Below are 114,351 nucleotides of genomic sequence, written 5' to 3'. Positions count from 1 at the left end.
GGGCCCGGGCGCGCTGCTCCACCTTTTCCAGCAGGCGTACCTTGGCGGTGCTGTCCAGGGTGGCGATCGGGTCGAGCCCGGGGTACAGCGAACGGCTGGGCGCCACCTTGCGGGCTGCCGCCCGCACCCGGGCGTTGCCGCCCTGGCCCGAGATGGTGCGCACCGTGTGGGCCGCGTCCAGCAGCGAGGCCAGCGAAATGTCGTCGGAGTAGGCAAAGGCGGTTTTCTCGCCGCTGACGGCGCGCACGCCCACCCCTTGGTCGATGCTGAAAGAGCCTGTCTTGACGATGCCTTCTTCCAGGCTCCAGCCCTCGGCACGGGTGTACTGGAAGTAAAGATCCGCGTCGTCCACCCGGTGCGCCCGGATCTCGTTGAGCGCCTTCGTCAGATGGGTCTCGTCCAGACCAAAGGGTTCAAGCAGCAATTGCCGGGCAATGGCCAGGCGCTCGAGGGTGGGTTCGCGTGAAATCATGCGGCCATTTTAGGGCTCGCCCGCCGCCCGACCGACCTGTGGGGGCAAGGCCCAGGCCGGCGCCGGGCCGCCCCAAGCCGGCCTGCGCCCCCTTGGGGGGCTGAGCCCTGCGGCTCCAGGCCTGCCTGCGCAGGGCTGGACAGGGCGAAGAGCGTCCGCGTCTCGCGGCCGCACGTGGGAGTGACACGAAGTGCACGACCGTGGGGGCCACATCAGCCCGACGCCGGGCCGCCCCAAGGCGGGCTGGGCCCCCTCCGGGGGGCAGCGACCACACGAAGTGAAGGAGCGTGGGGGCCAAATTCAGGTGGGTACCAGGCGCTTGGCCCGCGCCACCGACATCAGAATCCCCAGCCCCATGCCCAGTGTGACCATGGCCGTGCCGCCGTAGCTGATGAAGGGCAAAGGCACGCCCACCACGGGCAGGATGCCGCTCACCATGCCCATGTTCACAAAGGCGTAGGTGAAGAAGATGCAACACACGGCCCCGGCCAGCAGGCGCGAGAACAGGGTGGGCGCCTCCAGCGCGATCATCAGACCGCGCCCGATCAGGAACAGGAACGACACCACCAGGCACAGGTTGCCGATCAGGCCGAACTCCTCGGAGAACGCTGCAAAAATGAAGTCGGTGGTGCGCTCGGGGATGAACTCGAGGTGGGTCTGGGTGCCTGCCATGAAGCCCTTGCCGAACACCCCCCCCGAACCAATCGCGATCATGCCCTGGATGATGTGAAAACCCTTGCCCAAGGGGTCCCGCGAGGGGTCGAGCAAGGTGCAGATGCGCTGCTGCTGGTAATCATGCAGCACCGGCCAGCGCACGCCATCGGCGCACAGCCGGGGCTCGAACCACACGATCAGGGCCACGCCGATCACGCCGAGCAACACCGGCGGCAGGATCAGGCGCCAACTGAGCCCGGCAAAAAAGATCACCGACAGGCCCGCGGCCAGCACCAGCAGCGAGGTACCCAGGTCGGGTTGCTTCATGATCAGGCCCACCGGCAGCACCAGCAACAGACCGGCCACCAGAAAATCAAGGGGTCGCAGCTGCCCCTCTCGGCGCTGAAACCACCAGGCCAGCATCAGTGGCATGGCAATCTTGAGGATCTCGCTGGGCTGGATGACCACCCCCAGGTTGATCCAGCGGCGCGCGCCCTTCTTGGTCAGGCCGAACAAGGCCACGGCCACCAACAGCGACACCCCCAGCACATACAGGGGCACGGCGAAGGTCATCAGGCGTTGGGGCGGCACCTGGGCCACCACGAACATGATCATGCCCGCCAGGATCATGTTGCGCCCATGGTCGACAAAGCGCGTGCCATGGTCATAGCCAGAGGAATACATGGTGAGCAAACCTGCGCACACCAGCAGGAAGACGGCAAACGCCAAGGGCCCGTCGAAGCCCTGGAACAGGGGCATCAGACGCTGGCGCAAGGACGGCTTTTCAAAGACGGCGGACATGGCGCGATTATCGGCCCAGCGACAAGTCTGACCGGCCGGCCCGGCTACTGAGTGCGCCGCACGCTGGCCGCGGGGCAGGTGCCGCTCAGGCCGCCTTGTCGGGACGCGCCTGGCGCAAGCGGAACAACTGCACCAGTTGCGCGCCCAGTCTGCGCAGCAGTTCGCGTGAGCCCGGGTCCATCAGCAAGGTGCCGGGCGTGGCGGTGTCGGCATACAACAGGGCAAACACGTTGTCGCGGTGCAGCAGGGGCAGCAACCAGTAGGCGGCAGGTGCCGCGGGTTCGCACAACCAGGCCGGCAATTGCCGGCGCAAGGCCGGGTCGGAGGCCACATCGGGCACCACCGTGAGTTCGCCGCTGCGGCAGGCCTGGCCCAGCGCGCCGCCCTGCCCCGGTCCCAACTCGACGCGGAAAACCGCCTGCAGTGGCGCCGCCCCCACCCCAACGGCCAGGCGGGCCGACACGGCAGCGGCCTGGGGGTCGCGCAGGCAAAACACCACCCGATCGGTCTCCAGCGCGCCGTGCAAGCCGGTGACCAGCTTGCGCAAGCCTTCCGCCAATGGCACCTGGCGGGCCGCATCGGGCTCGTCCAGCCAGGACTGCAGGCTGCGCTCCAGCGCGCGCAGGGCCTCGTGCTGACGGCCCAGCCGGCTCGTGCGAGCCTGGGTGGACGAGGGCCCGGCTGCCGGCCCCAGGGGTGCAGGCCGCGAATGAGCGACTGCCGGGGCGGGTTCGCCGGCTGGTGACCGCACCACAGGTGCCGCGGCCATGGCCGCCTTGGGCGCCAGGACCACGGGCGCTGGTGCAGCCCCCTGCGCAGGCGCCGGTGCGGCAAGGGCCCCGGGGGCAGCCGGGGTTGGCCAAGAGGGTGGTCCCCCCTGTGGAGCAGGCTGGGGGGCGGGCTGGGGTACGGGTTGAGGTACGGGTTGGGTGAGGCTGCGCGTCTGGCTGGCCGGAAAGCCCAGGGCGTCGGCCATGCCCTTGAGGCGGGCCTGGGCCTGGATCACGCCGTCCTGGAAATCTTCGGCCCCCAGGCCCAGTACCCGGGCATAGCGGTCGGTGACGGCCTTGAGGCGCTGCGCCGGCTCAACGCTGTCAGGGCCAGCCAGCGCGGCCGTAAGGTCGTTGGCCGCCACGGCCAGCCAGCGCAGGTACTCGCGCCCGGTCTGCGGGCGGCGGGCCGGGGGGCGGCCGAAAGGTCGGCGCATGCAATACAGCAGGTCGGTGGGCAGGCCCCAGCTGCGCGCCACACCGCAGCCGAAGTCTTCCAGGCTCAGGCCCAGGTAATGGATGGCTGCCGTGACCTCGCCGCCCGAAAAGCGCTCTTCGGCCACGGCCCGCTCCAATTGCACCGCTTCGGCTGGAAAGTAATAGCCCAGCAGCATGCGACCGAGGTTCTGGAACAGCGCAGCCAGAAAAGCGTCTTCGCGCAGGTGCTGTACCGCGCACAGCTCACTGGCCAGCGAGCCCGCCATGAGCGCGCGCAGGAACTGCGTCTTGAGCTGGACCGCGTGCGCCTGGTCGGGCATGCGCTCCAGCAGCTTCAGGCTCAAGGCCAGGTTACGCACCCCATTGAAGCCCACCAGCCCCACGGCCCGCGACACCGTGGTCACCATGCCGCTGACCTGGGCGTACTGCGCGCTGTTGACCAGGCGCAGCAACTGCTGCGTCAGGGCCACATCGCGCAGGATCTCGCGGGCCAGGTCTTCCAGGCTGTGATCGTCGGAGCCGGCCACCTTGAGGATGCGGCCCATGGAGTCGGCCAGGGCCGGAAAGTCGCCCTGGCGGCGCATGCGCGTCAGCAAGGTCTCGAGCGTGCGTGCCGCCGTCGTGCCGGCCCAGGCCGACAGGGCGGCCTGGAACTCGGTGACCTGGGCAAAGCGCAGCTCGGGCTCGGGGTTCAGGGCACGGGTGATCTGGGCCTGCAAAGGCGGGTCGAGGTTGCGCCCCCAGTCTTCGGGCAGGTCCTGGAAGCGGCGCTCCAGCGCGTCGTGCGAGCGGCCCGCCGCACGCTGCTCGGAGGCCGTGCCGGTGAGCATTTCAGCCAGCAGCACCCCCGCGGCAAACACGCCCTCCTCGGGGGTTTCGGCCAGGCCCTGCTCCCAGCGCGCCTGGGGCCAAGCCAGCGCGGCAGCCACTGCCTCGTGGGGCAGCAGGATCCCCGCCTCGGGCGGTGGCGCAGCAGACTTGGGCTCACTCATGTCGCAAAATAGAAGAATCGGGGCGTTTCAGGGCGGGCAGGCATGCGCCCGCCATGCCGCCCAGTTTAGGGCCTGTTGACCGGCCGTGATCTCAACTGCAACCCCAACTTCAGCCTTCCAATTCGCCGTGAATCCGTCCACAGTGCCTATCCAGCCCATGCCCTGCACCACCCACCTGCTGTACCTGCACGGATTCCGATCCTCCCCGCAATCGGCCAAGGCCCGCCAGATGGCCGCAGCAGTGGCCGAACGGCACCCCCAGGTGCACTGGTGGTGTCCCCAGTTGCCCCCCTCGCCCCGTGCCGCCGCCGAACTGCTGAGCGAAGGCCTGCGCGACTGGCCGCAGGCCCGCATGGCCGTGGTGGGCTCGTCGCTGGGTGGGTTTTACGCCTCGTGGGTGGCGCGCCAGACGGGCTGCCGATCGGTGCTCATCAACCCGGCGGTGGATCCAGCACGCGACCTGGCACGCTACATCGGCGAGCAGACCTTCTGGCATCAGCCCGAACAGCGCTTTTATTTCGAGCCCCGTTTTGTCGACGAATTGCAGGCCATGGCCGGGGAAGGCCGCTGCGCTCCAGGCCCCGAACTGGCCCTGATCGCCCAGGGCGACGAGGTGCTGGACTGGCGAGAAATGAGTGCGCGCTACGCCGGTGCGCGCCTGCATGTGCTGGAGGGCGGCGACCATGCGCTCAGTGATTTTCCGGCCCACCTCGATGAGGTGCTGGGTTTTCTGGATCTGGTCTAGGGGACAATCGCGGCATGTACGCACTGTTTGATGAAGCCGGCAAATTTCAGGCCGGACGCATTCTGTCGGAAGCCGATAGCTCCCTGCAGGTGGAACTGGAATCGGGTAAGCGGGTCAAGGTCAAGGCCGCCAACCTGCTGCTCAAATTTGACAAGCCCGCCCCTGGCGAGCTGATCGCCCAGGCCCAGGCTGCAGCCGAAGGCATCGAGCTGGAGCTGGCCTGGGAGTTTGCGCCCGAAGAAGACTTCGGCTTTGCCGAGTTGGCCCGCGACTATTTCAGCGAACAGGCCACCCTGGTGCAGCAGACGGCGGCCCTGTTCCGCCTGCATGAGGCCCCTCACTACTTCCGCCGCGCTGGCAAGGGCCGCTACAAGAAGGCCCCGGCCGAGATCGTGCAGCAGGCGCTGGCCGCGATCGAGAAGAAAAAGCTGTTGCTGCAACAGATCGCCGACTGGGCCGCCGAACTGGGCCAGGGCGCATGCCCGCAGCCGATCCGCGATCAGCTCTACAAGATCCTGTTCCGCCCAGACAAGAACGCGCCCGAGTACAAGGCCGTGGTCGAGGCCTCACGCGCCACCCAGACCGCGCCGCTGGACCTGCTGCGTCAGGCGGGTGCCATCGACTCGGCCTACCAGTTCCACTGGAAGCGCTTTCTGTTCGACAACTTCCCCAAGGGCACGGGGTTTCCGGTCCTGCAAGCGCCCGAAATCACCGACGAGCTGCCGTTGGCCAGCGTGCAGGCCTATTCGATCGACGACTCGCAGACCACCGAGATCGACGACGCGCTGTCGGTTCAGGGCCTGGGCAGTGGCCAGGTGACCCTGGGCGTGCACATTGCAGCGCCCGGCCTGGCACTGCAGACCGGCACACCGATCGACCAGGTGGCCCGGCATCGCCTGTCCACCGTCTACATGCCGGGCTACAAGATCACCATGCTGCCCGACGAGGTGGTGCAGCGCTACACCCTGTCCGAGGGCCGCGCCTGCCCGGCGGTGTCGCTGTACGTGACCTTTGACGAGGCCAGCCTGGAGATCCAGGCCAGCGAAACCCGGCTCGAACGCGTGCCGATCGCGGCCAACCTGCGCCACGACCAGCTCGACAAGGTGGTCACCGAGGCCTGGATGGAGAGCGACAACCCGGGCCAGACCGAACTGCCCGGGGGCATGACCCACGCCACCATGGCCTTTCTGTGGCGCCTGGCCAAAACCCTGAAGGCCCGCCGTGAGGTGGTGCGCGGCAAGCCCGAAACCTTCAACCGACCCGACTACAACTTCCGCCTGGTCGGCAACGACGGCGCGGAGCCCAGCGGACACGAAACCGTGCAGATCAGCGTGCGCCAGCGCGGCGCCCCGCTCGACCTGATCGTGGCCGAGGCGATGATCCTGGCCAACAGCCATTGGGGCCTGTGGCTGGCCGAATGCGGCGTGCCCGGCATCTACCGCAGCCAGGCCAGCCTGGCCCCCGGGGTGAAGGTGCGCATGGGCACCAAGGCCCAGCCGCACGCGGGCATCGGCGTCAAGGCCTACGCCTGGAGCACCTCGCCCCTGCGCCGCTACACCGACCTGGTCAATCAATGGCAGATCATCGCCTGCGCCCGCCACGGCAAGACGGCGGCCCTGGCGGCCCCGTTCAAGCCCAAGGACGCGGAACTGTTCTCGATCATCAGTGGCTTCGATGCGGCCTACAGTGCCTACAACGGCTACCAGGCCGGCATGGAGCGCTTCTGGACGCTGAAGTACGTGCAACAGAACGCCATCACCGAGCTGACCGCGGCCGTGTTCAAGGAAGGCCCCAACGGCAGCGTGCTGGTGCGCGCCGACGAGCTGCCCCTGGTGCTGGCGGCCCACGGCATGAACGGGCTGCCGCGCGGCGCCCGGGTGCGGGTGAAGCTGGGTGAGATCGACGAGATCGCGCTCGACGTCAGTGGCACCATCGTGGAGCGGCTCGATGCCGAACTGCCGCTGGACGCTGGCGACGAGGACGAGGGCGACGACGAGCCCGTGGCCGGCCCGATCGCGATTGCGGTGGATGTGAACGAAGCAGAGCCCGCTGCGGGCGAAGCGAGCACCGCCTGAGTCCCTGACCCGACCCGACCCGCTCTCACCGTGCGAGCCCTCGCCTTCCTGCACCACCTCAGCACCCTGCAGATCACGCTGGCCGTGTCAGCGCTGGTGCATGCCGGCCTGCTGACGCTGCGCATCGTCGACCCGGAATCCTTCAACCGGGTGTTCCAGGACACCCCGCTCGAAGTGATTCTGGTGAACGCCAAGTCGGACGCCCGGGCCGAGCGGCCCACGGCCATCGCCCAGGCCAGCCTGGCGGGCGGTGGCGAGGCCAGCCGGGGCCGTGCCACCTCGCCCCTGCCGAGTTCGGCACTCAACAGCGTGGGCGACACCCTCGAAGAAAGCCAGCGCCAGCTGGCTGCACTGGAACAACTGCAGGCCCGCATGCTGACCAGCGTGCACCAGCAACTCGCCAGCCTGCCCCGGCCCGACCCGACCCGCAGCAGCCTGACACCCCAGGAGCAGGCCCAGGAGGAGAAGCGCCGCCAACTGCTCAAGCTGCTGGCCGAGATCGAACGGCGCATCAACGAAGAGAATGCCCGTCCCAAAAAACGCTACATCAGCCCGGCCACACGCGAAGAGGTGTATGCCACCTACTACGACCAGTTGCGCCACAAGGTGGAAGACAAGGGGACCGAGAACTTCCCCGAGAAAGACGGCAAGAAACTGTATGGCGAGCTGACCATGACGCTGACCATCAATGCCAGCGGGCGCCTGCTGTCCACCGAGATCGTGCAAAGCTCAGGCAACCGCACGCTGGACCGGCGAGCCGAGGCCATTGCGCGCTCGGCCGAGCCTTTTGGCAACTTCAACCCGGCGATGCGTCGCCAGGCCGATCAGATCGTGGTGGTGTCGCGCTTTCGCTTCACCCGCGATGAAACCCTGGAAGCCAACGTCCGATAATCGCGCTGAAATTCTGAGACGACCCGAGACACAACCGAGACAAACCCGGCCTGCGCACCAGGCCCCAGCCAGCCCTCTTCATGAGCCAAGACCACTATTGCGTGTTGGGCAACCCGGTTGAACACAGCCGCTCGCCCTGGATCCACACCCGTTTTGCCGAATTGACCGGCCAGCGCCTGCAGTACGGGCGCCGGCTTGTCGAGCTCGACAAGTTCCACGAAACCCTGCACCAGCTGCAGCTTGAAGACTGCAAGGGCTGCAACGTGACCGTGCCCTTCAAGTTCGAGGCGGCTCAGGCGGCCAAGGTGCGGAGCCCTCGCGCCGAGTTGGCCGGCGCCGCCAATGTGCTGACCCTGCGCGCCGATGGGCTGTACGCCGACAACAGCGACGGCATCGGGCTGGTCAACGACCTGCAGAACAACGCGGGCGTGCCGCTGCGAGGCCAGGATCTGTTGCTGATCGGTGCCGGCGGGGCGGCCGCCGGGGTACTGGGCCCCTTGCTGGAGGCAGGCCCAGCCCGCCTGACCGTGGTCAACCGCACCCACGACAAGGCCATCGCCCTGGTGGCCCGGCATCAGGCCCTGGCCCGCAGCCACGGTGTGGCCCTGGAGGCCCCGGCGCTGGAAACACTGACAGGCAGCTTCGACGTCGTCATCAACGCCACGGCCAGCAGCCTCAGCGGTGCCGGCGTGCCCGTGCCCGCCAGCGTGCTGCGCCCCGGCTGCCTGGCCCTGGACATGATGTACGGCCCGGCGGCCCAGGGCTTCCTCGACTGGGCGCGTGCCCACGGAGCCCAGGGCCGCGACGGTCTGGGCATGCTGGTGGAACAGGCGGCCGAGGCCTTTGCCCTGTGGCGCGGCGTGCGCCCGCCTTCAGCCCAGGTTCTGGCTGAGTTGCGCCAGCAACTGTGAGGCAGCACGCCAGGCCATGAAAGCCCTGCTGCGCTGGAGCGCCTGCCTGTTGCTGGCCTGGTTGGCGCTGGAGCTGTTCTTTGTGCTGCGGGTGGCGACGCTGACGGTTCTGGACCCGGCCTCCACCGCGTTCCAGCGCTCTGAGGCGGTGCGCATCCGGCGCGAAACCGGGCACCTGCGCTGGCAGCAGCAATGGGTGCCCTATGGCCAGATTTCAGACCACCTCAAGCGGGCGGTGATCGCCTCCGAGGACGATGGCTTCACCCAACACGACGGTGTGGACTGGGACGCCATCCAGAAGGCCTGGAAACGCAATGCCCAGGCCGAGGCCCGTGTGCAGAGCCTGCGCCCTGGCAGCGCCAGCAAGACGCGTTCGCCCAAGGTGGTGGGGGGGTCGACCATCACCCAGCAACTGGCCAAGAACCTGCTGCTGTCAGGCGAGCGCACCCTGCCGCGCAAAGCCCAGGAGCTGATGCTGACCCTGTTGCTGGAGGCCTTTCTGGACAAGCAGCGCATCCTGGAGATCTACCTCAACAGCGTCGAATGGGGTGAAGGCGTGTTTGGGGCCGAGGCTGCAGCCCAGCACTACTTCCGCAAGCCGGCGGCCCGCTTGAGCCCCGCCGAAGCCGCCCGTCTGGCCGTGATGCTGCCGCGGCCCAAGTACTTTGAACAGATGCCCAACTCACCCTACCTGGCCAGCCGCAGCAGCGTGATCCAGGGCCGGATGAGCAACTCGATCCTGCCCTGAACGGGGCGCTCACAACATCGTCTGTCCTGTGGGCGGCAAACCGCGCAGGCGCCGCTCGCGTCGCTCCAGGTTGCGGCGCCAACGTTCGATGCCCAGCACCAGACGCCGAGCCCCATAGCGCAAGGTCACCTCTGCAACCTCCCGCAGGGACAGACGCCGCCAAGCGATGCCCAGGTCATGGCGCCACATGGCGCTGCACACCGAGCTGAGAAAGGTCAGGGGCAGGCGCCCGCGCCGGTGCAGGGCCACCCGGGCATAGGTGGGCAGAAACAAGCTGGCCGGGTACTCACGACAGTCCACGAACTGCGTGGGGTACAGGCCGATCGGTTGCAGCAGGCGGCCGGCCGGATCGAATTGCACACTGCTCAGGTCCAGGGCCTGCTTGTCATCAAAACGCACGGCCCAATGGTCGACAAAATCGTCCTGCCCCACCACGCGCCAGCGCAGCAGCGTGACGGCCAGACCCCGCTTGTGGGCGTCCAGGGCCAGATCCAACGACGCCGAGAAGCAGCGCCCACGCGCCTGCACCAGAGAGCGCTGGCGATGACGGGCGGCCAGACGCAGCAGCAGACGTTGCTGCTGCGTGGCAAGGCCTTTGTCCGCGCCCGAGCCCCCTGCTCTCAAGTTCATGGAGGATGTCCCATCGGAGGTAAAGGTAACAATTGTAAATCCGCGATCACATTCACACGATCTGACCCTGGTCAGGGTTTGCCAAGTTGCTCCTGAACCAGTCCCTGCGTGAGACCCTCTACACTGGCGGCCTCATGAGAATTCTTGGCATCGACCCCGGTCTGCAGACCACCGGCTTTGGCGTGATCGACGTTCAGGGTTCACAGCTGAGCTACGTGGCCAGCGGCACCATCAAGACCACCCACCTGGCCTTGGGCGACCTGCCCGGGCGCCTTAAAGTGCTGTACGACGGCATCCGCGAGGTGAGTGCCCGCTACCAGCCAGAGGTTGCCACCGTTGAAATCATCTTTGTCAACGTCAACCCCCAATCGACCCTGCTGCTGGGCCAGGCGCGTGGCGCCTGCGTGACGGCCCTGGTGTCATGCGACCTGCCGGTGGCCGAGTACACCGCCTTGCAGATGAAGAAGGCGGTGGTCGGCCACGGACGGGCGGCCAAGTCGCAGGTACAGGAGATGGTGCGCCGCCTGCTGCGACTGCCCGGCCTGCCCGGCACGGACGCCGCCGACGCCCTGGGCATGGCCATCACCCACGCCCACGCGGGCCAGGCCATGAGCCGCCTGAACGAGGCTGGCGGCACCCTGCAGCGCAAGACCCACGCGATGTACAAAAGCGGGCGCAGTTACTGATGCCCTGGGCAGGGGCCCGGGAATGGGGGGCAATTTGCCACCTGCTCGACGGTTTTCACCCGCCCGACTGGGTTACGCTCGAACTACCGCTGGCGGGGATCCTCCTGCCGGCCGGCACCGGCCAACCCATCACCCATGTTCTCCACCCTTGACGAGGCTTTCGAGCTTCCAGCTGCCGATGCAGCCTCTGCTGCCCTGGACCGCCCGGAACCGAACGCCCCAGTGACTGCCGCGCCCCCCGTGGCGCCGCTGACCTACAGCCTGGCCTTGTACAAGCCAGGCTGCAGCGTGGGCTGGCAAGGCCGGGACATGACCGTCAGCCACGTGCTGCTGCGGCGCGGACGCCTGATGGTGTACCTGCAGGGGCACCCTGACCCGGTGGAGCCCGAAAACCTCACCATGCCCCTGACCCGGCTGGTATTGCAGCGCACCGAGGAACGTTGAGCGCCGGCCGGACCCAGCCGGTGCGCCCCGCCCTCCGTGGCCACTCAAGGGCCTGCGCGATCAGGCCACCGGCTTGATCGGCACGTAGAGGTCACCCCCGGCGCGCTTGAACTCGTCGGATTTCTCGGCCATGCCCTGAGCGGCAAATTCGCGCACCTCCTGGGTGATCTTCATCGAGCAGAACTTGGGCCCGCACATCGAGCAGAAGTGCGCCACCTTGGCCGAATCCTTGGGCAGGGTCTCGTCGTGGAAGTTGCGCGCCGTGTCAGGGTCCAGGCTCAGGTTGAACTGGTCCATCCAGCGGAAATCGAAGCGCGCCTGCGACAGCGCGTCGTCGCGGGCTCTTGAACCCGGGTGCCCCTTGGCCACATCCGCCGCGTGCGCCGCGATCTTGTAGGCAATGATGCCCTGCTTGACGTCTTCACGGTCGGGCAGGCCCAGGTGCTCCTTGGGCGTGACGTAGCACAGCATGGCCGTGCCCATCCAGCCGATCATGGCGGCACCGATGGCACTGGCAATGTGGTCGTAGCCCGGGGCGATGTCGATGGTCAGCGGGCCCAGGGTGTAGAACGGGGCTTCGTGGCAGTGCTTGAGCTGCTCGGTCATGTTGGCCTGGATCATGTGCATGGGCACGTGGCCGGGGCCTTCGATCATGGTCTGGACATCGTGCTTCCAGGCCACCTGGGTCAGCTCGCCCAGGGTGTGCAGCTCGGCAAACTGAGCCTCGTCGTTGGCGTCCGAGCCCGAGCCGGGCCGCAGGCCGTCGCCCAGCGAGAAGCTCACGTCGTAGGCCTTCATGATGTCGCAGATGTCTTCGAAATGCTCGTAGAGGAAGCTTTCCTTGTGGTGAGCGATGCACCATTTGGCCATGATCGAGCCCCCGCGCGAGACGATGCCGGTGCGGCGGTTGGCGGTCAGGTGGATGTGGGCCAGGCGAATGCCAGCGTGGATGGTGAAGTAGTCCACGCCCTGTTCGGCCTGTTCGATCAGGGTGTCGCGGAAGATCTCCCAGGTGAGGTCTTCGGCCACGCCGCCCACCTTCTCCAGGGCCTGGTAGATGGGCACGGTGCCGATGGGCACCGGGCTGTTGCGCACGATCCAGTCGCGCGTGGTGTGGATGTTGCGGCCGGTGGACAGGTCCATCACGTTGTCAGCGCCCCAGCGGATGGCCCAGACCAGTTTCTCGACCTCTTCCTCGATGCTGGAGGTGACGGCCGAGTTGCCGATGTTGGCGTTGATCTTGACCAGGAAGTTGCGGCCGATGGCCATGGGCTCGACTTCGGGGTGGTTGATGTTGGCCGGAATGATGGCGCGGCCCCGGGCCACCTCATCACGCACGAACTCGGGCGTGATGATCTTCGGGATCATGGCGCCCATGGGGTTGCCCTGCAGGCGCTTTTCGCGGGCCTCGTCGGCCAGGTACTGGGCCATCCATTCACGGCGGCCGTTTTCGCGGATGGCCACAAACTCCATCTCTGGCGTGATGATGCCCTGGCGCGCGTAGTGCATCTGGCTCACGTTGCGGCCCGCCTTGGCACGGATCGGTCGGCGTTGCAGGCCCGCGGCCTCGGCGCGCAGGCCTTGCAGGCGCAGGTCCTCGGCATCGCCCTTCTGGCCGTCGTCCAGGGCCACGCGGGCCCGGCCTTCGTAGGTTTCGGTGTCGCCACGGCGGGCGATCCACTCACCGCGCACGCTGGGCAGCCCGCGGCGCACATCGATGGCGGCGCTGGGCTCGGTGTAGGGGCCCGAGGTGTCGTACACCGTGACCTGCTCGCCATTGCTGAGGTCGATGCGGCGCATGGGCACCCGCAGATCAGGGTGCAGGGCCCCTGCCTCGTAGACCTTGGTGGAGGCAGGGAAGGGTTCGCGGGTGAGCGACAGCAACTCGGCGAATTTTTCGCGGGCTTGGAGATCGGGGGCGTTCATGGTGTGGGTCCTTTCCGGCAGGCTGACTGAAAGCCCCGGAGTGAACCCTGCAACCGAGCCCCTGGCGGGGGTGTTGCGGCCTGCCGCCCTCCGCAGGGAGGACCAGAGGCCTGAAGTTCAGCTCTTCTTACGCCGGTATTAACCGGATCAAGTTCGTCGGGTTCAGCGTGCCTGCCGGATTCGATCCAACAGCCGCCGTCTCAGCACATGGTGCACCCCGGAGCAGCGCGAAGTATACGCGGCGCAGGGTGTCGGCGTCAGGCCAGTCGTTCGAGAATCAGCACCGCAAAGAAGACAAAGGCCGCGATCAGCGTCCACTTCAGCACAGCCCAGCCCCAGCGCTTGAAGCGGGGCTGGCCGGTGCCAACATAAAACGCAAAGCAAACGGCGGCCCCCAACAGCAGCAACAGGACCAACCAGCGAAACAGCAACATGGGCGTGATCAGCGGTGGGGGACTGGCCTACCAGGCCCGGGCAGGTTGGGCAAAGCCGGCCGGCGCCTGGCGCTCGTCCTCGAAAGTGACCATGTCCCAGCACTCGGGGTGGGCCAGCAGTTCGCGCAGCAAGCGGTTGTTCATGGCATGACCCGAGCGGAAAGCGGTGTACTCAGCCAGCAGCGGCTTGCCGATCAGGTACAGATCGCCCATGGCATCGAGAATCTTGTGCTTGACGAACTCATCGTCGTAGCGAAGCCCGTCGCTGTTGAGTACTTTGTAGTCGTCCATCACGATGGCGTTGTCCAGCCCGCCGCCCAGGGCCAGGCCATTGGAACGCAGCATCTCGAAGTCACGCGTGAAGCCGAAGGTGCGAGCGCGGGCGATGTCACGGCTGTAATTGCCACTGCCCAGGTCAAAGGCCACATACTGGCCCGTGGAATCCACCGCAGGGTGACCAAAGTCGATCTCGAAATTGAGCTTGTAGCCGTGGTAAGGCGTCAGGCGGGCCCATTTGGCCTGCGCGCCCTCGCCTTCTCGCACCTCGACCGGGTGCTTGACGCGGATGAAACGCCGCGGCGCCTTCTGCAGCTCGATGCCGGCACTCTGCAGCAGAAACACGAACGAGGCCGAGGAGCCGTCGAGAATGGGCACCTCTTCGGCGGTGATGTCGACGTACAGGTTGTCAATGCCCAGACCGGCACAGGCGGACATCAGGTGCTCCACCGTGTGAACCTTGGCCCCACCAGCCGAGATGGTGGAGGCCAGCCGGGTGTCGGTCACCGCCTGAGCGGTGATGGGGATGTCCACCGGCTCGGGCAGATCGATGCGACGGAACACAATGCCCGTGTCGGGTTGCGCAGGCCTCAGGGTCAGTTCGACCCGTTGCCCGCTGTGCAGGCCGACGCCCACGGCGCGGGTCAGGGTCTTGAGGGTTCGTTGCTGCAGCATGGCTTCATTTTAAGTCCAGGCCATGCGTCGCAAGGTCGAGAGGGGTATCCAACGGATACAGCCGCCCCCGGGACACGGCGCCCTCTGACGACGCAGTGAACCCAGCCTGCAGCGGCCCCGTCACGACCGCACAGCGAACACAGGTCAAGCCGCACCATGACCCAGATCATAGGGTCTTTACTTAATGGCCCGACCCGACTCCTCAGCCTCGGAAGTCGCGTCGAAAATACCCCTCATCCGCGTGCAAAGCGCGTCCATCGGACCGAAGAATTCATTCGGCCCCTCACTTCAATTTTCAGCCCCCTCCACCATGAACAAACTCAGTTTCAAAACCAAGATCCTGCTGCTGATGTCCATGGCCCTGCTGGCCATCGCTGTGCTGGCCATCGGCTCGCTGCTGCAGCAGCGGCGCATGATCATCGACGCCCGCCAGGAACAACTGACCACGGCCGTGCAAGGGGCCTACAGCATTTTGGCGGCCTACCAGGCCAAGGCCGCCAGCGGCGCCATGTCGCTCGAAGACGCCCAGACCGCGGCCAAGGACGCGCTGCGCGTGTCGCGCTACGGCGGCCCCGAAGGCAAGACCGAGTACTTCTACATCTGGACCCTGGACGGCAAAGGTGTCATGCACCCGATCAAGCCCGAATGGGAGGGCAAAGACATGGCCGGCCAGATCAAGGACGGTGCCGGCACCGACATCATCAAGCTGCTGGCCGACGCCATCCGCGCCAGCAAGGACGGCCGCGCCTTCGTGCCCACCCAGTTCGCCCGCCCAGGCCAGCAGACCCTGGTGCCCAAGACGCTGTATGCCATCCGCCTGGACGCCTGGAACTGGATGGTGGGCTCGGGCGTGTACACCGATGACGTGGACAAGATGGTGCGTGACACGCTGCTGTTCGACCTGGGCATCGTGGCCTTCGTGATCCTGGCCGTGGGCGGCATCGGGGTGATGGTGTCGCGCTCGGTGATCCAGCAGATCGGTGGCGACCCGACCGTGGCCATGGCGGCCATGTCGGAAGTGGCCGAAGGCAATCTGGACGTGCAGATCCCCCCCTCGCCGGCGGGCTCGTTGCTGGATGCGCTGGAGCACATGGTGGTGTCCTTGCGGCGCCTGGTGACCGAGGTGCGTTCGGCCACCGACAGCATTGCCACCGCCTCCAGCGAGATCGCCCAGGGCAACACCGACCTGTCACAACGCACCGAACAGACCGCCAGCAACCTGCAGGCCGCCGCCGGCAGCATGGAAGAGCTGACCAGCACGGTGCAACAAACCTCTGACTCGGCCCAGACGGCCAACCAGATGGCCAACTCGGCCGCCGAAGTGGCACAGCGCGGGGGTCAGGTGGTGTCGGAAGTCGTGTCCACCATGGAAGAGATCAACACCAGCAGCAAGAAGATCTCCGACATCATCGGTGTCATCGACGGGATCGCCTTCCAGACCAACATCCTGGCCTTGAATGCGGCGGTGGAAGCCGCCCGCGCCGGTGAGCAAGGCCGCGGCTTTGCCGTGGTCGCCGGTGAGGTGCGCAGCCTGGCCGGTCGCAGTGCCGAGGCAGCCAAAGAGATCAAGTCGCTGATCGGCGCCTCGGTCGAAAAGGTGGAAAGCGGCACCCGCCTGGTGGGCAACGCCGGCAACACCATGACCGAGATCGTGGCCAGCGTGCAGCGCGTGACCGACATCATCGGCGAGATCCGCGCCGCGACCTCGGAGCAAAGCCAGGGCATTGCCCAGGTGAACACCGCCGTCAACCAGCTCGATCAGATGACCCAGCAGAACTCGGCCCTGGTCGAGCAATCGGCCGCAGCGGCGGACAGCCTGCGCGAACAGGCCATGCGCCTGACCGAGGTGGTGGCCCGCTTCCGCGTGCATGGCAGCGAAGTGGCCGCGCCCCGCCTGCGGCCCGCGGCCCCCCTGCGCCCGGCCGCCCCCCGCGCCGCGCCGGTCCCGCGGGTGAGCGCCGCGCCCGCCAAGGCCCTGCCTGGCAAGGCGGCCAGCAAGGCCACCACGGCACCCGCCCCTGCGCCAACACCCGCCGCCACGCCCCGCATCAGCGCCGCACCAGCCCCCAGCGCCGAGGGCGATTGGGAATCTTTCTGAGCGGTTGTCAGGGGCCGCGAAACCGCCCGTGCCCCTTGCGCCAACCGTCCAGCCAGCCCCGCTCCGGCTGACCGGCGGGCCTTTCTAGAGTGGCTGCTTTCTGTTTACAGGATGCAGCCCCATGAAAACACCGACCTCACCCCGCCTGAGCCTCTGGCTCTCACTGGCCCTCTTGCTGTCCAGTTGCGGCGGCAGCGACGCCCCCCCGGCCCCCCAGCTGCACGTGCAGCAGGTCACTGTGTTCGGCGACAGCCTCAGCGATGTGGGCACCTATGGTCCTTTTGCTGGGGATTCCTCCCAACCCGGCAAGTTCACGGTCAACCCGGGCCAGGTCTGGGCCGAAGTGGTGGCGGCCCGCTATGGCGTGAAACTGACACCTCGGCGCCTGGTGGGCGACGGCGCCCAGGCCCAGGTGGTGGGGGGCAACGACTACGCCGAGGGCGGTGCCCGCGTGGCCCTGCTCCCCGGTGTGAGCGCCCTGGGCCGAAATGATGACGTGACACCGGTGCGGGCTCAGATCTCGGCCCGCCTGGCCCAGGGGCCGATGGCCAAGGGCGAGCTGGTTCTGCTGGCGGCCGGTGGCAACGACCTCTTTGCCCAGTTCGATGCCGCGTTCTGGTCGCGCCCGCCCGGGCTGGACGAAGACCAGGCACTGGCCCAGGCCACGGCGGGTGTCGAGCAGGCGGCCGACGATCTGGCCGCCGAGGTGCAACGCCTGCTGCAACACGGTGCTCCGCTGGTGGTGCTGGGCCTGGCCCTCGACTTTTCCAACAACCCATTTGCGCAGCGTTGGCTCGATGAGAAACAGCGGCGCCAGGTGCGCGCCTGGGCGCAGCGCTTCGAACAGCGCCTGCAGGCCGCCCTGGGTCAGCCACCCGGCCTGGTCTGGGTCGACTGGGGCCCGCTGGGGGAACGCCTGCTGGCCCAACCCGCCACCTATGGCCTGATCGACGTCCAGACCCCCGCCTGCACCAACACCGTCCCCTCGGCCAGCGCCGTCTTTTGCTCGGCCCAGACCCTGGTGCAGCCCGATGCGGCCGAACGCTTTCTGTATGCGGACGATTTCCACTTCACGCCCCGAGGCCACGCCCTGCTGGCTGAAGAGGTGCTGAAAAAACTCGAGGCCCTGGCACATTGACGTGCACAGGGCCTCGTGGCTTGGGTCGCAGACCACCCAGGGTGGCCTGTGAGGGCTTGATCAGTCGGCTTGCTTGCGCAGGAAGGCCGGGATCTCCAGGTCGTCCATGCCGCCCGACACCAGGGCATCGACCTTGGCGGCGGCCTGGGTGCGGTTGGTGCGCCACACGCTGGGCACGCTCATGCTGCCGTAGTCCGAGCCCCCCACGGTGCTGCCCATGCCCACCTGGGCCACACCGGCCACGCTGCCGCCCGACGAGGCCACGGGCAGGTTGAAGCCGACGTTGTCGGTGCCAGTGCGCAGCACTTGCAGCGGAGGCGCGGCACGGCGGGCGTTCTGACGGCTCAGGCCGGTGGCGACCACGGTCACGCGGATGTTCTCACCCAGCGAGTCGTCGTAGGCGGCGCCGTAGATCACATGCGCATCGGGCGATGCGTAGGCATTGATGGTGCTCATGGCCAGCTTGGACTCGGACAGCTTCAGGCTGCCCTTGGCGGCGGTCACCAACACCAGCACGCCCTTGGCACCCGAGAGGTCGATGCCTTCGAGCAGCGGGCAGGCTACAGCCTGCTCGGCAGCGATGCGGGCGCGGTCAGGACCGCTGGCCACGGCCGTGCCCATCATGGCCTTGCCGGGCTCACCCATCACGGTGCGCACGTCTTCAAAGTCGACGTTCACATGGCCGTACTCGTTGATGATTTCGGCAATGCCACCCACGGCGTTCTTCAGCACGTCGTTGGCATGGGCGAAGGCTTCGTCCTGGGTGATGTCGTCACCCAGCACGTCGAGCAGCTTCTCGTTGAGCACCACGATCAGCGAATCGACATTGGCCTCGAGTTCGGCCAGACCGTCGTCGGCATTGGCCATGCGGCGCTTGCCTTCCCAGTCGAAGGGCTTGGTCACCACGCCGACGGTGAGAATGCCCATTTCCTTGGCCACGCGGGCGATCACAGGCGCGGCGCCAGTGCCGGTGCCACCGCCCATGCCGGCGGTGATGAACAACATGTGTGCGCCCGAGATGGCGGCACGGATGTCTTCCAGGGCCGCCTCGGCGGCATCGCGCCCCTTGTCGGGCTTGCTGCCGGCACCCAGGCCGCTCTGGCCGAGCTGGATGGTGCGATGGGCCGCGCTGCGGCCCAGGGCCTGAGCGTCGGTGTTCGCACAGACGAATTCAACGCCCTGCACATGACGCTGGATCATGTGCTCCACGGCGTTTCCGCCCCCCCCGCCAACACCAATCACCTTGATCTGAGTGCCCATGTTGAACTCTTCAACTTCGATCATTTCGATGGTCATCTTGTTGCTCCTGAATCTGCCTGCTTTGCAATTGCCAAAAATTTTTACTGACGGAATTGTGACTTGCCTTGAGCGTCTTATGGCGGTCCTGTAGAGTGCCAGCGCTCCTTTTTTTGCAGTGGCGGGCTACCTCTGGCCAGCCAGGGTTTGCGAGGCGGCGGCCCCAGGGCCGGCACCCCTGAATACAGGGTGCTGCCAGCCATGAGAAAGGGCCGCAGGGCCATGTCAGAAGTTCCCCACGATGAAGTCCTTGAAGCGACCGAAGGCCGTCTTCATGGAGCCACTCTTCTGCGCCACCTTGAAGCCGCGGATACGGGCCTGGCGGGCTTCTTCCATCAGGCCCATCACGGTGGCCGCGCGCGGCTGGGCCACCATGTCGGACAGGGCGCTGGCGTACTTGGGCAGGCCACGGCGCACGGGCTTCAGGAAGATGTCTTCGGCCAACTCGACCATGCCCGGCATCACGGCGCTGCCGCCGGTGAGCACGATGCCCGAGGACAGCACCTCTTCGTAGCCCGACTCGCGGATCACCTGCTGGACCAGCGAGAAGATTTCCTCGACACGCGGCTCGATCACGCCGGCCAGAGCCTGGCGGCTCAGCATGCGCGGGCCGCGATCGCCCAGACCCGGCACCTCGACCTGGGTCTCGGCGTCGGCCAGCAGTTGCTTGGCATAGCCCGACTCGACCTTGATGTCTTCGGCATCCTTCGTCGGCGTGCGCAAGGCCATCGCGATGTCGCTGGTGATCAGGTCGCCCGCGATCGGGATCACGGCGGTGTGGCGGATCGCGCCATTGGTGAAGATGGCCACGTCGGTGGTGCCGGCGCCGATGTCGACCACGGCCACTCCGAGCTCGCGCTCGTCATCGGTCAGCACCGCCTGGCTGGAGGCCAGCGGGTTGAGCATCAGCTGCTCCACGTCCAGGCCGCAACGCCGCACGCACTTGATGATGTTCTCGGCCGCACTCTGGGCGCCGGTCACGATGTGCACCTTGGCCTCCAGGCGCAGGCCGCTCATGCCGATCGGTTCCTTGACGTCCTGGCCGTCGATCACGAACTCTTGCGGCTCGACCAGCAGCAGGCGCTGGTCGGTCGAAATGTTGATGGCCTTGGCGGTCTCCACCACCCGAGCCACGTCGGCCGGGGTGACCTCCTTGTCCTTGACGGCCACCATGCCGCTGGAATTGAGGCCGCGGATGTGGCTGCCGGTGATGCCGGTGTAGACACGCGTGATCTTGCAGTCGGCCATCAGCTCGGCTTCCTTGAGCGCCTGCTGGATGCTCTGCACGGTGGCATCGATGTTCACCACCACGCCGCGCTTCAAGCCATTGCTGGGGGCCACACCCAGGCCGGCCAGCTTGAGCTCGCCCCCAGGCAGGACCTCGGCCACCACCGCCATGACCTTGGCAGTGCCAATGTCCAGGCCCACCACCAGATCCTTGTATTCCTTTGCCATATGTTTACCTGTTCTATTCTGTGTTGGTTGGGTCGGTGTTCTTTGTTCTTATTTCTTGGGCTGTTCGGCGCTGACCGTGGTCACGCCGCGCAAGCGCAGGGCATAGCCTTCGGTGTGGCGCAGATCGGCCGATTCAAGCGAGCCCGGGTGCCGCCCGTAGCGCGAGGTGACCTGGGTCAGGGTGGCCACAAAACGGCGCGTGCGGGCCAGCACTTCATTGATGCTGCCACTGCCCAGCTCGATCGCAGCGCCCGAATCGAGCGTGGCACGCCAGCCCCCGCGCGGGGTCAGTTCGAGTTCAGCCAGGTCGAGCTCGACCTGCTTGAGGATGGGGCGCAGGCGGCCATACATGTCGAGCACCTCGACCGACTGGCCGGCCGGGCCGTACAGGCGCGGCAGGTCGTCCTGATCCACATCGTCCACATTGGCTTCGAACACCTCGCCGAAGCTGTTGAGCATGCCCGAGCCGCTTTCCGGGCCCCACAAGGCCACCGGCACGTGCTCTTCGAGGGTGATCTGCAACTGATTGGGGAACTGGCGCCGCACCGCCGCATGGCGCACCCAGGGCACCCCCTCGAAGGCCTCGCGCACCTGACGCAGGTCGACGGTGAAGAAATTGCCCACCAGCTTGTGCGCCACATTGGCACGCAGCGTGACCGCGTTGTTGTGCGTGAATTCGCCCTGCACCGACAGGCTGCCGATGGAGAACGCCGGGTGCCGCAGCACCCACCAGCCGCCCGCAGCCACGACCAGGGCGACACAGCCCATGAACAGGACCGAAGCGGTCAGGTTCATCAGCTTGACGTCCAAGGGTACGGCCAGGGGATCACTCATGGCGCATCAGGCTCCGGCCAGAGGTTTGGCGGGGCTGTCGAGCGTGGCCGTGGCCAGCACCTGCAGGCACAGGTCTTCATAGCTCAGACCGGTGGCACGGGCCGACATCGGCACCAGCGAATGGCCCGTCATGCCCGGCGAGGTGTTCATCTCGAGCAGGAAAGGCTTGCGGTCGCTGGCGCGGATCATCAGATCAGCACGGCCCCAACCCCGGCAGCCCAGGGCACGGTACGAGGCCAGCACGATGCGCTGGATCTCAGCCTCTTCCTCGGGCGGCAGGCCGCTCGGGCACTGGTACTTCACGTCGTCGGTGAAGTACTTGTTCTGGTAGTCGTAGGCGCCTTCGGGGGCGACGATGCGGATCACCGGCAGGGCCCGGGCCTCGGCACCGGTGCCCAGCACCGGGCAGGTCACCTCTTCGCCCTCGATGAACTCTTCGCACAGCACATCGGGGTCGTAGCGGGCCGACAGGGTGACCGCGTCCTGCATCTGCGAGTAGCCACGCACCTTGGTCACGCCGATGGACGAGCCTTCGCGCGGGGGCTTGATGATCAGGGGCAGGCCCAGCTCATCGGGCACCTGACGCACCAGCTCGCGGGTCTGCTGCTCGGGCGAGAGCCACACATAACGCGGCGTGGGCAGGCCCTCGGCGCTCCACAGGCGCTTGGTCATGACCTTGTCCATGGCCACACTGGAGGCCATCACACCCGATCCGGTGTACGGGATGCCCAGCAACTCAAGGGCCCCCTGCACCGTGCCGTCTTCGCCGTGGCGGCCATGCAAGGCGATGAAGCAGCGTTGAAAGCCGTGCTTCTTGAGCTCGCTGAGATCGCGCCCCGCCGGATCGAAGGGGTGGGCGTCCACACCACGCGACAACAAGGCCTGCAGCACGCCCTGGCCCGACATCAACGACACCTCACGCTCGGCCGAGGTACCGCCCAGCAGCACCGCCACCTTGCCCAATTCACTTGCCTGGATGTTCATCACCCCTGCCCTCCGACATCGCTCACCACACCCTGCACACCCGCGGCACCCTGAGGTGCCTGCTGTTGCAGCCACTCGACCACCTTGGCCGGCACCCCGCCGATGGAGCCCGCACCCATGCACATCACCACGTCGCCGGCGCGGGCGTTGCGGGCAATGGCCTGGGGCAGTTCTTCAACCCGGTCGACAAACAGCGGCTCGACCTGGCCCGCCACGCGCAAGGCGCGGGCCAGGGCTCGGCCGTCGGCCGCCACGATGGGGGCCTCGCCGGCGGCATACACCTCGGTCAGCAGCACGGCGTCAGCGCGGCCGATGACCTTGATGAAGTCCTCGAAGCAGTCGCGCGTGCGGGTGAAGCGGTGCGGCTGGAAAGCCAGCACCAGGCGACGGCCCGGAAACGCGCCGCGTGCGGCCGCCAGGGTGGCCGCCATTTCCACCGGGTGGTGGCCGTAGTCGTCGATCAGGGTGAAGCGGCCACCGTCAGCCGAGGGCAGTTCGCCATAGCGCTGGAAGCGCCGGCCCACGCCCTTGAACTGGGCCAGGCCGCGCAGCAGGGCCTCGTCTGGAATGCCCAGTTCGACGGCCACCGCGATGGCCGACAAGGCATTGAGCACGTTGTGTTCACCGGCCAGGTTCAGCACCACGGGCAGGTCCGGCAGGGTCACGCCATTGCGGCGCTGCACGGTGAAATGCATCTGGCCGTCCACGGCGCGCACATCGACGGCGCGCACCTGGGCGTCCTCACCGAAACCATAGCTGGTGATGGGGCACTGCACGCGGGGCATGATCTCGCGGATCGCCGGGTCGTCGGAACACAGGATGGCCGTGCCGTAGAAGGGCATGCGGTGCAGGAAATCCACAAAGGCCGACTTCAGCTTGTTGAAGTCGTGGCCGTAGGTCTCCATGTGGTCGGCATCGATGTTGGTCACCACCGCCATCACCGGCAGCAGGTTCAGGAACGAGGCATCCGACTCGTCGGCCTCAACCACGATGTAGTCGCCGCTGCCCAGCTTGGCATTGGCGCCGGCGCTGTTGAGGCGGCCACCAATCACAAAAGTGGGGTCCAGGCCGGCTTCGGCCAGCACGCTGGTGACCAGGCTGGTGGTGGTGGTCTTGCCGTGGGTGCCGGCGATCGCGATGCCGCGCTTGAGGCGCATCAACTCGGCCAGCATGACGGCGCGCGGCACCACCGGAATGCGTTTTTCACGGGCCTTCAGCACCTCGGGGTTGTCGGCCTGCACCGCGGTCGAGGTGACCACGCAGTCCACCTCGTCGAGGTGGGTCGCATCGTGACCCACGAAGGTGCGGATGCCCAGGCCCTGCAGGCGGCGCAGGGTGGCGCTGTCGGCCAGGTCGGAGCCCGAAATGGTGTAGCCCAGGTTGTGCAGCACTTCGGCAATGCCGCTCATGCCGGCCCCGCCGAGGCCCACGAAATGGATGTGACGGATGGCGTGCTTCATCGGGCCAGCTCCTCACAGGCGCTCACCACCTCGGTGGTGGCTTCAATTTTTTGCATCTTCTTGGCTTGCTCTGCCCGCGCCAGCAGGTCGGCGCGGGTGGTTTGGAGAATCAGCCCGGCCAGGTGCTCGGGCGTGAGTTCGGTCTGCGGCAACAGCCAGCCCCCGCCCGCGTCGACCAGGAAGCGGGCATTGGTGGTCTGGTGGTCGTCCACCGCATGGGGGAAAGGCACGTAGACCGCTGCGGCGCCCACGGCCGCGATCTCGGTCACGGTGCTGGCGCCAGCGCGGCAGATGATCAGGTCGGCCTGGGCAAAGGCGGTGGCCGTGTCGTCGATGAAGGGCGTGAGCTCGGCCTGCACGCCGGCGGCGCGGTAGGCCTCGCGCAGGGCGTCGATCTGCTTGGCGCCGCTTTGGTGGATCACCTGTGGGCGCTCGGCCTCGGGGATGAGGGCCAGCGCCTGCGGCACGGTGTCGTTCAAGGCCTTGGCGCCCAGGCTGCCGCCCACCACCAGCACCCGCAGGGGGCCGTTGCGCCCGGCAAAACGCTCGGCGGGGCTGGCTTGCGTGGTGAAACCCGCGCGCAGCGGATTGCCCACCCAGCGGCCCTTGGCCATCACTTTCGGGAAGGCGGTGAACACGCGGTCGGCCACACCGGCCAGGATCTTGTTGGCCATGCCGGCCACCGAATTCTGCTCGTGCAGCACCAGGGGTTTGCCCAGCAGCACGGCCATCATGCCGGCCGGAAAGGTGATGTACCCGCCCAGGCCCACCACCACATCAGGCCGCACGCGGCGTACCACCTGCAGGCTTTGCCAGAAGGCCTTGAGCAGGCGCAGGGGCAGCAGGACCAGGGTCTTCAGACCCTTGCCGCGCACGCCCGAGAAGTCCACCGTCTCGAAGGTGAAACCACGCGGCGGCACCAGCCGGCTTTCCATGCTGTCGGGCCCCCCCAGCCAATGCACGCGCCAGCCGCGCTCGCGCAGGGCTTCGGCCACGGCCAGGCCGGGGAAGATGTGGCCACCGGTGCCACCCGCCATGATGAGGGCGGTCTTGGCGCTCATACGCGGCCTCCCTTCATCATCACCTTGTTCTCGTAATCGATGCGCAGCACCACGGCGATGGTCACCAGGTTCATGAGCACCGCCGAGCCGCCATAGCTCATCAGCGGCAGGGTCAGGCCCTTGGTGGGCAAGGCGCCCAGGTTCACGCCCATGTTGATGAAGGCCTGGAACCCCATCCAGATGCCCACGCCCTGCGCCACCAGACCCGGGAACACCCGGTCGAGGGCGATCGCCTGGCGGCCGATGTGCATCATGCGGCGCGTCATCCACAGGAACAGGCCGATCACGCACAACACGCCCACCAGACCGAATTCTTCGCCGATCACGGCCAGCAGGAAGTCGGTGTGGGCCTCGGGCAGCCAGTGCAGTTTCTCGACACTGCCGCCCAGACCGACGCCGAAGATCTCACCGCGGCCAATGGCAATCAGCGAGTGCGACAGCTGATAGCCCTTGCCCAGGGCGTTGTGCTCGCTCCAGGGGTCGAGGTAGGCAAAGATGCGTTCGCGCCGCCAGGGTGAGGCGGCAATCATCAGGCCGAAGGCGCCCACCAGCACCGCGGCAATCAGGAAGAACATGCGCGCGTTGACGCCGCCGAGAAACAGAATGCCCATGGCGATCACGGCGATCACCATGAAAGCGCCCATGTCGGGCTCGGCCAGCAGCAAGGCCCCCACCAGGGCCACGGCGGCCCCCATGGGCCAGACGGCCTGGAAGAAGCGCTCCTTCACTTCCATCTTGCGCACCATGTAGTCGGCCGCATAGAGCAGCACCGCGAACTTGGCCAGCTCAGAGGGCTGAAAGCTCAACGGGCCCAGTCCGATCCAGCGGCGCGCGCCATACACCACCTTGCCCACGTGCGGGATCAGCACCATGATCAGCAGCAGCAGCGAGACCACGAAAAGCCAGGGCGCGGCCTTTTCCCACACCTTCATGGGCACCTGGAAGGTCAGCAGTGCGGCCACAAAGCCCATCACCAGCCACAAGGCGTGGCGGGTCAGAAAGTAGGTCGGTGTGTAGTTGGCAAAGCGCGGGTTGTCGGGCATGGCCACCGAGGCCGAATACACCATCACCAGGCCCCAGGCCAGCAGGGCCACCGTGACCCAGACCAGCGCCTGATCCACCCCCAGCATGCTGGCGCGCATCGGCTCGCCACGCCCCTCGTCGGCCGACCAGGTGCGCACGGGCAGCACCTCGCCAGCGGCTTTGGAGACGCCGCTGAACCAGCCCGAAAGCCGGCCCGACAGGCTGAGGGAGGCGTTGCGCGTGTTCATGCGAAGCCGCCCTCCAGGGTCTGGCCCGCCTCTTCGGCCAGCAGTTGAACCGTGTCGCAGAACACGCGGGCCCGGTGGGCGTAGTTGTCAAACATGTCGAGGCTGGCGCAGGCCGGCGACATCAGCACGGCATCGCCGGGCTGAGCCAGTTCGGCTGCGAGGCGCACGGCCTCGGGCAAGGTGGCGCAAGTGTCGCAACGCACGCCGCTGTCTTGCAGGGCAGCGCCGATCTGCGGGCCATCACGGCCGATCAACACCACCGCGCGGGCAAAGCGGCTGACAGGTTCGGCCAGGGGCGAGAAGTCTTGCCCCTTGCCGTCGCCCCCCAGGATGACCACCAGGCGCCGGTCGGCGCCCAGGCCCTGCAGGGCCGCCACGGTGGCGCCCACGTTGGTGCCCTTGCTGTCGTCAAAGTACTCGACCTCGCGCACCAGGGCCACCGACTCGACCCGGTGCGGCTCGCCCAGGTATTCGCGCAGGCCATAGAGCATCGGGGCCATCGCACACCCTGCCGCGCAGGCCAGGGCCAGTGCGGCCAGCGCGTTGGTGGCGTTGTGGCGGCCACGGATGCGCAAGGCATCGGCGGGCATCAGGCGCTGGATGTGCAATTCTTCGGCTTCGTCCTTGCGGCGCTTGCGGGTCTCATCGGCCTCCAGGGCGCGCACCAGCCAGGCCATGCCATTGACCACCTCGATGCCGAAATCGCCCGGGCGCTGCGGCATGCCGGCGCCGAAGGTCACGTGGGCCCGGACCTGGGGCTTTTGCAACTTCACCCGCAGCGGGGCCGGCAACATGGCCATCACCATCGCGTCGTCGCGGTTGAGCACCATCAGCGAGCGCTCGCCGAACACCCGGGCCTTGGCCTGGGCATAGGCCTGCAGGCTGCCATGCCAGTCAAGGTGGTCTTGTGTGACGTTGAGCACGGTGGCGGCCGTCGGCTCGAAGCCTGAAATGCCGTCGAGTTGGAAGCTGGACAGCTCCAGCACCCACACCTGGGGCAAGGTGCCGGCCTCCAGGTGCTGCTGCAGCGTATCGAGCAGGGTGGGCCCGATGTTGCCAGCCACCGCGACGGTCTTGCCCGCCCGCTCGACCAGCTGGCCGGTCAGCGAGGTGACGGTGGTCTTGCCATTGGTGCCCGTGATGGCCAGCACGGCCGGGGCGTAGCCCTGGGCCGCACGGACCGGTGGCTCGGGCTCGGCGGCGGCCTCGGGCAAGGCTTCAGAAGCAGGCTCGGTGTCGGTGTCGGTGTCGGTGTCGGTGTCGGTGTCGGTGTCGGTGTCGGTGTCGGAAGGCACGTCGGCCGGGGCTTCGTCCACCTTGGCCAGTTGGGCCAGTGCGTGGTTGAACAGGCTCAGTTCGCCCCCCACCCACAGGCCCGCAGCACGCGCCGGATCACACACCACCGCCACCGCAGCAGGCGACAGGCCGGGCGAGCGGAACACGGCACGCACATCGCTGCCCTCGACCAGGGCGGCACTGAAGGGGCCACCGACAAAGCGGACCTGGGGCCATTCGGCCTGCAGCGCGGCCAGCTGCGGCGGCTGCTCACGGCTGTCGGCCACCGTCACCCGGGCGCCCTGGCGCGCGCACCAGCGCGCCATCGCCAGGCCGGAAGCCCCCAGGCCCAGGATGAGGACAGGCTGATCTTGCAGGGAGGACGGGCTCACGGCTTACCTCAGCTTCAGGGTGGTCAGGCCCAGCAGGCACAACAGCATGGTGATGATCCAGAAGCGGACCACGACCTGGGTCTCTTTCCAGCCGCTTTTCTCGAAATGGTGGTGCAGCGGCGCCATCTTGAGCAGGCGCCGACCCTCACCGTACTTGCGCTTGGTGTACTTGAACCAGCTCACCTGCAGCATCACCGACAAGGCCTCGACCACGAAGATGCCGCCCATGATGGCCAGCACCACTTCCTGGCGCACGATGATGGCGATGGTGCCCAGAGCACCGCCCAGGGCCAGGGCCCCGACGTCGCCCATGAAGACCTGGGCCGGGTGGGTGTTGAACCACAGAAAGGCCAGGCCGGCGCCGGCCATGGCCGAGCAGAAAATCAGCAATTCGCCCGAACCCGGGATGTGCGGGAACAGCAGGTACTTGCTGTAGACAGCGCTGCCGGTGACATAGGCAAACACGCCGAGCGACGAGCCCACCATCACCACCGGCATGATGGCCAGGCCATCCAGGCCATCGGTCAGGTTGACCGCGTTGCTCGATCCCACGATCACCAGGTAGGTCAGGATCACGAAGCCGAACACCCCCAGCGGGTAGCTGACCTCTTTGAAGAAGGGCAGCAGCAGACCGGCCTTGGGCGGCAGGTTGACGTCAAAGCCAGAACGCACCCAGGTGATGAACAGCTCGAACACGCGCAGGTTGGACACCTCGGAGATGCTGAACACCAGGTAAAGCGCCGCCAGCAGGCCGATCACGGATTGCCAGAAATACTTTTCACGCGAGCGCATGCCCTCGGGGTCTTTGTTGACCACCTTGCGCCAGTCGTCCACCCAGCCGATGGCGCCGAAGCCCAGGGTGACCAGCAGCACGATCCAGACGAAACGGTTGCTCAGGTCCGACCACAGCAGCGTGGAGATGGCGATCGACAGCAGGATCAGCACACCGCCCATGGTGGGGGTGCCGCTTTTGCTGAGGTGGCTTTCCATGGCGTAACCGCGGATCGGCTGGCCGATCTTGAGGGCGCGCAGGCGGCGGATCACGGCCGGGCCGGCCAGCAGGCCGATCAGCAAGGCCGTGGTGGCGCCCATGACGGCGCGAAAGGTCAGGTACTGGAACACCCGGAAAAATCCGAACTCGGGCGACAGCGTCTGCAACCATTGGGCAAGACTCAGCAGCATGGTTGCTTCTCCTCAAATACAAACACAGTCTCAGGGCAGCGGCGCATGGGACACCTCCTGAGCGGGGCGGGTGGCGGCTTCGATCGCCGCAATCACGCGCTCCATCTTCATGAAACGAGACCCCTTCACCAGCACCGAGGCACAGGTCGGCAAGGCCGCCAGCACCTCGTCGCGCAAGGCGTCGAAATCGGTGAAATGCCGGCCACCCGCATAGGCGCGGGTGGTTTCGGCGGTCAGTTCGCCCAAGGTCAGCACCTGATCGATGCCGCGCTCACGGGCATAGGCGCCCACCTCGGCATGGAAGGCCGGGCCCTGCTCGCCCACCTCGCCGAAGTCGCCCAGCACCAGCAGGCGCGGCGCAGGCAGGCTGATCAGCACATCGATGGCCGCACGCACCGAATCGGGGTTGGCGTTGTAGGTGTCGTCCACCACCGTCAGCGGGTGGGCGGAAGCGCCCTCACCCAACAAGGCCTGCCAGGCGCGCGAGCGCCCCTTCACCGGAGTGAAGGCGGCAATGCCTTGTTCGATGGCCGCCACCGGCACGCCGGCGCCCAGGGCACAGGCCACGGTGGCCAGCGAGTTACGCACGTTGTGCAGGCCGGCCAGGGCCAGGGTGTAATTAAGCTCGCCCGCCGGGCTGTGCACCTGCACGGCCCAGGCCGCGCCGGTCCAGCGGGCCGCGCGCAGCGTGACCTCGGCGGCCACCCCCTCGGTGGCCGAGAAGCGCAGCAGCCGGGCTGTCGGTCCGGCCAGATCGGCCCACAAGCCGGCATAGGGCTCGTCCGCCGGGAACACCGCCACGCCGCCGGGCATCAACTGGGTCAGCACCTGACCATTTTCGAGGGCCACGGCTTCGACCGTACCCATGAACTCCTGGTGCTCGCGTTGGGCGTTGTTGACCAAGGCCACGGTGGGCGCGGCCAGCGGGGCCAGGTAGGCGATCTCGCCGGGGTGGTTCATGCCCAGCTCGACCACGGCCGCCCGGTGTTCGGGGCGCAGGCGCAACAGGGTCAGCGGCACGCCGACGTCGTTGTTGAAATTGCCGGCCGTGGCCAGCGCGGCCTCGCCCCAATGGGCGCGCAGCACCGAAGCCAGCATCTGGGTGGTGGTGGTCTTGCCATTGCTGCCGGTGACCGCGATCAGCGGGCCCGTGAAGCGCCGGCGCCAGGCTGCGGCCAGGGTACCCAGGGCCAGTCGGCTGTCTGCCACTTCGACGCCGCTCAGGCCGGCCTCGCTCAGGCCGCGTTCAGCCAGGATCGCGCGGGCGCCGGCCGCGGCGGCCTGGGGCATGAAGTCGTGTGCGTCGAAACGCTCGCCGCGCAGGGCCACGAACAGATCGCCAGCCTGCAGGCTGCGGGTATCGGTGTGCACCCGCAGCAAAGGGGTGTCGGGCTGGCCCAGCAGGCGCGCGCCAGGCAAGGCGGCGGCCACTTCAGCCAGGGTGAGCATGCAGGTCGTCAAAGGCCTTCTCCGTTGTGGCGCAGGGCCTCTTCAATGATCTTCTGGTCGGAGAACGGCTGGCGCACGCCTTCGATCTCCTGGTAAGCCTCGTGGCCCTTGCCGGCCACCAGCACGACATCGGCTGGGGCGGCCTGGGCCAACACCTCGCGGATGGCGGCCGCCCGGTCCACCTGCACCTCCACGCAGTGGCGATGGCTCAGGCCCAGCAGGATCTGGCTGATGATGAGCTCTGGCTTTTCGAAGCGCGGGTTGTCGCTGGTCACCATGACCATGTCGGCCTCTTTCTCGGCCACCGCCGCCATCATCGGGCGCTTGATCGGGTCACGGTCACCCCCGCAACCAAACACGCACCAGAGGCGCCCACCGCGTTCGGTGGCTGCCGGGCGCAGGGCCTGCAAGGCTTTTTCGAGCGCATCGGGGGTGTGTGCGTAGTCGACCACCACCAGGGCTTGGCCATCGCCACCCCGGCAGTCCATGCGGCCAGGCACCGGCAGCAGGGTCTGGCAGACCGCCACGGCGGCGTCCAGCGGCACGCCCAGGGCCCGTTGGGCAGCGATGACGCCGAGCAGATTGCTGACGTTGTAGGCACCGATCAGCGCGGTGTGCAGGGTGTGCGTGTGCTCGCCCTCATGGATCTCGAAGCTGAGCCCGCGTGCGCCAAGGCGCAGGCCGCTGGCGCTCAGGCGGGCCGCCCCTTGCAGGGAAACGGTCCAGAGTTCGAGGTGGCTGGCCTTCAGGCGCTCAGCCAGGGCGGCGCCCTGGGGATCGTCCACGTTGACCACGGCGGCCCGCAATCCCGGCCAGTTGAACAACGCCGCTTTGGCCTGCCAGTAGGCCGCCATGCTGCCGTGGTAGTCGAGGTGGTCCTGGGTGAAGTTGGTGAACAAGGCCACACTCACGCGGCAGCCATCGAGTCGGTGCTCGGCCAGGCCGATGGACGAGGCCTCGATCGCGCAGGCCTTCAAGCCCTGGCTCACGAAGCTGCGCAACTGACGCTGCAGCAACACCGGGTCAGGGGTGGTCATGCCGGTGCCGCTGATGTGTGCCAGCGGATCGGCCGCGCCGGGGACCGGCACCCGGCCGGTCCCCAGCGTGCCAACCATGGCGCAGGGTCGGGCCAGGCCGGCGGGCAGGTTGGACAGGGCCTGGGCCAGCCACCAGGCGGTGGAGGTCTTGCCGTTGGTGCCGGTGATGGCCAGCAAATCGAGTTGTTCGCTGGGGTGCTCAAACCACTGGGCGGCGAGGGGGCCGGTGGCCGCCTTGAGGCCTTCGAAACGAGCCACGGGCGCGTCAAGCGGCCAGTCGGCCAGGGCCTCCAGACCGCTGTCTTCAACCACGCAGGCCACCGCACCCTGGGCCAGGGCCGCACGCACATAACGGCGCCCGTCGGTGGCCGCACCGGGCCAGGCGATGAAGGCGGCCCCCGGGGCGAGTTGACGGCTGTCGGGCACGATATCGGTCGCGCCCTTGGCTCGCAGCCAGGCCACCAGCTCGGCAGGGCTTTGGAGAGGCTTCAGCATCAGAAGGACTCCTCGACTTCCTGCGCCACCACCTGGGGCTTGACCGACAGGTCGGGCTGAACGCCCATCATGCGCAGGGTCTGCTGGACCACCTCGCTGAACACCGGGGCGGCCACGGTGCCACCGTAGTATTGGCCGGCACTGGGCTCGTCGACCATCACACCCACGATGATGCGGGGCTTGTCGATGGGTGCCATGCCCGTGAACCACGAACGGTATTTGTTGCTGGCGTAACCCTTGCCGACTTGCTTGTGTGCCGTGCCCGACTTGCCCCCGACCGAGTAGCCCACGGTCTGGGCCTTCATGCCGGTGCCGCCCGGGCCGGCCGCCATCTGCAGCATCTTGCGCACGGCGGTGGCGGTCTGGGGCGAGAACACCTTGACGCCGCTGGCGCGGCTGTCGCTCTTGAGGATGGTGGCCGGAATGATCTCGCCGTCATGCGCAAACGCGGTGTAGGAACGCACCATCTGGAACAGCGAAGCCGACAGGCCGTAGCCGTAGGACATGGTGGCCTGTTCGATCGGGCGCCAGCTCTTGTAGGGACGCACCCGGCCCGACACGGCGCCGGGGAAGGAAATCTGAGGCTTCTGGCCGAAGCCGAGTGCCGAGTAGGTGTCCCACATCTCGTGCGGGCTCATGCGCTGGGCGATCTTGGTGGCGCCCACGTTGCTCGACTTCTGGATCACCCCCTCGACCGTGAGCACGCCGTAATTGTGGGTGTCGGTGATGGTCGAGCCGGTGATGGTGAGGCGGCCCGGGGTGGTGTCGATGATGGTCTGGGGCGTGATGCGACCCGCCTCCAGGGCCATGCCCACGGTGATGGGCTTCATGGTCGAGCCAGGCTCGAAGGTGTCGGTCAGGGCGCGGTTGCGCAGTTGCTCGCCGCTCAGGTTCTGGCGCTTGTCGGGTTGGTAGCTGGGGTAGTTGGCCAGGGCCAGCACTTCACCGGTGCTGGAGTCGATGACGACAACACTGCCTGCCCTGGCCTTGTTCGCGATCACGGCCTCGCGCAGGCGTTGGTAGGCAAAGAATTGCACCTTGCTGTCGATGCTGAGTTCGATGTCACGGCCATCCATCGGGGGGATCTGCTCGCCCACGTCTTCCACCACGCGGCCGAGGCGGTCCTTGATCACGCGGCGTGAACCGGGCTTGCCGCCCAGGTCTTTGTTGAAGGCCAGCTCGATGCCTTCCTGCCCCTGGTCTTCGACATTGGTGAAGCCGACCACGTGGGCGGCGCTTTCGCCCTCGGGGTACTGGCGCTTGTATTCCTTACGCTGGTAGATGCCCTTGATGCCGAGTTCGGCCACCTTGCGCGCCACGGGTTCATCGACCTGGCGCTTGATCCAGACAAAAGACTTGTCTTCGTTTTCGAGTTTCTTGTTGAGCTCGGCCAGAGGCATCTCGATCAGGCGGGCCAGTTCACGCAGCTTGACCGGGTCGCGGTCCACGTCTTCAGGGATGGCCCACAGGCTGGGCGCCGGCACGCTGGAGGCCAGGATCAGGCCATTGCGGTCCAGGATGCGACCACGGCTGGCCGGCAGTTCGAGCGTGCGCGCAAAGCGAACCTCGCCTTGACGTTGGAAGAAGGCGTTGGCCACCACCTGGATGTAGGCGGCGCGGGCCGCCAGCCCCAGAAAACCGAGCGCCACCACGGCCACGATGAACTTGCTGCGCCAGACCGGGGTCTTGCTGGCCAGCAAGGGGCTGGAGGTATAGAGCACGCTGCGGCTCATGGCTTGCCCTTGGCAGCGTCGCCCTGGGCGTCGGCCTGGGGGCCGCCACTGTACTGGACGTATTGGGTGATTGACGGCGTGGCATTGCGCATCTGCAGCTGCGTGCGGGCCAGTCGCTCGATGCGCGAGGGCGTGGCCTGGGCACGCTTCTCGACTTGCAGGCGGTCGTTCTCGAGTTCGATCTTGCGCGCCTCGGCCTGGGCCCGGTCCAGCGCCATGAACAGGCGACGCGACTCATACTGGTTGTGCACCAGGTACAGCGCGCTGAGCACGATGGCCACCAGCAGGACCAGGTTGAGACGGGTCACGCGCGCAGCCCCCCACAGCCAAGGGCTGCAGCCAAGGTGACGACGGGCTGGCGCCAAGCGCTCATGCCACCTCCGTGCGTTGGGCCACCCGCATGATGGCGCTGCGTGCGCGCGGGTTGCGGGCCACTTCGGCCTCACCAGGCTTGATGCGGTCCAGGGCCTCGAACTTCATGGGCTGCGGCGCGGCAAAGGGGGCACGACGGTCGTACACCTCTTTGGAATGCTTGGCCACGAACTGCTTGACGATGCGGTCTTCCAGCGAGTGGAAGCTGATCACGGCCAGTCGTCCACCGGGTGCCAGCACCGACAGCGAGGCCTCTAGCGCTTGTTGCAGCTCTTCAAGCTCGGCGTTGATGAAAATCCGAAGAGCCTGAAATGTGCGCGTTGCAGGGTTCTGGCCCGGCTCGCGGGTTTTGACCGTGCCAGCCACGAGCTCGGCCAGCTCGGCGGTGGTTGAAATTGGGCCCCGTTCCTGTCGGCGAGCCACAATCGCCTTTGCAATCGGAAAAGCAAACCGTTCTTCGCCGTAGTCACGTATCACCTCCGAAATCTGTTGAACTTCCGCCGTGGCCAGCCACTCGGCCACGCTCTCGCCGCGCGTGGTGTCCATGCGCATGTCCAGCGGGCCATCGAAGCGAAAACTGAATCCACGCTGCGGGTTGTCGATCTGGGGTGAGCTCACGCCCAGATCCATGAGGACACCCTGGACGCTGCCGGCCGGCAGCTCGCCCAGGTGGCAGAAACCCTCGTGCCTGATGGAAAAACGCGCATCGGAGATGCGCGCGGCTTCCTGGATGGCATCGGGGTCTTTGTCGAATGCGATCAGCCGGTCATGCGGTCGCAAGCGCGAAAGCAGAAGACGCGAGTGACCGCCGCGCCCGAACGTGGCGTCCACATAGGTGGCCGGGCTGTCGGGCGGGGGGTTGCCCAGCAAGGCGTCGACCGCCTCGTCGAGCAGGACCGTGGTGTGTTGAAAAGGGTTGTCCACCGAGGGGCCTCAAAAAGAAAAGTCCTTGAAGACCTCGGGCATGTCGCCCTGCATGGCCTTGGCTTCCTGCTCGTCGTAGGTCGCCTTGTCCCAGAGCTCGAAGTGATTGCCCATGCCCAGCAGCATGGTGTCTTTGGCGATGCCGGCAGCCTGACGCAGCTCAGGCGAAACCAGCACACGGCCGGTTCCATCCATCTCGACGTCCATGGCGTTGCCCAGAAAGATGCGCTTCCACCACTGGGCGGACATCGGCAACTCGGCCACACGCTCGCGGAATTTCTCCCATTCAGGGCGCGGAAAAATCATCAGGCAGCCATGAGGGTGCTTGGTGATGGTCAGTTGGCCAGCAGCGGTCGCGCTCAGGACGTCACGATGCCGGGTCGGCACAGAAAGCCGGCCCTTCGCATCCAGACTCAGAGACGAAGCCCCTTGAAACACGACAGCACACCCCAGGTTGATTTCCGGTGCAGAAGTGGCGAAAACAGCTTTTGAAGGCACTTTTCACCACTTAATTGCACTTTTTTCCACTGTAGCAGGAAATGCTCACGCCGCAAGAGGACTTGCCACAATTTTTTGTAATGAAATCAAGGACTTAGAGACCAAACCGAAAGTCACGCTCAGTCAAAAATCCTTCCAGGTGAAGCACTTAGCTCAGGCTCTGAAAGTGAACTGTGAAGCTCCAGTGAAGCGCAAACGCGCCCAGGCGGCCCTGGTTGGGCCGCCTGGGCAGGGGGCTCAGATTGTCAGAGGATGTAACGCGACAAATCCTCGTCCTGGCTCAATTCAGCCAGGCGCGCATCGACAAAATCGGCATCGATGCGCACGGTCTGGCCCTGCAGCCGGGCAGCGTCGAAGCTCACTTCGTCGAGCAGGCGCTCCATGACGGTGGACAGGCGGCGGGCGCCGATGTTTTCGGTGCGTTCATTGACCTGGAAGGCCGTGTGAGCCAGGCGGGTGATGCCTTCGGGGGTGAACTCCAGGGTGACGCCTTCGGTGGCCAGCAGGGCCTGGTACTGCTTGACCAGGGAGGCATGGGTCTGAACCAGGATGGCCTCGAAGTCTTCGACCGACAGCGACTGCAGCTCGACCCGGATCGGAAAACGCCCCTGCAATTCGGGGATCAGGTCGCTGGGCTTGCTCAGGTGGAAAGCGCCCGAGGCAATGAACAGGATGTGGTCGGTCTTGATGATGCCGTATTTGGTGGACACGGCCGTGCCCTCCACCAGCGGCAGCAGGTCGCGCTGAACGCCCTGGCGCGACACCTCGGCGCCACTGCCTTCGCTGCGCGAGGTGACCTTGTCGATTTCATCGATGAAGACGATGCCGCTTTGCTCGGCATGGCTGAGTGCCTGGGCCCGGATTTCCTCTTCGTTGACCAGCTTGGCCGCCTCTTCGTCAACCAACTGGCGCAGTGCATCGGCAATGCGCAGTTTGCGCGTCTTGCGCTTGCCCTGCCCCATCTGACTGAACATGCCACGCAGTTGCTCGGTCATTTCCTCCATGCCGGCGGGGCCCATGATCTCCAGGGGCTGTTTGTTGTCGGCCAGATCGATCTCGATCTCGCGGTCGTCGAGTTGGCCTTCACGCAGTTTTTTGCGAAAGGCCTGGCGGGCGGCACCGTCCGGTGCGGGCTCGGTCGCTTCGCTGCCAAAGACTGGGCGGGCCGGCGGAATGAGGATGTCGAGGATGCGGTCTTCGGCCGCGTCTTCGGCCCGGGTACGCACCTGGCGCTTGGCCGTTTCGCGGGCCTGCTTGACCGCCACCTCGGCCAGGTCGCGGATGATGGAGTCGACATCCTTGCCCACATAACCCACCTCGGTGAACTTGGTGGCTTCGACCTTGATGAAGGGGGCATCGGCCAGGCGGGCCAGGCGGCGTGCGATCTCGGTCTTGCCCACGCCGGTGGGGCCGATCATGAGGATGTTCTTGGGGGTGATCTCGGGGCGCAGCTTGGCATCCACCTGCTGACGACGCCAGCGGTTGCGCAGTGCAATGGCAACCGCACGCTTGGCACTGGCCTGACCGACGATGTGATTGTCCAGTTCGGACACGATTTCCTGGGGGGTCATGGAAGACATGGGCAGATCCTGGGGAGCCTGCCAGCGCCTGGGGCTGGCCGGCTGAAACGGGCAAATCAGTCGAGGGTCTCGAGGGTGTGGTGCATGTTGGTGTAGATGCACAACTCGCCAGCAATCGCCAGCGACTTGCGCACCACCTGCTCGGGTGGCAGATCGGTGTTCTCGATCAGGGCCTTCGCAGCCGAGTGCGCATAAGAGCCCCCCGACCCGATGGCCACGATGCCCTGCTCGGGCTCCAGCACATCGCCATTGCCGGTGATGATGAGCGAGGCCTCCCGGTCAGCCACGGCCAGCATGGCCTCCAGGCGGCGCAGCACACGGTCGGTGCGCCACTCCTTGGTCAGTTCGATGGCCGAACGCACCAGATGGCCCTGGTGCTTTTCCAGCTTGGCCTCGAAGCGCTCGAACAAGGTGAAGGCGTCCGCGGTGGCGCCGGCAAATCCGGCCAGCACCCGGCCATGGTGCAGCTTGCGCACTTTGCGTGCCGTGCCTTTGACAACGATGTTGCCCAGGGTCACCTGGCCGTCGCCACCAATCGCCACCAGCACGCCGGAGGGGGTTTGCCGACGCACGCTGAGGATGGTCGTTCCGTGAAATTGTTCCATAGTGTCTTGAGATAAGGGCGCAGCGCCGATTTGCAACGGGTCATCAACCACTCGTCGCGCCGCTGGTCAGCCCGAGCGCCCAGGGCGCCGGGACGGGGGGGTCAATCCTGCCGGGGAATCACCCTGGCATGCTCATTGATGCCGATCACATTGAAAAACACGGCCACAAGCCGGTTCAGGTGCAGGAACTGGACCTGGGTTCCCTCTGCCTGGCGGGCCGCGGCCCAATTGAGCACCGAGCCTGCCGCCAGAAAGTCGATGCGCACCAGACGGGCGCAATCGACCACCAGCACGCGGGGAATCTGGTAGCCCGGCAAGGGCACGGGCAAAGTCCCCTCGATGTCGGTGGTCACCTCACCCGACAGTGCCACCGAGATCGGCGAAGACACCCCCATGCTGGTGTCCATCTGAGACATTTCACCCACCAGGGCGGTCGAGGCAAATTCGGTCTGGTAGCGCGAAGCCTGGGCGGGCATGACATCCGGCGACGGTGGCCGAACCAGCACGGCAGAACCGTCACCAGAAAGCACCAGACACTCGCAATACGGCGCCTGCCACGACGGTGGCGACAACTCGTAGGTCACGCAGTAATCCAGCGCCACCAGCTCGAACTCTTCGGCCCGGCCCAGCAATCGCAGCGACTCCATGCGCAGGCGCCACCAGGACTGAGGGGTGTCTGCGTGTCCGGAAGGGGTTTGTGTGCGCAGCAGATCGTCCAGCGCGGCCAGGCCTTGCCAGCGCAGGCGCACCCGCGAGCTGGCCCAGTCGGCCACCAGATCCGCCAGGGGCTCGACCGCCGAGGGCTCGATGCGGCTCAGGCGCGACCAATCCAGCAGCCAGGGCGATGCCGCCCGCTCCAGGGCCACCTTGAGGGCCCGCACAACGTCGGATGTCAGCACCGGTGGAGCGATCCACTGGTAGCCTGGCCCTTGATCAGCCACGTCAAAGCTGTGCAGCCGCTGCCCTGGCTCCTCGGACCATTGGCCCCACACAGGACCGGACTTGCCGAAGATGCCAGCGAAATCGATGGCCGCGCTGTCAAAGCGGTCTTGCTGGCCGGTGGAGCGGTACAGATCGAACAAGGCCATCCACAAGGGCTCGCGCCGGATCAGGCTGGGCTGGCGCAGCAGCTCCAGCACCGCCGATTCGGCCGCCTCGACATCGCCATTGGCGTAGCGTATCGCGGCTTCTTCGAGCTCGGGCAGGTGCACAAAAACCTGCGAATCGGGCACGAAGGTCTGCGTAGCGCCAAAGTCGATGGGCGAGGAGGAGGACTGCGGCTGCACCGCCGTGGGTGCGAAGGCCGGGAAATGGGTGGCGGGCTGGGTGGCATCCCAGCGCGTGCCGGCAGGAACGGTGCTGGGCATCAGGCTGCCCGGCTGAGTGGTGAGGTTGCGCAACATCGACGGACTGACCGTCGAACTCGGCATGCTCAAGGGCATGGCATCGGAGGGCAGCACCGGCGGCTTGCCAGCAGCGGCAGCGGCCGCTGCAGGTGCGGCTTGCGCCGCCAACGGAGCGGCCGCGGAATCCATCCCCAGCGGGCGGGTGGGGGCAAACGCATTCGGCGACACCGCAGGCGTGCCGGGCGGTGGTTGCCCTTGCTTGGCGCGCCACCACTGCATCGACATCTGGGCCTCGATCTCGTCGATCTTCTTGAGGGTGCCGGCACGGTCTTCGATGCGTGAAGCCAGGCTGCTCTGGAAAAACGAAGGCCGGGCCGGGTCGACCGGGGGATTGAGGGCTTCACGCTTGCGCAGCTTGCGCAATTGATCAAACTCGCGGCGGCGCACAAAATCGTTGCGCCGCTTGCGCTCAATCATTTCCTTGAGCGCCTGCTTGTTGTATTGGCTGTCGCGATCTTCCTCCGGCTGGTTCAGATCGCCCCAATTGGTGGTGGGGCTTGTGACAAAGCGCACCACCTTGGACAAGAGGCCGGAAGGATCTTCTTTGGTCATGGAGACGCCAGCTGCAGAGCCAGGGCGAACGCAGGATCAGTCGCCGAACATCTTCTGCTTGAGCTCGCGGCGCTGTTGCGCCTCAAGCGACAGGGTGGCGGTAGGGCGGGCCAGCAGGCGGCCCACGCCAATCGGCTCACCGGTTTCATCGCAGTAACCATAGTCGCCAGCGTCGATGCGGACAATCGACTGCTCGATCTTCTTGAGCAGCTTGCGTTCACGATCGCGGGTGCGCAACTCCAGCGCATGCTCTTCTTCGATGGTGGCGCGGTCAGCAGGATCGGGCACCACCACGGTGTCTTCGCGCAGATGCTCGGTGGTTTCACCGGCGTTGTTCAGCATGTCCTGCTTGAGGCGGGTCAGCTTGAGGCGGAAGAAAGCCGTCTGCTTTTCGTTCATGTACTCGGTGTCGGGCATGGCGAGCACTTCTTCGTCCGTCAGCTGTTCAACAGACTTGGTCTTCCAGTTGTTGGCCAGCTTGGGGTCTTTCTTGATCGCCGAAAGGGAGGGCGAAGCGTTCATTGTCGTAGGCATGGTGTTGAGAAAGCTGGCTTTGGCGGCGGTGGACGCCACGGCTGAAGCCGTGGCCATGGATGGTACGGTTAATTGGGTCAGTCTGGAAGATGGGCGCGCACTGCGTTGCGGAGACCCATCTTCGGCAGGGGCAGGAACTTCGTTCCCGGCACGCACGGCTGACGCTGGATCGGCCGGCTTGCGAGTCACCGTCTTGGCCGAATCCGGTGTTGCCGGAGAGGCCGCTGCCTTCATCACTGCGCTGGCCGTCTTGGCCACCACCGGTGCTGCCGCCTTGGTTTTGCTGGCGGGGGCTTTCAAAGACTGTCTCCTCGCAAGGCCGGCGCCATCGCCTCAAGCCAGCGTGCCGGCTTGAAAGAGCCGGTGCGCAGGACCGCTCTTTGACCGGGGCGCGATTGTATAGGGATGCGCCCGCGTGCCGTCAACCGTTGCAGAATCGAGACATTCATGACCCACCGCCCCCGCAAAAAGACGCAAGTCTAGGGCTTTTGCCTGCTCAGGCAAGCCCATTTGCTGCATTTTTGATACGGAATGACGATCGAGTCACTCGATCAGACCAGACACTGCTCCAGCCCCTGCAAAAAGATGTCGCGCGGCAGGTCGATGCCGATGAACACCATCTTGCTGACGCGGGCTTCGTCGGGTCCCCACTGGGGGCCCAGGTCGCTGCCCATCAGCTGGTGCACGCCCTGGAAAATCACCTTGCGCTCGGTGCCCTGCATGTTGAGCACACCCTTGTAACGCAGCATGCGCGGGCCATAGATGTTGACGATCGCGCCCAGGAAGTCCTCCAGCTTGGCCGGGTCGAAAGGACGCTCGGCCTTGTAGGCAAAACTTTTCACGTCGTCATCATGGTGGTGGTGATGACCGTGTCCGCCGTGCTGGTGCGAGGGGTGGTTGCAGGCCTCGCCCGGCGCATGGTCATGGTGATCATGGTGGTGATCGTGATCGTCTTCCTTCAGGAAATCCGGATCAATGTCGAGCTTGGCGTTGAGGTTGAAGCCACGCAGGTCGAACACCTCGCTGAGCGCCACCTCACCAAAATGCACGGCTTTCTGAGCGGCGCGCGGGTTCATGTGGGACAGGCGATGCTTCAGGGCCTCGACCTCTTCGGGCGCCACCAGATCGGTCTTGCTGATGAAGATCTGGTCGGCAAAGCCCACCTGACGACGGGCTTCCTGGCGATCGTTGAGTTGCTGCGCCGCGTGCTTGGCGTCCACCAGGGTCAGGATGGAGTCGAGCAGGTAGGTTTCAGCGATCTCTTCGTCCATGAAGAAAGTCTGGGCCACCGGGCCCGGGTCGGCCAGGCCGGTGGTCTCGATGACGATGCGCTCGAAATCGAGCATGCCTTTGCGGCGCTTGGCCGCCAGCAGTTGCAGGGTCTCGCGTAGGTCTTCACGGATGGTGCAGCAGATGCAGCCATTGCTCATCTGGATGATCTGCTCTTCGGTGTTGCTGACCAGGATGTCGTTGTCGATGTTCTCTTCACCAAACTCGTTCTCGATCACGGCGATCTTCTGGCCATGGGCCTCGGTGAGCACGCGCTTGAGCAAGGTGGTTTTACCGGAACCCAGAAAACCGGTGAGGATGGTGACGGGAATGAGGGCCATGACAAGACTTTCAGCAAATGAGAGACGGCAGAAGTGGGGCGGCAGCAGCGGCGGGCGGGGTGCCCTGGGGGTGGACGCGGCGGGCGCATGCAACACCCGGGCCAAACCCCTGATCTGAGGAGTTTAGCCCCGGTTTTCAAGCCCTGCCGGGCAAGGGCTTGGCTCAGCGCCGCACCACCACCAGGCCCTTGAGGTACTCGCCCTCGGGGAAGGCAATCGTCATCGGGTGGTCCGGGGCACCGCCCAGGCGTTCGGTGATGTAGCCGTCCACCCCGGCATCGCTGCCGGCCGAGGCCACGATCTTGTGGAACAGATCGGCACTGATGCCACCCGAGCACGAGTAGGTGAACAGCACGCCCCCGGGCGCCAGCAGCTTGAACGCCAGCCGGTTGATGTCCTTGTAGGCGCGGGCAGCCCGGTCGGCATGGGCCGCGGTCGGAGCAAACTTGGGCGGATCCAGGATGATCGCGTCAAAGGTGCGCCCCTCGGCCCCGAAACGGCGCAGCGAAGCATTGACATCGGCATCGAGAAATTCGGCACGCTCGGCCGCAAAGCCGTTCAAGGCCACGTGGGCCCGGGCCCGCTCCAGGGCCGGCGCCGAAGAATCGATCGAGGTGACATGGGCCGCGCCGCCGGCCAACGCAGCCACGGTGAAGCCACCGGTGTAGCAGTAGCAGTTCAGCACGCTGCCGAACTGACGCTGGCGGGTGACTTCGGCAAAGCGTTGGCGGCTGTCGCGCTGGTCCAGGTAGAAGCCGGTCTTGTGGCCCTCGGCCACATCCAGCGTCAATTGCCAGTCGTGCTCACGCAGCGTGATGCCGGTGGGGGCTGGCTGGCCATCGGGCAAGGTGCCGCCGCGCAGCCAGCCCGTGACCTCGGGCAGGCCCTCCAGCGCACGCGAGCTCGCGTCAGATCGCTCGTACAACTTGCTCAGGCCGGCTTCGCGCAACAGGGCGTCGGCCAGCACGTCTTTCCAGCGCTCCATGCCAGCGGTGCCGAACTGGGCCACCAGGGTGTCGTCGTAGCGGTCCACCACCAGGCCCGGCAAGCCATCCGATTCGCCATGCACCAGGCGGATGCCGTTGCTCTGCACATCGAACCAGGCGCGCGCCGCGATGGAACGTTTCACCGCCGCCCCCATGAAAGCCGCATCGATGCGCTGGGCCTCGTCAAAACTCCAGACCCGCGCCTTGATCTTCGAGGCCGGGCTGAAGGCGGCCCAGGCCAGAAAGCGCCCGTCGGCGGCCTCGACGCGCACGGTTTCACCGGCGTCGCCGCCGCCCTTGGCAATGGCCGAGTCAAAAATCCAGGGGTGGCGGCGCAGCAGCGAGCGCTCCTTGCCTTCGCGCAGTCGAATCGTTTTCATGGGGCGGAATTGTCCTTCCTTTTACCGCCCAACCTAAAAAGACGACCTTTCACCCACCTCAAAGGCGTTGCCCAAAGCGCTCGAAGCGCGGCATCCAATGCCCCAGGATGTCGGCCGACACCAGCACGCCCCGGGCCTGGCCGATCAGCAAGGCCCTCGGCACGAAGCCGATGTAGCGCGAATCGGCACTGTTGTCGCGGTTGTCACCCAGCATCAGGTACTGCCCCTGGGGCACGGTGACCGGGCCGAAGCTGGAGCGGGCCGACACCCCCTGCAGCCATTGCACGCGGCGCTGGTGTCCCTGGATGGACTCGGTCAGCCGGGTGGCTGGCCGCTGCATTCCGTCTTGCAAGGGCTCCTTCAAAACCTCGGCCTGCTCGTAGCGGGCCTGTTCGCCGTTGATCCACAGCACTTCATCACGCATCTCGACCACGTCGCCGGGCAGGGCCACCAGGCGCTTGATCAGTCGGGTGCCGTCCTGCGGCGACGAAAAGGTGACCACGTCGCCGCGCCGCGGCTCGCCCAGGTGGGCCAGCACGACATCGGTCAGGGGCAGCTTGAGGTCATAGGCCAGTCGGTTGACCAACACCACATCGCCCTCCAGCAGGCTGGGCCGCATGGAACCCGAAGGGATGGGGTTCCAGTCGGCCACGGCCGTGCGGAACAGGCCAAAGCCGATCAGCAGCAACAGAAAGGAACGGTTGGAACGGAGCCAGTACCACATGGCGTTTTTGCCTTTCACAGCAGACCGTCCCCAGGAAGAGACCGCTCGTCTGCCCAGCCGCAGTATGGGGCCCGCGCGGCCGGCCCGCATGCCTGCCGCGGCGCGCTTAAGTTTGGGCTAAGCCAGCGCCCCAGCAGCCCTTGACATGAATCAAGTCAACACAGGGGGCAGGCGACCAGAATGCCCCATGCCCTCCCTCGCCCGCCCCCTCCAACTGACCGCCTGGCGCCGCCCCTCGCCACCGGCACTGGCTCTTCCACTGAGCTTGCTGCTGCTCCTCAGCGCCTGTCAGCCCGCGACCGAACCGGCCTGGTCGGGCTATGTCGAGGGCGACTATGTGTACCTCTCGGCCCCCGTGGCGGGCACCCTGCGCACGCTCCCGGTGCAAAAAGGCCAGACGGTGTCGGCTCAGGCCCTGTTGTTCAGCCTGGACGACCAGCCCGCCCAGGCCGCACGAGCCGAAGCCGATGCCCGGCTGGACACGGCACGCCACCAGGCCGACGACAGTGCCAAGGGCCGGCGACTCGACGAAATCGCCGTCACCGAGGCCCAACTGTCGCAGGCCCGCGCCCAGGCCGACCGGGCCCAGACCGAATGGCGACGCAACCAGCAGTTGGTGGACCAATCCTTTGTCTCTCGCTCTCGCCTGGACGACGCGGCCACGGCCGCCCGGCAGGCCCAGGACCGGGTGGATGAGTTGCAGGCCGCCCTGCGGGTGGCCCGGTTGCCCGCGCGCAGCGACGCGCAGGCGGCGGCCCAGGCCAGCAGCCGCGCCGCGGCACAGGCCCGGGAGCAGGCCCTGTGGCGCGAGCAGCAGACACGCCAGTACGCCCCGGCCGCCGGCCTGGTGGCCGACACCTTTTTCCGGGTGGGCGAGTACGTGAACGCGGGCCAACCCGTGGTGGCCCTGCTGCCGCCCGAACGGCGCAAGGCCCGCTTCTACGTGCCCGAAGACCAGCGCGGCGCGCTCAGCCCGGGGCAGGTGGTGAGCCTGAGCTGCGATGGTTGCGGCCCCCCCATACCCGCCCGCATCAGCGCCCTCTCGCCCCAGGCCGAATACACCCCACCGGTGATCTACTCCAACAGCCAGCGCGCCCGCCTGGTGTTCCTGGTCGAGGCCCTGCCCTCACCCGCCGATGCGCTGCGCCTGCCACCGGGCCAGCCCCTGGATGTTCGCTTGGACGTGCGCGCCGGGGCCAGGCCATGAACCCGGCTCAGGACGGGCCGAGCCCACCAGGCTGGGCCATCGATGTGCGTGGTCTGACCAAGCGCTACAACGGTCGCGAGGTGGTGCGCCAGGTCGATCTTCAGGTGGCACCCGGTCGCATCTGCGGCTTTCTGGGGCCGAACGGCAGCGGCAAGACCACCACCATCCGCATGCTGTGCGGTCTGCTGACACCCGACGCCGGCGAAGGCCAGTGCCTGGGCCTGGACATCCGGCGCCAGGCCGCGGCCATCAAGCGGCAGGTCGGCTACATGACGCAGAAGTTCGGGCTGTACGAGGATCTGTCGATCCGCGAGAACCTGGATTTCGTGGCCCGCCTGTTCGAACTGGACCGGCGTCGCTACAGAGTCGATCAGGCCCTGGAACGCCTGGGCCTGGCCAGCCGGCAGACCCAATTGGCAGGCGCCCTTTCCGGGGGCTGGAAACAGCGCCTGGCGCTGGCAGCCTGCCTGCTGCACGAACCCCGCCTGCTGTTGCTGGACGAACCCACGGCCGGCGTCGACCCCAAGGCGCGACGCGAGTTCTGGGACGAGATCCACCGCCTGGCCGCCGAGGGCATCACCGTGCTGGTGTCCACCCACTACATGGACGAAGCCGAACGCTGCCACGAACTGGTTTACATCGCCTACGGTGAAGTGCTGGCACGCGGTACGGCCGAGCGGATCGTGGCCGAGTCCGGCCTGTGCGTCTGGTCGGTCCAGGGCCTGGGCGCGGGCACCGACCTGACCGCCTTGGTGGCCCCCTTGAAGGTCGCCCCCGGCGTGCTCAGTGTCGCGGCCTTTGGCCAGTCGGTGCACGTGGCCGGCCGCGACCCGGCCCGCCTTCAAGCCGCCATCGAGCCCTGGCGGCAACGTGCCGACCTGCATTGGGAGCCTGCCGCACCGGACTTGGAGGATGTGTTCATCAGCCTGATCGGACAGGCAGCCGACAACTTCGGCCCAGGCACCCCACGGGAGTCCGCATGAGCCTGAGCCTCCACCGCTTCAGCCTGGCCCGCATGCTGGCCATCTTCATCAAGGAATGCCAGCAAATGCTGCGCGACCGGCCCACCTTTGCCATGGCCGTGGGCGTACCCATCCTGCAACTGGTGCTGTTCGGCTACGCCATCAACACCGACCCCAAGGGCCTGCCCACCGCCCTGGTGAGCACCGATGCCAGCCCCATCGCCCGCAGCCTGGTGGCCGCGATGCAGAACACCGGCTACTTCCACATCACCCGCCAGCCGGCCAGCGAGGCCGAGGGCGATCGCCTGATCGAAGATGGTGAGGTGCAGTTCCTGATCGTGATCCCGCCTGATTTCTCGCGCCGGCTGGTGCGCGGCGAACACCCGGCGCTGCTGGTCAGCGTGGACGCCACCGACCCCAGTGCGGCCAGCAACGCGATGGCGGCACTGGGCCAGTTGACCCCCACGGCCCTGCAGCATGACCTGGTCGGGCCGCTGCAGGCCCTGCGCCCGGGGCTGGCCCCCTTCGAGCTGCGCATCCACCGGCGCTACAACCCCGAGGGCCTGTCGCGCTACAACATCGTGCCGGGCCTGATCGGCACCATCCTGACCATGACCATGGTGATGCTGACCGGCTTGGCCATGACCCGCGAGCGCGAGCGTGGCACGATGGAAAACCTGCTGGCCACCCCGGTGCGCCCCCTGGAGGTGATGGTGGGCAAGATCCTGCCCTACGTGGTGCTGGGCTACGTACAGCTGGGCGTGATCCTGGCAGCCGCCTGGGCCTTGTTCGAAGTGCCCATGGTGGGCAGTCTGGGCTTGCTGATGGGCATGATCGGCCTGTTCATGCTGGCCAACCTGGCGGTGGGCTTCACCTTTTCGACCTTGGCGCGCAACCAGTTGCAGGCCCTGCAGGCCACCTTCTTTTTCTTTCTGCCCTCGATGCTGCTGTCGGGCTTCATGTTCCCGTTCCGCGGCATGCCAGTGTGGGCCCAGCGCGTCGGCGAGGTGCTGCCGCTGACGCACTTTCTGCGCATCGTGCGCGGCATCCTGCTCAAGGGCAACGGGCTGGCCCAGCTCTGGCCCGATGTGTGGCCGCTGCTGGCGTTTCTCGGTGTGGCAGGCGCGCTGGCGTTGTGGCGATACCGCCAGACCCTGGACTGATGCGCCGGGCCGCGGCGGTTTCAGCCAAGCTCAATGTCCGTCCAGCCACCCTTCAGCCCACCAGCATTGCAGCCAGCCGGCCAGCACGGCCGGTTCAGGCAGCACAGGCCCGCCATTGAAGCGCTCGATCACCAAAGCCAAGTGGCCGCCGGGCTCCTGCAAGGCCCGCAAGAAGATCGCCTCGCCCACGTCAAGCGTGCGGAAGTGGGGCTGATGGCCCTGGCGCCACACGCCCAGGCAGCGACTCTGCGGCAGGGACTCGGGCGCAGGCACCGCGTCGTCAGCCTCCAATGCCTGCCACAAGGCCACCACATTGGTGCTCACTTCGCGCAAGACCAGGCCCGGGTGGCAAGCCGGGCTGCGCTGCAACCAGCGCCCTTCAGTGTCCGCCTGGACGGCCTCGGCGCTCAAAGCCGGCCTGTCGGGCCCGTCAAAGCAAGCGCGCAGATCCCAGTCCAGCCGCGCCAGCTCATACAGCTCAAGGTTGCGCGGGTAGCGGGCCCGCAGAAAATCAGCCAGGCCAGCACCATATCGGCCCAGCCCTTCGCCCACAGGCGGGTGGGTGACCGCAAACATACGCGCCTCGGCCTCGAAGGTGTCGCCCCCCATGTAGCGCAGCAAGCGCGGGTGGGCATCGGCCAGCACCTCGGCCAGGCGGGCGCGGTAGGCGTTGCGGTAGATGGCCAGGCCACGCTCGCCACTCAAGCCCTGTGTGCCGGCCAACGGGGCCGTGTCGAGCAAGGCCAGCGCCTGTTCGGCAGGCACCTGGTCGAGCAGGCAGGCGCTGAGGCTGTGTTGCAGTTCAATCAGCGGGGTGGCGGCAACAGCCGGCCAACGCAAGGCGGCTGACGGGCCAGCAGGGGCGGCCCCCGCCAGTGGCCCGCGGGCGATGTCGCGGGCCTGCCCCAACTCGGCCAGCAGCACCGACAAGGGGGGAATGTGGTCATCGCGTTCGATCATGGTGGCCACGGCACCGAAGCGCTGGCAGGCACTCGCGTAAAGCGCCCAGACCTCGGGTGCCACGGGGTGGTCATGGGTGTCGATGATGTGGGTGCCATCGCGCGAATGACCAGCCAGGTGGATTTGCCGCACCCGGGCCGCCGGCAAGGCCTGCAGATAGTCTTGCGGGTCAAAGCCATGGTTCACGCTGCTGACGTAGAGGTTGTTCACGTCCAGCAGCAGATCGCAGTCGGCCGCTTCGACCACGTGCGTCAAAAACTCCCATTCGGCACTCGCCGAATCGCGAAAGCGCAAGTAGCTCGACACGTTTTCCAGCACCAGACGACGCTGCAGCACGTCCTGCGCCTGGCGGATGTGGGCGATCACCCGTCGCGCCGCCTCTTCGGTGTAAGGCAGAGGGTACAGGTCGTGCAGACAGCGCCCCGGTGTGCCGGTCCAGCACAGGTGATCGGACACCCACATCGGCTGCACGCGGTCGGCCAGGGCCTTGACGCGGGCCAGGTACGCCAGATCAAGGCCCTGGGCTGACCCGATGGACATGGCCACGCCGTGCATGGCCATCGGGTAGTCACGGCGGAAGCGATCCAGCATGGCCAGCGGCTTGCCACCTTCGACCAGAAAATTGTCGGTGATGATTTCAAGCCAATCCAGGGGCTGCGGACCCGCCAGAAAATCACCGTAGTGGGGCGTGCGCAAGCCCAGGCCGAAACCGGGCGACTCAGAGGGGGTAGGGCTCATACCAGCGGGCGGCAACCGTGAAAACAGTGAACAAAGGGCACGCTGCCGTGCCCCTGAAAGATCGGCAGATCAGGCCATCAAAGATCGCTGATGGTGCCGCCCTTGCTCAGGCACTGACCGGCGCCGAGGGCCTTGAAGCCATGGCCCTTGCACTCGTTTTGCCCTTTGCAGGCGTGTTCAGCCGTCTTGCAATCGCTCATGCCTTTGCAATCGTTGACGTTGTAGCAATGCACGGTGTCCTTGGCGCCCACCGACTTGCCCATGCCACCCATGGGGGTGTCGGCAGCCATGGCGGCCGAAGCGAAGGCCAGCGCCGATGCGGCCAGGGCGAAAGAAGCGGCAGACTTGAGAGTGGTAGCGTTCATGAGGTGACTCCTGATTCAATGAAAGTGAATGAATGGCTGAAAGACACGGGCGGGGCCTGCGTCCTACCGGAACAGCGCTGAAGCTGCCTCCGATGCACGTCAGTCGGTCTCGGCACTCACTTCTTACAAGAGCAACTCAAAAAAACTGAAATATCAGGCTCATGAAGGCCCGGGCTTCTTGCGGGCCCTGGGATGGGCCGCGTCGTAGGCCTTGGCCAGGTGCTGAAAATCGAGCCGGGTGTAGACCTGCGTGGTGCTGATGTTGGCGTGCCCCAGCAGCTCCTGCACGGCGCGCAGGTCGCCGCTGGACTGCAGCACATGGCTGGCAAACGAGTGGCGCAGCATGTGGGGGTGCACGGCGGCCGGCAGACCGGCCTGCAGGCTGCGACGGCGCAGCCGCTGCCACACCGACTGCGGAGTCAGCCGGGTGCCATGGCGCCCCATGAACAGGGCCGGCTGGGTGCTGGCCGCGCCCGCCAGCTCGCCGCCGCGCAGCGTCAGCCAGCGTTGCAGGGCCGCCAGGGCCGCCCGGCCCAGCGGCACGCTGCGCCGCTTGCTGCCTTTGCCCATCACATGCACCTCGGCCTCGTGCAGGTCAACCCAGCCTCGCCCTTGCTGGTGCGCCTCGGCGCTGGCCTGCAGGTCCAGCCCCACCAGCTCGCTCACACGCAGGCCACAGCCGTACAGCAGCTCGACCATGGCGGCGTCACGCGCCTCCAGCCAGGGGTCGTCGTCGGGGTTGTCGTGCTCGGCCAGTTGCACCGCCGCGTCCACCCCCAGGGCCTTGGGCAAGGGTTGGGGCGACCTGGGGGCGCGCACGTCGGCCACGGGGTTGCTGGCGATCAGGCCCTCGCGCCCAAGCCAGGCATAAAAGCCTCGCCACGAGGACAGCACCAGCGCAATGCTGCGGCCGCCCAGGCCGGCGCCGTGCAACTGGGCGGCCCAGCGGCGCACCTGGGCCGGGGGCACGGCCGGCAGGGCCAGGCCGGCCGTGTCGGCCAGGCTTTGCAGGCGCGTCAGGTGTTCGGTGTAGAGGGTCAGAGTGCGCGTTGCCAGGCGCTTTTCGTAGCGCGCATGGTCCAGGTAGCGCTGAATCAAGGGCTGACTCAGTGACTGGCCCTGGGGCTGGAGAGCGCGATCCCCGGCGTCCACAGGCCCGCTCAGTCGCGCAGGCGGGTCAGGGCTGCGCTGGCCAGTTCGGCCATGCGTTCCAGGAAGTCGGTGCCCATGCCGCTGTGGAAGCGCTGCGGGTCGGGCGAGGCCAGCACCAGCATGCCAAAGGCTGGCGAGGCACTGCCGATGGCGCCCACGCGCAGCGGCAGCAGGGCCAGCGAAACCACGGCGGCCGGATCGGCCAGCCACTGCACCGCTTCAAAGCCTGGGTTGGCGCCGCAGAAGGGCGCCGTCAGTGACGAGGCAAAGGTCTTGGCGTCATCGCTCACGCCCAGGGCAAAGGACTGCTCTGCGTGCGCGGCCGACACGCCCCAGACCTTGATGGCCACCTGGGGCACCTGAAACTGGCCGCGCACATCGGCCGCGATGCGCTCGGGCAGCTCCAGCGGGCTTTCGGTGCGCAACAGGCCCAGGGCCCAGCGCTGCAGCTTGTCGGCAATGATGGCGTTCTCGTTGCTGTGCCGGATCATGTCCATGATGCGGCCTTCGAGCGTCTTGATCTTGTCGCGCAGCATCTCAGCCTGGCGCTCCTGCAGGCTCACGGCGCGGTTGCCATGCGGGCTGGTCATCTGCACGCTGGCCAGCACCTCGGCGTGGCGCTCGAAGAAATCAGGCGAATTGGCCAGGTAGTTGGCAATGTCGTCTTCGGTGATCGGGTTCATGCCAGGGGTTTGGATTGCGGTCATGGGGAGGGCGGGCTCAAGAAGACGGTCAGAAGGAAATCAGAGGTTGTCGGGCACATCGATCTGGCCCTCGAACACGGTCACGGCAGGGCCGGTCATGCGCACGGGCTGGCCCAGGCCGGCCCATTCGATGGTGAGTTGCCCGCCGCGGGTCTGCACGTCGACACGGGCGTCAAGCAGGCCCAGGCGAATGCCTGCCACCACCGCTGCGCAGGCCCCGGTGCCGCAGGCCAGGGTTTCGCCCGTGCCGCGCTCGAACACGCGCAGGCGCACCTGGCTGCGCGACACCACCTGCAGAAAGCCCACGTTGACCCGGCGCGGAAAGCGCGGATGGCTTTCCACCAGGGGCCCCACGCTGGCCACCGGGGCGGTGTCCACGTCGTCCACCAGGGTCACGGCGTGGGGGTTGCCCATGGAGACCACGGCCGCCGCCACCGCATCGAGCGCGGGTTGGCCGGCCAGGGCCAACGGCCACAGCTGCCAAGAACCGTGCGGCCGGGCCTGCAGATCGGTGGCATCAAAGGGGATGTCGGCCAGCTCGAACACCGGCGCCCCCATGTCGACGGTGACACGGCCATCGGGGTTGAGCACCGGCTCGATGATGCCGGCGCGGGTGTGCACGCGGATCGCATCCTTGGTGGTCAGGCCCTTGTCGCGCACGTAGCGGGCAAAGCAGCGCGAGCCGTTGCCGCACTGCTCCACCTCGCCGCCGTCGGCGTTGTGGATGATGTATTCGAAATCGACGCCGGGTGCGGGGCCGGGGCGCACAGTCAGGATCTGGTCGGCGCCCACGCCGAAGTGGCGGTCGGCCAGGTAGCGGTAGTGCGCCGGGCTCAGGGGCAGGCGGGCGGCGGTCTCGTCGAGCACGACGAAATCATTGCCGGCGCCCTGCATCTTGGTGAAGCGGATCTGCATGCCCCGATTATCGGGGCTTCCGGCGCCGCGGCGAAAGCCGGGGCGCCGGGCCTGGGCTCACTCCAGGGTGATGTTGGCGGCTTTCACCACCTCGGCCCACTTGTGCCGATTGGCCTTGACGGTGGCCTTGAACTGTTCTGGGTTCTCCAGGCGCACGCTGTTGCCCGCGCTTTCGAGCTTGGCCTTGACCTCTGGGTTCTCCAACACCGCCTGCACCGCACTGTTGAGGCGCTGCACGATGCGGGCATCGGTCCCCTTGGGGGCAAAAAGGCCAAACCAGATCGAGCTGTCAAAGCCCTTGGTGCCCGGCAGCCCGCTTTCGGCGATGGTGGGCACCTCGGACACCGCACCCACGCGCTTGGCCGTGGTCACCCCCAGCAGGCGCACCTTGCCAGCCTTGTACTGGTTCAACACCGTCTGCACCTGGTTCATGATGCAGCAGGTCTCGCCCCGCAGCACGGCCGTCATGGCCTCGGGGCCGCCCTTGTAGGGCACGTGGATCATGTCCAGCCCGACCCGGGCATTGAACTCGGCAAAGGCCATGTGGGTGCCGGTGCCATTGCCGGTCGAGGCAAAGTTGTACTTGCCGGGGTTGGCCTTGACCAGGTCGACGAACTCCTTGAGCGTCTTCACGTTGATCACGTCGGGGTTGATGGTGAGCACGTTGGACACATCGAGCACCGGGGCCACCGGCACGAAGTCGCTCTCGACGTCGAAGGACAGCTTCTTGTACAGCGCGGCATTGCTGCCATGGGTGGCCGCGGTGCCGAACACCAGGGTGTAGCCATCCGGCTTGGCCCGCGCCACGAACTCGCTGGCAATGTTGCCTGCCGCACCGGGCTTGTAGTCGATCACCACCGGCTGGCCCAGCTGCTTGCCCAGGGGCTCCTGGATGTGGCGCGCCACCACGTCGACGCCCGAACCGGCCGGAAAGGTCATGACCACGGTCAACGCGTGCTGCGGCCAGTCGCCCTGGGCCAGCACCGGCCCGGCCACGCCGATCAGGCCGGCAGCCAGCCAGTTGAAGCCATGGCGCCACAGCGCGCGGCGAAGGGGTTTTGTCATCAAGGCTCTCCCGAAAAATCGACAAGGGGTGAAACGGAATCGAAAGGAATCGCAGCATTGTGACCAGATGCACATGCCTGGAACGTCTTTGCTTATGCCCTGCCGCGTCGCGAGCAAACACCGTGCCGACCTGATGGTCCTGGGGGAAACCCCAGTCCTGAAGGTGTCAACGCCTCCGACACCGCTGCCGATAATGGCCCGCATGACCCGTTCAAGCCAGCTTTTGCACCCTTCACGCGAACCCGCCCCCCTGCGCCCCGCCGCCACCGTGCTGCTGCTGCGCGATGCCACCAGCCCCCAGGGGCAGCCCGGCATCGAGGTGCTGATGACCCGGCGTTCGATGAGCGCCAGCTTTGCCCCGGGCGCCTATGTGTTCCCAGGGGGGGGCATCGATGCGCTGGACGCGGCCTCTCACGCCCAGGCGCGCCGCCGCCCGGGCCAGAGCGACCTGAACCTGACGCGGGCCATCGCGGCCATCCGCGAGAGCTTCGAGGAGTTGGGCGTGCTGCTGGCCTGGCAGGCCGACGGCCGGCTTGCCGATGCCAGCACCATCGCCCAACTGGACCGCAGCCAAGCCTTTGCCGCCCAATGTCAGGCCCTGGGCCTGCGGATGGCGGCCGACCAGGTGTTTGTGCTGGCGCACTGGATCACCGACCGCGACCTGCCCAGGCGCTTTGACGTGCCCTTTCTGGTGGCCCGCATGCCGGCCGACCAGACGCCCGTGGCCGACGAGGCCGAACAGTTCGAACCGGTGTGGGTCAGCCCGGCCGAGGCGTTGGCCCGCCATGCGGCCGGCCAGTTCTTCATCATCTTCCCGACCATCCGCACCCTGGAGCGGCTGCAGGCCTACACGACGGTCGACGCCGTGCTGGCGGATTGCGCCAGCGAGCAGCCGCTGTGGACCAGTTGCCCACGCGCTGGCCTGCTCAATGGGCACGAAGCCCGCTACATGGAGCACGAACAGCCCTACGGCGAACTGGCCCTGGTCTGCCCCGACGGCCAGATCGTGCACGAGCTGGCCTGGCAGACCGATCGCCCGGTGGCCCTGCTGAAGAACGTGCAACGCCTGACCGCCCCCAACCCGGGCGTGATGACCGGCCCGGGCACCAACAGTTACCTGGTGGGCGACCCCGACACCGGTTACATCGCCATCGACCCTGGCCCGGCCGATACCGAGCACCTGGAAAAGCTGTGGCGCGCTGCCGGCGGTGACATCCGCCACATCGTTTGCACCCATTCACACCCCGACCACTCACCCGGCGCCGCCCCGCTGCAGGCCCTGTGCCGGCGCCATGGGCGCCCGGTGCCCGATATCCTGGGCCTGGCCTCGGCCCCCACCGCCCGCGCGGCCAGCGAATTCAGCCCCGAACGAGCCCTGGCCCATGGCGAACGCCTGCTGCTGCAAGCCCCTGGCGAGGCCGCGCCCCGCCACACCCTGGAGGTGCTGCACACCCCCGGGCACGCGGCCAATCACCTGTGCCTGCTGTTGCTGGAGGACGGCCTGCTGTTCTCGGGCGACCACATCCTCAATGGCAGCACCACGGTGGTCGATCCTCCTGACGGCAACATGGCCGACTACATCAACTCGCTGGATCTGCTGGACCAAGCCTGCGAACGCGCGGGCGTGGACTTCATCCTGCCGGCCCATGGCTATGTGCTGGGCCAGGCGCGGGCCGCCGTCGCCCAGCTCAAGGCGCACCGCCTGCAACGCGAGGCCAAGGTGCTGGCCGCCATGCGCGAACGTCCCGAGGGCACCCCTGAACAATGGGTTGAACTGGCCTACGCCGACGTGCCTACCCGCCTGTGGCCGGTGGCCAAACGCTCACTGCTGGCCCATGTGGAGCGCCTGCGCAGCCTGGATGCGACATTGGGCTGAGGCCCGGAATTGCGACTTTTTTGCAGCCCATTGGAAGAAAGTCGCGACTTTCTTCCAACAATCAAGTCAGCATGGGCGCGTAAACTCGGCGCCCCGCCCCAGCCCAGCCCCACCCCCATGACCGACCCCATCCGACTCTCCAAACACGTGGCCGACCAGGCCGCCTGCTCACGCCGCGAAGCCGAATTGCTGATCGAGGGAGGTTGGGTGAAGGTCAACGGGCAGATCGTGGAAGAGCCCCAGCACCGGGTCACGCCCGGTGCCGACGAGGTGCTGGTCGACCCGCAGGCCCGTCCCGAGACCGTGCCGCCCGCCACCCTGCTGTGGTACCGGCCCGACCCGGAGACACCTTGCGATGCGCTGGCCTTGCAGGCAAGCGCCCCGATCAGCCGGTTTCCGGTGCGGGTGCTGAAGCGGCATTTCACCCAGCAGCAGGCCATTGCCGGCCTGGGGGGGCTGGCCACCGGCCTGGTGGTGTTCACGCAGGATGGCCGCATGCGGCGACGCCTGCTGGAAGACGAAGCCGAGATCGAGCAGGAATTCATGCTGGAATTGCCGGGCCAGTTGACCAACGAGGCCATCGACCAGTTGGCCGCCCGCCTGCAACAGGCCCGGCTCTGGCCCCAGGTGCCTGTGGTGGGCAAGCTGAGCCTGAACGCGCGCGGGCCGCAAGGCACCCGGCTGCGTTTTGCCCTGAAGGCCAGCAGTGCCCAAGGGGTGCTGGATTTGTGTGCCAGGGCCGGCCTGCGGCCGCTGGCGCTGCGCCGCACCCGACTGGGCCGGGTGGGTCTGGCCGGGCTGGAGCCCGGCCAGTGGCGCTTCATGGGCCCGCACGAGAAGTTCTGAGCCGGCCCCTCGTTCGCGCCTGTCGCTTTACTCGCTGAGGCGGGCCGCCCGGCGCTGGATCATGGCCGGATCGACCGACAAAGCCTGGGCAATGGCCCGGCCGTAGTCGGCATCGGCCTTGTAGAAGAAAGCCAGCACCGTGTCGCGGGTTTCTGCACTCTTCACCTGCCCCAGATCGCCAGCCAGGTTGGACACCAGGTTCTTGCGCTCGGCCGGGCTCAGGCTGCGGTAAAACTCGCCGGCCTGGCGGAAGTTCAGGGTCTTGCCGATGGCCGCCTGCTGCGTGCTGCCGGCCAGGGGCAAGGCGCTGGACTTGAATTGCGGGTCTTCCTTCACCGCCACCTGACGGCTGGGTTCGTAGTTGACCGAGCCACTGCGCCGGCCACCGTTCATGGCACCGTCCTGGTTGTTCGAGACCACCTCGGCGCGCGGGCGGTTCACCGGCAGTTGCAGCGCATTCACGCCCACGCGGTGCATCTGGGTGTCGGCGTACGAGAACACGCGGCCCTGCAGCAAACGGTCTTCCGAAGCCTCAATGCCCGGCACCAGATTGGACGGCGCGAACGCGGCCTGCTCGGTCTCCTGGAACACGTTGGCCGGATTGCGGTTCAGCGTCATGGTGCCCAGCTTGCGCTCCGGCACACCGGTCCAGATCTTGGTCGGATCCAGCGGATTGAACTCAAAGCTGTTGAGTTGCTCAGGGCGCAGCACCTGCACGTACAGGTCCCACTGCGGGTATCGGCCGCTTTCGATCACCTGCATCAGGGCCCGCGTGGCGTGGTTGAAATCCTGGGCCTGCAGGGCACTGGCCTCGCCGGCAGTCAGGTTGTGCTGCCCCTGCACCGATGCCCAATGGAACTTGACATACACATATTGGCCCTGTGCATTGACCATTTTATAGGCATGCACGCTGTTGCCATCCATCAAATGGTAGCCCTTGGGGGTTCCATAATCAGAATATAGCCGCGTCAGCATGTGGGTAGCCTCGGGCACATGCGAGAAAAAATCAAAGAACCGATTCGGATCCTGCAGATTGGTGTCGGGGGCCGGCTTCAGTGAATGCACCATGTCCGGGAATTTGATGGCATCGCGAATGAAGAACACCGGCAGGTTATTGCCCACCAGATCCCAGTTACCTTCAGGGGTATAGAACTTGGTGGCAAATCCGCGTGGATCACGCAGGGTTTCGGGCGAATGCTGACCATGCACCACCGTCGAGAAGCGCACGAACACCGGCGTTTCCTGGCCGGGCATGAACACCTTGGCGCGGGTCAGTTCAGAGGCATCTGCCGTGGCCTTGAACACCCCGTAGGCACCAGCACCGCGCGCATGCACCACGCGCTCTGGCACCCGCTCACGGTCAAAGCGCTGCAGCTTCTGAATCAGGTGGACGTCTTGCAGCAAAGTAGGCCCTGCAGCGCCAGCCGTTTGGGAGTTTTGATTATCCCCCACCGGCGCGCCATTATCACGTGTCAAAACATCCGCCGAAACCGAGCCCGCCACCAAAGCAGAAACAATTACAGCACTTACAGATCGAAGCACAAAAAATCTCATGAAATCAAAATCCAATCAAATGAAGGGAAAATGATTTTAAAAGCTGGATATTCAACACCAAATCATGAGACAGACATCACCGAGATAATCAAAATCAATCCAGCCATCCGGCCACAGACCTTCGCCACGGACAGCGCACAAAGATGGCAAAAGCAGAATCCAAAAAGAAGAAAACCGGCGAAACCAAGGTCTCGCCGGTGGCATTTGGAATCATCTCGCAAGGTGGAAATGAATGAAATAAAGTGTGAAGTCAGCCGATAAGCCGGATTCTGTGCACCGTGCTTGCGCACGGTGTGACCGCCATTACTCTTGGCCGGGGGTCACCCACCCGGCTCGATGCTACCTACCCGCCAACTCTGCGGAACCACATCAACGTTGGCCTACTTGGTATTGCTGCGCGTAGAGATTGCCCGTTTCACCTTGGTCGGGCACCGACCAAGGTGGCTGTGGGGATCACGCTTGCGCGTGATGGGGCAGGCTTTCGCCCACCCCTACGCGGCTTGCGCCGCTACCCCACAGAACACCCTGATTGGGCCGGATCGACCAAACTCGTCTCTGTTGCTCTGATCCTCACCTCGCGGTGGAGAGCCGTTAGCTCCTACGCTGTCCTGTGCAGTCCGGACGTTCCTCCAGTGCGGTGTTTCCACACGGCGACTTGCGTCGCCGCCCTTTCGGCTAGCACCAGCGGCGGTCTGGCTGACTTCACGGGCGCCATTATGACGGCAAGACATGAGCTTAGACCGACAAGTCGACATCAAGCACGGCAGAATGCGCAGGTGACGGGCCGGCTTCGGCCCCTATCCGCCAACTCATCCCAACCACCGTGGAGACCGCATGAAAGCCGACAACATCCTCCAGACCATTGGCAACACACCCCATGTGCGCATCAACCGCCTGTTCGGCCCTTCGGCTCAGGTGTGGATCAAGTCCGAACGCGGCAATCCTGGGGGCTCGATCAAGGACCGCATTGCGCTGGCGATGGTCGAAGACGCCGAGAATTCGGGCCGCCTGCAGCCCGGGGGCACCATCATCGAACCCACCTCGGGCAACACCGGCGTGGGCCTGGCCATGGTGGCCGCCGTCAAGGGCTACAAGCTGATCCTGGTGATGCCCGACAGCATGTCGATCGAGCGCCGCCGCCTGATGCTGGCCTACGGTGCCAGCTTCGACCTGACCCCGCGCGAAAAAGGCATGAAGGGCGCCATTGCCCGGGCCGAAGAACTGGCCGCCCAGACCCCGGGGGCCTGGATTCCGCAGCAGTTCGAGAACGCGGCCAACATCGCGGTGCACGTGCGCACGACTGCGCAGGAGATCCTGGCCGATTTCCCGGATGGCCTGGACGTGCTGATCACCGGCGTGGGCACCGGCGGCCATATCACGGGCACGGCGCAGGTGCTGAAGGCGAAGTTTCCCCAGCTCAAGGTGTATGCGGTCGAACCCACAGCCTCACCCGTGATCTCGGGGGGCGCACCGGCCCCGCACCCGATCCAGGGCATTGGCGCAGGCTTCATTCCCAAGAACCTCGACACCAGCTTGCTGGACGGTGTGATCCTGGTCGAAGCCGAGGCGGCCCGCGAATACGCTCGCCGCTCGGCGCGTGAAGAAGGCATTCTGGTGGGGATCTCCTCAGGCGCCACGCTGGCCGCCATCGCCCAGAAACTGCCCGAACTGCCGGCCGGCGCCAAGGTGCTGGGCTTCAACTATGACACGGGTGAACGCTATCTGTCGGTGGACGGTTTCCTGCCCTCGTGAGTCCCCAGGATCGAATCCTGAACCAGGAGCGCCGTGGCCTTGAGGCCCGGCGCTTTTTGGCGGCCGGCGGGACGGCCCCTTAAAATCCGGGCCCCGCATTGCCTTTTGCTTGATCAACACAAGCCGGCCCGACCATGATCCGAATTTCCGAACTCAAGCTGCCCCTGTCCACCCTGCCTGAGGACAGCAGCACCCAGCCCGAGCAGGCGCTGCGCGACCAGGCGGCCCAGATCCTGGGCATTGCCCCCAGCGACATTGCCACGCTGCACGTGCACAAGCGCAGCTTCGACGCGCGCAAGCCCGAACTGCTGACGGTGTACATCGTCGACCTGAACCTGCAGGACCCCGGCGCCGAGGCCGCCCTGCTGGCCCGCCATGCCCAGCACCCACACATCCTGCCCACGCCCGACATGGTCTGGCATCCGCCAGGCCACGCGCCTGAAGGTTTCCCCAGCCAGGCCAACGAGCGCCCGGTGGTGGTGGGCTTTGGGCCGTGCGGCATTTTTGCGGCCCTGGTGCTGGCCCAGATGGGTTTCAAGCCCATCGTGCTGGAGCGCGGCAAGACGGTGCGTGAACGCACCAAGGACACCTGGGGCCTGTGGCGCAAGAAGGTGCTCAACCCCGAGTCGAACGTGCAGTTCGGCGAAGGCGGTGCCGGCACGTTCTCGGATGGCAAGCTGTACAGCCAGATCAAGGACCCGCGCCACCTGGGCCGCAAGGTGATGGAAGAATTCGTGCAGGCCGGCGCGCCCGAAGAGATCCTGTACGTGGCGCGCCCCCACATCGGCACCTTCAAGCTGGTGAAGGTGGTCGAGACCTTGCGCGAGCAGATCGTTGCCCTGGGTGGCGAGATCCGATTTGAACAACGTGTGGTCGATGTGACGGTGGACGAAGGGCCTCAGGGCCGCCGCCTGCAGGCCCTCAAGGTGCTGGACGTGGCCAGCGGCCAGACCTACGAGCTGCCCACCCGGCACGCGGTGCTGGCCCTGGGTCACAGCTCGCGCGACACCTTTGCCATGTTGCACCAGCGTGGCGTCTACATGGAGGCCAAGCCCTTCTCGATCGGCTTCCGGGTCGAGCACCCGCAAAGTCTGATCGACCGGGCCCGTTGGGGTCGCCACGCCGGCCACCCGCTGCTGGGCGCGGCCGACTACAAACTGGTGCACCACGCCAGCAATGGGCGGGCGGTTTACAGCTTCTGCATGTGCCCGGGCGGCACCGTGGTGGCGGCGACCTCCGAGCCGGGGCGCGTGGTCACCAACGGCATGAGCCAGTACTCGCGCAATGAGCGCAACGCCAACGCCGGCATCGTGGTCGGGATCGACCCGGTCGATTACCCCAGCGATGCCGCGGCCTTTGAATGGGCGCTGGGCGATCAACAACGCTGGCAGGCGCCTGCCGACGGCAGCGTGCACCCTCTGGCCGGCGTGGTGTTGCAGCGGCAACTGGAATCGCGCGCCTATGAGCTGGGCGGCAGCAATTACGAAGCCCCCGGACAGCTGGTGGGCGACCTGGTGGCGGGGCGCCCGTCCACGGCACTGGGTTCGGTGGAGCCCTCGTACAAGCCCGGCGTGAAGATGGGCGACCTGTCGCTGGCCCTGCCTGAATACGCCATCACGGCCATGCGCGAGGCTTTTCCGGCTTTTGGTCGCAAGATCAAGGGCTTTGACCTGCACGACGCGGTGCTGACCGGCGTCGAGACGCGCACCTCGTCGCCGCTCAAGATGACACGCGACGAGCATTACCAGAGCCTGAACACGCGCGGCCTGTTCCCTGCCGGTGAAGGCGCCAGCTACGCCGGTGGCATCCTGTCGGCCGGGGTGGACGGCATCAAGGTGGGCGAGGCGGTGGCCAAAAGCCTGCTGGGCGTACCCCCACGCTGAAGCGACACCTCAGCCCAGCCGAAGCTGAGCCGCCGCCCCGGCCGAGGCCGGCAGGCGAAAGGTTTCCACCAGTTCTGCGAGTTGCTGGGCCTGGCTGCGCAAACCCTGCGCGGCCGCAGCCGACTCCTCGACCAAGGCGGCATTCTGCTGCGTGATCTGATCCAGGCGCACCACCGCTTCGTTGACTTGGCCCAGCCCGGTGCTTTGCTCACGGGCCGAGTGGCTCAGTTCGGCCACGATGGTGCCCACCCGGGCCACCGAATCGACGATGTCGCCCATGGTCGTGCCGGCCTGCTGCACCAGTTGCGCCCCCGTGCCCACCTCATTCACGCTGCTGGCGATCAGGTCGCGGATCTCCTTGGCGGCAGTGGCGGCACGCTGGGCCAGCACACGCACCTCGCCGGCCACCACGGCAAAGCCCCGCCCTTGCTCGCCGGCCCGCGCCGCCTCGACGGCCGCGTTGAGAGCCAGGATATTGGTCTGAAAGGCAATGCCATCGATCACGCTGGTGATGTCGGCGATGCGGCGCGACGAGCCCGATATCGCATCCATGGTGGCCACCACGCGCTGCACCACCTCCCGGCCCTGAACAGCCACCTGGCTGGCAGACGCCGCCAGGCCTTCGGCCTGCTGGGCCGAGGCGGCACTGTGCTGCACGGTGCTGAGCAACTCCTCCATGCTGGCCGCCACCTCTTCAAGGTTGGAGGCAGTCTGCTCGGTGCGGGCCGAGAAATCGTTGTTACCCGCCGCAATCTCCTGGCTGGCATTGGCCACCTGGGCACTGGCGCTGCGCATGCCGGCCACCAACTCGACCAGACGCGCCTGCATGTGGCCCAGGCGGGCCAACAGGGCCAGCACCTCGTCGCGCTGGCCGGCCTGCTCGGCCGGCACGGGCTGGGTCAGGTCGCCCTGGGCGATGTGCGCCGCCAGGCCCGAGGCCTGGTCCACCGGGCGCAGGATCGAGCGGGCCAGCCACAGGGCGCTGACCACGCTCAGCAGCAAGCCCACCACCGAGCCCGTCACCAGCAAGCTGATGCCCTGGCGCTGGCTGCTGAGCGCTGCGGCCCGGGCCTCGGCCACGCGCTGGCGCTGGTGTTCGGCCAATTGATCGACAGCGGCGGCGTAGCGATCGGCCGCCGGGCGCAGCAACCCGCGAATCGAATCCTCTGATACAGCCTCCCCCGCGGCCTTCTGCTTGACGAGTTTGTCGCGGGCCTCGCGAAAAGCGTTGCCGGCCTGGTCGATGGCGGTGAACAGATCGCGCGAGGCGGCATCGGTGGCCAGCGCATCGAGGCGCTTGCGCACCTCGGCTGAGCGCGCCGAGGTGGCCTTGCGGTCGGCATCGATGCGGGCGGCAAAGGCGGGGTTGTCAATCAACAACAGGGTCTCGGCCCGGCTGGAGCTGATGACCACGATGGCGTGCAACTCGCGCGCCAGCAAGGCGCGCTCGGAAGAGTCCCCACCCAGGTCATCGGCAATGCCTTGCAGCTGGACCAGGCGCCACACCCCGATGGCCGCCGCCAGTGACATCACCAGGCACACCACACCAAAAGCCAGGGCCAGGCGGGGGGCCAGGCGAATCCGGGACGAAGCCAGCAATGCCATACCGATGCTCCAGGGTAAATCACCAACGGAGCACCAGAATAGTTCAGCGGTATATCGATGCCAAGCGGAATTTCCGCGCAGCATCAGCCCGCCTCAACTCCGGTTGAGGAAATCCAGTGCCAGGACGCTCAGTGAGCGCACGCCCATGGGCAGCGCCTCTTCGTTGAAGTCGAAGCGCGGCGAATGGTTGGACGGCGCCGTGGCGGCCTGCTGGCCCTTGGGGGTGGCGCCCAGGAAAAAGAAGAAGCCGGGCACCACTTTCTGGAATTCAGAGAAGTCTTCCGAGCCGCTGATCTTGGGCACAACGACCGCCTGACCATTCATGGCCTGCTTCAGGGCGGGTACCGACGCCTGGGTGAGCGCAGGCGAGTTCACCGTGACCGGGTAGGCCACCGGGCCAAAGCGCACCTCGGCCTTGGCTCCGCTGCTCTCGGCGATCAACTGGGCCGTGGTGCGGATGCGCTTTTGAGCATCGCTGCGCATGGCCTCGTCAAAGGTGCGCAGGGTGCCCTGCATCTCAACCTTGTCGGGGATGATGTTGAAGCGAGTGCCGCCATGGATGGCGCCGATCGTGAGCACAGCCGGTTCTTCTGTGATGTTGAGCTGGCGACTCACCACGGTCTGCAGCCCCAGCACCACCTGGCTGGCGGCGACGATGGGGTCGACCCCGGCCCAGGGTGCCGAGCCATGCGCCCCCCGGCCCAGCACATTGATGTAGATGTCGTCGGCACTGGCCATCAATGGGCCACTGCGGTAGCCGGCCACACCGAAAGGAATATTGGCGGTGAGGTGCAGCCCATAGATCGCCTGCACATCCTTGAGCACACCCTGTTCGATCATGGCCTTGGCGCCAAAACTGGGTGACACGCCCTTGGCATCCGGCTCGCTCGGAGCGCCTTCTTCGGCGGGCTGGAAGATGAAACGCACCGAGCCGTGGATCTGGTCTTTCATGCCCGCCAGGGCCTGGGCCACGCCCATCAGGATGGCGGTGTGCCCATCGTGCCCGCAGGCGTGCATCACCGGCACCTCCTTGCCCAGGTACTGGGCCTTGACCTTGGAGGCGAATGGCAGGCCCGTGCCTTCGGGCACGGGCAGCGCGTCCATGTCGGCACGCAAGGCCACCAGCTTGCCCGGGTGGGCGCCCTGCAGGGTGGCCACCACACCCGTACCACCGACGCCCGTCTGCACGCTCAACCCCAGACCGCGCAGGTGCTCAGCCACCAGGGCTGCGGTGCGCTGCTCCTGTCCCGACAGCTCAGGGTGGGCATGGATGTCGCGCCGCCAGCTCACCAGTTGAGGCGACACCTTGGCGATCTGTGCATCGAGCGCCTGCAGCGTGGGGGCATCCACCCCCTGGGCCTGCGCGGCCGAGGCCAGGACCAGCAGGGCACTGGAGACAGCCGCCAGAGCGGCACGATGGGACGAGGACGGTGAACGCAGTTTCATGGGGGTTTCGCCTTGGACTGTTGGAAAACATCCATGCTAGGGCGGCTTGTGTCACACAGAGGGCGCTGGAATCGCCATTGCTACAGCCAAAATAGCCACCGGCCAAGCTGCTAACGCAGCGCCCACCGGCCCTTCGCCAAACCATGCCGCCCACCCTCACCCGCCCGCCTGCACCGACCACCGCCCTGTCGCCTCGCCAAGGCCTGCATGTGGACATCCCGCTGCTGCCCCAGGTCACGCTGGGCAGCGCCCTGACGTTGATCGATCTGCTGCGCACGGCGCGCATGCTGGCCCAGCTTCGCCTGGGGGTGCTGGCGCCCCCCATCAGTTGGCGCCTGCTCACGGCCGAAGGCGGCGCCTGGCCGCCAGCGGCCTCGCAGGCCACAACACACCCGGTGCCCGTCACCCTGGCCTCTCGCTTTGAAGACTACCTGGGCAGCGCCCCACCCACCGGACAAGGCGTGGTTCAACACGCCGTGTTCCTGCCCCCCATGCTCGCGGCCGACATCCCCAGCGTGCGCGCTCTGGTGCAGGACCAAGGCGTTCTGGTGACGGCACTGCGCCAGGCCTTGGACGCCGGTGGCCTGCTGGCCTGTCAAGGCAACAGTGCCTGGCTGGCCGCCGCCACCGGGCGGGCTGGGGGCCGCGCGCTCGTGTTGCCCTGGTTCTACGCATCAGCGTTTCGGGACGACCATCCGGAGGTGCGGCTGGTCGCCGATCAGGCCTGCGTGGTCGAGGCGCCCTGGTTCAGCGCGGCCGGGGCTGAGCAGTTGGGTGGGCTGGTCTGCGCCCTGCTGGAACACAGCACCGGGCCCGGTCTGGCCCAGCTGTGCCGCCAGGCCTTCGAGTTCGACCCCGAGCGCAGCCGGGCCGCGGCCCAGGCCAGCGCCCAGATTCGCAAGACCCGCGACAGCACCCTGGCGCGGGCCATTGCGTGGCTGGAACAGCACCTGGAGGCGCCCTACGACCTGGCCACCGTGGCCGCCGCAGCGGCGGTGAGCCCACGCACCCTGCTGCGGCATTTCCGCCAGGAACTGGGCCGCAGCCCGCTGGACCAGCTGCACCGGATGCGCTGCGCCCGGGCCCGGGTGATGCTGGAGATCACCCTGGAGAGCGTGCCCACCATCGCGTTGGCCTGCGGCTACAGCGACCCCCATGCCTTCCGACGGGTGTTTGCCCGCCACAGCGGGTGCACGCCTTCAGCCTACCGCGAAGCCCATGCACTGCGGGCCCCGAGAGCCCGTTGGCGGCTGGACCCGGCGCAATGGGACAAGGCCAGCGCCCAGGCCCTGTGATGAGCCGGCAGATGATCCAGAAGGATCAGCTGGCCTGCAGGCGCGCAATGCGCTCTTCGATCGGCGGGTGGGTGGAAAACAGCTTGCCCAGGCTGCCGGTGATGCCCATGGCGGCCACGCTCTTGGGCAGCTCGCCGGGCACCATGCCACCCAGGCGCGCCAGCGCATGCACCATGGGCTGCTTGCGACCCATCAACTGGGCTGCGCCGGCATCGGCACGGAACTCGCGCTGGCGCGAGAACCAGGCCACGATCATCGAGGCCAGGAAGCCCAGCAGGATGTCGAGCACGATCGTGGTGATCATGTAGCCGATGCCCGGGCCCGATCGTTCGTCGTCGCCCTTGCGCAAAAAGCTGTCGACGGCGTAGCCGATGACGCGCGACAGGAACACCACAAAGGTGTTCATCACGCCCTGGATCAGGGTCATGGTGACCATGTCGCCATTGGCCACGTGGGCAATCTCGTGGCCGATCACGGCCTCGACCTCTTCACGCGTCATGCCTTGCAACAACCCGGTGGACACGGCCACCAGCGCCGAATTCTTGAAGGCACCGGTGGCAAAGGCGTTCGCCTCGCCTTCGTAGATGCCCACCTCGGGCATGGCGATACCGGCCTTGTCGGCAAAGCGGCGCACGGTGTCGACGATCCAGGCCTCGTCAGGCGACTGGGGCTGGTTGATCACGCGCACACCCGACGTCCATTTGGCCATGGGCTTGCTGATCAGCAGCGAGATGAAGGCGCCGCCAAAGCCCATGATCAGGGCAAAGCCCAGCAGCGCACCCAGGTTGAGGCCATTGGCCGTGAGGTAGCGGTTCACGCCCAGCAGGCTGGCCACGATGCCCAGCACCACGACCACGGCCACGTTGGTGAGCACCAGCAAAAGAATACGTTTCATCAAAGCTCCATCTAGGGTTGTCGGTCAGGTCTTGAGGTGGGGGCGACTCGATGGCCGCCAACCCCCAGGCCCATGCGCAATGTGCTTTGTTATCGAATGCTTTTGCAGGCCTGCGCAGGCCTTGTTCCGAAGGGGGATCTTAGTGGGAAAAGTTCCGGACAGCCGGGAAGGGCCGCATCCGGCCGGGGGCACCGTCGCCCGGGTCAGGCCGCGGCGACGGGCAGGCGCCGCTCGACCGTCGGGCGCAAGGGCCTGAAAACCTGGCTGTCGAGGTAGAAGTCGGGGCTTTGGTTTGCCGCCCACCAGCCCGGCACGCCCAGCACCGGCAAGGGCACAAAGGGCTTGGTGGCCAGCTTGGCAGGTGTCAGATCGGTCGCCAGCCAGGCGTCCAGGGCGGCAGCCTGTCCGTCACAGTCGCCCGGCACGTGCCAGACATGGGCCGTGACGGCCTTGTAGGGTCGCACCAGTTGCTCCAACAGGGCGTGGCCGAACAACAACAGGCGGGCCTGCCCCCAGAGGGGTCGCAAGGGGCCGAACAGATCGACCCAGCGGCGCTCCTGCAGGGCCTGCCACAGGGGATCGGGGGCCTGCAAGAGCGCGCCGTTCTCATCCAGCAACGTCAGGGCGTCTCGCACCGGCCCGCGCAGGGAGCGGCTGTCGGCCGGGCCCCGGGTCGGTTGGACCAGCTCACGGACATGCAGGTCGTTGAGCCGCTGTTTGGCCTGGGGCCAATGCAACCAGCCCAGGCCGTTGAAAAAGTCGTGAAGGTTGTCGCGGGTCGGCACCAGGCCTTGATCGTGGATGCCCTGCTCATAGGCGGCGGCACCGGCGGCCTGGGTCTGCGGCTGGAAGCGGCACGCCAGCCCGGCCGCCAGGGCGGCCTGGTTGAGCGCACCGGCCACCGAAGCCCCGGCCAGCACTGAGGCGGCCAGCGGCTCGCCCACAGCGCGCCAGGGGGCCAGCCAGGGGGCGGCCCAGTCGATGTCGATCAGACCAGGCGCCAAGGCAGGGCTTCGCCAGCGCGCAGCGGTTTGAGTTCGGCCTGGCCGAAAGTGAAGCTTTCGGGCGGGGTCCAGCTTTCGCGCTTCAAGGTGATGTGGCCGGTGTTGTGCGGCAGGCCGTAAAAGTCGGCCCCATTGAAGCTGGCGAAGGCCTCCAGCTGATCCAGCCGGCCCACGCGGTCAAAAGCCTCGGCGTACAGCTCGATGGCAGCGTGCGCCGTGTAGCAGCCGGCACAGCCTGTGGCGTGCTCCTTCAGGTGGGCCGGATGCGGTGCGCTGTCAGTGCCCAGGAAGAAGCGGGGGTTGCCACCGGTGGCCACGTCCACCAGGGCCTGGCGGTGGGTTTCACGCTTGAGCACGGGCAGGCAGTAGTAGTGCGGGCGGATGCCGCCCGTGAAGATGGCGTTGCGGTTGTACAGCAGGTGGTGGGCGGTGATGGTGGCGCCGGTGAAACGGTCCGCCTCCTGCACGTACTGAGCGGCTTCGCGGGTGGTGATGTGCTCGAACACGATCTTGAGCTCGGGGAAGTCGCGGCGCAGCGGGATCAGCTGGGTCTCGATGAACACGGCTTCGCGGTCGAACAGGTCAATGTCGGACGAGGTGACCTCGCCATGCACCAGCAACAGCAGGCCCTCGCGCTGCATGGCCTCCAGCGTGGGGTAGATCTTGCGCAGGTCGGTCACGCCCGCGTCGCTGTTGGTGGTCGCCCCGGCGGGGTAGAGCTTGCAGGCCACGACACCGGCGGCCTTGGCACGCACGATCTCCTCGGGCGGCAGATTGTCGGTGAGGTACAGCGTCATCAGCGGCTCGAAGTTCAAGCCGGCCGGCACGGCGGCGCGGATGCGGTCACGGTAGGCCAGCGCCTGCTCGGCCGTGGTCACCGGGGGCTTGAGGTTGGGCATGATGATGGCGCGCCCGAACTGGGCGGCCGTGTGTGGCACCACGGTGTTCAGCGCGTCGCCATCGCGCACATGAAGGTGCCAGTCGTCGGGGCGGGTGATCTTGAGGAGGTCGGTCATGGGCGGGGATTTTCGCACTCCTGGGCCAGGGGCGCCCCGCACCAGAGCCCTGCCTGGGCTCTCAGACCGTGAAATGCCCGGCCGCCTCGGGCTGGTATTCGATCGACACGATGACCCAGCAGGCCTCGCGCCCATCGGGGGTCTGCCACTGCACCTGCTGGCCCACCGGCCAGCCCAGCAGGGCCAGCCCCACGGGCGACAGCACTGACAACTGCCCTTTTTCAGGCCGGGCCTCGGCGGGGTAGGCCAGCGTGATGTGGCGCAGCGGCCCCCCGTCGACAGGTTTCACCGTGACACGCGACTGCATGGTCACGACACCACGCGGGATGTCGCGCGATGGCACGACGTCTGACTCGTCAAGCACGGTGGCCAGGGCGCTGGCCAGGGGTTCGGGCAGGGGTTGGCGCTCACGCAGGCGACGCAGGCGCACCTCGTCGAGTTCGGTCAACACGCGGTGTTCGGCCGCTGGCGAGGGGTGGGGGGCAAAAGGTTTGGAATCCATGGTCAGTTCGCTCAGGCAAGAATTCAGACAGAGAGTCACCGGCGTGGACCGGCCGGCTCGGTGGCTGGCGGCTGGGCTTCAAGGCCAAGCCGCACTGAGGGCCCGGCGATTCAGCCAAAACGAACGAACGAATCACCGGGCTCGGGGGTCTGCGGCGAGGACGCCGCGGCGCAAGGGGTGAAGTCGGATTGGATTCATGGACAAGCATCTTAGAAGCGGAAGGCCGCTCCAGTGTTTCAACCTGTAAATGGCGTGGAATGAACCCGGGGTCACCGGGGTGCCAACGGGCACAAGACGCTACAAATGGTAAGACGATAATACCGATGCGCGCCTGGTGGATTCACCGCTACCATGGCCCGCGGTCGTCGCCGAGGCTGTTATCCGGGCCCTGCAGCGAACCGGCCCTCTGCTGTGCGCCATCCGCGTGCCGCGTTCCTGCGTTCTTTTGCCAACCCTGTTGCCCAACATGTCCTCTTCTCCAGCCAAGCCGCCCGTGCTTGACCCCGCCAACCTGCCTGAACCAGAAGCCGACGAACCCACGCGCGTGCCCCTGGCCATCGAAGACTGGCTGACCGTGCTGATCATGGCGGCCCTGGCCTTGATCACCTTTGCCAATGTGCTGGTGCGCTATTTCACCAACTCCTCGTTTGCCTGGACCGAGGAGTTCTCGGTTTTCCTGATGATTGTGTTGGCCCTGGTGGCCGGCTCGGCTGCGGTGGCGCGCGACCGCCACATCCGCATCGAATATTTCTCGGACAGCGGCTCGATGGCGCGCCGGCGCGGCCTGGCCTGCTTTGGAGCCCTGATGGTGGCCCTGCTGTTCGGCGCGATCGCCGTGTTGAGCGTGCGCGTGGTGTGGGACGACTACCGCTTCGGCGAAACCTCACCCGGCATCGGGGTGCCGCAATGGTGGTATTCGATCTGGATGCCGATCATCTCGGCGGCCATCAGCCTGCGGGCCTTCGGCCTGTTCCTGCGCCGCCTGCGCGGTGCCGTGGCCGAGGTGGAGGCCCAACCATGATTGCCACCCTGTTGTTCATCGCCTTCCTGGCCATGATGCTGGCTGGCGTGCCCATCGGGGCCTCGCTGGGCCTGGCCGGTACGGCCGCCATCGCTGCCGCCAACCTGGACGCCCAATGGTTTGGCCTGCTGGCCGTGCCGCAGAACTTCTATGCCGGCCTGGGCAAGTACCCGCTGCTGGCGATCCCCATGTTTGTGCTGGTGGGCTCGATCTTCGACCGCTCGGGCGTGGCCCTGCGGCTGGTCAATTTCGCCGTGGCCATCGTGGGGCGCGGCCCCGGCATGCTGCCCCTGGTGGCGATTGCCGTGGCCATGTTCCTGGGTGGCATCTCGGGCTCGGGCCCGGCCAATGCCGCCGCCGTGGGCGGCGTGATGATCGCGGCCATGTCGCGCGCCGGCTACCCTGCCAGCTTCTCGGCCAGCGTGGTGGGTGCCGCGGCGGCCACCGACATCCTGATCCCGCCCTCCGTTGCTTTCATCGTGTATTCGGTGCTGGTGCCCGGGGCCTCGGTGCCGGCCCTGTTCGCCGCCGGCATGGTGCCCGGTGTGCTGGCCGGCCTGGCGCTGATCGTGCCCGCCGTGTGGATGGCACGCAAACACAAGATGGGCGCCCTCGAATCGAGCCTGCCCCGCCCCGCTTTCTGGAAGAGCCTGCGCGAAGCGGTGTGGGGTCTGGCGGCCCCGGTGCTGATCCTGGGCGGCATGCGCGCCGGCTGGTTCACGCCGACCGAGGCCGCCGTGGTGGCCGTGTTCTACGGCTTGTTCGTGGGCATGTTCATCCACCGCACGATCCGCTTCCGCGACCTGTTCGTGATCCTGCGCGAGTCGGGCGAGCTGTCGGCGGTGATCCTGATCGTGGTGTCGCTGGCCGGCATCTTTGCCTACTCGCTGTCCACCCTGGGCATCATCGACCCCGTGACCCGGGCCATCGTGAACTCGGGCCTGGGCGAATATGGCGTGCTGGCGCTGCTGATTCTGCTGCTGATCACGGTGGGCATGTTCCTGGACGGGGTGTCGATCTTCCTGATCTTCGTGCCCCTGCTCCTGCCCATCGTGCAGTACTACAAATGGGACCCGGTGTGGTTTGGCGTCATCCTGACGCTGAAGGTGGCACTGGGTCAGTTCACCCCGCCGCTGGCGGTCAACCTGATGGTGTCCTGCCGCATTGCCAAGGTGCGCATGGAAGAGACCGTGCAATGGGTGGGCTGGATGCTGTTCTCGATGTTCCTCATCATGGTGCTGGTGATTGCCTTCCCCGAACTGGCCCTGTGGCTGCCGAGGCAGATGGGCTATTGAGAGCCGCCCACCCGCTCGTTCATACCGATTCAGATCTGTCCCATTCGATTCGACCCAAGGAGACCTTCATGACGAAAAACACTTTCCAGACTTTCAAGCGCACTTTGCTGGCGCTGGCTGTGGGCAGCGTGGCCCTGGCGGCGCTGCCGGGCACGGCCTCGGCGCAGAACTACAAGTCCGAGTACCGGATGTCCCTGGTGCTGGGCCCGGCCTTCCCCTGGGGCAAGGGCGGCGAGATCTGGGCCAACAAGGTGCGTGAACGCACCCAGGGTCGCATCAACATCAAGCTGTACCCGGGTGTGTCGCTGATCCAGGGCGATCAGACACGTGAATTCAGCGCCCTGCGCCAGGGCGTGATCGACATGGCCGTGGGCTCGACCATCAACTGGTCGCCCCAGGTCAAGCAGCTCAACCTGTTTTCGCTGCCCTTCCTGATGCCCGACTACGCTGCCGTGGACTCGCTGACCCAGGGCGATGTCGGCAAGAACCTGTTCAAGGTGCTGGATCAGGCTGGCGTGATGCCCCTGGCCTGGGGCGAGAACGGCTACCGCGAGATCTCGACCTCCAAGCTGCCGATCAAGAAGCCCGAAGACCTCAAGGGCCTGAAGATCCGCGTGGTGGGCTCGCCCCTGTTCCTGGACACCTTCAGCGCCCTGGGCGCCAACCCCACCCAGATGAGCTGGGCCGATGCCCAGCCCGCACTCGCCAGCGGTGCAGTGGATGGTCAGGAAAACCCGATCTCGATCTTCACGGCCGCGAAGCTGCACACCGTGGGCCAGAAGTACGTGACGATGTGGGGCTACATTTGCGACCCGCTGGTGTTCGTGGTCAACAAGGACATCTGGAACTCCTGGACCCCGGCTGACCGTGAGATCGTTCGCCAGGCCGCGCTGGATGCCGGCAAAGAAGAAACCGCCCTGGCCCGCAAGGGCCTGGTCGAGGCCGACAAGCCGCTGCTCAAGGAAATCGCGGGCCACGGCGTGAATGTGGTGCAACTCAGCGCGGCCGAGCGCGAGGCTTTTGTGAAGGCCACCCGCCCGGTGTACGACAAATGGAAGAACACCGTCGGCGCCGATCTGGTGACCCAGGCCGAGAAGGCCATCGCGGCGCGGAAGTGATCCCAGGCCTGCGGCCTGCAAGGCCGCGGGCCCATACAAAAAGCCCCGCCCGGAATCCCGGCGGGGCTTTCTTTTTGGAGCGCTCGCAGCGCAGCCGGCCTCAGTGCTGCAGGATCTTGTTGAGGAAGTCCTTGGTGCGGGGCTGGCGTTCGTCGGGCTTGTTGAAGAAGTCGTCCTTGGAGCAGTCCTCGAGGATCTTGCCGCCCACGTCCATGAAGATCACGCGGTTGCTGACCTTGCGCGCAAAGCCCATTTCGTGCGTGACCACCATCATGGTCATGCCTTCCTTGGCCAGGCCCACCATCACATCGAGCACCTCGCCCACCATCTCGGGGTCGAGCGCCGAGGTGGGTTCGTCAAACAGCATCACGATCGGGTCCATCGACAGCGCGCGCGCAATCGCCACACGCTGCTGCTGGCCGCCCGAGAGCTGACCGGGGAACTTGTCCTTGTGGGCGATCAGGCCCACGCGCTCCAGGTACTTCAGGCCCTGCTTCTTGGCCTCGTCAGGGCTGCGGCCCAGCACCTTGACCTGGGCGATGGTCAGGTTCTCGGTCACCGACAGGTGCGGGAACAGCTCGAAATGCTGGAACACCATGCCCACCTTGCTGCGCAGCTTGGGCAGGTCGGTCTTGGGGTCATGCACCGCCGTGCCATTGACGTAGATCTCGCCCTTCTGGAAGGGTTCGAGCGCGTTGATGGTCTTGATCAGCGTGGACTTGCCCGAGCCCGAAGGCCCGCACACCACCACCACTTCGCCTTTGTTGATGCTGGTGGAGCAGTCGTTCAGCACCTGAAAGCTGCCATACCACTTGGAAACGTTCTTGAGTTCAATCATGGAAATTTCTCACTCTCAATGCCGCGTCAGCGGATGATGGCAATCTTCTTGTGCAGGTGCTTGACCAGCGTGGACAGGGCAAAGCAGATCACGAAATAGACCACGGCGGCGAGCACGTAGGCCTCGATCGGACGGCCGTAGTTCTTGCCCGCGGTCTCGAAGCCCTTGAGCATGTCGTAGGCGCCGATGGCATACACCAGCGAGGTGTCCTGGAACAGGATGATGGTCTGGGTCAGCAACACCGGCAGCATGTTGCGGAAGGCCTGCGGCAGGATCACCAGCTTCATGTTCTGACCATAGGTCATGCCCAGAGCCTGCCCAGCAAAGACTTGCCCGCGCGGAATCGACTGGATGCCGGCGCGCATGATCTCGCTGAAGTAGGCTGCCTCGAAGGCGATGAAGGTGATGGTGGCCGACACCTCGGCCCCAATGGGGCGCCCGATGGCGAAGGGCGCCAGCAGGAACACCCACAGGATCACCATGACCAGCGGAATGCTGCGCATGCCGTTGACATAGATGGTGGCCGGCACATCCAGCACCTTCTTGCCTGACAGGCGCATCAGCGCCAGCACCGTGCCGAAGATCACGCCGCCAATCGTGGACACCACCGTCAGCAGGATGCTGAAGTAGAAGCCCTTGGCGACGAACTTGCTGATGAGGTCCCAACTGTAGAACGAGAGATCGAAATTCATCAGTGTCCCCCTCCGGTGCCGCCCTGGACAATGAAGCCCGGGACTCGCGAACGCTTTTCGATGAAGGCCATGAGCCGGTTGATCACAAAGGCCGAGATCACGTACAGGCCGGTCACGGCGATGTAGATCTCGATGCCCCGCGAGGTCTCTTCCTGCGCCTGCATGGCGAACATGGTCAGCTCAGACACCGAGACGGCAAAGGCCACCGACGAGTTCTTGAAGATGTTCATGGTCTCGCTGGTGAGCGGCGGGATGATGATGCGAAACGCCATCGGCAGGATCACATAGCGGTAGTACTGCGGCGTGGTGAAGCCCAAGGCCATGCCGGCATAGCGCTGACCGCGCGGCAGGGCCTGGATGCCGGCACGCACCTGCTCGGCGATCCGCGCCGAGGTGAAGATGCCCAGGGCCAGCACCACCAGGATGAAGCTCGGCACCTCTTTGAGGGCCGGCACAAATGCAGGGATCACGTGGTACCAGAGGAAGATCTGGACCAGCAGCGGAATATTGCGAAACAGCTCAACCCAGGCATTGCCGAGTCGGGTGAGCCAGGGGCTGTCCGGCAGGGTGCGGATGGTGCCGATCACCGACCCCAGGATCAGGGCCACTGCCAGGGCCAGCAAAGCCACAGACACGGTCCAGCCCCAGGCCGACAGCATCCATTGCCAGTAGGTCGGGTAAGCCCCGCCGGGGTCTTGCAGGAAGACTTCCCATTGCCAGTTCATGGCCATACAGGCTTCTCCAGTTTGAAAATTGAAAACAGGGAACCGGCCAGGCCCACATCGGCCATGGCAGCCACCAGGCTGCCAGGCAGAGGCCCAGCCGGGGCGGGCGTCAGCTCACCCAGGGGGCAGGCGGACGCCGCAAAACGCCATCACTTCTTGGCGTAGTCTTCGGCGGGCTTGTCGTTGGGGTTGGCCCAGGCGGCCTTGGTGGCATCGCTGGCCGGCAGGCCCACGCGGGTGTTCTTCGGCGGGATGGGTTGCACGAACCACTTGTCGTACAGCTTGGCCAGCTCACCCGACTTGGCCAGATCCTTGATGGTGTCATCGCCGAGCTTCTTGAAGGCCGGGTCGTCCTTGCGCACCATGATGCCGATGGGCTCGACGTTCAACACTTCGCCCACGATCTTGTAGTCGGCCGGGCTCTTGGAGGTGGCGATGTTGCCCGCCAGGATCTGCGCATCCATCACGAAGGCGTCAGCCCGGCCCGATTCGAGCAGCAGGAAGCTGTCGGCGTGGTCCTTGCCGAAGACTTCCTTGAAGTCGACGCCGGTGGCGCGCTCATGCTTGCGCAGCAATTGCACGGAAGTGGTGCCTGTGGTGGTCGCCACGTTCTTGCCATTGAGCTGGGCGATGCCGGTGATGCCCGAAGCCGCCTTGACCGCGATGCGCACTTCTTCGACGTAGGCGGTGTCCAGGAACGACACGTCCTTCTGGCGTGCCACGTTGTTGGTGGTCGAGCCGCACTCGATGTCCACGGTGCCGTTCTGCACCAGCGGGATGCGGTTTTGCGAAGTGACCGAGACGTACTTCACTTCGAGCTTCTTGCCCACGGCCTTTTCGACGTTGCCGACGATGCGCTGGCACAGCTCGACGTGGTAGCCCACGTACTTGCCATCGCCCAGCGTGTAGGACAGTGCACCCGAGGAATCGCGCACACCCATGGTGATGGCGCCCGACGCCTTGACCTTGGCCAACGTGTCATTGGCTTGGGCCAGGACGCTGCCCGTCGCCAGGGCGGCGACTGCAAAAGCGAGCAAATGTTTCTTCATGGAATCTCCTAGGAATGGGAACGATGAGATTAAGGGAAGGGTAAATTTTAGGGAACCAGCACCCAGGGAATACCCGGCGTCCCAGCATGCAAAAAATGCACTGAAGGACTCATTTCCTGGCCACTCCGGGTTGCGCTACCCATCCCGCCATGCAAGCCCGCCAACTCAATGACAGGACTGGGCATGGGGATGATCCAGGCAAGCAGCCTTTGTGCCAGGGCAGACGCCCAATGCGAGGGATCAGGACAAATCAGGGGAAAAGTAGACCATTCAGGCCATCGCAGCGCGGGCCGCACCGGTATCCAGATGAATGGCTTGCATGAAAGAAGAAGTGGCTTGTCTCGGCACCGTGACGCATGGTGATGGTCCTGTTGTTCTAAGAACCTGTCACGCCTGTGTCTTGGACAGGCGGCAGGTTGGTGGGCCCAGACTGTAGAGAAGCGCCAGACCCAAGGCCAATGCCGGATTAAATGGCCCTCATGCAAAAAAAGCATGAGGCGCCCGATCATCTTGCGGCCGATTCATCTGGACGCACCGTGTTGGCCACCAGATAGCGCCAAAGGGCTTCGGCACGGTCCTTGGGCGCCTCGCGTCCGGCCGCCTGGGCGGAGGGCCGTTCGCGGTAGGCACGCAACTCCATGGTGATCTGCAGCGGCGGGGCGTCGGGCGGCAAGGCACTGACCAGGCGCCGCGCCCGCAGGTCCTTGCGCACCGCGCTGTAGGGCAGAAACGCCACGCCATGACCTTCCAGCGCCATGGCCTTGAGGCCTTCGGCCATGTCGGTCTCGTACACGCGGTCCAGGTGGATGGCGGTGCCCGACTGTTTGAGCATCAGCTCGACCATGCGCCCCAGGTAGGCGTCGGGGGCATACCCCAGGTAGGGCAAGAGCTGGCCGGGACGGCCCGGCAGCAGGTACATGGGGCGGCCATCGGCATCGGGCTTCACGTAGGGGGCCAACACCTCCTCGCCCAGGCTCACCATGTCGTAGCGATCAGGATCGATCTGAAAGGGCTGCGAGGGATGGTAGTAGGCGATCAGCAGATCGCAACTGCCCTCGACCAGCCGCAGCACCGCGTCGTGCACGTTGAGGGCAATCAGGCGGCTCTTGAGTGGCCCGAATTTCTCACGCAGGGTGGTCACCCAGGTCGGGAAGAAGGTGAAGGCCAACGTGTGCGGCACCGCAAACTCGACCACGTCCTTGCCCGCGCTGGTGTGGCCGCGCAGCATGGCGCGGGTGGTCTGCAGCGACTGCAGCATCTCCAGCGACTGCGCATACAGCGTTTCGCCGGCCGGTGTCAGGCGCGTGGGATAGGAGCTGCGATCCACCAGATCTGCCCCGGCCCAGGCCTCCAGCGCCTGGATGCGGCGCGAGAACGCCGGCTGGGTCACGTGCCGCAATTGGGCCGACCGGCTGAAACTGCGGGTCTCGGCCAGGCTGACAAAGTCTTCAAGCCATTTGGTTTCCATGGGGGGCGATTATGAGCCGCCCCAGAGCACCGTGATCAGACCGGCGCCACCACGCCTTGCCCGGAATAATGCCCCTTGACGTTGGCCAGGAATTGGTTCACCGAGCGCTGCACGGCTTCGGGCGACCAGCCGGCCACATGGGGCGTGAGCACCACATTGGGCAGGTCGATCAGTTCGGCCGGGGGCTGGGGCTCGCTTTCGTACACATCCAGGCCGGCCGCGCCCAGGCGGCCCTCCCGCAGGGCCTGCGCCAGCGCAGCGGTGTCGACCACGCTGCCGCGCGCGATGTTGACCAGCACGCCGCGGGGGCCCAGCGCGTCCAGCACAGGCCCGTTCACCAGGTGCCGGGTGGCAGGGCCGCCCGGGGTGGCCACCACCAGGAAGTCGGCCCAGTCGGCCAAGGCCTGCAACTGGTCGAAGTAACGGTAGCTCACACCCTCGCGCGGGCTGCGGTTGTGGTAGCCCACCTCGATGTCAAAACCCTCGGCCCGGCGCGCGATCTTGCGCCCGATGGTGCCCAGGCCCAGCAGGCCCAGGCGACGCCCCGACACATTGGGCGGCAGGGGGATGGCCTCGCGCCAGACCCCTTGGCGGGTCAGCGCATCCAGGCGAGGGATGCCGCGCACGGCGGCCAGCAGCAGGCCCAGGGCATGGTCGGCCACGCAGTCGTCATTGGTGCCGGCGCCATTGGCCACCACCACCCCACGCTGGCGCGCATGGGCGACGTCGACCATCTCGTAGCCCGCGCCGAGGGCACAGATCAGTTGCAATCGCGGCATGCGGTCCATCTCGGCGGCGGTCAGACCGACCGCGCCCACGGTCAGCACCACCTGCACCTGCGCACCGTGCTCAGCCACGGCGGCGGCGCGCTCGGCCGGGCTGGGGGCGTAGATCACCTGCAGCAGCTCGCCCATCTGGGCTCGGTGCTCTTCAGACAAGAAGTGAAGGGCCAACAACAAGGGCTTGGTCGGATTCATGGCATGAACTCAAAAAACAAAGGAATGAAAACTCAAATCGGCGCCGGGTGCGGGTCACTCACCGCTTTGCTGCAGCGCCCACATGCGGGCGTAGCGGCCCTGCTGGGCCAGCAAATCTGCATGGGCTCCGCGCTCGATGATGCGGCCGCCCTCCATCACCAGGATCTCGTGCGCATCGACCACCGTGGAGAGCCGGTGTGCGATCACCAGCGAAGTCTTGTTGCGGGCCACCGAGCTCAACTCGGCCTGGATGGCGCGCTCGTTGGCCGAATCCAGGGCCGAGGTGGCCTCGTCAAAGATCAGGATGGGCGGGTTTTTCAACAGCGTGCGCGCAATCGCCACCCGCTGCTTCTCGCCGCCCGAAAGCTTCAGGCCACGCTCGCCCACCAGGGTCTGGTAGCCCGCAGGCGATGCGGCAATGAAGTCGTGGATGCGGGCCGCGCGGGCGGCCGCCTCCACCTCGGCCTGGCTGCTGCCGGGGCGGCCATAGGCGATGTTGTAGGCCACGGTGTCGTTGAACAGCACGGTGTCCTGCGGCACGATGCCGATGGCCTGACGCACGCTGGCCTGGGTCACGGCGCGGACATCGAGCCCACCAATCGTGATGCGGCCCTGCTGCACGTCATAAAAGCGATACAGCAGCCGCGCCAGGGTCGACTTGCCCGAGCCCGAAGGGCCCACCACCGCCACGGTCTTGCCAGCCGGCACGACAAAGCTCACGCCCTGGAGGATGGGGCGCCCGCCCTGGGGGTCGTAGGCGAAGTGAACGTTCTCAAAACGCAGCTCGGGCGCCTCGCCAGGCTGCAGCGGCGTGGCGCCCGGCGCATCGGCCACCTCGCGCTCGCGCTCCATCAGGGTGAACATCTTGTCGAGATCGGTCAGGCTCTGTTTGATCTCACGGTAGATCACGCCCAGAAAATTCAAGGGCACATAGAGCTGGATCATGAAGGCGTTGACCATCACCAGGTCGCCCAGCGTCATGCGGCCATCGACCACGCCCTGGGTGGCCCGCCACAGCATGGCCACGAGGCCGACCGCAATGATCAGCTGCTGCCCGGTGTTGAGCATGGACAGCGTGGTCTGAGCCTTCAGCCGGGCACGGCGCAGGCGCTCCAGGCTTTCGTCGTAGCGCCGGGCCTCGAAGGTCTCGTTGTTGAAGTACTTGACGGTCTCGTAATTGAGCAGCGAATCCACTGCCCGGGTGTGGGCCGCCGAATCGAACTCGTTGGCCTGGCGCCGGTACTGGGTGCGCCACTCGGTGACCTTGACCGTGAACACAATGTAGAAGGCCAGCGCAGCCAGGGTGATCCAGGCAAACCAGACGTCAAACTTGACGGCCAGGATGGACAGCACCAGGGTCACCTCGATCAGCGTGGGCACGATGCTGTAGAGCGAGTACGAGATCAGCGACTCGATGCCGCGCACGCCGCGCTCGATGTCGCGCGTCATGCCGCCGGTCTGGCGCTCCAGGTGAAAACGAAGGCTCAGCGCATGCAGGTGTTCGAAGGTCTGCAGCGCGATGCTGCGCGCCGCCCCTTGGGTGGCCTTGGCAAACACCAGCTCGCGCAGCTCGGTGAACAGCGAGGTCGACAAGCGCAAGCCCCCGTAGGCCAGCAGCAAGGCGGCCGGCACCACCAGCACAGCCTGCGGATCGCCCGGCTTGAACGACATCGCGTCCACCAGCGACTTGAGCAGCACCGGCACACCCACATTGGCCAGCTTCGCCCCCACCATGAAGCCCAGTGCGGCCAGCACACGCCATTTGTACTGCCACAGGTAGGGGAAAAGCCGTGCCAGCGTCTGCCAGTCGCGGGAGGGTGAACGGTCACCTTGAGGGATGGACGCAGGGGGTGAGGATTCGCCAGAGCGGCGCATAGGGGACAATTCCAAGCTTGTGAAACCAAGAGATTGTGCCCATGTCCGACCAACCCAGTGCCCAGCGGGCCTTTGAAGAACCCCTGCCACAAGACAAGGAGCTGGTGCTCAAGGTCATTCCGATGCCGGCCGACTGCAATGCCAACGGCGACATCTTCGGCGGCTGGGTCATGGCCCAGGTCGACCTGGCCGGCTCGGTGCTGCCAGCGCGCTACGCCCAGGGCCGCATGGCCACCGTGGCGGTGAATGAGTTCATCTTCAAGCAACCCGTGCGGGTGGGCGACATCCTGTCGTTCTACGCCTCGATGGAGCGCATCGGCCGCACCTCGATGACGGTGCGGGTCGAAGTGTTTGCCGAGCGCTTCCGGTCACAGGGCCAGTACATCAAGGTGACCCATGCCACGCTGACCTATGTGGCCATCGATGAGCAGGGCCGCCCGCGCGAGATTCCGCGCAGCTGAAGCCGCCTCCTCTACCTCAGGCGCGCTCCCCGCGATAGCGCCTTTTCCCCGATAGGCAGAGCCCGGCTGCGGGCCTCAACATGCGCCTGCAGGCCGACGCTGGCACATGCATGGCACATGCTCAGGGTTAGCCCCGAGTGTGTGGCCTCGGCCCGCACCGCTACATTATTTATGCCAAGCAATCGCTTGGCATAAATCATTGGGGAGCCGATGTGCAATTCGTGCAACTGCTGATCAGCGGGGTCTCTCAGGGCTGCATCTACGGCCTGATCGCGCTGGGCTTTGTGCTCATCTACAAGGCCACTGAAACCGTGAGCTTTGCCCAGGGTGAGTTGATGATGCTGGGCGCCTTCTGCGGCCTGGGCCTGATGACGGTGCTGGGCTTCCCCTTCTGGCTCGCGGTGCCGGCCACCCTGGTGGCGATGGGCCTGTTCGGCATCGTGCTGGAGCGCGCCGTGGTGCGCCCCATCCTGGGGCAGCCCGCGTTTTCAGTGGTGATGCTCACCATCGGGATCGGCTACGTGCTGCGCGGCCTGGTCACGATGATCCCGAACATCGGCACAGAAACCCACACCCTGCCCGTGCCCTACAAGGACCTGAGCCTGAGCCTGGGCGGACTGGTGCTGAACGCCGAGCAGGCCGTGGTGATCGCCGCCACCGCCGTGCTGTGCACCGGCTTGTTTGCCATGTTCCGCTACAGCAAGCTGGGCATCGCCATGCAGGCGGCCTCGCAGAACCAGCTGGCGGCCTACTACATGGGCATTCCGGTGAAACGCCTCAATGGCCTGGTATGGGGGCTGGCCGCGGCCGTGGCCTCGGTGGCAGGCCTGCTGCTGGCACCCATCACCTTCGTGCACGCCAACATGGGGTTCATCGGCCTGAAAGCCTTCCCGGCGGCCGTGGTCGGGGGTTTCGGCAGCCTGCCCGGGGCGATTGTCGGCGGGCTGGTGATCGGCATCGTCGAATCACTGTCGGGCTTCTACCTGCCCGAAGGCTTCAAGGACATCGCGGCCTACATCGTGGTGTTGCTGATGCTGATGTTGAAGCCCAATGGTCTGTTCGGCGACAAGCTGCGTAAGAAAGTCTGACCCACCATGCGCTTTCTGTTCAAGACCGATTACGACCAGGACATCCGCCTGGCCAAACATGGCGGCCACCGCTTCTGGTACGGGCTCTTGCTGCTGGCCTTGCTGGCGGCGCCCTGGCTGGTGCCCGAGTACTGGCTGGCTCAACTCACCTTTGTGCTGATCTACGGCATCGTGGGCCTGGGACTGATGCTGCTGGCAGGCTTCACGGGCCTGTTCTCCATGGGGCATGCCGCTTTCCTGGGGGTGGGGGCGTATACGCAGGCCGCACTGTGCGGCCTGGGCTGGCCGTTTCCGCTGGCCCTGGCCTGCGCCGCCGCACTGTCGGCCGCCGCGGGCCTGCTGGTGGGCCTGCCGGCCTTGCGGGTCAAGGGCATCTACCTGGGCATGGCCACGCTGTCCTTCGGCTTCATCGTCGAGGAGGTGTTCGCCCGCTGGGAGAGCGTGACCGGGGGCAATGCCGGCAAGCATGTGCAGGCCCCCGACTTCTTCGGCTGGAAGGCCGACAGCGCCGAATCGTTCTACTTTGTCTGCCTGGTGATCGCCGTGGCCAGCACACTGGGCATCCTGAACCTGCTGCGCTCACCCACCGGACGGGCCTTCGTGGCCATCCGCGACTCGGAAATTTCAGCCCAGAGCATGGGCATCCACCTGGCCCGCTACAAAAGCCTGTCGTTTGCACTGTCGGCCGCCCTGGCAGGCATGGGCGGGGCGCTGTATGCGCACAAGCTGCAATTCATCTCGCCCGACCAGTTCGACATCCTGCAGTCGATCGACCTGCTGCTGATGATCGTGATCGGCGGCCTGGGTTCGGTGCATGGTGCGTTTCTGGGGGCCTTGTTCCTGATCTCGATGCCACAGGTGATCGCCCTGTCCAAAGATTCGCTGCCGGATGCCATCGCCCAGGCCCCCGGCCTGCAAGGCCTGGTCTACGGTGTGGTGCTGATCGCCTTCGTGCTGTTCGAGCCCCTGGGCCTGTATGGGCGCTGGCTCAAGGTGCGCACCTGGCTGCAGATGTTCCCGTTCTATCGCAAGGGCATGTTCAAGCGCCAGAAGTCCTTCCAGAAGTCCGACCGTTTGAAATGATCCCCCCTGAGTCGCTTCGCGCCTACGTGCGGCCGCGAGACGCGGACGCTCTTCGCACTGTCCGGACCTGCGCAGGCAGGCCCGGAGCCGCAGTGCTCAGCCCCCAAGGGGGACGACACCCCTGGCCTGGCAAAGCCAGCTCCACGGTGTCTGCTGGCGTGGCCTGCTCCGCGGCCTTTCGATCGATAAGGGCTTGCCGTGTTCACGCACCGTGTTTCACTGAATCAAAAAGTTGAGGTTTGCCCTATGGACCCATCCATCCTTCTATCGGCCCGAGATCTCAGCGTGCGCTTCGGCGGTGTGCTGGCGGTCAACCAGGTCAGCTTCGAGGTGCGCCAGGGCGAGGTCTTCACCCTGATCGGACCCAATGGCGCGGGCAAGACCACGGTGTTCAACCTGATCAGCCGCATCTACACCCCCACCAGCGGCGAGATCGACTACGCCGGCCCCGAGGGCCCGTTGCGACTGACCGATCGCCCACCACATCAGATCGCCCGGCTGGGCATTGCGCGCACCTTCCAGAACATTGAGTTGTTCGAGCACGCCACCGTGTTGCACAACTTGCTGATCGGGCGGCACACCCACCGCGACAGCGGACTGTGGAGCGATCTGTTTTTCACCCGCCGCACCCGCGAGGCCGAACTGCGGGCCCGGCGAAAGGCCGAAGAGGTGATCGACCTGCTGGACTTGCAACACCACCGCGATGCCCTGGTGGCCGGCCTGCCCTACGGGGTGCGCAAGGTGGTCGAGCTGGCACGCGCCCTGTGCACCGAGCCACGCCTGCTGCTGCTCGATGAGCCGTCGTCGGGCCTCAACGTCGAAGAAACCGAAGACATGGCCTACTGGATCCAGGACATCCAGAAAGAGCTGGGCATCACGGTGCTGATGGTTGAACACGACATGACCCTGGTCTCACGCGTGTCCGACCGGGTGCTGGCCATGAACCAGGGCGAAGTGCTGGCCCTGGGCAGCCCGCGCGAGGTGCAGACCCACCCGGGCGTCGTCGAGGCCTACCTGGGCACCATCGATGACGTGAGCAACTTGCGCCGGCCCACCGGTACCGGGGCCCGGTTTGAAAGGAAAGCCGCATGAGCGCCACCCTGGCCCAGCCAGACACCGCCCGCTCCGCCCTGCCCAGCCCGACCGCAGACGCGGCACCGGCGCTGCTGCAACTGCTCAATGTGGAAAGCGCCTACGGCCCGATCAAGGCCATCCGGGGCGTCAGCCTGCAGGTGCGCGAAGGCGAGATCGCCACCGTGCTGGGCTCCAATGGCGCGGGCAAGAGCACCATTCTGAAAACCATCTCCGGCATCATCGACCCGCGCAAGGGCTCGATCAGCTTCCGCGGCCAGGACATCACGGCCCGCGACCCCTCGGCCATCGTGCGCCTGGGCCTGTCCCATGTGCCCGAAGGACGCGAGGTGTTCCCGCTGCTTTCGGTGCGCGACAACCTGCTGATGGGCGCCTACACCCGGCACGACCGCGATGCGGTGGCGCGCGACATCGAGGCAGTGTATGGCTACTTTCCCATCCTGCGCGAACGAGCCACCCAGGAGGCGGGGCTGCTCTCGGGCGGCCAGCAGCAGATGCTGGCCATCTCGCGCGCCCTCATGGCCCAGCCCTCGCTGATCCTGCTCGATGAACCCAGCCTGGGCCTGAGCCCCAAGCTGACCAAGGAGATCTTCGAGATCGTGGTGCGCATCAACCGCGAACGCGGCACCACCATCTTGCTGGTCGAGCAGAACGCCAACATGGCGCTGAACGCCGCCGACCATGGCTATGTGCTGGAAAGCGGGCGCATCGTGATGGAAGACAGCTGCGAACGCCTGCGCGAGAAGGACGATATCAAGGAGTTCTACCTCGGCCTCAAAGACGAAGGCGTGCGCGGCGAGCGACGCTGGAAAAAGAAAAAGAACTGGAGGTAAGCCATGACCGGACTCTGGAAACCCGACCGCCTGCAAGCCAGCACCGACATCGTGGTGCCGGGCGACACCATCCCGGCCCTGTTCTGGAACGCGGTCGAGCGCCGTGGCCCGCAGGTGTGGATGCGACAGAAAGAGCTGGGCATCTGGCGCAGCTGGACCTGGGCCCAGACGGCCGAGGCGGTGCGCGAGATCGCAGGCGGGCTGATGAGCCTGGGCTTCGCCCCCGGCGACACCGCCTCCATCCTGTCCAACACGGTGATCGAATGGGTGCTGGCCGATCTCGCCGTGCTCAGCGCGGGCGGCGTGGCCAATGGCATCTACCCCACGGATGCCGCCCCCCAGGTGCACTACCTGTGCGAAGACTCGCGCACCACCGTGCTGTTCGTGGAAGACGACGAACAGCTCGACAAGGCACTGGAGGTGCGCGAGCGTTTGCCCCTGTTGCGCCAGATCGTGGTTTTTGACATGAAGGGCCTGCGCGAACTGGCAGACCCCGGCGTGATCAGCCTGGACGCGCTGCGTGAGCGCGGCCGTGCCCACCTGCAGCAGCACGCGGGCGAGCTGGAGCGCCGCGTTCAGGCCTGCCGCCCCGAGGACCTGGCCATCCTGGTCTACACCTCGGGCACCACCGGCAAGCCCAAAGGGGCCATGCACACCCACGCCGGCCTGGTCTACACCGTGCGGGGCTACAACACCCTGATCGCGCGTGACGAGCACGACGAGGCGATGTGCTTTCTGCCCCTGTGCCACATCGCAGAGCGCCTGGGCGGCGAGTACTTTTCGCTGTACACCGGCACCCGGCTCAACTTTGTCGAAAACCCCGAGACCGTGCCCGAAAACGTGCGCGAAATCGCGCCGACCGTGTTCACCGCCGTACCCCGGGTATGGGAGAAGTTCTATTCAGGCGTGATGATCGCGTTGAAGGAATCCAGCGCCTTGCAGCAGGCCGTGTATGCCTGGGCCATCGGCGTCGGCACGCGCATCGCCGACCGGGTGCTGGCCGGCCAGCCCGTGAGCACGGCCCTCAAAGCCCAGTTCACACTGGCGCGCTGGCTGGCGCTGGACAACGTGCGCAAGCTGATCGGTATCCATCGCGCGCGTTTCCTGGTGACCGGGGCCGCCCCCATCTCACCTGAACTGGTCAAGTGGTACCTGGCCCTCGGCGTCCCCATGCTGGAGGTCTGGGGCATGACCGAGACCTGTGGCGCCGCCACGGGCGTGCCGGCCACGCGCATCAAACCTGGCTCGATCGGCCCGGCTGCCGGCTACAACGAAGTGCGGCTGGACCCCGCCACCGGCGAAATCCTGGTGCGCGGCCCCAACGTCTTCAAGGGCTACCTGAACCTGCCCGAAAAGACCGCCGAGACCATCACCCCCGACGGCTGGCTGCACACCGGCGACGTGGGTCAGGTCGATGCCGACGGCTACTACCGCATCACCGACCGCATGAAGGACATCATCATCACCGCTGGTGGCAAGAACATCACCCCGAGCGAACTCGAGAACGAACTCAAGTTCTCGCCCTACATCACCGACGCGGTGGTGATCGGCGACCGCCGCCCCTACCTGACCGTGATCATCATGATCGACCAGGAGAACGTCGAGAAGTACGCCCAGGACCACGCCGTGCCCTTCAGCAACTACGCCAGCCTGACCCGAGCCGCCGAAGTGCAGCAGCTGATCCAGGGCGTGATCGACCAGGTGAACACCCGCTTCGCCCGCGTCGAACAGATCAAGAAGTTCTTCCTGCTCGACACCCAGCTCAGCGCAGAAGACGAGGAGCTGACCCCCACCATGAAGCTCAAGCGCCAACTGGTGCAGAAGAAATACGCCGAGCGGATTGAGGCGATGTACCGTTGACTAGCACTGGCCAAACCAGCGAACTGCTCTGCACTCGTCGCCCTGCTGTACGCAGAGATTCCGAGCAGGACTGGCAACGCAACAGCGCGTAAACTTGATCTAGTCAGTGCGGCAAAGGCACCCCCGGCACCGCATTGCGACCAACATCAACTGAACGCGTCCCATTGAAAGCCACCCTACAAGCCTTGAGGCGCATAGTGCGCCATCTATACAGAACCAATGCATCGGCTTTGACGACAAGTGAGATGCAGTTCACCAAATCGCCCCAGAGAGGCATTCATTTTTTCAGCGCGCATGATCCCATTTCGTTTCTGGACGCATTCCGGCCGGAGGACGTAGCCACTGAGTTTCAATCCATTCGTGACGACGGCTTCGACACGGTATGCCTGCTCTTGCCCTGGCATGCGCTGTTCGAATTTCCAGATCGCGCCGAACTCCATCCCTGGTACCTCGGTCGCCTGCTGACCCTCATGAATGAAGCTCACAACGCAGGACTGAAGGTCAAAGGACGCTTGTTCTACGCACACAGCCCGGTCGCAACCCTGGAGGGCATTCGCCATGAACGCCAATACGCCTTGTTGCAGCATCCGGCACAAGGTATGGCAAACCTGGGATCACAGGCCAATGCACTTGCTGAAGTGCTCCGCCCCCACCCCGCATGGGACGGGGCATTCGTGACCTGGGAAGACTTCTGGCCCTGCTTTCAAGGGCCGCCACACGGAGACTTCGACTCCCGCAGACGCGTGGGGGTTGATGGCGGCTTTTCCAATTGGATCGACCTGCAAGGACACACTCAGCGGGCATTCGAACTTGGCCTGCCCCGGGACGATGCTTCGTGGTGTGTACCCGAGCATCAGACCCCAGGCATGCGTCTCTGGGTTGCCTTCTTTGATCATCTCTTGCGCGAACGCGTGCTTGGCGTGTGCGCCCCTCATTTTCCCGAACTGGGTATCGAAGTCCGTGTCGATGCCTACCCTGTACCGGGTCCCAAGGGTGAAACGGAGTGGGTTTACTTCGACCTCTTCGACGACTGGCAAGGCCCACGCTATCTTTATTGGGGGCCGTTCTACGGCATGGCCAATCAAGGTGAACGCATCAAAGCTGCGCAGGCCCATACAGGCTTGCACCATCTGTTGCGACGTTTCCAGGGTGCCAGCAAACCCGTGATTGATCAGTTCAACTTCACCGATGAAACGCTGGACTTCGCGGGCCATAACGCCCGCATCCGCGACGACGAGATGGTGAATTTCATCACAGGGAGCGCTGAATTGGTCCGTCAGGAAACGTCTGGCTATTGGCTGTGGGCCTATCGAGACTACCGTGAGAACTGGCTGGTCAACCCCAGCTTCCAGCGCCATGGTGCAGCCTGGGATATCGAGACACCGAACGACGTGGCGTTCACGCCAGGCCCAGTATTTGCTCTGCTGCAACCCAATGCCCGTCTGAGCCAGCACTTTCAGCCAGAAATGCGGGCCCAAGCCTTGCAAGGTGCTTACCGCGATTTTCTGTGCGACGTGGTGTTGGACAACCCATCCCAAACTGACTCATTGCAGGTCCACTTCGATGGTCTCCCCTTGGCTGGCGAGGTACTTCCCGACGGGACCCTGCGCAGCGCCATACCCGGCGAATGGGTGAACTGGAAACAGGCCAAGATCACCTTGATCAACTGCGGCACTCACGCCATCGCACTTCGTTGCGTCTACTTCCACGGCTTCGTGCAACGCTTGCGGGTGCGTGATGAATTTGGTGCACCCGGGCCCTACTTGCAGGCAGTGAGGACATTGAACCAAGCCTTGGCCTCCCCTCCTGCAGTCTGAACCTGGGATAACCCAGGTTCAATGGGGCGTGCGCGGCGCCACCAGCCCGGCCAGAGTCTTGGCGGCATTGGCCCTTGAGAAATGACGCTGGATGTTGGCCCGCCCATTGGCCGCCAGGCTGTTCCACAGGGCCTCGTCCCCGTACAGGCGGACGATCTCATCGGCGTAGGCTTGAGGGTCGTCAGCCACCAGCAGGTCCACCCCCGGGCGCAGGCCCATGCCTTCGGAGGCCACGCCGGTGGCCACCACGGGCAGGCCGTGGGCCATGGCCTGGTTGACCTTGCCCTTGACGCCCGCACCGTAACGCAGCGGCGCCACCGAGATGCGGGCCTGGGCGATCAGCGGGTTCACGTCTTCCACATAGCCCACGATGTTCACGCCCGGGCCCGTCATGGCCTGGATGCGCGCGGGCATGTGGCTGCCCACCACGGTGAAAATCAGCTCGGGCAGACGCGCATGCACCCGGGGCCAGACCTCGGCCAGGAACCACTCCACCGCATCGATGTTGGGTGGGTGCCGGAAGCCCCCGATGAAGAGCAGGCCCTCGCGCTCGACATAGCTCGGCCCGGCGGGCTCAACCTCGTGGATGTTCGACAGGATGCGCACATCCGCGCCCGGCACCTCCCGGCCCAGCACACCGAGTTCGACCGGGCTCACCACCAGGGTGACGTCGCAGGCCCGGATCACGCCCAACTCCTGTTCACGGGTCTTGAGCGCCGTGCCCATCAGGGCCGAGGAGTTCTCCAGCTCGGCCAGGCGCTGCTCGCGCAGGTAGTGCAGGTCGACCGTGTCGAACACGATGCGGGCCTGCGGTGCCCATTCGCGAATGCGCGCCATGTAGGGCGCCGCGATGTAGTGACGGCAGAACAGAATGGTGTCGTACAGCTTGCCGCGCTGCTCCAGCAACTGAGCCACCGAGTTGATGTAGGGCGCAAACCAGACTTCGACTCCGGCCCGCTGCAGTTGGGCCACGTAAGGCTGGCGACATTCGAGGTTGTCGGCCACAAAGCTGACCTTGCAACCCTGCTCGACCAGCAGCTCCAGCATGGCCAGCATGCGCACCGAGCCCGAATCCTGATCGGGGGTGATCATGCAGGCCTCGACCACCAGCACCCGGGCCCGGGCCTCGCGGTCCACCTCGCGCTGGGGTTCCACACCGTTGAGGCGGTGGTGCTTGAGCACACCCTCCCAACGCTTGAAGAACACCTCTTTGTTGATCACCTGGTGCCGCTTCACCCCCTGGGTCTCATCGGTGCCTGAACTGATGCCCTCGTAATGCACGATGGTGCACTGAGGCTGGTAGTACACGCGCTGGCCTGCGGCCCGCACACGGAAAGCCAGGTCGGTGTCTTCGTAATAGGCCGGTGTGTAGGCCCGGTCGAAGCCGCCCAGCGCCACCCAGTCGTTGCGCATGATGGCCAGGCAGGCGCCAGAGCAATAGTCGGCCTCGCGCAGGTAGTTGTAGGGGGGGCGCTCGGGGTCGTCGCCGCGGCCCCAGTTCCAGGCCGAACCGTCCTGCCAAAGAATGCCGCCGGCCTCCTGCAAAGTGCCATTGGGATAGACCAGGCGCGCGCCCACCAGGCCGGCGTCCGAGCGGGTGTCAAACACCCACTGGAGCGCGGCCAGCCAGCCCGGCGTGACCTGGGTGTCGTTGTTGAGCATGACCAGCATGTCGCCGCGGGCCAGGTCGGCACCATGGTGGCAACTGCCGATGAAGCCCAGGTTCTGCGGGTTGCGCACCAGGCGAACGCCTTGCAGGTCGGGCAGTGCCTGGGCCGCCGGGTTGGGCGAGGCGTCATCCACGACGATGATCTCGACATCCGACAGGTCGGTGTGCTCGCCCAGGCTCTTCAGGCAGTTGAAGGTGTAGAGGTGCTGCTCGTAGACCGGGATCACGATCGAGTAGCGTGGCACCTTGTCTGCCGGGCAAGTGGCCAGGCTCAGCGGCGCGATCTCGGCCTGCGCCGGCGCCGGGCGCTGGGGCGCCTGGTAGGCCGGGGCATTGAGCTTGTCATTGATGCGCCGCACCAGGGCCGCCGGCCCCTCGGTGCGCAAGATGCGCAGCATCATGGGCAGGCGCTCGACGGCACGCCGGCCTTGACGACGGGCGCTGCCCGCCCGCGAACGCAAGGCCTTGAACACCCGGCTCGCGAAGCGCAGTGGCCGGGTGACGCGCCAGGAGGTGCTTTGCTCCAGCGCCTCGATGCGGGCCTGGCTGCGCACCAGATCCTGGCCGCGCGACTCGAACAGGCGCTCGACTCGACGGGTTTCCTCCTGTTGGGCACGGGTGGCCGCCTGGGCCTCGCTCAAGTGTCGCTGCGCCTGCAACACCTCGCCACGAAGCGCCTGAACATCGTCCAGATAACTGCTGAATACCTCTTGCCATGGCCTGCCCGCCGCTTCACTCGCACGGGCCAGCAAGGCCTGCTGCTCGGCCACCTCGGCGAGCCGCTGTTGCAGCACTTCGCGCGCCTGGCGATGCCCACAGCGCACCCCGTAGTCATACAAGGCCTGCAAGGGCAGGTCCACACCGGCAGGCACCGTGGCCCGCAATGGCGACAGGTCAGGCAGCGGATGCTGCGGCACCCCGGGCATCACGCCCGCCAGTGGCTGCATCAGCTTGTCGGCATAGGCCTGGCGCAGGCGGGCCTGGGCCGGCAGGTCAAGCCAGGGCTCGGCCTCGCCCGGGGCCGGCTGGTGCGTTCGCACGGCTTGCAGCAAGGCTTGGTTCCAGACCTCGGCGGGACTGTCGGCCGGTAGCAGGTGTGCGCCGGGGTGTTGCGCCAGGCGCTCGATCAAGGCGCCGCGCGCGCTGGCCACGATGGGCAGGCCCGAGGCCAGGGCCACATCCAGGGTGTAGGCATAGGTCTCAGGGTAAGGGCCGGGAAACCACAGCACATCAGCGCGTTCCAGTGCCAATCGGTGCGGCAGGTCCGCATCGTCATAGGGGCCACGCAGCTGGATCGGCAACACCGGGGTCTCGTCGATGGGGGCTTCGGGGGAGCCCAGCAAGGTGAACTCCAGTGGCAGCATCTGCTGGCGAGCCGCCTCAGCGCAATGGCGCAGCACGTCCAGCCCTTTGAAACGCGTCAAGCCACCAATCAACAGCACCCGGGCGCTGCGCACTGGGGCAGCCAGCCATTCGGCCCGGGGTGGGTGGGCGAGCACGGTGAGGCGCAGATCGGGAAAATGACTCTGCACCCGCTCGGCCACAAAGTTCGAGGGGGCCAACACCCGGTCGGCGTCGGCCAGCAGGCGGTGCATCAGGGCGCGCCAAGTGGCCACCGGCAGGCCCCAGGCATGAGGGCGCGCCTTCTGACAGCGCTGGCAACCGGCCAGATCTGGCTCGCCGCAATACCCCCCCTCGGCCGTGGACAGGTTGTACAGGGGGCAATAGGTCAGGTAGTCGTGCAAGGTGACGTCGTAAGGCAGGGCCAGCAGCCCCGGCAAGTCAAGCACCTCGGCCTCGAAGCCGTCGACATGGTGGATGTGCAGCCGGCTGTAGCCCTGCCCACCCAGCACCGCGGCCAGCCGGGGCCAGGACGCCGCGCTCAAGACCTCTTCACCGCCTTCGGCACGCTCCAGGCGCACCAGGCCGGCACCGGCCGGTCGAAGCACATCGACCCGGGCGCGGCCTGCCAGCAGCGCGCGCAGATCGGCCACATGGCGCTCCACCCCGCCGCCCAGGGCATGGGTGATCCAGAGAAAGCGGTGCTGCGCTTGGGGCGCCAGGCTGGGCGCCATTTGTTTTTCTGTCGTCGACAAGACTGAGAACCCTTCAACATCAGTGACGTCGGCACCACCCGCCCAGGCTCCGGGCTTCAGAGTCTTCCCAGCGTTGGCACCGTCGGCCAGGGCGAACCGGGCCGCGAGATTGTAAAACGGTGGTGTGCAGGCCCCGCTCAGCGGGCCGCGGTGGCCGGCACTTCCACGGGCACCACGGGCCCGGGGCCGACCACAGGCACCAGCGGCACTGGCGGGCTGAGCGCCAGGGCCGGGCTGACGATCTGATCCTCCAGCCCCAGCGAGCGGATGAAACCGCCCTCGGCCCATTCGCTGTAACGCCAGTCGCCATTGACCCGCACCACGCCCTCGGGGGCTTGCAGCTCCTGCACCGGCACGTTCTTGAGCGCGGTGCTCATGAAGTCGATCCAGGCCGGCAAGGCCAACGCCGACCCCGAAGACCGGCTGCCCAGGCTGCGCGGGCTGTCGTAGCCCACCCAGGCCACGGCGGCAATGCGCGGCTGGAAACCAGCAAACCAGGCGTCCACCACATCGTTGGTGGTCCCGGTCTTGCCATACAAGTCGGGGCGTTTGAGCGCGGCCTGGGCGCGGGCCCCGGTGCCTACCCGGGCCACGTCCTGCAGCAGGCTGGCAATCAGAAAGGTGTTGCGCTGCGGCACCACGCGGTCGGCCTCGGTGAGCGTGATCTCGGGCGCCTCGAACACCGCCTTGCCTGTCGCATCGCTGATGCGGCGGATGAACTGGGGCTTCACCTTCAGGCCGCCATTGGCGATCACGGCGTAGGCACCGGCCAGTTGCATCGGGTTGGTTGAACCCGAGCCCAGGGCCTGGGTCAGGTTGTCGGGCTGGCGCTCGGGGTCAAAGCCGAAGCGACTGGTCCAGTCGCGTGCGGCCTGGGGGCCCAGCAGTTGCAGCAGGCGGATCGAGACCAGGTTCTTGGAGCGGATCAGCGCCTGGCGCACCGTGATGGGGCCGTCGGTGCTGCCATCGTCGTTCTCGGGCGACCAATCCCCCACATGGCTCAGCGGTGCGTCATTGACCAGGGTTTCGGGCTGCACGCCACGCTCCATGGCACCGGCGTAAATGAAAGGCTTGTAGCTGGAGCCTGGTTGGCGCCAGCCCTGGGTCACGTGGTTGAACTGGTTGCGGTGAAAGTCAAAGCCTCCCACCAGGGCCCGCACATCACCATTGGCCGGATCCAGCGCCACCAGCCCCCCCTCGGCCTCGGGCCACTGGGTCAGTACCCAGCCCTTGCCCTGCTGCAGCACCCGCAGCACGGCGCCGCGGCGCACACGCAACTTGTTGCTGGCATTGGGTGCCAGGCCAGGCTGGATCTGACGCAGGGCGGCGCCCTCCAGGTGCAACACCTCACCCGAGGCCAGCACCACGGTGGCCGCCTTCGGCGCCGCCTGGGTCACGATGGCCACGCGCAGTTCATCGTCGTCGTCGTAGTCAGACAGGCTCTGGGCCACGGCCGGGTCGGTGTCGGACAGCCCGGTCGCCAAGGTCTCTTCACCCTCGGGGCCACGCCAGGACTGGCGCAGCTCGCGCTCGATCAAGGTGCGGCGCAGGGCCTTGTAAGCGGCCTCCTGCTCATCGGCACGCAGCGTGGTTTCAACCTTCAGGCCGGTGGTGTAACTGAGCTCGCCAAACTGGGCATACACCTGCTGGCGCGCCATCTCGGCCACGTACTCGGCGTGCACATCCACCTCGTTGAGCTTGCGGATGACCAGCTTCTGAGCCTTGGCCTGTTCGTACTGTGCATCATTGATCACCCCCTGGGAATGCATGCGCGACAGCGCCACCAGTTGCCGCGCCCGGGCCCGCTCGGGATTGCGGATCGGGTTCACAAAATAGGGGTTCTGCGGCAGGCCGGCCAGCATGGCGCATTCGGCCGGCGTCAGCGCGGCCAGCGTCTTGCCAAAGTAGGTCTGTGCGGCCGCCTCGAACCCGTAGGCGCGTGAGCCCAGGTAGATCTGGTTCATGTACAGCTCCAGCACCTGGTCCTTGCTGAGCTGGGATTCGATCTTCAGCGACAGCAAGGCTTCCTTGAACTTGCGCCCCAGGCTGCGTGATCGGTTCAGAAAAAAGGTGCGCGCCACCTGCTGGGTGATGGTGGAGGCCCCCTGCAGCCGCCCGCCGGTGACGATGGAGGTCAGCGCCCGAGCGATGCCGATGGGGTCGATGCCGTGGTGCTGGTAAAAGCGCGAATCCTCCACCGCCAGCAGGCTGTCGCGCATCAGTTGGGGAATCTGGTCGATGCGCTGATACACCCGGCGCTCGCTGCCGAAGCCGCCGATCTCCACCCCGTCGGCGGTGTACACGCGCAGCGGCTGCTTGGGCTGGTAGTTGGACAGGGCGCTGGTGTCCGGCAGGTTCGGGTACATCAGCACGCCGACCACCACGGTCAGCACCGACAACAGGACCAGCGCCAGCGCCCCCCAGGCCAGCACCCGGCGCCAATGCACTCGCAAGGCGCTGCCCAGGCGGACCGGTCGGAGGGAGTCAGGGAATGAAAACCGCATGCGTGGAGAGCTCAGACAAAACGCCCATTATCGACAAGCGCCCCACACCCCCATCCGTCCTAGGGAAAGTGCCGGTGGCGCAGGCAGGGGCGAGCCGTATAACGGAAGCACCCAAAAAGGAGACCCGCATGAAGAGACGTTTCGCCCCGGCCTTCGCCGTGCTCACCCTCAGCGCCACCGCCGCCCTGGCCCAAAGCCAGGGGGTGAGCAAGGACACCATCGTGCTTGGATCGATTCAAGACCTGTCCGGTCCGCTGGCGGGTTTCGGCAAGCAAGACCGCCTGGGCATGATGCTGAGGGTGGACGAAATCAACGAGCAAGGCGGCGTGAACGGCCGCAAGATCAAGCTGCTGGTCGAAGACTCGGGCTACGACCCCAAGAAGGCGGTGCTGGCGGCCCAGAAACTCGTCAATCAGGACAAGATCTTTGCCATGGTGGCGCACATCGGCACGGCCCAGAACCTGGCGGCCATGCCGGTGCAGTTTGACAAGAACGTGATCAACTTCTTCCCGGTCACCGCCGCGCGAGAGATGTACGAGCCCTTCCATCGGCTCAAGTACTCATTCGCCGCCACTTATTACGACCAGATCCGGCTGGCCGCACCGCAGTTGATCAAGGAAAAGCAGGCCAAGAAGGTGTGTGCCTTGTACCAGGACGACGAGTTCGGCCTGGAGGTGCTGCGCGGGGGTGAGGCAGCCCTCAAGGCCATGGGCACCGACTTCGCAGAAAAAACCTCGTACAAGCGTGGCGCCACCGATTTTTCGTCGCAGGTGGCCAAGCTCAAGGCCGCCAACTGCGACTTCGTGGTGCTGGGCACCATCATCCGCGAGACCATCGGCGCCATTGGCGAATCGCGCAAGATCGGCTTCAACCCCACCTTCCTGGGCTCAAGCGCCGCCTACACCGACCTGATCCACAAACTGGGCGGCAAACCCATGGATGGGCTGTACGCCACCATGACGGTGCAGCACCCTTACCTGGACGAAGCCGCGCAGCCGATCCGTTTCTGGGCCAACAAATACAAGACCAAGTTCAACGAAGACCCCACCGTGTTCTCGGTCTATGGCTACAACGCGATCGACGCGTTCATCCGTGCGGCCCAGAAAGCCGGCCCCAACCTGAGCACCGACAGCTTCATCAAGGCCATGGACACCATGGTCATCCCGCCCGACATCTTCGGCAGCCCTGAGGCCAGTTTTGGCCCGCAAAAACGCCTGGGCAACACCCTCAGCCGGCTCTCGCAGATCCAGGACGGGCGCTGGAAGGTGGTTTCGGACTACGTGAAGCCTTGAGCTAGGCCGGGGCGCTCTGCGCCTGTTCAAAGCCTCTCTCGGGTCGCGCAGACATTGAACAGGCTCTCAGGGCGCAGCGCCCTGCGGGGAGCGCTCCAGGCGCCCCACCTCCAGGCCCTGTGCCGCCAGGCGCTTGAGCAAGGCTTCATAGACGGGCGCCGGTACGCTGGGGGTGCGCGACAACACCCACAGGTATTCTCGGCGCGGTTCACTCACGGCCGCCAACTGGTAAGCCTCGTCGAGGTCGATCACCCAGTAATCCCCCCACACCGCCGGAATGAAGGACAACCAGGCCGGCGCAAAACGCACCTGCAAGCGGGGCGAGTCGGCCGGGCCGATCTGGCGGGCCTGCCCCATGGCCTTGTCGACACGGCCGTCGGCCAGGCGACATTGGTTGACCACGCGCACCGTCCCATCAGGGTTGCTCTGGTAGTCGGCACGGGTGTCGGCCACACATTGTTTCTGGAACCGGTTCGGAAACTTGGCCACCTCGTACCAGGTGCCCAGATAACGCGGCAGATCCAGCCGTTCGATCGACTGCAGCGCGGCGGGCTCCGCCGCGTGGGCACCTGTTGCCAACACGCTCGCCCAGCCCGCGCTGACCAGGAGCCAGGGGGTCAGGCGACGACGCCAAGTCAATCGGAACGGCTTCAAGGACTGTGACATGGAAACCTTTTTTGTTGATGCATCACCACTGAAAAATCAAGTTGAGACTGCGCTGTCCGACGACAAAACAATCTTAAGATTCATTATTTTCATCAAAATTTAATCCTTTGTTCTCTTAATCCGTTTTTTCGACAAAGCACATTTGGTCAAATGTTGTTCAGGAAATAGCAAGGGTTTCTACTAATTTGTAAGTTTCTGCCTGCTAGACTCCCGCGCTTCTGGCGCAATCCCAGACGCCAGCAAACCGACTGGAGACCTGACCGCATGAGCCCGACTGATCGCATCCGCAGCCCCGAACTTCTGTCCAAGGTGATGAGCGCCGAAGAGGCCGCCGCCCTGATTCCCCTGGGCGCCAACGTGGGCATGAGCGGGTTCACCGGCGCTGGTTACCCCAAGGCCGTGCCCCAGGCACTGGCCGAACGCCTGGCGGCCTGCCATGCGGCAGGCCACACCGAGGCCCGCATCGGCCTGTGGACTGGCGCCTCCACCGCGCCTGAACTGGACGGCGCACTGGCCAAGGTCAATGGCATCGAAAAACGCCTGCCCTACCAGTCGGACCCCACCCTGCGCAAGCTGATCAACAACGGCCAGGTGCGTTACATCGACATGCACCTGTCCCACGTGGCCCAGATGGCCTGGTTCGGCTTCCTGGGCCACCTGGATGTGGCCGTGGTCGAGGTGGCGGGCATTCTGCCCGACGGCCGCCTGATCCCCTCCTCTTCGGTGGGCAACAACAAGACCTGGCTGGACCAGGCCGACAAGATCATCCTTGAGGTCAACGAACTGCAAAGCGCCGGACTGGAAGGCATGCACGACGTCTATTACGGCACCCAGTTGCCCCCCAACCGCAAGCCCATTCCGCTGACCCACCCCAGTGACCGCATTGGCGAACCCTATCTGCGCTGCGACCCATCCAAGGTGATCGCCGTCGTGCGCACCCGCCAATCCGACCGCAACTCAGTGTTTGCAGCGCCCGATGCGGTCTCGGAACAGATTGCCGCGCACATCATCGACTTTCTGAAGCACGAGGTGAAGCAAGGCCGCCTGCCGGACAACCTGTTGCCGCTGCAGTCGGGCGTGGGCAACATCGCCAACGCCGTGCTGGCCGGGCTCAACAAGGGCCCGTTCGAGAACATGACCGCCTACACCGAGGTGCTGCAGGATGGCATGCTCGACATGGTGCGCTCAGGCAAGCTGAGCTTTGCCTCGGCCACCGCCCTGTCGCTGAGCCCCCAGGCCACCGAAGACTTCAACCAGAACATCGATTTCTACCGAGAACGCATCGTGCTGCGCCCGCAAGAGATCAGCAACCACCCCGAGCTGGTGCGGCGCATGGGCGTGATCGCCATGAACGCGATGATCGAGGCCGACCTGTACGGCAACGTCAACTCCACCCACATCATGGGCTCGAGCATCATGAACGGCATCGGCGGCTCGGGCGACTTTGCCCGCAACGCCTACCTGTCCTTTTTCGTCACGCCCTCGGTGGCCAAGGACGGTGCCATCTCGTGCATCGTGCCCATGGTGTCGCACGTGGACCACACCGAGCACGACGTCGAGATCATCGTCACCGAACAGGGTCTGGCTGACCTGCGTGGCCTGGCGCCCACGGAACGAGCCAAACTGATCGTCGAACGCTGTGCCCACCCCAGCTTCAGGCCCCAGTTGCAGGACTACCTGGACCGCGCAGCCAAGAGTTCGTCCGGCCTGCACACACCGCACCTGCTCAACGAGGCCCTGAGCTGGCACAGCCGCTTCCTCGAAACAGGCAAAATGTGACGATGACACAGCCCTGGGTGCCGCACATCATCCAGCCGGGCCACCAGCCCGGCGGGTGGCCCGCATGATCGTCCGCGACCGGCCCAACGGCCTCAAGCTCTTCTTGCTGATGCGCGGCTCAATCATGCCGCGCATCTTCCGCGTGCTGGCCTTCAACATCCTGCTGGCCACGGTGGTCACCGTGACCCATGGGGCCCTGTTCCACACCAAGGTCACGCTCACAGCGATTCCGTTTTCACTGATCGGCCTGCCGCTGGCCATTTTCCTGGGTTTTCGCAACACCGCCGCCTACGACCGCTACTGGGAAGCCCGCAAGCTGTGGGGCGAACTGGTGCTGCGCAGCCGCAACCTGGCGCGTCAGTGCCTGCACCTGATCGACGCGCCGCCCGCCGGGCAGCCCGACCTGAGACGCATCATGGTGCTGCGCGCCGCAGCCTTCTGCCATGCCTTGCGCCTGCTGCTGCGCAACGGGGGCGACCCGCGCGAACTGCAAGCCCTGGTCACCGCCGAAGAATGGACGGCCGTGGCGCCCAGCAGCAACAAGCCGCAGGCCCTGATGATGCGCATGGGCGCCGACCTGGCCGCCTGCCGCCGCGCCGGCCTGCTGGGGCCCAACGAACTGGTGCACATCGACGCCACCCTGTCGGCCATGACCTCGGCCGCAGCCTCGTGCGAACGCATCAAGAACACTCCCGTGCCCTTTTCTTACACCCTGCTGCTGCACCGCACGGCCTATGCCTACTGCTTTCTGCTGCCCTTCGGCCTGGTGGACACCCTGGGCTTCATGACCCCGGTGGTGGTAGCCATCGTGGCCTACACCTTTTTCGGCCTGGACGCCCTGGGCGACGAGATCGAAGAGCCCTTCGGCCTGCTGGCCAATGACCTGCCGCTGGACGCCCTGTGCCGCCACATCGAGATCCACCTGCGCGAGGCCTTGGGCGAGTCCGATCTGCCGCCTCCACTGCAACCGGTCGACTACTGCCTGTTGTAGAAAACCCCGCAAGGCGACCCGCCAAACGCAAGCAGTTGTGATAACGCAGTGCCCCGCCGCAGGCCGCGCCTAGAATGCGCCGCAACCCTGGGCCCCTTTCATGCTCTTCGTTCTCACCCCCTTCGACTGGCTGACCCTGCACGGCCTGGTCACGGTGGTGTCGGTGCTGATCTATGTGGTCACCTCGCATGTGATGCGCCAGCGCCGCCACCCCACGGCCGCCATCGCCTGGGTGTTCTTCATCCTGCTGATGCCCTACGTGGCCTTGCCGGCCTACCTGACCTTTGGCTCCCGCAAGCGCCAGCGCCCCACGCCGGCGCCCAAGAACCCAACGGCAGGCGATGCCCCGCCGAGCAGCGACACCCCGGCGCACTGGGCCTGCGACACCCTGCTCGCCCTGGGCCAGGCCGGCCCTGCGGGCTACCACAGCCTCCAGGTGCACGCCGACGGGCACGAGGCCCGGCAAGCCTTGTTGCAGGTCATCGAAGGCGCCCGCCACAGCCTGGACATCGCCACCTTCATCCTCAAGGACGACGCCCTGGGCAGCCCGCTGATCGATGCCCTGTGCGCCAAGGCGGTGGCGGGTGTACGCGTGCGCCTGCTGCTCGACGGCCTGGGCAGCCTGATGGCCGGACGCCCTCGACTCAGCCGCTTCACGCGGGCCGGCGGGCAACTGGTCTTGTTCGTTCCGCCGCTGCACTCGCCCCTCAAGGGCCGCATCAATCTGCGCAACCACCGCAAGCTGGTGGTGGCCGACGCCGGCGGGCCACAGGCCCGCCTGTGGTGCGGCGGTCGCAATCTGGCGGCCGAGTATTTCGAGGGAGAGGCCCATCAGCCACCCTGGCGCGACCTGAGCTTTGACCTGCAAGGCCCGCTGGTGGCGCTGGCCCATTGGCAGTTCGAACACGACTGGGCCTTTGCCAGCGGTCGCCGCGCGCCGCCCAGTCCAAGCCACCCTCGGGGGGACAACCCCAGTGCGCCCACCGGTCAGGCCCAGTGGGTGGCCTCGGGCCCCGACCAGGCCGACGACACGGTCTACGCCATGTTGCTCACGGCGGCCTACCGGGCCAGCCGCCGGCTGTGCCTGGTCACCCCCTACTTCGTGCCCGACCCGGCCCTGCTCAATGCTCTGTGCCTGGCGGCACGTCGGGGGGTCCAGGTCGAACTGCTGCTGCCGGCTCGATCCAACCACCGACTGTCGGACCTGGCCCGGGCCCGGGCGCTGCGGGCCCTGGTGCAGGCCGGCGGTCAGGTCTGGCTGTTACCGGGCATGTTGCATGCCAAGCTGGCCGTGGTCGACGACCAACTGGCTCTGGCCGGCTCGGCCAACCTGGACAGCCGCAGCCTGTTCCTCAACTACGAGCTGATGGTGGCCTTTCAGTCCGCCCACGACGTGCAGCGCTTTGCCGACTGGTTCGAACGCGAACGCCAGGGGGCTCGGCCCTACCGGGCCCAGCAACCGGGCCTGGTGCGCGACCTGCTGGAGGGCATGCTGCTGTGGATGGGCTTCGAGCTCTAGTGCAAGGCTTGAGCGGGTGCTGCAGGGACTGGTTATCCCGGCCCGGAAGACGGGTGACATGCGCTTACATTCTTGGCTGCACTGAAATCCTGGAGCCTTTATGCACAAGCCCCGTCCAGACCTAGACCGCCGTCAGACCCTGCAAGCGCTGAGCCTGCTGGGTGCCGCCAGCCTGATCGGCCCCGCCCGCGCCGAAGCGCCGCTCGAAGGCGGCCCCCTCAAGATCGTCGTGCCCTACCCGGCTGGCGGTACGTCCGACCGTGCCGCCCGGCTGCTGGGCGACGCCCTGGCCCCGCGCCTGGGCGTGCCCGTGATCGTCGAGAACCACGTCGGTGCCGGTGGCCGCCTGGCAGCCCAACAGCTGTGGCGCGACAGCTCGGGCCAGAATCAGCTGTTGCTGGCCAACCCCGCCACCATGCTGGTGGCCCCGCTGGTGTTCAAGGACGTGGGCTACGACCCCGACAAGGACTACCGCCCGGTGGCCCAGATCACCCGTTATTCCTTCGGCCTGGCCGTGGGCGCAGGCGTGCCAGTGCGCGAGTTCGCCCACTTGCGCGCCTGGATGACAGCCAACCAGGACAAGGTAGCGGCCGGCGTGCCAGCCACCGGCAGCCTGCCCCATTTCTTTGCCCTGATGCTGGGCGAACAACTCGGCCTGAGCCTGCCCATCGTCGGCTACCGCGGCTCGGCCCCTTTGCTCAACGACCTGATGGGAGGCCATGTGCCTGTGGCCGTGGACACGCTGGACGCGCTGGAGCCCCTGCACAAGACCGGCAAGCTGCGCATCCTGGCCGTGTCGAGCGACGAACGGGCGGCCTCCCTGCCTAACGTGCCCACCTTCCGCGATGTGGGGCTCAAGCTGTCGGCACTGGGCTGGAATGTGCTCTACGCGCCGGCCAACCTGCCAGCCGCACGGGCCCAGCGCATCGGCGCGGCCGTCACCGCCGCCATGGCCCAGAAAGAGCTGCAGGCCCGCTTTGCCGCGGCCGACATGGAGCCCGTCAGCAGCAGCGCCGAGCAGACGCGTCGCATGCTCACGGCCTATGCCGCCCAGTGGGCGCCGGTGGTGCGCAAATCAGGCTTCCAACCCTGACCAGCAGCCCCACCCACGCCCCGCCCTGCGCGACCACCTCATGCCCCCAGCCGGCAGGCCTCAAAGTTGCTAACCCCCGAGCAGGGCCGCTGCGGCGGCCCGTCACACCAACAAAGGGAGGAGCGCGGCATGCACGCAGACGCCACGCTGGAGGAGGCCACCCTGGCCCCCGCAGTGATCGATATCGAAGCTTCCGGATTCGGACGCGGCAGCTACCCCATCGAGGTTGGCTTTGTGCTGCCCGATGGTGAGGCCTGGTGCAGCCTGGTCCGCCCCGAGCCGGACTGGCTGCACTGGGACCCTGCCGCCGAGCAGGTACATCACATCACGCAGGAGGCCTTGCAGCGCCATGGCCGATCGTGCCGCGACCTGGCCGAACTGCTCAACCGGCGCCTGCGCGGCCTGACGGTCTACACCGATGGCTGGGCCCACGATTACAGCTGGCTGGGCCGCCTCTATGAAGCGGCCGACCTGCTGCCCAGCTTTCGGCTGGACAACCTTTTCGTGCTGCTGGACGAGGCCCGCCTGGCCCATTGGGACACCACGCGCCTTCAAGTGGCCCAACGCCTGCAGCTGCAGCGCCACCGGGCCAGCGCCGATGCCCGCGTGCTGCAAGAGACCGTGCGGCAACTGAGCCAACAGCCCCGCCTTTGATCCATTTATTTTCACAAAGCAACTGCTTGCTATAAATAAAAGGTTTTGTTATCGTGCCGTGCATGGAAGCCCCTGCACGCCGACGCGCCCCCTCGAAAGCCCCCCCCAAAGCCACCGCACCGGCACCCGCCGCCCCGCTGGTTGACACCCCTGCGGCCGAGGTCGCCGAAGCCCGGCGGCCGCGCGGCCGCCCGCGCAAGACCGTGGACGAGCTGGACGACGGCAACCGCCGTCGCGCCCTCATCGAGGGCGCAGCACGCCTGTTCCGCAGCCAGGGCTTCGATGCCACCAGCACCCGAGACATCGCGGCCGCGGCGGGCATGCACAGCGGCTCGCCCTTCTACCATTTCGAAAGCAAGAGCGCCTTGCTGCATGCCGTGATGGACGAGGGCATGGTGCTGGCCCTGCACAGCCAGAAGAACGCCCTGGCCCTGCTGCCGCCCAGCGCCCCGCCGCGCGAACGCCTGCGCGTGCTGGTGCGCCACCACTTCGAGATCCTGCTGGGCCCCCACAGCGACTTCATTCCAGTGATGCTGTACGAGTGGCGCTCGCTGAGCCCGGCTCAGCGCAAGAGCATCGCCCGCGTCAAGGACGACTACGAAAACCTCTGGATGCCCGTGCTGCAGGCCCTGGCCGACCAGGGGGCGCTGCAGGCCGAGCCGGCCGTGGCGCGCCTCTTCATCTTCGGGGCCCTCAACTGGTCGGTGCAGTGGTTCGACCCGCAACGCGGCATGAGCCTGGACCAGCTCACCGATCAGGCCCTGGCCCTGTTCACCCGGGAGACGCCATGAACACCCCCACCCCACCCCCCGGCCCGCACTACCGTTCGGCCTTCGCGCCCGGACTGTTTCAGGACCAGGTGATCCTGGTGACCGGCGGCGGCTCGGGCATCGGGCGCTGCACCGCCCACGAACTGGCCCGCCTGGGCGCCCAGGTCGTGCTGCTGGGGCGCCAAGCCGCCAAACTGGCCACCGTGCAGGCCGAGATCGAGGCCGACGGGGGCCAGGCCAGCACCGAGCTGTGCGATATCCGCCAAGAGGACGCGGTGGTGGCCATGGTGCAGCGGGTGCTGAGCCGCCACGGACGCCTGGACGGCCTGGTCAACAACGCCGGCGGCCAGTACATGACCCCGCTGGCGGCCATCTCGGCCAAAGGCTGGGAGGCGGTGGTCAACACCAACCTCACCGGTGGCTTCCTGGTGGCGCGCGAGTGCTACCGCCAGCACATGGCCGCTCATGGGGGGGCCATCGTCAACATCGTGGCCGACATCTGGGGCTCGATGCCGGGCATGGGCCACAGTGGCGCCGCGCGCGCCGGCATGGTCAGCCTGACCGAGACCGCCGCGCTCGAATGGGCCGCCGACGGCGTGCGCGTGAACGCCGTGGCCCCGGGCTACATCGCCTCCAGCGGCATGGACCACTACCCGCCCGAGGCCGCCGAGCACCTGCGCGCCATGCGCCAGACCGTGCCCCTGGGCCGCTTCGGCAACGAGGCCGAGGTCTCGGCCGCCATCGTCTTTTTGCTCAGCCCGGCCGCCAGCTTCATCAGCGGCAGCACGCTGCGGGTCGACGGTGCCCGGCCCCAGACCCGCCTGGGCTGGCCCATGGCAGTGCCCACGCCGGCCCAGCGCGACCGCGCCGCCGTGCACCCCTTTGATGGCTTTCACCGGGCCCAGGTGCCGCGCGTGTTCGCAGCGCCCCCGCCCTCAACCGCCCCCACCACCGCCCCCTCCACCCAGCAGGAGCCACAGCCATGAGCCGGTACGAAACCCGCTGGAACCCCCAGGCCCCGGCCGCCCAGCAACGCCGGGAGGCCGTGCTGGCCCGGCTGGCCGCGCTGCGCGCGCTGGAAGACCGGGCGGCCGCCGCCTCGGCCCGCTCGCGCCCGGTGTTCGAAAAACGCGGCCAGTTGCTGCCACGCGAACGCGTGGCCCTGCTGCTCGACCCGGGCAGCGCCTGGCTGCCGCTGGCCTCGTTGGCAGGCTACCTGCACGACGTGAAAGACCCGGCCCGTTCGGTGCCCGGTGGCGGCATGATCGCCGGCATCGGCCAGGTGTCCGGCGTGCGCTGCATGGTGGTGGCGAGCGACTCCGGCATCGAGGCCGGCGCCATCCAGCCCATGGGCCTGGAAAAAATCCTGCGCGTGCAGGAGATCGCCCTGCAGAACCGGTTGCCCTTTGTGCACCTGGTGGAAAGCGCCGGCGCCAACCTGATGCGCTACCGCGTGGAAGGCTTTGTGCATGGCGGCAGCCTGTTTCGCAACCTGGCGCGCCTGTCGGCGGCCGGCATCCCGGTGATCACTGTGCAGCACGGCTCGGGCACTGCTGGCGGGGCCTACATGCCCGGCCTCAGTGACGTGGTGATCATGGTGCGCGCCCGCTCACGGGCCTTTCTGGCCGGGCCGCCCCTGCTCAAGGCCGCCACCGGCGAGATCGCCACCGAAGAAGAGCTCGGGGGGGCTGAGATGCACTGCAGCACCTCGGGCCTGGGCGAGTACCTGGCCGAGGACGACCGCCACGCGCTGGCCCTGGCGCGCGAGGTGCTGGCCGGGATAGCCTGGGCCCCCGCCCCCGTCGACCCCAGCGCCCCGCCGCCGCTGTACCCAGCCGACGACCTGCTGAGCCTGATCTCGGACGACCTGCGCCAGCCCGTGGACATGCGCGAGGTGATGGCCCGCCTGGCCGATGGCTCCGACCTGCTCGAATTCAAACCCCTGTACGGCGCCGCCACGGTGTGCGCCCAGGCCCGCATCGAGGGCAGGCCACTGGGCTTCATCAGCAACAACGGGCCCATCGACGTGGCCGGTGCCAACAAGGCCACGCACTTCATCCAGTGGATGTGCCAGCTGGGCCACCCCATCGTCTACCTGCAGAACACCACGGGCTACATGGTGGGCAAGGACAGCGAGCAAGGCGGCATGATCAAGCACGGCAGCAAGATGATCCAGGCCGTGACCAACGCCACAGTGCCTCAGATCACGCTGCAATGCGGCGCCAGCTTTGGCGCCGGCAATTACGGCATGTGCGGGCGCGGCTATGCACCCCGCTTTCTGTTCACCTGGCCGCAGGCCCGCACCGCGGTGATGGGTGGCGAGCAGGCGGCCCGCACCATGCAGATCGTGACCGAGGCGGCCCTGGCGCGCAAAGGCCAGACCCCCGACCCGCAGCAGGCCCAGACCCAGTTCGAGCAGATCGTGGCCATGTTCGAGGCCCAGGCCGATGTGTTCCACACCAGCGCCCTGCTGTTGGACGACGGCGTGATCGACCCGCGCGACAGCCGCGCCGTGCTGGCCCAGTGCCTGGCCCTGTGCGCCGAGGCCGAAACCCGCCCCGTGCGGCCGATGCAGTTCGGGGTGGCCCGCATGTAAGCCCATCCCCCCACGGCCACCCCATGCCACCCCAGGCCCGCCGCGCCCCTCTCATGAACGACAAAAACGGAGACACCCCATGCAATTCACCCATGAGCACCGCGAAATCCAGAAGACGCTCAAGCGCTTCATCGACACCGAGATCAACCCCCATGTGGACGAATGGGAAGAAGCCGAGATCTTCCCGGCCCACGAGGTGTTCAAGAAGATGGGCCAGCTCGGTCTGCTGGGCCTGACCAAGCCCGAGGCCTATGGCGGCGCCGGCCTGGACTACAGCTACGGCCTGGCCATGACCGAGACCCTGGGCCACATCGACTGCGGCGGCGTGCCCATGGCCATCGGCGTGCAGACCGACATGTGCACCCCCGCGCTGGCGCGCTTCGGCAGCGACGCCCTGCGACGCGAATTCCTGGCCCCGGCCATCGCAGGCGATGTGGTGGGCTGCATCGGCGTGTCCGAGCCCGGCGCCGGCAGCGACGTGGCCGGCATCAAGAGCGTGGCGCGCAAGGATGGCGACGACTACCTCATCAGCGGCCAGAAGATGTGGATCACCAACAGCCTGCAGGCCGACTGGATGTGCATGCTGGTCAACACCGGCGAAGGCCCGATGCACAAAAACAAGAGCCTGATCATGGTGCCCATGCGCGAAGGCCGCAACGGCCGCCTCACCCGCGGCATCGAGGTGGCGCGCAAGATCAAGAAGATCGGCATGAACAGCAGTGACACCGGCCTGATCTACTTCGACGAGGTGCGGGTGCCACAACGCAACCTGATCGGCGTGGAGGGCCAGGGCTTCATCTACCAGATGCAGCAGTTCCAGGAAGAGCGCCTGTGGGCGGCCGCCAGTTGCCTGCAATCGCTGGAGAACTGCCTGCAAGCCACCATCGAATGGGCCCAGGAGCGCAAGATGTTCGGCGCCACCCTGGCCGACCAGCAATGGGTGCAGTTCAAGCTGGCCGAGATGAAGACCGAGCTGGAGTGCCTGCGCGCCCTCACCTACCGCGCCTGCGAGCTGTACGTGCAAGGCCAGGACGTGACCGAGCTGGCCAGCATGGCCAAGCTCAAGGCGGGCCGGCTGAACCGCAGCATCCCCGATGGCTGCCTGCAGTTCTGGGGCGGCATGGGCTTCACCTGGGAAAACAAGGTGTCGCGGCTGTACCGCGACGGCCGACTCGGTTCGATCGGGGGCGGCGCCGACGAGGTGATGCTGGGCATCCTGGCCAAGGTCATGGGCATCGCCAAGCGTGCACGCAGCTGAGGCACCCGCCATGTCCCACTTGCTGATCGACCGCCAGCCCCTGGGCCCGGGCTGGGTGGAACACTGGGTGCTGAACGACCCGGCCAGCCGCAACGCGCTGACGGCCGAACTGGTGCAAGCCCTGTTGCAAGCGTGCGCCCGGGCCGCGCAAGACACCCCCCTTCGCGCCGTGGTGCTGCGCGGCGCTGGCGGCAGCTTCTGCGCTGGCGGCAGCCTGGGCGGCTTTGCCAGCAGCCTGGGCCAGGCTCTGGCCCCCGGCCAGCCCGACCCGCTGGTGCCCATGAACCGCGAGTTCGGGCAGTTGCTGGAGGCGCTGTGCGCCCTGCCCCAGACCCTGCTGGCCGCCGTGGACGGCCCCGCCATGGGCGGCGGCCTGGGCCTGGTGTGCTGCGCCGACTGGGTGCTGGCCACACCGGGCGCCGTGCTGGCCGCCCCCGAGGTGACCTTGGGCATCGTGCCGGCCCAGATCGCCCCCTTTGTGCTGCGCCGGCTGGGCGACGCCCGGGCCCGCCGTTGGCTGCTCGGCGGCGAGCGCCACTCGGCCGCCCAGGCCCTGGCCGACGGCCTGGTGACCGAGGTGGTGACTGACCTGGAAGCCGGCCTGGCGGCCCGCCTGCTGGCCCTGAGTGCCGCCGCCCCGGGCGCGGTGGCGGCCACCAAGGCCTTGCTGCAAGCCGGGCAGCCGCCCTTGCCGGCCTGGCTGGACCAGGCCGCCCAGGCCTTCGCCAGTGCCTTGCGCGGCCCCGAGGCGGCCGCCGGCCTGCAGGCCTTTGCCCGCAAGCAACCCGCGCCCTGGCGCGCCCCAGATGGAAGTACGAGGGCCTGATGTTCAAACGACTGCTGATCGCCAACCGGGGCGAGATCGCCCGCCGGATCATCCGCACCGCCCGGGCCCTGGGCCTGGAGACGGTGGCCGTGTTCTCCGAACCCGACGCCCAGGCCTTGCACGTGCGTGAGGCCGACCAGGCCTTTGCCCTGGGGGGCGCCAGCTCGGCCGACAGCTACCTTCGGGTAGAACGGCTTTTGGAGGCCGCCCGCGCCACCGGTGCCGACGCGCTGCACCCGGGCTATGGCTTTCTGAGCGAGAACGCCGACTTTGCCCAGGCCGTGCGCGATGCGGGTCTGCACTGGATCGGCCCGCCCCCCGAAGCCATCCGGGCACTGGGCAGCAAGGCCGGTGCCAAGGCCCTGGCCCAGGCCCATGGCGTGCCCTGTCTGCCTGGGTATGCCGGTGAAGACCAGCGCCCCGAGCGCTTTGCCGCCGAGGCCGAACACATCGGCTACCCCCTCATGGTGAAGGCCGTGGCCGGCGGCGGCGGACGCGGCATGCGCCTGGTGAGCGCCCCGGCGCAACTGGCCGCCGCACTGGCCAGCGCCCACAGCGAGGCCCTGGCCGGCTTTGGCGATGGTGGCCTGCTGATCGAACGGGCGCTGCTGCGGCCCCGCCACGTCGAAGTGCAGGTGTTTGCCGACCGCCACGGCCACGCCGTGCACCTGGGCGAACGCGACTGCTCGGTGCAACGGCGCCACCAGAAGATCATCGAAGAAGCCCCCAGCCCCGCCGTGGGCCCCGGCTTGCGCCAGCGCATGGGCGAGTGCGCCGTGGCGCTGGCCCGGGCGGCTGGCTACGTGGGCGCCGGCACGGTGGAGTTCTTGCTCGACGGTGACGACTTCTACCTCATGGAGATGAACACCCGGCTGCAGGTCGAACACCCGGTGACCGAGGCCCTGACCGGGCTGGACCTGGTCGAGTGGCAGTTGCGTGTGGCCCGGGGCGAGCCCCTGCCGCTGCAACAGGCGCAGATCCGCTTCGAGGGCCATGCCATCGAGGTGCGCCTGTGCGCCGAAGACGAGCACTTCCGCCCCCACACCGGCCGCGTGCTGGGCTTTGTCGAACCGCCGGGCGTGCTGCATTTCCAGAACCCCGACGCCCGGGGCGGGCTGCGCTTCGACCATGCGCTTGAAGTGGGCACCGAGGTCAGCCCCCACTACGACGCGATGCTGGGCAAGCTGATCGCCCATGCGCCCACCCGGGATCAGGCCATCGCCCGCCTGCGCCAGGGCCTGGCCGCCACCGTGCTGCTGGGGCTGCCCAGCAACCGGGCCTTTCTGGCTGCCTGCCTGGACCACCCGGAGTTCCGCGCCGGTCAGGCCCTGATCCCCTTCCTGGCTGAGCACGGTGATGAGTTGCGCGCCCAGTTGAGCACCCAGGAGGCCGCGCACCTGAACGGTGCTTGGCCACTGCTGCTGTGGGGGCGGCAAGGGCTGCACAGCCCACTGGCCTGCGCGCTGGAACGCCCCTTGCGCGTGCGCCATCGCGAACGGCTGCACGACTGGCAGGTACGCGAAACCGGCGCCGGCCAGGCCCAGGCCCGGCAGGGCGAGGCCACCCCGCTGCAGATCGGCTTGCAGACGCGGCCCGGTGGCGGCTGGCTGCTGAGCCTGCAAGGCCGCCACCTGAGCGTGCAGGGCGTGGCCCTCGATGCCCGGCGCTGGCATGTGCAGGTGGCCGGCGCAGACCTGTGGCTGGACGATGCCTCGTTCGAGCCCCCCGGGCGGGGGCCCGGCGGAGCCCAGGCCCTGGCGTTGCGCGCGCCCTTCAATGGCCGGGTGATCCGCATCGCGGCCGAAGTGGGCCAGGTGCTGGCCGCAGGCGACGCGCTGGTGGTGATCGAGTCAATGAAGCTGGAGCACAACCTGGCCGCGGCCGGCCCGGCCCGGGTGGCCGAGTTGCTGGTGAGCCCAGGCCAGCAGGTGGGGCCCGGCCAGTGCCTGCTTCGCCTGGAACCGCTCCACACCCCAGCCCAGGAGGCCCAGCCATGAGTGAACGCACCGACGACACCCTGCAGGCCGACCGGACTGCGCTGAGCGATCTGGTGGCCCGCTTTGCCCGCCACGAAATTGCCCCGCACGTGGGCGACTGGGACGCGGCAGGCGAGTTCCCGCGCAGCCTGTACCAGCGCGCTGGCGAGTTGGGCCTGCTGGGCCTGGGCTACCCTGAGGCCTATGGCGGCACCCCGGCCCCTTACGCGCTGCGCCTGTCGCTGTGGCAGGCGCTGTGCCGCCACGGCGGCAGCGGCGGCGTGCTGGCCAGCCTGCTGTCGCACAACATCGGCCTGCCCCCCATCCTGAACCACGGCAGCGAGGCCCTGCGCGAGCAGGTGATCCCGCCAGTGCTGCGCGGCGAGCAGATCGCGGCGCTGGCCATCACCGAGCCCGGCGGCGGCTCGGATGTGGCCGCCCTGCGCACCACGGCGCGGCGCGAGGGCGACCACTATGTGATCGATGGCGAGAAGACCTTCATCACCTCGGGACTGCGGGCCGACTGGATCACGCTGGCGGTGCGCACCGGCGAGCCCGGCAGCAAGGGTGCAGGGGGCCTCTCGATGATCGTGGTGCCCGGCGCCAGCGCCGGCCTGACGCGCCAGCCCCTGCAGAAGATGGGCTGGCTGTGCTCCGACACGGCGCAGCTGCACTTCGACGGCGTGCGCGTGCCCGCCAGCCACCTGCTGGGCGAAGAAGGGACCGGCTTTCGCATCATCATGGGCAACTTCAATGCCGAGCGCTTCGGCATGTCGGCCGCGGCACTGGGCTTCAGCCAGGCCTGCTACGACGAGGCCCTGGCCTGGGCGCGCCAGCGCAAGACTTTTGGCGCCGCCCTGGTCGAGCGCCAGGTGATCCGGCACAAGCTGGTCGACATGCAGATGCGCATCCACTCGACCGCGGCCTGGCTGGAGCAGGTGGCGGCCCGCGCCGACGCAGGTGACACGGGCCCCGACTGGGTGGCCCAGGTCTGCCTGCTGAAGAACCACAGCACCCAGACCATGCAGTTCTGTGCCGACCAGGCGGTGCAGATCCTCGGCGGCATGGGCTTCATGCGCGGCACGGTCAGCGAACGGATCTACCGCGAGGTCAAGGTGATGATGATCGGGGGCGGCGCCGAGGAAATCATGAAAGACCTGGCCGCACGACAATGGGGCTTATGAGCAAACACCCAGCCCCCCTGCCCCTGGCCTTCGAGCCCGAGTTTGAAACCGGCCTGAAGAAGATCTTCGAGGAGATGATCGTCTTCAACACCGTGCTCGGCCTGAAGATCACCTCGCTCAAGCCCGACAACGTGACCGCGCGCATCGACATGAAGCACGAGCTGATCGGCCACTTCAGCTACAACCGGCTGCACGGCGGCGTGATCGCGTCGGGCCTGGACGCCCTGGCCGGCCTGGCCGTGATGGCGGCCATCGGCGCACGCCACATGGACGAGCCGCCTCTGGAAAGGCTCAAGCGCTTTTCCAAGCTGGGCACCATCGACCTGCGCATCGACTACCTGCGCCCGGCCATTGGCGAATTCTTCACCCTGCATGCCGAGGTGCTGCGCCTGGGCTCACGGGTGGCTTCGACCCGCATGGAGTTCCGCGGCCCCGACGGCACCTTGATGTCGACCGGCACGGCCGCCTACATCGTTTCATAACCCGACGGCATGGCCTCGCCGTGCCGGCGTCACCTCAGGAGACTTCCATGACCCCCAGCGACAAGGCCATCATCACCTGCTCCATCACCGGCGTGCTGACCGACCCCGGCCAGCACCATGTGCCCGTGACCCCCGCCGAACTCGCGGCCGAGGCGCGCCGCGCCTACGACGCCGGGGCCTCGGTGGTGCATGTGCACTTTCGCCAGCAAAGCCCGGGCAAAGGGCACCTGCCCAACTGGGATCCGGCCGTGGCGCTGGCCTGCACCGAAGCCATGCGCGAGGCCTGCCCAGGCCTGATCATCAACCAGACCACCGGCGTGGTCGGCCCCGACTACCAGGGCCCGCTGGACTGCCTGCGCGCCACCCGCCCCGAGATGGCGGCCTGCAATGCCGGCTCGCTCAATTACCTGAAGGTGCGCAGCAACGGCCAGTGGGCCTGGCCGCCGATGATGTTCGACAACCCCCCGGCCAAGGTGCAGGATTTTCTGGACGTGATGCGCGAAACCGGCACCCTGCCCGAGTTCGAGTGCTTTGACGTGGGCATCGTGCGCTGCGTCGAGATGTATGTGCAGACCGGCATGTACAGTGGCCTGCCCGAGTACAACTTTGTCATGGGCGTGGAGTCGGGCATGCCCGCCGACCCCGATCTGCTGCCCATCCTGCTCAAGCTCAAGTTGCCCGGCGCCCAGTGGCAGAGCACCGTGATCGGCCGCGCCGAGATCTGGCCGGTGCACCGCCGTACCGCCGAGCTGGGTGGCCACCTGCGCAGCGGGCTGGAAGACACCTTTTACCTGCCCACCGGCGAGAAGGTGCAGTCCAACGGACCGCTGATCGAGCAACTGGCCCGCTACGCCCGCGACGCCGGGCGCGAGGTGGCCACGCCAGCCGAAGCCCGCCAGATGCTGGGCCTGAGCGCCACGGCGCCGCTCGCTGTATCAAATTGATTCAACCTTGAAGGGCTTTTCGAGGCCTTGTTTGTCAGCCAGGTGGCACCATATGGCGTTTTGAAGCCGGCAGCCCAATTTTGGGCAACACGCACAGAACGCGCTGCCAGCCGCTTGAAGGAGCTCTTGAACATGATGCTGACTGCCCTTGAACCCTCTGCCGCGAGCCGCACCGGCGCCCACGGGCGGCGCCTGCTGGCCGGCTTGGCGCTGGCCCTGGCGGCGTCCTTCGCCTGGGCCTTGCCCACCCCCAAGGACATCGAACAGGCCGTGAACGCCGGCGAGTACCGGCAGGCCGAAACCCTGCTGCGCGAGGTGATCAAGGAAAAGCCTCAAAGCGCCAAGGCCCAGTACGAACTCGGTGAGGTGCTGGCCCGCGAAGGCCGCAACATCGAGGCCCGCGCCGCCCTGCAAGAGGCCCAGCGCCTGGACCCCTCGCTGAAGTTCGCCTCCAGCCCGCAGCGCTTCAACGACCTGCTCGCCAAGATCCCCAAGACCGATTCGCTGTCGTCAAACGCGCCTGGCGCCTCGCTGGGCAGCCCGGCCGCCAAGCCGGCCCCGACCCACAACACCCCGGCCGTGGTGAGCCAGAGTGCGCCGGCCCCGGCCAACCCGGGCTCCTCGTTTCCCTGGGGCTACATCCTGATCGCGGGCGGTGTGCTGTTCGTGGTCTGGAAGCTGGCCACCCGCGTGCTACCCTCGCCCAGCCCGGCCCCGGGCATGGCGGCTGACACCGCCTTCGGTCGCGGCCCCGTGGCCCAACCCGGCTACGGCCAGGCAGGCTACGGCCAACCCGGCTACGGTGCCCCGCCCAGCAGCGGCCCCGGCATCGGTGGCGTGGTGCTTGGCGGCCTGGCCGGCGCCGCGGCCGGTTACGGGCTGGCCAAGGTGCTGGAGCACGGCAACGAGGACCGCGGCAACCGCGACTCGGGCGGTGGCGGTGGTGGCAGCAACCTGGGCAGTGGCGGCGGCTACAGCCCGATCGACAACCCGCCAGACTATGGCTCGTTTGATGCCGGCAGTGGCGGCAGCGACTCGTGGGACAGTGGGGGTGGGTCGTCGTCGGACGACAACAACTGGTGATGCGGGGGCATCGCCGACGCGGCCCCTCCTAGGCTGCCTCAATCACCCGAACCGACAGGCTCACCTTGAGGCAGGCGCGGATGGCGCCGAAGATGGCCGCCAGGTTGTCCATGCTGGGATTGCCTTTGGGAGACAGCATGCGATGAAGGCTCTTGCTGGGCTTGCGTGTCAGTTCAGCCAGCCCTTCAAACCCGACTGTTGCCGAGACCAACTCACGCAGGATGACACGGGCGGCTTCTGGCTCGCCACTGAGAAAGAGCGTGGCGGCCTCGTCCAGCAAGGCCTTGGCAAAGGCTGGATCGCGGGCGACTCGCTGAGCGATGGTTTGCTTGTAGTCACGGGTCAAGGTCATGGGGCTTGCTTCTCTTTCCTGACTGGGCATTGCCTTGTTTTCGTGCCTTGTATTCAGCACGCAAGACCAGCGCCTGTTCGATCGCCTTCTGTTGATTCTTTTTGCTGCTGCCGCCCAACAAAATGAGCAACGTCGCACCGTCTTGCATCAAATAGATGCGGTAACCCGGCCCCCAGTCGATCTTGCATTCGCCTATGCCGCGAAACCACTCAACATTCGATGTATTGCCAAGTTGAAGTCGAACCTTCGCGACAGCCACTTTGGCCGCAGCCTGGACATCAAGCCCTTCAAACCACATTTGATAGGGACTGCTGCCATCCTCCCGGATGTATTCTTCGACTTGAATGCTCATATCCAGAAGGTAACGTATAGGTTACCAAAGATTGATGCACCTATCTTCCGAACTTGACCTTTCCAGAATGGGGTTTTGTTCTTTGTTGGGGTCGGAGGCCGGGATTGCGCCCCGGCGGGCGCCTCACTTTTTTTGCTTCGCCAAAAAAAGTAAGCAAAAAAAGGCGACC

Annotated in this window: 97 protein-coding genes, 1 other RNA gene and 1 riboswitch (1 of these 99 only partly in view); of the genes, 43 read left to right on the top strand and 55 right to left on the bottom strand. The window is 66.5% G+C overall.

Annotation, left to right across the window (positions count from 1 at the left end; genetic code table 11):
- From tldD to AC07PT_RS11780, 3 genes are all read right to left on the bottom strand, one after another.
- Positions 1 to 472: the start of a metalloprotease TldD gene (gene tldD / locus AC07PT_RS11790; protein ID WP_492348219.1), read on the bottom strand. Its footprint begins 989 nt before the window's first position; only the first 472 of its 1,461 coding nucleotides appear in the window; the start codon lies at positions 470 to 472; its stop codon lies beyond the left edge, outside the window.
- A gap of 300 nt (positions 473 to 772) precedes the next feature.
- Positions 773 to 1,927: a rod shape-determining protein RodA gene (rodA, locus tag AC07PT_RS11785; RefSeq protein WP_492348218.1), complete on the bottom strand. Its 1,155-nt coding sequence runs from the start codon at positions 1,925 to 1,927 to the stop codon at positions 773 to 775.
- 85 nt (positions 1,928 to 2,012) lie between these two features.
- A complete protein-coding gene (locus AC07PT_RS11780; RefSeq protein WP_494656752.1) occupies positions 2,013 to 4,127 on the bottom strand; it encodes an HDOD domain-containing protein in 2,115 nt (704 codons plus the stop codon).
- A 157-nt stretch (positions 4,128 to 4,284) separates the two neighbouring features.
- Here AC07PT_RS11780 and AC07PT_RS11775 point away from each other — a divergent pair, with 157 nt between their 5' ends.
- The 5 genes from AC07PT_RS11775 to mtgA all read left to right on the top strand — a co-directional run bounded on the left by AC07PT_RS11775 (position 4,285) and on the right by mtgA (position 9,497).
- Entirely contained in the window at positions 4,285 to 4,872 is a 588-nt protein-coding gene (locus AC07PT_RS11775) for a YqiA/YcfP family alpha/beta fold hydrolase (protein WP_492348431.1), read from the top strand.
- A 14-nt stretch (positions 4,873 to 4,886) separates the two neighbouring features.
- Entirely contained in the window at positions 4,887 to 6,947 is a 2,061-nt protein-coding gene (locus AC07PT_RS11770) for a ribonuclease catalytic domain-containing protein (protein ID WP_494656751.1), read from the top strand.
- A 30-nt stretch (positions 6,948 to 6,977) separates the two neighbouring features.
- A complete protein-coding gene (locus AC07PT_RS11765; RefSeq protein ID WP_492348215.1) occupies positions 6,978 to 7,838 on the top strand; it encodes an energy transducer TonB in 861 nt (286 codons plus the stop codon).
- A gap of 80 nt (positions 7,839 to 7,918) precedes the next feature.
- Positions 7,919 to 8,749 carry a shikimate dehydrogenase gene (gene aroE, locus AC07PT_RS11760; protein ID WP_492348214.1) on the top strand — a complete coding sequence of 277 codons (831 nt, stop codon included), beginning with the start codon at positions 7,919 to 7,921 and terminating at the stop codon, positions 8,747 to 8,749.
- A 16-nt stretch (positions 8,750 to 8,765) separates the two neighbouring features.
- Positions 8,766 to 9,497, top strand: a complete 732-nt coding sequence (gene mtgA / locus AC07PT_RS11755; protein WP_492348213.1) for a monofunctional biosynthetic peptidoglycan transglycosylase — start codon at positions 8,766 to 8,768, stop codon at positions 9,495 to 9,497.
- A gap of 9 nt (positions 9,498 to 9,506) precedes the next feature.
- Here mtgA and AC07PT_RS11750 read toward each other — a convergent pair whose 3' ends face one another.
- On the bottom strand, positions 9,507 to 10,127 hold the full coding sequence (locus AC07PT_RS11750) for a hypothetical protein (protein ID WP_494656750.1): 621 nt from the start codon (positions 10,125 to 10,127) through the stop codon (positions 9,507 to 9,509).
- A 134-nt stretch (positions 10,128 to 10,261) separates the two neighbouring features.
- Here AC07PT_RS11750 and ruvC point away from each other — a divergent pair, with 134 nt between their 5' ends.
- Positions 10,262 to 10,813: a crossover junction endodeoxyribonuclease RuvC gene (ruvC, locus tag AC07PT_RS11745; RefSeq protein WP_492348211.1), complete on the top strand. Its 552-nt coding sequence runs from the start codon at positions 10,262 to 10,264 to the stop codon at positions 10,811 to 10,813.
- A 135-nt stretch (positions 10,814 to 10,948) separates the two neighbouring features.
- Positions 10,949 to 11,257 carry a hypothetical protein gene (locus AC07PT_RS11740; protein ID WP_492348210.1) on the top strand — a complete coding sequence of 103 codons (309 nt, stop codon included), beginning with the start codon at positions 10,949 to 10,951 and terminating at the stop codon, positions 11,255 to 11,257.
- A 60-nt stretch (positions 11,258 to 11,317) separates the two neighbouring features.
- Here the strand turns inward: AC07PT_RS11740 and thiC are convergent, their stop codons facing one another.
- From thiC to lpxC, 3 genes are all read right to left on the bottom strand, one after another.
- Positions 11,318 to 13,183 carry a phosphomethylpyrimidine synthase ThiC gene (thiC, locus tag AC07PT_RS11735; RefSeq protein WP_494656749.1) on the bottom strand — a complete coding sequence of 622 codons (1,866 nt, stop codon included), beginning with the start codon at positions 13,181 to 13,183 and terminating at the stop codon, positions 11,318 to 11,320.
- A gap of 107 nt (positions 13,184 to 13,290) precedes the next feature.
- Positions 13,291 to 13,413, bottom strand: a riboswitch (TPP riboswitch).
- A 27-nt stretch (positions 13,414 to 13,440) separates the two neighbouring features.
- Positions 13,441 to 13,617, bottom strand: coding sequence for a hypothetical protein (locus tag AC07PT_RS11730; RefSeq protein ID WP_492348208.1), 177 nt, complete (start codon positions 13,615 to 13,617; stop codon positions 13,441 to 13,443).
- Between the two features lie 27 nt (positions 13,618 to 13,644).
- Entirely contained in the window at positions 13,645 to 14,568 is a 924-nt protein-coding gene (gene lpxC, locus AC07PT_RS11725; protein ID WP_019574093.1) for a UDP-3-O-acyl-N-acetylglucosamine deacetylase, read from the bottom strand.
- Positions 14,569 to 14,878: 310 nt separating this feature from the next.
- Between lpxC and AC07PT_RS11720 the strand changes: the two genes are divergently transcribed.
- Both AC07PT_RS11720 and AC07PT_RS11715 read left to right on the top strand, forming a co-directional pair.
- Positions 14,879 to 16,666 carry a methyl-accepting chemotaxis protein gene (locus AC07PT_RS11720; protein ID WP_494656748.1) on the top strand — a complete coding sequence of 596 codons (1,788 nt, stop codon included), beginning with the start codon at positions 14,879 to 14,881 and terminating at the stop codon, positions 16,664 to 16,666.
- A gap of 121 nt (positions 16,667 to 16,787) precedes the next feature.
- Positions 16,788 to 17,804: an SGNH/GDSL hydrolase family protein gene (locus tag AC07PT_RS11715; RefSeq protein WP_494656747.1), complete on the top strand. Its 1,017-nt coding sequence runs from the start codon at positions 16,788 to 16,790 to the stop codon at positions 17,802 to 17,804.
- 60 nt (positions 17,805 to 17,864) lie between these two features.
- Here the strand turns inward: AC07PT_RS11715 and ftsZ are convergent, their stop codons facing one another.
- The 22 genes from ftsZ to lepB all read right to left on the bottom strand — a co-directional run bounded on the left by ftsZ (position 17,865) and on the right by lepB (position 43,899).
- Positions 17,865 to 19,100 (bottom strand): cell division protein FtsZ, encoded by a 1,236-nt coding sequence (gene ftsZ, locus AC07PT_RS11710; protein ID WP_492348205.1) that lies wholly within the window; start codon positions 19,098 to 19,100, stop codon positions 17,865 to 17,867.
- A gap of 225 nt (positions 19,101 to 19,325) precedes the next feature.
- Positions 19,326 to 20,555, bottom strand: coding sequence for a cell division protein FtsA (ftsA, locus tag AC07PT_RS11705; RefSeq protein WP_492348204.1), 1,230 nt, complete (start codon positions 20,553 to 20,555; stop codon positions 19,326 to 19,328).
- Positions 20,556 to 20,603: 48 nt separating this feature from the next.
- Positions 20,604 to 21,389, bottom strand: a complete 786-nt coding sequence (locus AC07PT_RS11700) for a cell division protein FtsQ/DivIB (protein WP_492348203.1) — start codon at positions 21,387 to 21,389, stop codon at positions 20,604 to 20,606.
- Positions 21,390 to 21,395: 6 nt separating this feature from the next.
- Entirely contained in the window at positions 21,396 to 22,373 is a 978-nt protein-coding gene (locus AC07PT_RS11695; protein WP_492348202.1) for a D-alanine--D-alanine ligase, read from the bottom strand.
- Entirely contained in the window at positions 22,373 to 23,833 is a 1,461-nt protein-coding gene (gene murC, locus AC07PT_RS11690) for a UDP-N-acetylmuramate--L-alanine ligase (RefSeq protein ID WP_494656746.1), read from the bottom strand. Before murC ends, AC07PT_RS11695 begins: the two co-directional genes overlap by 1 nt.
- The gene (gene murG, locus AC07PT_RS11685; RefSeq protein ID WP_494656745.1) at positions 23,830 to 24,894 is read right to left on the bottom strand and encodes an undecaprenyldiphospho-muramoylpentapeptide beta-N-acetylglucosaminyltransferase; all 1,065 of its coding nucleotides are present in this window, start codon (positions 24,892 to 24,894) and stop codon (positions 23,830 to 23,832) included. The genes murC and murG overlap by 4 nt, the downstream gene beginning before the upstream one ends.
- On the bottom strand, positions 24,891 to 26,165 hold the full coding sequence (gene ftsW, locus AC07PT_RS11680) for a putative lipid II flippase FtsW (protein ID WP_492348199.1): 1,275 nt from the start codon (positions 26,163 to 26,165) through the stop codon (positions 24,891 to 24,893). Before ftsW ends, murG begins: the two co-directional genes overlap by 4 nt.
- Complete coding sequence (gene murD, locus AC07PT_RS11675) at positions 26,162 to 27,832, bottom strand: UDP-N-acetylmuramoyl-L-alanine--D-glutamate ligase (protein WP_494656744.1); 1,671 nt, start codon at positions 27,830 to 27,832, stop codon at positions 26,162 to 26,164. The genes ftsW and murD overlap by 4 nt, the downstream gene beginning before the upstream one ends.
- 3 nt (positions 27,833 to 27,835) lie before the next feature.
- Positions 27,836 to 29,014: a phospho-N-acetylmuramoyl-pentapeptide-transferase gene (gene mraY / locus AC07PT_RS11670; protein ID WP_492348197.1), complete on the bottom strand. Its 1,179-nt coding sequence runs from the start codon at positions 29,012 to 29,014 to the stop codon at positions 27,836 to 27,838.
- 30 nt (positions 29,015 to 29,044) lie between these two features.
- The gene (locus AC07PT_RS11665) at positions 29,045 to 30,463 is read right to left on the bottom strand and encodes a UDP-N-acetylmuramoyl-tripeptide--D-alanyl-D-alanine ligase (protein WP_494656743.1); all 1,419 of its coding nucleotides are present in this window, start codon (positions 30,461 to 30,463) and stop codon (positions 29,045 to 29,047) included.
- Between the two features lie 8 nt (positions 30,464 to 30,471).
- Positions 30,472 to 31,995: a UDP-N-acetylmuramoyl-L-alanyl-D-glutamate--2,6-diaminopimelate ligase gene (locus AC07PT_RS11660; protein ID WP_494656742.1), complete on the bottom strand. Its 1,524-nt coding sequence runs from the start codon at positions 31,993 to 31,995 to the stop codon at positions 30,472 to 30,474.
- Positions 31,995 to 33,728: a peptidoglycan D,D-transpeptidase FtsI family protein gene (locus tag AC07PT_RS11655; RefSeq protein WP_492348194.1), complete on the bottom strand. Its 1,734-nt coding sequence runs from the start codon at positions 33,726 to 33,728 to the stop codon at positions 31,995 to 31,997. Before AC07PT_RS11655 ends, AC07PT_RS11660 begins: the two co-directional genes overlap by 1 nt.
- The gene (ftsL, locus tag AC07PT_RS11650; RefSeq protein WP_492348193.1) at positions 33,725 to 34,036 is read right to left on the bottom strand and encodes a cell division protein FtsL; all 312 of its coding nucleotides are present in this window, start codon (positions 34,034 to 34,036) and stop codon (positions 33,725 to 33,727) included. The genes AC07PT_RS11655 and ftsL overlap by 4 nt, the downstream gene beginning before the upstream one ends.
- Before the next feature lie 61 nt (positions 34,037 to 34,097).
- A complete protein-coding gene (rsmH, locus tag AC07PT_RS11645) occupies positions 34,098 to 35,024 on the bottom strand; it encodes a 16S rRNA (cytosine(1402)-N(4))-methyltransferase RsmH (RefSeq protein ID WP_492348192.1) in 927 nt (308 codons plus the stop codon).
- Between the two features lie 9 nt (positions 35,025 to 35,033).
- Positions 35,034 to 35,462: a division/cell wall cluster transcriptional repressor MraZ gene (gene mraZ / locus AC07PT_RS11640; RefSeq protein ID WP_492348191.1), complete on the bottom strand. Its 429-nt coding sequence runs from the start codon at positions 35,460 to 35,462 to the stop codon at positions 35,034 to 35,036.
- Positions 35,463 to 35,767: 305 nt separating this feature from the next.
- Complete coding sequence (hslU, locus tag AC07PT_RS11635; RefSeq protein ID WP_492348190.1) at positions 35,768 to 37,102, bottom strand: ATP-dependent protease ATPase subunit HslU; 1,335 nt, start codon at positions 37,100 to 37,102, stop codon at positions 35,768 to 35,770.
- A gap of 56 nt (positions 37,103 to 37,158) precedes the next feature.
- Positions 37,159 to 37,707, bottom strand: a complete 549-nt coding sequence (gene hslV, locus AC07PT_RS11630) for an ATP-dependent protease subunit HslV (protein WP_492348189.1) — start codon at positions 37,705 to 37,707, stop codon at positions 37,159 to 37,161.
- 101 nt (positions 37,708 to 37,808) lie between these two features.
- Complete coding sequence (locus AC07PT_RS11625; protein ID WP_494656741.1) at positions 37,809 to 39,665, bottom strand: STAS domain-containing protein; 1,857 nt, start codon at positions 39,663 to 39,665, stop codon at positions 37,809 to 37,811.
- Between the two features lie 36 nt (positions 39,666 to 39,701).
- Entirely contained in the window at positions 39,702 to 40,499 is a 798-nt protein-coding gene (gene dksA / locus AC07PT_RS11620; protein WP_492348187.1) for an RNA polymerase-binding protein DksA, read from the bottom strand.
- A 251-nt stretch (positions 40,500 to 40,750) separates the two neighbouring features.
- Positions 40,751 to 41,809, bottom strand: a complete 1,059-nt coding sequence (locus AC07PT_RS11615) for a CobW family GTP-binding protein (RefSeq protein ID WP_492348186.1) — start codon at positions 41,807 to 41,809, stop codon at positions 40,751 to 40,753.
- A gap of 163 nt (positions 41,810 to 41,972) precedes the next feature.
- Positions 41,973 to 43,175: a class I SAM-dependent rRNA methyltransferase gene (locus tag AC07PT_RS11610; protein WP_494656740.1), complete on the bottom strand. Its 1,203-nt coding sequence runs from the start codon at positions 43,173 to 43,175 to the stop codon at positions 41,973 to 41,975.
- A 58-nt stretch (positions 43,176 to 43,233) separates the two neighbouring features.
- A complete protein-coding gene (gene lepB, locus AC07PT_RS11605) occupies positions 43,234 to 43,899 on the bottom strand; it encodes a signal peptidase I (RefSeq protein ID WP_492348184.1) in 666 nt (221 codons plus the stop codon).
- Positions 43,900 to 44,086: 187 nt separating this feature from the next.
- Here lepB and AC07PT_RS11600 point away from each other — a divergent pair, with 187 nt between their 5' ends.
- Genes AC07PT_RS11600 through AC07PT_RS11590 form a run of 3 tightly spaced genes read left to right on the top strand, consistent with a single transcriptional unit; the run spans position 44,087 to position 47,231 of the window.
- On the top strand, positions 44,087 to 45,106 hold the full coding sequence (locus tag AC07PT_RS11600) for an HlyD family secretion protein (RefSeq protein WP_492348183.1): 1,020 nt from the start codon (positions 44,087 to 44,089) through the stop codon (positions 45,104 to 45,106).
- Positions 45,103 to 46,089, top strand: coding sequence for an ABC transporter ATP-binding protein (locus tag AC07PT_RS11595; RefSeq protein ID WP_492348182.1), 987 nt, complete (start codon positions 45,103 to 45,105; stop codon positions 46,087 to 46,089). The genes AC07PT_RS11600 and AC07PT_RS11595 overlap by 4 nt, the downstream gene beginning before the upstream one ends.
- A complete protein-coding gene (locus AC07PT_RS11590) occupies positions 46,086 to 47,231 on the top strand; it encodes an ABC transporter permease (protein ID WP_492348181.1) in 1,146 nt (381 codons plus the stop codon). Before AC07PT_RS11595 ends, AC07PT_RS11590 begins: the two co-directional genes overlap by 4 nt.
- Positions 47,232 to 47,261: 30 nt before the next feature.
- Here AC07PT_RS11590 and bufB read toward each other — a convergent pair whose 3' ends face one another.
- The 6 genes from bufB to AC07PT_RS11560 all read right to left on the bottom strand — a co-directional run bounded on the left by bufB (position 47,262) and on the right by AC07PT_RS11560 (position 53,130).
- The gene (bufB, locus tag AC07PT_RS11585) at positions 47,262 to 48,929 is read right to left on the bottom strand and encodes an MNIO family bufferin maturase (protein WP_494656739.1); all 1,668 of its coding nucleotides are present in this window, start codon (positions 48,927 to 48,929) and stop codon (positions 47,262 to 47,264) included.
- Between the two features lie 77 nt (positions 48,930 to 49,006).
- On the bottom strand, positions 49,007 to 49,294 hold the full coding sequence (bufA2, locus tag AC07PT_RS11580; protein ID WP_492348179.1) for a BufA2 family periplasmic bufferin-type metallophore: 288 nt from the start codon (positions 49,292 to 49,294) through the stop codon (positions 49,007 to 49,009).
- Between the two features lie 159 nt (positions 49,295 to 49,453).
- The gene (locus tag AC07PT_RS11575) at positions 49,454 to 50,446 is read right to left on the bottom strand and encodes a tyrosine recombinase XerC (RefSeq protein WP_494656738.1); all 993 of its coding nucleotides are present in this window, start codon (positions 50,444 to 50,446) and stop codon (positions 49,454 to 49,456) included.
- An 8-nt stretch (positions 50,447 to 50,454) separates the two neighbouring features.
- The gene (locus AC07PT_RS11570) at positions 50,455 to 51,153 is read right to left on the bottom strand and encodes a DUF484 family protein (protein WP_492348177.1); all 699 of its coding nucleotides are present in this window, start codon (positions 51,151 to 51,153) and stop codon (positions 50,455 to 50,457) included.
- A gap of 36 nt (positions 51,154 to 51,189) precedes the next feature.
- A complete protein-coding gene (gene dapF / locus AC07PT_RS11565; RefSeq protein ID WP_494656737.1) occupies positions 51,190 to 52,065 on the bottom strand; it encodes a diaminopimelate epimerase in 876 nt (291 codons plus the stop codon).
- 57 nt (positions 52,066 to 52,122) lie between these two features.
- Positions 52,123 to 53,130 carry a Bug family tripartite tricarboxylate transporter substrate binding protein gene (locus tag AC07PT_RS11560; protein WP_492348175.1) on the bottom strand — a complete coding sequence of 336 codons (1,008 nt, stop codon included), beginning with the start codon at positions 53,128 to 53,130 and terminating at the stop codon, positions 52,123 to 52,125.
- Between the two features lie 202 nt (positions 53,131 to 53,332).
- On the opposite strand from AC07PT_RS11560, the gene AC07PT_RS11555 reads away from it, so the two are divergent.
- Both AC07PT_RS11555 and AC07PT_RS11550 read left to right on the top strand, forming a co-directional pair.
- A complete protein-coding gene (locus tag AC07PT_RS11555) occupies positions 53,333 to 55,006 on the top strand; it encodes an MBL fold metallo-hydrolase (RefSeq protein ID WP_494656736.1) in 1,674 nt (557 codons plus the stop codon).
- 117 nt (positions 55,007 to 55,123) lie between these two features.
- Positions 55,124 to 55,852, top strand: a complete 729-nt coding sequence (locus AC07PT_RS11550) for a S4 domain-containing protein (RefSeq protein ID WP_492348173.1) — start codon at positions 55,124 to 55,126, stop codon at positions 55,850 to 55,852.
- Positions 55,853 to 55,879: 27 nt separating this feature from the next.
- On the opposite strand, the gene AC07PT_RS11545 is transcribed toward AC07PT_RS11550, so the two are convergent.
- Together AC07PT_RS11545 and rnpB are read right to left on the bottom strand one after the other, a co-directional pair.
- Positions 55,880 to 57,406: a catalase gene (locus tag AC07PT_RS11545; RefSeq protein ID WP_494656735.1), complete on the bottom strand. Its 1,527-nt coding sequence runs from the start codon at positions 57,404 to 57,406 to the stop codon at positions 55,880 to 55,882.
- A 242-nt stretch (positions 57,407 to 57,648) separates the two neighbouring features.
- An RNA gene (gene rnpB / locus AC07PT_RS11540) (RNase P RNA component class A) lies at positions 57,649 to 58,110 on the bottom strand.
- A 130-nt stretch (positions 58,111 to 58,240) separates the two neighbouring features.
- Between rnpB and cysK the strand changes: the two genes are divergently transcribed.
- Both cysK and AC07PT_RS11530 read left to right on the top strand, forming a co-directional pair.
- On the top strand, positions 58,241 to 59,158 hold the full coding sequence (cysK, locus tag AC07PT_RS11535; RefSeq protein ID WP_492348171.1) for a cysteine synthase A: 918 nt from the start codon (positions 58,241 to 58,243) through the stop codon (positions 59,156 to 59,158).
- A 134-nt stretch (positions 59,159 to 59,292) separates the two neighbouring features.
- Entirely contained in the window at positions 59,293 to 61,041 is a 1,749-nt protein-coding gene (locus tag AC07PT_RS11530) for an NAD(P)/FAD-dependent oxidoreductase (RefSeq protein WP_492348170.1), read from the top strand.
- Positions 61,042 to 61,050: 9 nt separating this feature from the next.
- On the opposite strand, the gene AC07PT_RS11525 is transcribed toward AC07PT_RS11530, so the two are convergent.
- Together AC07PT_RS11525 and AC07PT_RS11520 are read right to left on the bottom strand one after the other, a co-directional pair.
- Positions 61,051 to 62,646 (bottom strand): methyl-accepting chemotaxis protein, encoded by a 1,596-nt coding sequence (locus AC07PT_RS11525; RefSeq protein ID WP_494656734.1) that lies wholly within the window; start codon positions 62,644 to 62,646, stop codon positions 61,051 to 61,053.
- A 93-nt stretch (positions 62,647 to 62,739) separates the two neighbouring features.
- Entirely contained in the window at positions 62,740 to 64,092 is a 1,353-nt protein-coding gene (locus tag AC07PT_RS11520; RefSeq protein WP_492348168.1) for an amidohydrolase, read from the bottom strand.
- 143 nt (positions 64,093 to 64,235) lie between these two features.
- On the opposite strand from AC07PT_RS11520, the gene AC07PT_RS11515 reads away from it, so the two are divergent.
- On the top strand, positions 64,236 to 65,387 hold the full coding sequence (locus AC07PT_RS11515; protein WP_492348167.1) for a GlxA family transcriptional regulator: 1,152 nt from the start codon (positions 64,236 to 64,238) through the stop codon (positions 65,385 to 65,387).
- A gap of 25 nt (positions 65,388 to 65,412) precedes the next feature.
- Here the strand turns inward: AC07PT_RS11515 and htpX are convergent, their stop codons facing one another.
- The 4 genes from htpX to rnk form a co-directional block, all read right to left on the bottom strand.
- Positions 65,413 to 66,282 (bottom strand): protease HtpX, encoded by an 870-nt coding sequence (gene htpX, locus AC07PT_RS11510; protein WP_031254624.1) that lies wholly within the window; start codon positions 66,280 to 66,282, stop codon positions 65,413 to 65,415.
- 203 nt (positions 66,283 to 66,485) lie between these two features.
- Positions 66,486 to 67,286 carry a DUF3025 domain-containing protein gene (locus tag AC07PT_RS11505; protein ID WP_492348166.1) on the bottom strand — a complete coding sequence of 267 codons (801 nt, stop codon included), beginning with the start codon at positions 67,284 to 67,286 and terminating at the stop codon, positions 66,486 to 66,488.
- Positions 67,271 to 68,302, bottom strand: a complete 1,032-nt coding sequence (pyrC, locus tag AC07PT_RS11500) for a dihydroorotase (protein WP_494656733.1) — start codon at positions 68,300 to 68,302, stop codon at positions 67,271 to 67,273. Before pyrC ends, AC07PT_RS11505 begins: the two co-directional genes overlap by 16 nt.
- 61 nt (positions 68,303 to 68,363) lie before the next feature.
- Positions 68,364 to 68,804 carry a nucleoside diphosphate kinase regulator gene (gene rnk / locus AC07PT_RS11495; RefSeq protein ID WP_492348164.1) on the bottom strand — a complete coding sequence of 147 codons (441 nt, stop codon included), beginning with the start codon at positions 68,802 to 68,804 and terminating at the stop codon, positions 68,364 to 68,366.
- Positions 68,805 to 69,270: 466 nt separating this feature from the next.
- Between rnk and AC07PT_RS11490 the strand changes: the two genes are divergently transcribed.
- The 3 genes from AC07PT_RS11490 to AC07PT_RS11480 all read left to right on the top strand — a co-directional run bounded on the left by AC07PT_RS11490 (position 69,271) and on the right by AC07PT_RS11480 (position 72,238).
- Positions 69,271 to 69,825, top strand: coding sequence for a TRAP transporter small permease (locus AC07PT_RS11490; RefSeq protein WP_494656732.1), 555 nt, complete (start codon positions 69,271 to 69,273; stop codon positions 69,823 to 69,825).
- Positions 69,822 to 71,120, top strand: coding sequence for a TRAP transporter large permease (locus tag AC07PT_RS11485; protein ID WP_492348162.1), 1,299 nt, complete (start codon positions 69,822 to 69,824; stop codon positions 71,118 to 71,120). The genes AC07PT_RS11490 and AC07PT_RS11485 overlap by 4 nt, the downstream gene beginning before the upstream one ends.
- A gap of 68 nt (positions 71,121 to 71,188) precedes the next feature.
- A complete protein-coding gene (locus AC07PT_RS11480) occupies positions 71,189 to 72,238 on the top strand; it encodes a DctP family TRAP transporter solute-binding subunit (protein ID WP_492348161.1) in 1,050 nt (349 codons plus the stop codon).
- 100 nt (positions 72,239 to 72,338) lie between these two features.
- On the opposite strand, the gene AC07PT_RS11475 is transcribed toward AC07PT_RS11480, so the two are convergent.
- The 7 genes from AC07PT_RS11475 to AC07PT_RS11445 all read right to left on the bottom strand — a co-directional run bounded on the left by AC07PT_RS11475 (position 72,339) and on the right by AC07PT_RS11445 (position 79,862).
- Positions 72,339 to 73,076, bottom strand: a complete 738-nt coding sequence (locus AC07PT_RS11475; protein ID WP_492348160.1) for an amino acid ABC transporter ATP-binding protein — start codon at positions 73,074 to 73,076, stop codon at positions 72,339 to 72,341.
- A 26-nt stretch (positions 73,077 to 73,102) separates the two neighbouring features.
- On the bottom strand, positions 73,103 to 73,768 hold the full coding sequence (locus tag AC07PT_RS11470) for an amino acid ABC transporter permease (RefSeq protein ID WP_492348159.1): 666 nt from the start codon (positions 73,766 to 73,768) through the stop codon (positions 73,103 to 73,105).
- Entirely contained in the window at positions 73,768 to 74,493 is a 726-nt protein-coding gene (locus tag AC07PT_RS11465; RefSeq protein WP_494656731.1) for an amino acid ABC transporter permease, read from the bottom strand. Before AC07PT_RS11465 ends, AC07PT_RS11470 begins: the two co-directional genes overlap by 1 nt.
- 149 nt (positions 74,494 to 74,642) lie before the next feature.
- Entirely contained in the window at positions 74,643 to 75,542 is a 900-nt protein-coding gene (locus AC07PT_RS11460) for a transporter substrate-binding domain-containing protein (protein WP_494656730.1), read from the bottom strand.
- Positions 75,543 to 76,047: 505 nt separating this feature from the next.
- Positions 76,048 to 77,010, bottom strand: coding sequence for a LysR substrate-binding domain-containing protein (locus tag AC07PT_RS11455; RefSeq protein ID WP_492348156.1), 963 nt, complete (start codon positions 77,008 to 77,010; stop codon positions 76,048 to 76,050).
- A gap of 35 nt (positions 77,011 to 77,045) precedes the next feature.
- Positions 77,046 to 77,987, bottom strand: a complete 942-nt coding sequence (locus AC07PT_RS11450; protein ID WP_494656729.1) for a 2-hydroxyacid dehydrogenase — start codon at positions 77,985 to 77,987, stop codon at positions 77,046 to 77,048.
- Between the two features lie 54 nt (positions 77,988 to 78,041).
- Complete coding sequence (locus AC07PT_RS11445; RefSeq protein WP_494656886.1) at positions 78,042 to 79,862, bottom strand: ABCB family ABC transporter ATP-binding protein/permease; 1,821 nt, start codon at positions 79,860 to 79,862, stop codon at positions 78,042 to 78,044.
- Positions 79,863 to 79,903: 41 nt separating this feature from the next.
- Here AC07PT_RS11445 and AC07PT_RS11440 point away from each other — a divergent pair, with 41 nt between their 5' ends.
- The 7 genes from AC07PT_RS11440 to AC07PT_RS11410 all read left to right on the top strand — a co-directional run bounded on the left by AC07PT_RS11440 (position 79,904) and on the right by AC07PT_RS11410 (position 88,096).
- Positions 79,904 to 80,323: an acyl-CoA thioesterase gene (locus AC07PT_RS11440; RefSeq protein ID WP_492348153.1), complete on the top strand. Its 420-nt coding sequence runs from the start codon at positions 79,904 to 79,906 to the stop codon at positions 80,321 to 80,323.
- 212 nt (positions 80,324 to 80,535) lie between these two features.
- Entirely contained in the window at positions 80,536 to 81,411 is an 876-nt protein-coding gene (locus tag AC07PT_RS11435; RefSeq protein WP_492348152.1) for a branched-chain amino acid ABC transporter permease, read from the top strand.
- A 6-nt stretch (positions 81,412 to 81,417) separates the two neighbouring features.
- Positions 81,418 to 82,494 carry a branched-chain amino acid ABC transporter permease gene (locus tag AC07PT_RS11430; RefSeq protein WP_492348151.1) on the top strand — a complete coding sequence of 359 codons (1,077 nt, stop codon included), beginning with the start codon at positions 81,418 to 81,420 and terminating at the stop codon, positions 82,492 to 82,494.
- Positions 82,495 to 82,740: 246 nt separating this feature from the next.
- Positions 82,741 to 83,586, top strand: a complete 846-nt coding sequence (locus tag AC07PT_RS11425; RefSeq protein WP_494656728.1) for an ABC transporter ATP-binding protein — start codon at positions 82,741 to 82,743, stop codon at positions 83,584 to 83,586.
- Positions 83,583 to 84,419 carry an ABC transporter ATP-binding protein gene (locus AC07PT_RS11420; RefSeq protein ID WP_492348149.1) on the top strand — a complete coding sequence of 279 codons (837 nt, stop codon included), beginning with the start codon at positions 83,583 to 83,585 and terminating at the stop codon, positions 84,417 to 84,419. The genes AC07PT_RS11425 and AC07PT_RS11420 overlap by 4 nt, the downstream gene beginning before the upstream one ends.
- A gap of 3 nt (positions 84,420 to 84,422) precedes the next feature.
- Positions 84,423 to 86,279 (top strand): AMP-dependent synthetase/ligase, encoded by a 1,857-nt coding sequence (locus AC07PT_RS11415; RefSeq protein ID WP_494656727.1) that lies wholly within the window; start codon positions 84,423 to 84,425, stop codon positions 86,277 to 86,279.
- A 245-nt stretch (positions 86,280 to 86,524) separates the two neighbouring features.
- Entirely contained in the window at positions 86,525 to 88,096 is a 1,572-nt protein-coding gene (locus AC07PT_RS11410) for a hypothetical protein (RefSeq protein WP_494656726.1), read from the top strand.
- Positions 88,097 to 88,114: 18 nt separating this feature from the next.
- On the opposite strand, the gene AC07PT_RS11405 is transcribed toward AC07PT_RS11410, so the two are convergent.
- Positions 88,115 to 91,840, bottom strand: a complete 3,726-nt coding sequence (locus AC07PT_RS11405; protein ID WP_494656725.1) for a glycosyltransferase — start codon at positions 91,838 to 91,840, stop codon at positions 88,115 to 88,117.
- Between the two features lie 158 nt (positions 91,841 to 91,998).
- Positions 91,999 to 94,365 carry a penicillin-binding protein 1A gene (locus AC07PT_RS11400; RefSeq protein WP_494656724.1) on the bottom strand — a complete coding sequence of 789 codons (2,367 nt, stop codon included), beginning with the start codon at positions 94,363 to 94,365 and terminating at the stop codon, positions 91,999 to 92,001.
- Positions 94,366 to 94,493: 128 nt separating this feature from the next.
- Between AC07PT_RS11400 and AC07PT_RS11395 the strand changes: the two genes are divergently transcribed.
- Positions 94,494 to 95,657, top strand: coding sequence for an ABC transporter substrate-binding protein (locus AC07PT_RS11395; RefSeq protein WP_492348145.1), 1,164 nt, complete (start codon positions 94,494 to 94,496; stop codon positions 95,655 to 95,657).
- A 66-nt stretch (positions 95,658 to 95,723) separates the two neighbouring features.
- On the opposite strand, the gene AC07PT_RS11390 is transcribed toward AC07PT_RS11395, so the two are convergent.
- Positions 95,724 to 96,323 carry a lipocalin family protein gene (locus AC07PT_RS11390; protein ID WP_492348144.1) on the bottom strand — a complete coding sequence of 200 codons (600 nt, stop codon included), beginning with the start codon at positions 96,321 to 96,323 and terminating at the stop codon, positions 95,724 to 95,726.
- A gap of 264 nt (positions 96,324 to 96,587) precedes the next feature.
- Here AC07PT_RS11390 and scpC point away from each other — a divergent pair, with 264 nt between their 5' ends.
- From scpC to AC07PT_RS11315, 15 genes are all read left to right on the top strand, one after another.
- Positions 96,588 to 98,102, top strand: coding sequence for a succinyl-CoA:acetate CoA-transferase ScpC (scpC, locus tag AC07PT_RS11385; protein ID WP_492348143.1), 1,515 nt, complete (start codon positions 96,588 to 96,590; stop codon positions 98,100 to 98,102).
- Positions 98,103 to 98,166: 64 nt separating this feature from the next.
- Positions 98,167 to 99,093 carry a bestrophin family protein gene (locus AC07PT_RS11380; protein ID WP_492348142.1) on the top strand — a complete coding sequence of 309 codons (927 nt, stop codon included), beginning with the start codon at positions 98,167 to 98,169 and terminating at the stop codon, positions 99,091 to 99,093.
- Between the two features lie 100 nt (positions 99,094 to 99,193).
- Positions 99,194 to 100,612 (top strand): phospholipase D-like domain-containing protein, encoded by a 1,419-nt coding sequence (locus AC07PT_RS11375; RefSeq protein WP_494656723.1) that lies wholly within the window; start codon positions 99,194 to 99,196, stop codon positions 100,610 to 100,612.
- Positions 100,613 to 100,712: 100 nt separating this feature from the next.
- Positions 100,713 to 101,705 (top strand): tripartite tricarboxylate transporter substrate-binding protein, encoded by a 993-nt coding sequence (locus AC07PT_RS11370; RefSeq protein WP_492348140.1) that lies wholly within the window; start codon positions 100,713 to 100,715, stop codon positions 101,703 to 101,705.
- Between the two features lie 129 nt (positions 101,706 to 101,834).
- Entirely contained in the window at positions 101,835 to 102,359 is a 525-nt protein-coding gene (locus tag AC07PT_RS11365) for a 3'-5' exonuclease (protein ID WP_492348139.1), read from the top strand.
- Between the two features lie 62 nt (positions 102,360 to 102,421).
- The gene (locus AC07PT_RS11360; protein WP_492348138.1) at positions 102,422 to 103,150 is read left to right on the top strand and encodes a TetR/AcrR family transcriptional regulator; all 729 of its coding nucleotides are present in this window, start codon (positions 102,422 to 102,424) and stop codon (positions 103,148 to 103,150) included.
- On the top strand, positions 103,147 to 104,115 hold the full coding sequence (locus AC07PT_RS11355; RefSeq protein WP_494656722.1) for an SDR family oxidoreductase: 969 nt from the start codon (positions 103,147 to 103,149) through the stop codon (positions 104,113 to 104,115). Before AC07PT_RS11360 ends, AC07PT_RS11355 begins: the two co-directional genes overlap by 4 nt.
- Positions 104,112 to 105,725 (top strand): acyl-CoA carboxylase subunit beta, encoded by a 1,614-nt coding sequence (locus tag AC07PT_RS11350; RefSeq protein WP_492348136.1) that lies wholly within the window; start codon positions 104,112 to 104,114, stop codon positions 105,723 to 105,725. Before AC07PT_RS11355 ends, AC07PT_RS11350 begins: the two co-directional genes overlap by 4 nt.
- 79 nt (positions 105,726 to 105,804) lie before the next feature.
- The gene (locus AC07PT_RS11345) at positions 105,805 to 106,983 is read left to right on the top strand and encodes an acyl-CoA dehydrogenase family protein (RefSeq protein WP_492348135.1); all 1,179 of its coding nucleotides are present in this window, start codon (positions 105,805 to 105,807) and stop codon (positions 106,981 to 106,983) included.
- A gap of 10 nt (positions 106,984 to 106,993) precedes the next feature.
- A complete protein-coding gene (locus AC07PT_RS11340) occupies positions 106,994 to 107,809 on the top strand; it encodes an enoyl-CoA hydratase/isomerase family protein (RefSeq protein WP_492348134.1) in 816 nt (271 codons plus the stop codon).
- Positions 107,809 to 109,806, top strand: a complete 1,998-nt coding sequence (locus tag AC07PT_RS11335; RefSeq protein ID WP_492348133.1) for an acetyl/propionyl/methylcrotonyl-CoA carboxylase subunit alpha — start codon at positions 107,809 to 107,811, stop codon at positions 109,804 to 109,806. Before AC07PT_RS11340 ends, AC07PT_RS11335 begins: the two co-directional genes overlap by 1 nt.
- A complete protein-coding gene (locus tag AC07PT_RS11330; RefSeq protein ID WP_494656721.1) occupies positions 109,803 to 110,969 on the top strand; it encodes an acyl-CoA dehydrogenase family protein in 1,167 nt (388 codons plus the stop codon). The genes AC07PT_RS11335 and AC07PT_RS11330 overlap by 4 nt, the downstream gene beginning before the upstream one ends.
- The gene (locus AC07PT_RS11325) at positions 110,966 to 111,451 is read left to right on the top strand and encodes a thioesterase family protein (RefSeq protein ID WP_492348131.1); all 486 of its coding nucleotides are present in this window, start codon (positions 110,966 to 110,968) and stop codon (positions 111,449 to 111,451) included. The genes AC07PT_RS11330 and AC07PT_RS11325 overlap by 4 nt, the downstream gene beginning before the upstream one ends.
- Positions 111,452 to 111,498: 47 nt before the next feature.
- Complete coding sequence (locus AC07PT_RS11320; protein ID WP_494656720.1) at positions 111,499 to 112,395, top strand: beta-keto acid cleavage family enzyme; 897 nt, start codon at positions 111,499 to 111,501, stop codon at positions 112,393 to 112,395.
- Between the two features lie 132 nt (positions 112,396 to 112,527).
- The gene (locus AC07PT_RS11315; RefSeq protein ID WP_492348129.1) at positions 112,528 to 113,478 is read left to right on the top strand and encodes a tetratricopeptide repeat protein; all 951 of its coding nucleotides are present in this window, start codon (positions 112,528 to 112,530) and stop codon (positions 113,476 to 113,478) included.
- A gap of 28 nt (positions 113,479 to 113,506) precedes the next feature.
- On the opposite strand, the gene AC07PT_RS11310 is transcribed toward AC07PT_RS11315, so the two are convergent.
- Together AC07PT_RS11310 and AC07PT_RS11305 are read right to left on the bottom strand one after the other, a co-directional pair.
- A complete protein-coding gene (locus AC07PT_RS11310; RefSeq protein WP_494656719.1) occupies positions 113,507 to 113,830 on the bottom strand; it encodes a helix-turn-helix domain-containing transcriptional regulator in 324 nt (107 codons plus the stop codon).
- Complete coding sequence (locus AC07PT_RS11305) at positions 113,814 to 114,182, bottom strand: type II toxin-antitoxin system RelE/ParE family toxin (protein ID WP_494656718.1); 369 nt, start codon at positions 114,180 to 114,182, stop codon at positions 113,814 to 113,816. The genes AC07PT_RS11310 and AC07PT_RS11305 overlap by 17 nt, the downstream gene beginning before the upstream one ends.
- Between the last annotated feature and the right edge of the window lie 169 nt (positions 114,183 to 114,351).

The organism is Curvibacter sp. GW821-FHT09D12, assembly GCF_059416245.1.
Note: the sequence above shows the minus strand (reverse complement) of the source record. Positions and strands in the feature narration are given on the sequence as shown.

Coding starts and splice junctions, on each gene's coding strand:
- AC07PT_RS11440 (WP_492348153.1), top strand. CDS start 79,904: ATGTCCGACCAACCCAGTGCCCAGCGGGCCTTTGAAGAACCCCTGCCA.
- AC07PT_RS11410 (WP_494656726.1), top strand. CDS start 86,525: ATGCAGTTCACCAAATCGCCCCAGAGAGGCATTCATTTTTTCAGCGCG.
- AC07PT_RS11560 (WP_492348175.1), bottom strand. CDS start 53,130: ATGACAAAACCCCTTCGCCGCGCGCTGTGGCGCCATGGCTTCAACTGG.
- AC07PT_RS11365 (WP_492348139.1), top strand. CDS start 101,835: ATGCACGCAGACGCCACGCTGGAGGAGGCCACCCTGGCCCCCGCAGTG.
- AC07PT_RS11660 (WP_494656742.1), bottom strand. CDS start 31,995: ATGCTGAAGCCTCTCCAAAGCCCTGCCGAGCTGGTGGCCTGGCTGCGA.
- AC07PT_RS11740 (WP_492348210.1), top strand. CDS start 10,949: ATGTTCTCCACCCTTGACGAGGCTTTCGAGCTTCCAGCTGCCGATGCA.
- AC07PT_RS11665 (WP_494656743.1), bottom strand. CDS start 30,463: ATGCTCACCCTGGCTGAAGTGGCCGCCGCCTTGCCTGGCGCGCGCCTG.
- AC07PT_RS11570 (WP_492348177.1), bottom strand. CDS start 51,153: ATGACCGCAATCCAAACCCCTGGCATGAACCCGATCACCGAAGACGAC.
- AC07PT_RS11655 (WP_492348194.1), bottom strand. CDS start 33,728: ATGAGCCGCAGCGTGCTCTATACCTCCAGCCCCTTGCTGGCCAGCAAG.
- AC07PT_RS11390 (WP_492348144.1), bottom strand. CDS start 96,323: ATGTCACAGTCCTTGAAGCCGTTCCGATTGACTTGGCGTCGTCGCCTG.
- AC07PT_RS11305 (WP_494656718.1), bottom strand. CDS start 114,182: ATGAGCATTCAAGTCGAAGAATACATCCGGGAGGATGGCAGCAGTCCC.
- AC07PT_RS11430 (WP_492348151.1), top strand. CDS start 81,418: ATGCGCTTTCTGTTCAAGACCGATTACGACCAGGACATCCGCCTGGCC.
- aroE (WP_492348214.1), top strand. CDS start 7,919: ATGAGCCAAGACCACTATTGCGTGTTGGGCAACCCGGTTGAACACAGC.
- AC07PT_RS11700 (WP_492348203.1), bottom strand. CDS start 21,389: ATGAGTGATCCCCTGGCCGTACCCTTGGACGTCAAGCTGATGAACCTG.
- bufA2 (WP_492348179.1), bottom strand. CDS start 49,294: ATGAACGCTACCACTCTCAAGTCTGCCGCTTCTTTCGCCCTGGCCGCA.
- AC07PT_RS11380 (WP_492348142.1), top strand. CDS start 98,167: ATGATCGTCCGCGACCGGCCCAACGGCCTCAAGCTCTTCTTGCTGATG.
- AC07PT_RS11490 (WP_494656732.1), top strand. CDS start 69,271: ATGTCCTCTTCTCCAGCCAAGCCGCCCGTGCTTGACCCCGCCAACCTG.
- murG (WP_494656745.1), bottom strand. CDS start 24,894: ATGAGCGCCAAGACCGCCCTCATCATGGCGGGTGGCACCGGTGGCCAC.
- AC07PT_RS11600 (WP_492348183.1), top strand. CDS start 44,087: ATGCCCTCCCTCGCCCGCCCCCTCCAACTGACCGCCTGGCGCCGCCCC.
- AC07PT_RS11520 (WP_492348168.1), bottom strand. CDS start 64,092: ATGAAACTGCGTTCACCGTCCTCGTCCCATCGTGCCGCTCTGGCGGCT.
- AC07PT_RS11720 (WP_494656748.1), top strand. CDS start 14,879: ATGAACAAACTCAGTTTCAAAACCAAGATCCTGCTGCTGATGTCCATG.
- AC07PT_RS11590 (WP_492348181.1), top strand. CDS start 46,086: ATGAGCCTGAGCCTCCACCGCTTCAGCCTGGCCCGCATGCTGGCCATC.
- lepB (WP_492348184.1), bottom strand. CDS start 43,899: ATGTGGTACTGGCTCCGTTCCAACCGTTCCTTTCTGTTGCTGCTGATC.
- AC07PT_RS11545 (WP_494656735.1), bottom strand. CDS start 57,406: ATGAGATTTTTTGTGCTTCGATCTGTAAGTGCTGTAATTGTTTCTGCT.
- AC07PT_RS11375 (WP_494656723.1), top strand. CDS start 99,194: ATGCTCTTCGTTCTCACCCCCTTCGACTGGCTGACCCTGCACGGCCTG.
- ruvC (WP_492348211.1), top strand. CDS start 10,262: ATGAGAATTCTTGGCATCGACCCCGGTCTGCAGACCACCGGCTTTGGC.
- cysK (WP_492348171.1), top strand. CDS start 58,241: ATGAAAGCCGACAACATCCTCCAGACCATTGGCAACACACCCCATGTG.
- AC07PT_RS11320 (WP_494656720.1), top strand. CDS start 111,499: ATGACCCCCAGCGACAAGGCCATCATCACCTGCTCCATCACCGGCGTG.
- rodA (WP_492348218.1), bottom strand. CDS start 1,927: ATGTCCGCCGTCTTTGAAAAGCCGTCCTTGCGCCAGCGTCTGATGCCC.
- AC07PT_RS11470 (WP_492348159.1), bottom strand. CDS start 73,768: ATGAATTTCGATCTCTCGTTCTACAGTTGGGACCTCATCAGCAAGTTC.
- AC07PT_RS11415 (WP_494656727.1), top strand. CDS start 84,423: ATGACCGGACTCTGGAAACCCGACCGCCTGCAAGCCAGCACCGACATC.
- AC07PT_RS11370 (WP_492348140.1), top strand. CDS start 100,713: ATGCACAAGCCCCGTCCAGACCTAGACCGCCGTCAGACCCTGCAAGCG.
- AC07PT_RS11595 (WP_492348182.1), top strand. CDS start 45,103: ATGAACCCGGCTCAGGACGGGCCGAGCCCACCAGGCTGGGCCATCGAT.
- AC07PT_RS11625 (WP_494656741.1), bottom strand. CDS start 39,665: ATGACCAAAGAAGATCCTTCCGGCCTCTTGTCCAAGGTGGTGCGCTTT.
- lpxC (WP_019574093.1), bottom strand. CDS start 14,568: ATGCTGCAGCAACGAACCCTCAAGACCCTGACCCGCGCCGTGGGCGTC.
- AC07PT_RS11450 (WP_494656729.1), bottom strand. CDS start 77,987: ATGAATCCGACCAAGCCCTTGTTGTTGGCCCTTCACTTCTTGTCTGAA.
- htpX (WP_031254624.1), bottom strand. CDS start 66,282: ATGAAACGTATTCTTTTGCTGGTGCTCACCAACGTGGCCGTGGTCGTG.
- mraY (WP_492348197.1), bottom strand. CDS start 29,014: ATGCTGCTGAGTCTTGCCCAATGGTTGCAGACGCTGTCGCCCGAGTTC.
- AC07PT_RS11485 (WP_492348162.1), top strand. CDS start 69,822: ATGATTGCCACCCTGTTGTTCATCGCCTTCCTGGCCATGATGCTGGCT.
- AC07PT_RS11335 (WP_492348133.1), top strand. CDS start 107,809: ATGTTCAAACGACTGCTGATCGCCAACCGGGGCGAGATCGCCCGCCGG.
- AC07PT_RS11325 (WP_492348131.1), top strand. CDS start 110,966: ATGAGCAAACACCCAGCCCCCCTGCCCCTGGCCTTCGAGCCCGAGTTT.
- AC07PT_RS11475 (WP_492348160.1), bottom strand. CDS start 73,076: ATGATTGAACTCAAGAACGTTTCCAAGTGGTATGGCAGCTTTCAGGTG.
- ftsA (WP_492348204.1), bottom strand. CDS start 20,555: ATGGCAAAGGAATACAAGGATCTGGTGGTGGGCCTGGACATTGGCACT.
- scpC (WP_492348143.1), top strand. CDS start 96,588: ATGAGCCCGACTGATCGCATCCGCAGCCCCGAACTTCTGTCCAAGGTG.
- AC07PT_RS11360 (WP_492348138.1), top strand. CDS start 102,422: ATGGAAGCCCCTGCACGCCGACGCGCCCCCTCGAAAGCCCCCCCCAAA.
- AC07PT_RS11420 (WP_492348149.1), top strand. CDS start 83,583: ATGAGCGCCACCCTGGCCCAGCCAGACACCGCCCGCTCCGCCCTGCCC.
- AC07PT_RS11715 (WP_494656747.1), top strand. CDS start 16,788: ATGAAAACACCGACCTCACCCCGCCTGAGCCTCTGGCTCTCACTGGCC.
- AC07PT_RS11355 (WP_494656722.1), top strand. CDS start 103,147: ATGAACACCCCCACCCCACCCCCCGGCCCGCACTACCGTTCGGCCTTC.
- ftsZ (WP_492348205.1), bottom strand. CDS start 19,100: ATGACCATCGAAATGATCGAAGTTGAAGAGTTCAACATGGGCACTCAG.
- AC07PT_RS11315 (WP_492348129.1), top strand. CDS start 112,528: ATGATGCTGACTGCCCTTGAACCCTCTGCCGCGAGCCGCACCGGCGCC.
- AC07PT_RS11780 (WP_494656752.1), bottom strand. CDS start 4,127: ATGAGTGAGCCCAAGTCTGCTGCGCCACCGCCCGAGGCGGGGATCCTG.
- murC (WP_494656746.1), bottom strand. CDS start 23,833: ATGAAGCACGCCATCCGTCACATCCATTTCGTGGGCCTCGGCGGGGCC.
- AC07PT_RS11395 (WP_492348145.1), top strand. CDS start 94,494: ATGAAGAGACGTTTCGCCCCGGCCTTCGCCGTGCTCACCCTCAGCGCC.
- AC07PT_RS11555 (WP_494656736.1), top strand. CDS start 53,333: ATGACCCGTTCAAGCCAGCTTTTGCACCCTTCACGCGAACCCGCCCCC.
- ftsW (WP_492348199.1), bottom strand. CDS start 26,165: ATGAACACGCGCAACGCCTCCCTCAGCCTGTCGGGCCGGCTTTCGGGC.
- AC07PT_RS11615 (WP_492348186.1), bottom strand. CDS start 41,809: ATGGCCCTCATTCCCGTCACCATCCTCACCGGTTTTCTGGGTTCCGGT.
- mtgA (WP_492348213.1), top strand. CDS start 8,766: ATGAAAGCCCTGCTGCGCTGGAGCGCCTGCCTGTTGCTGGCCTGGTTG.
- bufB (WP_494656739.1), bottom strand. CDS start 48,929: ATGAGCCCTACCCCCTCTGAGTCGCCCGGTTTCGGCCTGGGCTTGCGC.
- rnk (WP_492348164.1), bottom strand. CDS start 68,804: ATGGATTCCAAACCTTTTGCCCCCCACCCCTCGCCAGCGGCCGAACAC.
- dapF (WP_494656737.1), bottom strand. CDS start 52,065: ATGCAGATCCGCTTCACCAAGATGCAGGGCGCCGGCAATGATTTCGTC.
- AC07PT_RS11610 (WP_494656740.1), bottom strand. CDS start 43,175: ATGAAAACGATTCGACTGCGCGAAGGCAAGGAGCGCTCGCTGCTGCGC.
- AC07PT_RS11330 (WP_494656721.1), top strand. CDS start 109,803: ATGAGTGAACGCACCGACGACACCCTGCAGGCCGACCGGACTGCGCTG.
- AC07PT_RS11515 (WP_492348167.1), top strand. CDS start 64,236: ATGCCGCCCACCCTCACCCGCCCGCCTGCACCGACCACCGCCCTGTCG.
- AC07PT_RS11460 (WP_494656730.1), bottom strand. CDS start 75,542: ATGAAGAAACATTTGCTCGCTTTTGCAGTCGCCGCCCTGGCGACGGGC.
- AC07PT_RS11340 (WP_492348134.1), top strand. CDS start 106,994: ATGTCCCACTTGCTGATCGACCGCCAGCCCCTGGGCCCGGGCTGGGTG.
- AC07PT_RS11775 (WP_492348431.1), top strand. CDS start 4,285: ATGCCCTGCACCACCCACCTGCTGTACCTGCACGGATTCCGATCCTCC.
- pyrC (WP_494656733.1), bottom strand. CDS start 68,302: ATGACCGACCTCCTCAAGATCACCCGCCCCGACGACTGGCACCTTCAT.
- AC07PT_RS11445 (WP_494656886.1), bottom strand. CDS start 79,862: ATGCGCCGCTCTGGCGAATCCTCACCCCCTGCGTCCATCCCTCAAGGT.
- AC07PT_RS11405 (WP_494656725.1), bottom strand. CDS start 91,840: ATGGCGCCCAGCCTGGCGCCCCAAGCGCAGCACCGCTTTCTCTGGATC.
- AC07PT_RS11425 (WP_494656728.1), top strand. CDS start 82,741: ATGGACCCATCCATCCTTCTATCGGCCCGAGATCTCAGCGTGCGCTTC.
- AC07PT_RS11400 (WP_494656724.1), bottom strand. CDS start 94,365: ATGCGGTTTTCATTCCCTGACTCCCTCCGACCGGTCCGCCTGGGCAGC.
- AC07PT_RS11530 (WP_492348170.1), top strand. CDS start 59,293: ATGATCCGAATTTCCGAACTCAAGCTGCCCCTGTCCACCCTGCCTGAG.
- hslU (WP_492348190.1), bottom strand. CDS start 37,102: ATGTCTTCCATGACCCCCCAGGAAATCGTGTCCGAACTGGACAATCAC.
- AC07PT_RS11465 (WP_494656731.1), bottom strand. CDS start 74,493: ATGAACTGGCAATGGGAAGTCTTCCTGCAAGACCCCGGCGGGGCTTAC.
- AC07PT_RS11730 (WP_492348208.1), bottom strand. CDS start 13,617: ATGTTGCTGTTTCGCTGGTTGGTCCTGTTGCTGCTGTTGGGGGCCGCC.
- AC07PT_RS11455 (WP_492348156.1), bottom strand. CDS start 77,010: ATGGAAACCAAATGGCTTGAAGACTTTGTCAGCCTGGCCGAGACCCGC.
- AC07PT_RS11345 (WP_492348135.1), top strand. CDS start 105,805: ATGCAATTCACCCATGAGCACCGCGAAATCCAGAAGACGCTCAAGCGC.
- AC07PT_RS11550 (WP_492348173.1), top strand. CDS start 55,124: ATGACCGACCCCATCCGACTCTCCAAACACGTGGCCGACCAGGCCGCC.
- AC07PT_RS11350 (WP_492348136.1), top strand. CDS start 104,112: ATGAGCCGGTACGAAACCCGCTGGAACCCCCAGGCCCCGGCCGCCCAG.
- thiC (WP_494656749.1), bottom strand. CDS start 13,183: ATGAACGCCCCCGATCTCCAAGCCCGCGAAAAATTCGCCGAGTTGCTG.
- AC07PT_RS11310 (WP_494656719.1), bottom strand. CDS start 113,830: ATGACCTTGACCCGTGACTACAAGCAAACCATCGCTCAGCGAGTCGCC.
- AC07PT_RS11480 (WP_492348161.1), top strand. CDS start 71,189: ATGACGAAAAACACTTTCCAGACTTTCAAGCGCACTTTGCTGGCGCTG.
- AC07PT_RS11750 (WP_494656750.1), bottom strand. CDS start 10,127: ATGAACTTGAGAGCAGGGGGCTCGGGCGCGGACAAAGGCCTTGCCACG.
- AC07PT_RS11770 (WP_494656751.1), top strand. CDS start 4,887: ATGTACGCACTGTTTGATGAAGCCGGCAAATTTCAGGCCGGACGCATT.
- AC07PT_RS11525 (WP_494656734.1), bottom strand. CDS start 62,646: ATGGCATTGCTGGCTTCGTCCCGGATTCGCCTGGCCCCCCGCCTGGCC.
- AC07PT_RS11695 (WP_492348202.1), bottom strand. CDS start 22,373: ATGAACATCCAGGCAAGTGAATTGGGCAAGGTGGCGGTGCTGCTGGGC.
- hslV (WP_492348189.1), bottom strand. CDS start 37,707: ATGGAACAATTTCACGGAACGACCATCCTCAGCGTGCGTCGGCAAACC.